The 115343-nt window shown below is 41.7% G+C and carries 88 protein-coding genes, 2 tRNA genes and 3 pseudogenes (1 of these 93 only partly in view); 47 read left to right on the plus strand and 46 right to left on the minus strand.

The genetic code is table 11. The features are described 5' to 3' along the window. Positions 1-137 precede the first annotated feature (137 nt). The 9 genes and pseudogenes from HMPREF1534_RS17100 to HMPREF1534_RS17060 form a co-directional block, all read left to right on the plus strand. Positions 138-671: pseudogene (locus HMPREF1534_RS17100) on the plus strand (carboxypeptidase-like regulatory domain-containing protein); the annotation flags it as partial. A gap of 87 nt (positions 672-758) precedes the next feature. Then, positions 759-1127, plus strand: coding sequence for a hypothetical protein (locus HMPREF1534_RS17095; protein WP_005936264.1), 369 nt, complete (start codon positions 759-761; stop codon positions 1125-1127). A gap of 1 nt (position 1128) precedes the next feature. Beyond that, positions 1129-1473 (plus strand): IS66 family insertion sequence element accessory protein TnpB, encoded by a 345-nt coding sequence (gene tnpB, locus HMPREF1534_RS17090; protein ID WP_005936267.1) that lies wholly within the window; start codon positions 1129-1131, stop codon positions 1471-1473. Between the two features lie 88 nt (positions 1474-1561). After that, positions 1562-3343: an IS66 family transposase gene (gene tnpC / locus HMPREF1534_RS17085; RefSeq protein WP_005936270.1), complete on the plus strand. Its 1782-nt coding sequence runs from the start codon at positions 1562-1564 to the stop codon at positions 3341-3343. A gap of 79 nt (positions 3344-3422) precedes the next feature. Continuing rightward, on the plus strand, positions 3423-5963 hold the full coding sequence (locus tag HMPREF1534_RS17080) for a SusC/RagA family TonB-linked outer membrane protein (protein WP_005936274.1): 2541 nt from the start codon (positions 3423-3425) through the stop codon (positions 5961-5963). Between the two features lie 27 nt (positions 5964-5990). Continuing rightward, positions 5991-7619 carry a RagB/SusD family nutrient uptake outer membrane protein gene (locus HMPREF1534_RS17075; protein WP_005936278.1) on the plus strand — a complete coding sequence of 543 codons (1629 nt, stop codon included), beginning with the start codon at positions 5991-5993 and terminating at the stop codon, positions 7617-7619. Positions 7620-7709: 90 nt separating this feature from the next. Further along, a complete protein-coding gene (locus HMPREF1534_RS17070) occupies positions 7710-9185 on the plus strand; it encodes a DUF6057 family protein (RefSeq protein ID WP_005936281.1) in 1476 nt (491 codons plus the stop codon). Positions 9186-9196: 11 nt separating this feature from the next. Beyond that, on the plus strand, positions 9197-10660 hold the full coding sequence (locus tag HMPREF1534_RS17065) for a TolB family protein (RefSeq protein ID WP_005936284.1): 1464 nt from the start codon (positions 9197-9199) through the stop codon (positions 10658-10660). Positions 10661-10837: 177 nt separating this feature from the next. Then, positions 10838-11254, plus strand: a pseudogene (locus tag HMPREF1534_RS17060) (RagB/SusD family nutrient uptake outer membrane protein); the annotation flags it as partial. A 107-nt stretch (positions 11255-11361) separates the two neighbouring features. Here HMPREF1534_RS17060 and prmA read toward each other — a convergent pair. Next, on the minus strand, positions 11362-12207 hold the full coding sequence (gene prmA / locus HMPREF1534_RS17055; protein WP_005936291.1) for a 50S ribosomal protein L11 methyltransferase: 846 nt from the start codon (positions 12205-12207) through the stop codon (positions 11362-11364). Positions 12208-12217: 10 nt separating this feature from the next. Further along, positions 12218-12478, minus strand: a complete 261-nt coding sequence (locus HMPREF1534_RS17050) for a thioredoxin family protein (RefSeq protein WP_005936294.1) — start codon at positions 12476-12478, stop codon at positions 12218-12220. Between the two features lie 411 nt (positions 12479-12889). Here HMPREF1534_RS17050 and HMPREF1534_RS17045 point away from each other — a divergent pair, with 411 nt between their 5' ends. The 3 genes from HMPREF1534_RS17045 to HMPREF1534_RS17035 all read left to right on the plus strand — a co-directional run bounded on the left by HMPREF1534_RS17045 (position 12890) and on the right by HMPREF1534_RS17035 (position 16758). Next, a complete protein-coding gene (locus tag HMPREF1534_RS17045) occupies positions 12890-13513 on the plus strand; it encodes an HU family DNA-binding protein (RefSeq protein ID WP_005936298.1) in 624 nt (207 codons plus the stop codon). Between the two features lie 190 nt (positions 13514-13703). Then, positions 13704-15128, plus strand: a complete 1425-nt coding sequence (locus HMPREF1534_RS17040) for a hypothetical protein (RefSeq protein ID WP_005936301.1) — start codon at positions 13704-13706, stop codon at positions 15126-15128. A gap of 49 nt (positions 15129-15177) precedes the next feature. Continuing rightward, positions 15178-16758 (plus strand): hypothetical protein, encoded by a 1581-nt coding sequence (locus HMPREF1534_RS17035; protein ID WP_005936304.1) that lies wholly within the window; start codon positions 15178-15180, stop codon positions 16756-16758. 269 nt (positions 16759-17027) lie between these two features. Here HMPREF1534_RS17035 and HMPREF1534_RS17030 read toward each other — a convergent pair whose 3' ends face one another. The 14 genes from HMPREF1534_RS17030 to HMPREF1534_RS16970 form a co-directional block, all read right to left on the minus strand. Then, positions 17028-18161: a DUF4421 domain-containing protein gene (locus tag HMPREF1534_RS17030; protein ID WP_005936307.1), complete on the minus strand. Its 1134-nt coding sequence runs from the start codon at positions 18159-18161 to the stop codon at positions 17028-17030. 10 nt (positions 18162-18171) lie between these two features. Next, positions 18172-19161: a Gfo/Idh/MocA family protein gene (locus tag HMPREF1534_RS17025; protein ID WP_005936310.1), complete on the minus strand. Its 990-nt coding sequence runs from the start codon at positions 19159-19161 to the stop codon at positions 18172-18174. Between the two features lie 89 nt (positions 19162-19250). After that, complete coding sequence (locus HMPREF1534_RS17020; RefSeq protein ID WP_005936314.1) at positions 19251-20066, minus strand: transporter substrate-binding domain-containing protein; 816 nt, start codon at positions 20064-20066, stop codon at positions 19251-19253. An 8-nt stretch (positions 20067-20074) separates the two neighbouring features. Beyond that, positions 20075-22177 carry a putative porin gene (locus HMPREF1534_RS17015; protein WP_005936317.1) on the minus strand — a complete coding sequence of 701 codons (2103 nt, stop codon included), beginning with the start codon at positions 22175-22177 and terminating at the stop codon, positions 20075-20077. Positions 22178-22270: 93 nt separating this feature from the next. After that, positions 22271-22813: a 2-oxoacid:acceptor oxidoreductase family protein gene (locus HMPREF1534_RS17010; protein ID WP_005936320.1), complete on the minus strand. Its 543-nt coding sequence runs from the start codon at positions 22811-22813 to the stop codon at positions 22271-22273. Between the two features lie 13 nt (positions 22814-22826). Further along, positions 22827-23591, minus strand: coding sequence for a thiamine pyrophosphate-dependent enzyme (locus tag HMPREF1534_RS17005; RefSeq protein WP_018452570.1), 765 nt, complete (start codon positions 23589-23591; stop codon positions 22827-22829). An 18-nt stretch (positions 23592-23609) separates the two neighbouring features. Beyond that, positions 23610-23777, minus strand: a complete 168-nt coding sequence (locus HMPREF1534_RS20585; RefSeq protein WP_005936325.1) for a hypothetical protein — start codon at positions 23775-23777, stop codon at positions 23610-23612. Between the two features lie 7 nt (positions 23778-23784). Then, a complete protein-coding gene (locus HMPREF1534_RS17000) occupies positions 23785-24867 on the minus strand; it encodes a 3-methyl-2-oxobutanoate dehydrogenase subunit VorB (RefSeq protein ID WP_005936328.1) in 1083 nt (360 codons plus the stop codon). Between the two features lie 13 nt (positions 24868-24880). Further along, a complete protein-coding gene (locus tag HMPREF1534_RS16995; protein ID WP_005936330.1) occupies positions 24881-25111 on the minus strand; it encodes an indolepyruvate ferredoxin oxidoreductase subunit alpha in 231 nt (76 codons plus the stop codon). A gap of 11 nt (positions 25112-25122) precedes the next feature. Beyond that, on the minus strand, positions 25123-25401 hold the full coding sequence (locus HMPREF1534_RS16990) for a tetratricopeptide repeat protein (protein WP_005936334.1): 279 nt from the start codon (positions 25399-25401) through the stop codon (positions 25123-25125). A gap of 318 nt (positions 25402-25719) precedes the next feature. Beyond that, complete coding sequence (locus tag HMPREF1534_RS16985; RefSeq protein ID WP_005936337.1) at positions 25720-26847, minus strand: DUF4468 domain-containing protein; 1128 nt, start codon at positions 26845-26847, stop codon at positions 25720-25722. Between the two features lie 104 nt (positions 26848-26951). After that, positions 26952-27386, minus strand: coding sequence for a ribose 5-phosphate isomerase B (gene rpiB, locus HMPREF1534_RS16980; protein ID WP_005936340.1), 435 nt, complete (start codon positions 27384-27386; stop codon positions 26952-26954). Beyond that, positions 27383-29395: a transketolase family protein gene (locus HMPREF1534_RS16975; protein WP_005936343.1), complete on the minus strand. Its 2013-nt coding sequence runs from the start codon at positions 29393-29395 to the stop codon at positions 27383-27385. The genes rpiB and HMPREF1534_RS16975 overlap by 4 nt, the downstream gene beginning before the upstream one ends. Positions 29396-29530: 135 nt before the next feature. Continuing rightward, a complete protein-coding gene (locus HMPREF1534_RS16970) occupies positions 29531-31093 on the minus strand; it encodes a TlpA family protein disulfide reductase (protein ID WP_005936346.1) in 1563 nt (520 codons plus the stop codon). 60 nt (positions 31094-31153) lie between these two features. On the opposite strand from HMPREF1534_RS16970, the gene HMPREF1534_RS16965 reads away from it, so the two are divergent. Beyond that, positions 31154-32440, plus strand: a complete 1287-nt coding sequence (locus tag HMPREF1534_RS16965) for an IS1380 family transposase (RefSeq protein WP_005936349.1) — start codon at positions 31154-31156, stop codon at positions 32438-32440. A 162-nt stretch (positions 32441-32602) separates the two neighbouring features. On the opposite strand, the gene HMPREF1534_RS20590 is transcribed toward HMPREF1534_RS16965, so the two are convergent. From HMPREF1534_RS20590 to grpE, 7 genes are all read right to left on the minus strand, one after another. Further along, positions 32603-33217 carry a hypothetical protein gene (locus HMPREF1534_RS20590; RefSeq protein ID WP_005936351.1) on the minus strand — a complete coding sequence of 205 codons (615 nt, stop codon included), beginning with the start codon at positions 33215-33217 and terminating at the stop codon, positions 32603-32605. A 105-nt stretch (positions 33218-33322) separates the two neighbouring features. Continuing rightward, the gene (gene galK, locus HMPREF1534_RS16955) at positions 33323-34477 is read right to left on the minus strand and encodes a galactokinase (protein WP_005936354.1); all 1155 of its coding nucleotides are present in this window, start codon (positions 34475-34477) and stop codon (positions 33323-33325) included. A 41-nt stretch (positions 34478-34518) separates the two neighbouring features. After that, positions 34519-35790, minus strand: a complete 1272-nt coding sequence (locus HMPREF1534_RS16950; protein WP_005936357.1) for an MFS transporter — start codon at positions 35788-35790, stop codon at positions 34519-34521. A 40-nt stretch (positions 35791-35830) separates the two neighbouring features. Further along, the gene (locus HMPREF1534_RS16945) at positions 35831-36925 is read right to left on the minus strand and encodes an aldose epimerase family protein (RefSeq protein ID WP_005936360.1); all 1095 of its coding nucleotides are present in this window, start codon (positions 36923-36925) and stop codon (positions 35831-35833) included. A 94-nt stretch (positions 36926-37019) separates the two neighbouring features. Next, entirely contained in the window at positions 37020-38306 is a 1287-nt protein-coding gene (locus tag HMPREF1534_RS16940) for a bifunctional folylpolyglutamate synthase/dihydrofolate synthase (RefSeq protein ID WP_005936362.1), read from the minus strand. 154 nt (positions 38307-38460) lie between these two features. Further along, positions 38461-39636, minus strand: coding sequence for a molecular chaperone DnaJ (dnaJ, locus tag HMPREF1534_RS16935; protein WP_005936365.1), 1176 nt, complete (start codon positions 39634-39636; stop codon positions 38461-38463). Between the two features lie 19 nt (positions 39637-39655). Continuing rightward, on the minus strand, positions 39656-40279 hold the full coding sequence (gene grpE, locus HMPREF1534_RS16930; RefSeq protein ID WP_005936368.1) for a nucleotide exchange factor GrpE: 624 nt from the start codon (positions 40277-40279) through the stop codon (positions 39656-39658). 180 nt (positions 40280-40459) lie between these two features. On the opposite strand from grpE, the gene HMPREF1534_RS16925 reads away from it, so the two are divergent. Beyond that, entirely contained in the window at positions 40460-42076 is a 1617-nt protein-coding gene (locus HMPREF1534_RS16925; RefSeq protein ID WP_005936371.1) for an ABC-F family ATP-binding cassette domain-containing protein, read from the plus strand. A 198-nt stretch (positions 42077-42274) separates the two neighbouring features. Further along, positions 42275-42605 (plus strand): annotated as a pseudogene (locus HMPREF1534_RS16920) (transposase); the annotation flags it as partial. Between the two features lie 740 nt (positions 42606-43345). Here the strand turns inward: HMPREF1534_RS16920 and HMPREF1534_RS16915 are convergent. Further along, the gene (locus HMPREF1534_RS16915; protein WP_005936379.1) at positions 43346-43648 is read right to left on the minus strand and encodes a hypothetical protein; all 303 of its coding nucleotides are present in this window, start codon (positions 43646-43648) and stop codon (positions 43346-43348) included. Positions 43649-44587: 939 nt separating this feature from the next. Between HMPREF1534_RS16915 and HMPREF1534_RS16910 the strand changes: the two genes are divergently transcribed. Continuing rightward, positions 44588-45154, plus strand: a complete 567-nt coding sequence (locus HMPREF1534_RS16910) for a hypothetical protein (protein WP_005936383.1) — start codon at positions 44588-44590, stop codon at positions 45152-45154. Positions 45155-45604: 450 nt separating this feature from the next. On the opposite strand, the gene HMPREF1534_RS16905 is transcribed toward HMPREF1534_RS16910, so the two are convergent. Both HMPREF1534_RS16905 and aspT read right to left on the minus strand, forming a co-directional pair. Further along, on the minus strand, positions 45605-47248 hold the full coding sequence (locus HMPREF1534_RS16905; RefSeq protein WP_005936386.1) for a bifunctional aspartate transaminase/aspartate 4-decarboxylase: 1644 nt from the start codon (positions 47246-47248) through the stop codon (positions 45605-45607). Positions 47249-47269: 21 nt separating this feature from the next. Continuing rightward, the gene (aspT, locus tag HMPREF1534_RS16900; protein WP_005936389.1) at positions 47270-48967 is read right to left on the minus strand and encodes an aspartate-alanine antiporter; all 1698 of its coding nucleotides are present in this window, start codon (positions 48965-48967) and stop codon (positions 47270-47272) included. Between the two features lie 128 nt (positions 48968-49095). On the opposite strand from aspT, the gene HMPREF1534_RS16895 reads away from it, so the two are divergent. Continuing rightward, a complete protein-coding gene (locus HMPREF1534_RS16895; RefSeq protein ID WP_005936392.1) occupies positions 49096-49917 on the plus strand; it encodes a hypothetical protein in 822 nt (273 codons plus the stop codon). Here the strand turns inward: HMPREF1534_RS16895 and HMPREF1534_RS16890 are convergent. Both HMPREF1534_RS16890 and HMPREF1534_RS16885 read right to left on the minus strand, forming a co-directional pair. Continuing rightward, the gene (locus HMPREF1534_RS16890; RefSeq protein WP_018452325.1) at positions 49909-52113 is read right to left on the minus strand and encodes a tetratricopeptide repeat protein; all 2205 of its coding nucleotides are present in this window, start codon (positions 52111-52113) and stop codon (positions 49909-49911) included. The two genes, HMPREF1534_RS16895 and HMPREF1534_RS16890, sit on opposite strands and share 9 nt — an antisense overlap. Positions 52114-52163: 50 nt before the next feature. Next, positions 52164-53345 carry a DUF418 domain-containing protein gene (locus tag HMPREF1534_RS16885; RefSeq protein WP_005936397.1) on the minus strand — a complete coding sequence of 394 codons (1182 nt, stop codon included), beginning with the start codon at positions 53343-53345 and terminating at the stop codon, positions 52164-52166. Between the two features lie 107 nt (positions 53346-53452). On the opposite strand from HMPREF1534_RS16885, the gene mfd reads away from it, so the two are divergent. From mfd to HMPREF1534_RS16850, 7 genes are all read left to right on the plus strand, one after another. Continuing rightward, positions 53453-56818 (plus strand): transcription-repair coupling factor, encoded by a 3366-nt coding sequence (mfd, locus tag HMPREF1534_RS16880; protein WP_005936401.1) that lies wholly within the window; start codon positions 53453-53455, stop codon positions 56816-56818. Between the two features lie 84 nt (positions 56819-56902). Beyond that, positions 56903-57976, plus strand: a complete 1074-nt coding sequence (locus HMPREF1534_RS16875; RefSeq protein WP_005936404.1) for a CapA family protein — start codon at positions 56903-56905, stop codon at positions 57974-57976. A 74-nt stretch (positions 57977-58050) separates the two neighbouring features. Beyond that, positions 58051-58124: transfer RNA gene (locus tag HMPREF1534_RS16870), tRNA-His, on the plus strand. A 557-nt stretch (positions 58125-58681) separates the two neighbouring features. Further along, positions 58682-60715 carry a polysaccharide lyase 8 family protein gene (locus tag HMPREF1534_RS16865; protein WP_005936408.1) on the plus strand — a complete coding sequence of 678 codons (2034 nt, stop codon included), beginning with the start codon at positions 58682-58684 and terminating at the stop codon, positions 60713-60715. A 10-nt stretch (positions 60716-60725) separates the two neighbouring features. Then, positions 60726-61709, plus strand: a complete 984-nt coding sequence (locus HMPREF1534_RS16860; RefSeq protein ID WP_005936411.1) for an aminodeoxychorismate synthase component I — start codon at positions 60726-60728, stop codon at positions 61707-61709. Further along, complete coding sequence (locus tag HMPREF1534_RS16855) at positions 61693-62286, plus strand: aminotransferase class IV family protein (RefSeq protein ID WP_005936413.1); 594 nt, start codon at positions 61693-61695, stop codon at positions 62284-62286. The genes HMPREF1534_RS16860 and HMPREF1534_RS16855 overlap by 17 nt, the downstream gene beginning before the upstream one ends. A 91-nt stretch (positions 62287-62377) precedes the next feature. After that, entirely contained in the window at positions 62378-63526 is a 1149-nt protein-coding gene (locus HMPREF1534_RS16850; protein WP_005936415.1) for a hypothetical protein, read from the plus strand. On the opposite strand, the gene HMPREF1534_RS16845 is transcribed toward HMPREF1534_RS16850, so the two are convergent. Then, positions 63523-64716, minus strand: a complete 1194-nt coding sequence (locus HMPREF1534_RS16845; RefSeq protein WP_005936417.1) for an MFS transporter — start codon at positions 64714-64716, stop codon at positions 63523-63525. The genes HMPREF1534_RS16850 and HMPREF1534_RS16845 overlap by 4 nt on opposite strands. A gap of 83 nt (positions 64717-64799) precedes the next feature. Next, positions 64800-65834, minus strand: a complete 1035-nt coding sequence (pheS, locus tag HMPREF1534_RS16840; protein WP_005936419.1) for a phenylalanine--tRNA ligase subunit alpha — start codon at positions 65832-65834, stop codon at positions 64800-64802. 111 nt (positions 65835-65945) lie between these two features. Between pheS and HMPREF1534_RS16835 the strand changes: the two genes are divergently transcribed. The 3 genes from HMPREF1534_RS16835 to HMPREF1534_RS16825 are packed head-to-tail and all read left to right on the plus strand — an operon-like array spanning position 65946 to position 68622. Then, a complete protein-coding gene (locus HMPREF1534_RS16835; protein WP_005936420.1) occupies positions 65946-66806 on the plus strand; it encodes a DUF4348 domain-containing protein in 861 nt (286 codons plus the stop codon). 15 nt (positions 66807-66821) lie between these two features. Beyond that, a complete protein-coding gene (gene murB, locus HMPREF1534_RS16830; protein WP_005936421.1) occupies positions 66822-67835 on the plus strand; it encodes a UDP-N-acetylmuramate dehydrogenase in 1014 nt (337 codons plus the stop codon). Positions 67836-67842: 7 nt separating this feature from the next. Continuing rightward, complete coding sequence (locus HMPREF1534_RS16825; RefSeq protein WP_005936422.1) at positions 67843-68622, plus strand: MBL fold metallo-hydrolase; 780 nt, start codon at positions 67843-67845, stop codon at positions 68620-68622. Here the strand turns inward: HMPREF1534_RS16825 and nth are convergent. Next, positions 68619-69263: an endonuclease III gene (gene nth, locus HMPREF1534_RS16820; RefSeq protein WP_005936423.1), complete on the minus strand. Its 645-nt coding sequence runs from the start codon at positions 69261-69263 to the stop codon at positions 68619-68621. The genes HMPREF1534_RS16825 and nth overlap by 4 nt on opposite strands. A gap of 165 nt (positions 69264-69428) precedes the next feature. On the opposite strand from nth, the gene HMPREF1534_RS16815 reads away from it, so the two are divergent. From HMPREF1534_RS16815 to queF, 3 genes are read left to right on the plus strand one after another with little or no spacing between them, the layout of a single operon-like run. After that, positions 69429-70115, plus strand: a complete 687-nt coding sequence (locus HMPREF1534_RS16815) for a queuosine precursor transporter (RefSeq protein ID WP_005936424.1) — start codon at positions 69429-69431, stop codon at positions 70113-70115. Between the two features lie 3 nt (positions 70116-70118). Beyond that, positions 70119-70775: a 7-cyano-7-deazaguanine synthase QueC gene (queC, locus tag HMPREF1534_RS16810; protein ID WP_005936425.1), complete on the plus strand. Its 657-nt coding sequence runs from the start codon at positions 70119-70121 to the stop codon at positions 70773-70775. Positions 70776-70804: 29 nt separating this feature from the next. Then, the gene (gene queF, locus HMPREF1534_RS16805) at positions 70805-71260 is read left to right on the plus strand and encodes a preQ(1) synthase (RefSeq protein ID WP_005936426.1); all 456 of its coding nucleotides are present in this window, start codon (positions 70805-70807) and stop codon (positions 71258-71260) included. A gap of 71 nt (positions 71261-71331) precedes the next feature. Here queF and HMPREF1534_RS16800 read toward each other — a convergent pair whose 3' ends face one another. Then, positions 71332-73164: a DNA polymerase III subunit gamma/tau gene (locus tag HMPREF1534_RS16800; protein ID WP_005936427.1), complete on the minus strand. Its 1833-nt coding sequence runs from the start codon at positions 73162-73164 to the stop codon at positions 71332-71334. A 119-nt stretch (positions 73165-73283) separates the two neighbouring features. Here HMPREF1534_RS16800 and HMPREF1534_RS16795 point away from each other — a divergent pair, with 119 nt between their 5' ends. After that, positions 73284-73580, plus strand: a complete 297-nt coding sequence (locus tag HMPREF1534_RS16795; protein ID WP_005936429.1) for an FtsB family cell division protein — start codon at positions 73284-73286, stop codon at positions 73578-73580. After that, the gene (locus HMPREF1534_RS16790) at positions 73577-73921 is read left to right on the plus strand and encodes a hypothetical protein (RefSeq protein WP_018452322.1); all 345 of its coding nucleotides are present in this window, start codon (positions 73577-73579) and stop codon (positions 73919-73921) included. Before HMPREF1534_RS16795 ends, HMPREF1534_RS16790 begins: the two co-directional genes overlap by 4 nt. A gap of 562 nt (positions 73922-74483) precedes the next feature. Here HMPREF1534_RS16790 and HMPREF1534_RS16785 read toward each other — a convergent pair. Further along, positions 74484-76670: a S46 family peptidase gene (locus tag HMPREF1534_RS16785; RefSeq protein ID WP_005936433.1), complete on the minus strand. Its 2187-nt coding sequence runs from the start codon at positions 76668-76670 to the stop codon at positions 74484-74486. Continuing rightward, positions 76670-78835 carry a S46 family peptidase gene (locus tag HMPREF1534_RS16780; protein WP_025066872.1) on the minus strand — a complete coding sequence of 722 codons (2166 nt, stop codon included), beginning with the start codon at positions 78833-78835 and terminating at the stop codon, positions 76670-76672. Before HMPREF1534_RS16780 ends, HMPREF1534_RS16785 begins: the two co-directional genes overlap by 1 nt. Before the next feature lie 195 nt (positions 78836-79030). Here HMPREF1534_RS16780 and HMPREF1534_RS16775 point away from each other — a divergent pair, with 195 nt between their 5' ends. Next, entirely contained in the window at positions 79031-79744 is a 714-nt protein-coding gene (locus HMPREF1534_RS16775) for a DUF4369 domain-containing protein (protein ID WP_025066873.1), read from the plus strand. A 3-nt stretch (positions 79745-79747) separates the two neighbouring features. Here HMPREF1534_RS16775 and HMPREF1534_RS16770 read toward each other — a convergent pair whose 3' ends face one another. Together HMPREF1534_RS16770 and HMPREF1534_RS16765 are read right to left on the minus strand one after the other, a co-directional pair. Next, positions 79748-80500, minus strand: a complete 753-nt coding sequence (locus tag HMPREF1534_RS16770) for a lysophospholipid acyltransferase family protein (protein WP_005936438.1) — start codon at positions 80498-80500, stop codon at positions 79748-79750. An 88-nt stretch (positions 80501-80588) separates the two neighbouring features. Next, the gene (locus tag HMPREF1534_RS16765; RefSeq protein WP_005936440.1) at positions 80589-81605 is read right to left on the minus strand and encodes a metallophosphoesterase; all 1017 of its coding nucleotides are present in this window, start codon (positions 81603-81605) and stop codon (positions 80589-80591) included. A 242-nt stretch (positions 81606-81847) separates the two neighbouring features. On the opposite strand from HMPREF1534_RS16765, the gene HMPREF1534_RS16760 reads away from it, so the two are divergent. Further along, entirely contained in the window at positions 81848-83290 is a 1443-nt protein-coding gene (locus HMPREF1534_RS16760; RefSeq protein ID WP_005936442.1) for an IS4 family transposase, read from the plus strand. An 80-nt stretch (positions 83291-83370) separates the two neighbouring features. Here HMPREF1534_RS16760 and HMPREF1534_RS16755 read toward each other — a convergent pair whose 3' ends face one another. The 8 genes from HMPREF1534_RS16755 to HMPREF1534_RS16720 form a co-directional block, all read right to left on the minus strand. Further along, positions 83371-84261: a vitamin B12 dependent-methionine synthase activation domain-containing protein gene (locus HMPREF1534_RS16755; protein WP_005936444.1), complete on the minus strand. Its 891-nt coding sequence runs from the start codon at positions 84259-84261 to the stop codon at positions 83371-83373. Then, positions 84258-85598: a dihydroorotase gene (locus tag HMPREF1534_RS16750; RefSeq protein WP_005936446.1), complete on the minus strand. Its 1341-nt coding sequence runs from the start codon at positions 85596-85598 to the stop codon at positions 84258-84260. Before HMPREF1534_RS16750 ends, HMPREF1534_RS16755 begins: the two co-directional genes overlap by 4 nt. Further along, the gene (locus HMPREF1534_RS16745; protein WP_005936448.1) at positions 85595-86344 is read right to left on the minus strand and encodes a polyprenol monophosphomannose synthase; all 750 of its coding nucleotides are present in this window, start codon (positions 86342-86344) and stop codon (positions 85595-85597) included. The genes HMPREF1534_RS16750 and HMPREF1534_RS16745 overlap by 4 nt, the downstream gene beginning before the upstream one ends. Before the next feature lie 155 nt (positions 86345-86499). Beyond that, positions 86500-87126: an outer membrane beta-barrel protein gene (locus HMPREF1534_RS16740; protein WP_005936451.1), complete on the minus strand. Its 627-nt coding sequence runs from the start codon at positions 87124-87126 to the stop codon at positions 86500-86502. Between the two features lie 33 nt (positions 87127-87159). After that, positions 87160-87798 (minus strand): DUF4136 domain-containing protein, encoded by a 639-nt coding sequence (locus tag HMPREF1534_RS16735; protein ID WP_005936454.1) that lies wholly within the window; start codon positions 87796-87798, stop codon positions 87160-87162. A gap of 127 nt (positions 87799-87925) precedes the next feature. Then, positions 87926-88417: a copper resistance protein NlpE N-terminal domain-containing protein gene (locus tag HMPREF1534_RS16730; protein WP_005936463.1), complete on the minus strand. Its 492-nt coding sequence runs from the start codon at positions 88415-88417 to the stop codon at positions 87926-87928. A gap of 83 nt (positions 88418-88500) precedes the next feature. Next, positions 88501-89892 (minus strand): S41 family peptidase, encoded by a 1392-nt coding sequence (locus tag HMPREF1534_RS16725; protein WP_005936466.1) that lies wholly within the window; start codon positions 89890-89892, stop codon positions 88501-88503. Between the two features lie 36 nt (positions 89893-89928). Continuing rightward, positions 89929-91089: an exo-beta-N-acetylmuramidase NamZ family protein gene (locus tag HMPREF1534_RS16720; RefSeq protein WP_005936469.1), complete on the minus strand. Its 1161-nt coding sequence runs from the start codon at positions 91087-91089 to the stop codon at positions 89929-89931. 54 nt (positions 91090-91143) lie between these two features. Here HMPREF1534_RS16720 and HMPREF1534_RS16715 point away from each other — a divergent pair, with 54 nt between their 5' ends. Both HMPREF1534_RS16715 and HMPREF1534_RS16710 read left to right on the plus strand, forming a co-directional pair. Further along, positions 91144-91680 carry an HD domain-containing protein gene (locus tag HMPREF1534_RS16715; RefSeq protein WP_005936472.1) on the plus strand — a complete coding sequence of 179 codons (537 nt, stop codon included), beginning with the start codon at positions 91144-91146 and terminating at the stop codon, positions 91678-91680. 719 nt (positions 91681-92399) lie between these two features. Beyond that, entirely contained in the window at positions 92400-95132 is a 2733-nt protein-coding gene (locus tag HMPREF1534_RS16710) for a putative LPS assembly protein LptD (RefSeq protein WP_005936475.1), read from the plus strand. An 8-nt stretch (positions 95133-95140) separates the two neighbouring features. Here the strand turns inward: HMPREF1534_RS16710 and ung are convergent, their stop codons facing one another. Beyond that, positions 95141-95803, minus strand: a complete 663-nt coding sequence (gene ung, locus HMPREF1534_RS16705) for a uracil-DNA glycosylase (protein WP_005936478.1) — start codon at positions 95801-95803, stop codon at positions 95141-95143. 114 nt (positions 95804-95917) lie between these two features. Then, positions 95918-96958: an aspartate--ammonia ligase gene (gene asnA, locus HMPREF1534_RS16700; RefSeq protein ID WP_005936480.1), complete on the minus strand. Its 1041-nt coding sequence runs from the start codon at positions 96956-96958 to the stop codon at positions 95918-95920. A 201-nt stretch (positions 96959-97159) separates the two neighbouring features. Between asnA and HMPREF1534_RS16695 the strand changes: the two genes are divergently transcribed. From HMPREF1534_RS16695 to HMPREF1534_RS16645, 11 genes are all read left to right on the plus strand, one after another. Continuing rightward, positions 97160-97231 (plus strand) — tRNA-Arg (locus tag HMPREF1534_RS16695). A gap of 311 nt (positions 97232-97542) precedes the next feature. Then, the gene (locus tag HMPREF1534_RS16690; RefSeq protein WP_005936482.1) at positions 97543-100800 is read left to right on the plus strand and encodes a SusC/RagA family TonB-linked outer membrane protein; all 3258 of its coding nucleotides are present in this window, start codon (positions 97543-97545) and stop codon (positions 100798-100800) included. Between the two features lie 30 nt (positions 100801-100830). Further along, positions 100831-102345 carry a SusD family outer membrane lipoprotein NanU gene (nanU, locus tag HMPREF1534_RS16685; protein WP_005936484.1) on the plus strand — a complete coding sequence of 505 codons (1515 nt, stop codon included), beginning with the start codon at positions 100831-100833 and terminating at the stop codon, positions 102343-102345. A gap of 127 nt (positions 102346-102472) precedes the next feature. Then, positions 102473-104113, plus strand: coding sequence for a sialidase family protein (locus HMPREF1534_RS16680; protein WP_005936486.1), 1641 nt, complete (start codon positions 102473-102475; stop codon positions 104111-104113). Positions 104114-104143: 30 nt separating this feature from the next. Beyond that, on the plus strand, positions 104144-106123 hold the full coding sequence (locus HMPREF1534_RS16675; RefSeq protein WP_005936489.1) for a family 20 glycosylhydrolase: 1980 nt from the start codon (positions 104144-104146) through the stop codon (positions 106121-106123). Position 106124: 1 nt separating this feature from the next. Further along, on the plus strand, positions 106125-106790 hold the full coding sequence (locus HMPREF1534_RS16670) for a GDSL-type esterase/lipase family protein (RefSeq protein WP_005936493.1): 666 nt from the start codon (positions 106125-106127) through the stop codon (positions 106788-106790). Beyond that, positions 106787-108856 (plus strand): GDSL-type esterase/lipase family protein, encoded by a 2070-nt coding sequence (locus HMPREF1534_RS16665; protein ID WP_005936496.1) that lies wholly within the window; start codon positions 106787-106789, stop codon positions 108854-108856. The genes HMPREF1534_RS16670 and HMPREF1534_RS16665 overlap by 4 nt, the downstream gene beginning before the upstream one ends. 52 nt (positions 108857-108908) lie before the next feature. Next, positions 108909-111509 (plus strand): beta-mannosidase, encoded by a 2601-nt coding sequence (locus tag HMPREF1534_RS16660; protein WP_005936499.1) that lies wholly within the window; start codon positions 108909-108911, stop codon positions 111507-111509. Between the two features lie 15 nt (positions 111510-111524). Continuing rightward, a complete protein-coding gene (locus HMPREF1534_RS16655) occupies positions 111525-113849 on the plus strand; it encodes a glycoside hydrolase family 20 protein (RefSeq protein WP_005936501.1) in 2325 nt (774 codons plus the stop codon). Between the two features lie 16 nt (positions 113850-113865). Next, complete coding sequence (locus HMPREF1534_RS16650) at positions 113866-115005, plus strand: cyclically-permuted mutarotase family protein (RefSeq protein ID WP_005936504.1); 1140 nt, start codon at positions 113866-113868, stop codon at positions 115003-115005. Further along, on the plus strand, positions 115002-115343 hold the start of the coding sequence (locus HMPREF1534_RS16645; protein ID WP_005936507.1) for a glycoside hydrolase family 20 protein. The gene runs 1719 nt beyond the window's last position; the window shows 342 of its 2061 coding nt (coding positions 1-342); its start codon is at positions 115002-115004; its stop codon lies beyond the right edge, outside the window. The genes HMPREF1534_RS16650 and HMPREF1534_RS16645 overlap by 4 nt, the downstream gene beginning before the upstream one ends.

Raw genomic sequence — 115343 nt, forward strand, 5'->3', positions numbered from 1 at the left:
TTTATTGTGATTTACAGTATAAATAATCCAAGGATCTATTTAATACAAGCATTGATTATCAGTAGATTATAAAAAGGAATAGTTCTAGAAGAACTACGTTGATAGTAACTTATTTATTATCTTTAAATTAATACTTTATGTTAAAGAGAGTCAAGTCGGTCAGTATGCTGCTATTTCTTATGGCTGCATCTACAGGAAGCATGAATGCTGTTTCAGCTCCTGCAATAGCAAGTTCAAATGCTATTGAGCAACAGACCGAAACCTGTAAAGGAGTTGTAAAGGATGCTATGGGTGAAACAGTCATCGGTGCGTCCGTAGTAGTAAAAGGTACAACCAATGGTACAATTACCGGTATCGATGGTGATTTTACCTTGAGTGGAGTTTCCGAAGGAAGTATTCTTGTTATTTCCTATGTAGGTTATGTTACCCAGGAAGTAAAATTCAACGGTCAACCACTTAATGTAATCCTGAAAGAGGACAGTCAAACATTGGAAGAAGTTGTCGTAGTAGGTTATGGTGTACAAAAGAAAGCTAATTTAACAGGAGCAGTTGCAACTGTAAATGCAAAAGCATTGGAAAGCCGTCCCGTGTCAAGTGTTTCTGCAGCTATAGCAGGACAAATGCCTGGTGTAACAGCTATTCAGAGTTCAGGTGCTCCGGGTAGTCAAGCTGCTGATATGTAAGCATTCTATTTTCCGCCTTGACGCACATTATTCACAAACCTACCTTTGCGCCATAACCAAATAACAACAATGATTATGGCGAAAGAAAAAGTAAACTATCAGGAGGTATATGACCTCTACCAGTTATGCAGCGAGACCAAGGATCTTCGCGAGTTCTGTGCGGATTATGGAGTAAACTACGACAAGTTCATGAACTGGCAACGTCATCAGCTTTGGAGCGAGAAGTTAGGCAAGACAGTTCAGGTTGATCAGCCCAAGGTTGCTAAAGTCCAGATAACCGGTAAACCTTGCAACAGTCCAACTGTTAAGATGGAAGTGAAACAACCGGAAGGCGAACCTCCTATTAAGTGGGTGAAACTGCAATTGACATCTGGAGCGACATTGTTTCTGAGAAACACCAGCGTTCTTGATCTGAGTCTGTTGCTTAATAAAATGATAGGATGATATGCTTGGACTGAGTGCTAACCTGAACTATTACCTGTTCAACGGTAATGTGGATTTACGGAAAGGCATCTTCCGTTTGTGTGAAAGTATAAGGCAAGAGATGTCACTTGACCCTAGTGATGCGTCCAATGTATATATGTTCATGTCCCGTAACCGGAAGGTCGTCAAGATACTTCATTACGAACGCGGTTTTTATGTGCTTTACGAGAAACGTCCTGTCATTGGAAAGTTCAAGAAACCTGTGTTTGACGAGGTGTCAAAATGCTACCGGATACAGTGGTCTGACATGGCTTACCTGACGGAAAGTATCGTAGTCGACAGAATGTATGTAACTCCTAAAGAATGAATAATAAGGCGTTGATTTACAATGGAATAATACAAAAATAATCGATAAAAAGTTTGCGTAACTGCCTGATTTTTCGTACCTTTATATCATGATTGATGAAAGAGCATACGAGTTACTTTGCTGCCAGCTGGGTCTGGCGAATGAGGAAAAAGCAGGGCTTCGCAAACAGAATAAAGAACTGATTGCGAGGCTTGAGTCTATTGAAAAATCCAACAAGGAGAACTCAAAAACTCTGATTGATACAATCAATGACCTCAAAGAATCCCTCGAAAAGCAATCAACCACGGTTGAACATTACAGGAAAGAAATGGAACTTATGAGGAAGCAGCTTGAAGCAAAAGACGAGGTGAACATGATGCTTGCAAACGAGATATCCAATCTCAGACTTCAGCTTGAAGACAGCAGGAAACACCGTTTCGGCCGTACATCTGAGCAAAGAAGGCTGCTGAACAACCGTAACATTGACAAGTCTGCAATGGAGAAGTCCGAATATGACGGTTCTGACAAGAAAGGTGATGATGATAATAAGGCCAATGGTAACGAAGCTGGTGGCAATACCTCTTCCGATAACGCAACAGCACAGAACAGCAAGCCTTCAAGAAGAAAGGAAACCGCACCACGTGCGGAAAAGACCAGGCTGAAGGTGGACAAGGTAGTGGTACATGAAATAGAAGACTATTACCAACTCCCGGATGGTGCAAGGCTTATGAACCGCAACGGAATGGCTGATGTGTGGGAATACAGGTTTATAGAACATGTGCGTGCCCATAACGTGGAACATGTGTACAAGGTGGCAAGGGTAAAGCTTGCAGACGGCACTTTCACTAACACGATGGAGCATCCCTTGAAAAACCTTGGAGGAATCTTCTCTCCTGAACTGCTTGCCCGTCTGCTTTGTCTGAAATATGACTTCAGCATGCCTGAGAACAGACAGATAAGACTGCTTGCAAGAGAAGGCATCCATATAAGCAATACCACGCTGAACAGCTATATCCACAACGGAATCTCCAGGCTTAGGGAGTTTATGGAAGATGTCTTCAAGAAGTTTGTACAACAGGCAAAATACCTTATGGTTGATGAGACTACCGAACTCGTTGGAGTTGAAACACCGGAAGGTAAGGCTTACAGGAGAAAGTACTTATGGGCTTTCTTTGCAAAGCATGTCAAGTTGGTTTATTATCATTACAATAACGGCAGCAGAGCATCTGATGTGGCAAAGACCTTCCTTGATCATTTTATGGGATCTATATCTACAGACGGATATACGGTTTACAGAATGTATGACGGAGAAGGCTCAAAGGTGCTTCATATAGGATGCTGGACGCACTGCAGGAGGTTGTGGGTTGATGCTTTGCCATCAGACAGGACGGCGATGGACATAATAGATTCTATCGGTGATTTATTCAGGAATGAAGACCTGTTCCGCACAATGAAACTCAGCAGTGAGAAGATAAAGGAAAAAAGACTTAAACTTACGGGACCTGTTCTTGAACGTATACATCATAAGGTGGTCATGATGATGCAGGATGCGAAGATCATGGCTAACGAACTGATAAGAAAGGCTGCGAACTACACGATAAACCAGTGGAAATCCTTGAGAAATATCCTCAAGGACGGTTCAGCGGAAATATCCAACAATCTCTGTGAGCAAAGAATGAAACCTGTAAAGCTGCTGCTCAAGAACTGTATGAATATAGGAAGTGAGGCAGCCGCAGAAAACTCGGCATTCATCTTCTCCCTGATAGAAAGCTGTAAGTTGAACGATATAGATCCTCAGGATTACCTGAAGCACTTGTTTGAATGTATTCTTCATGGTAAGGACTGCGACAAGAAGGCTCTTCTGCCATGTTTTTATAAATCGGAATGTTAAAACTAAACTATTTTCTTACGGACATTTTTATTTTATCGGCTGAAAAACAGCCGATAAAATTGTCGTAGCGGAAAATAGAATGGTTACTGCTGATATTACTATTCGTGGTAAGAACTCTATCAATGCAGCCAGTCCATTGGTTATTGTAGATGGAGTACCGGGTAGCATGAATACAATTGACCCAAATGATATTGAAACATTTACAGTTTTGAAAGATGCTGCTTCTGCTGCTATCTATGGTGTACAGGCTGCTAACGGTGTAATCTTGATTACTACGAAACAGGGTAAAAAAGGAGAAAAGACACGCGTAACTTATTCCGGTAATGTATCTTGGTCTTCTCCGGTAGCAAAACGTGAATTAGTGAATGCTTATGAATATGCTGTTTTATATAATGAAGCAACTTTAAATGAGAATCCTAATGCTACATTGATGTTCTCTCCGGAAGAAATAGAAGACTATCGTACCGGAGCATTACCCAGCACAGACTGGTATGAAGCTGCTATTAAAAAGAGTGCTATAGAAACAATGCATAATGTTTCTATCAGCGGTGGTACTGAAAAAACAACGTACAATGCTTCATTAGGTTATATTTATCAGGATGGTTTGACTGCCGATAATGATTATTCTCGATTCAATGCCCGTATGAATTTGAATTCGGAAATCAATAAATATATAAAGGTAGGTATCAATGCATCCGGTTATAGAGGTGTCTCTAATGATGCATGGAATGGCTTTGTGTCTGTTTATCAAGGCGTGACTCGCGAAAAGCCGACTAATAAAGTTTATAACGAAGATGGTTCTTATACTTATTCCGGTGTAGATAACCCGGTTGCCATACAAGGAGACAAGTCAGGTTTCAGACGTAATACACAGCAGGAAATAAATCTTACGGGTCATGCTACTATACAGATTTTACCTGAATTGAGTATTAAAGGTGTATATTCAGTACGTAATTATACCAGTAACCAAGATGGTTTTAAAAAGCATTTCACTTATGGTAGCGGAAGCAATGCGTATGATTCCGGTTTGCGTGAAGGCTATGATAAATATTATAACCACAACTATTACACAGGACAAGTCTTGATTAACTTCAATAAGAGTTTTGGCAAACATAATATCAGTGCATTAGCGGGTTTTGAATCTTATGAACATATTTATAAGTATACAGAAGCTACTCGTCAAGGTGGCGGTAGTGATGAGTTGCCTGAATCTCTGAATACATTAGACCAGTCTTCACAAAAAAATAAAGACGGAGGTTATGAAATGGCTCGTTTGTCTTATTTCGGACGTATCCAATATGATTATGCAGGTAAGTATCTGTTTGAAGCTAATTTACGTAGTGATGCCTCTTCACGTTTCCCGAAAGATAATCGTTGGGGAGTATTCCCCGCATTCTCTGCAGGATGGAGAATTTCTGAAGAAGCATTTATTAAAGACAATGTAGACTGGCTGAGCAATTTGAAGTTACGTCTTGGTTGGGGTAAAACCGGTAATGAGGAATTGAAATCCGATGATATTTATCCGGCAGTACCAACATATACATATAATATAGCTGACAATGCTACTAAATATTTATTCAACAATACTTTGTACTCAGCTATATATGAAGCTCGTTATGTGAACAATAATTTGAAATGGGCAACGGTTACTAACTATGAATTAGGTTTGGAAGCCGGTTTCTTAAACAACATGATTAATTTTGAATTATCTGTTTATAAGAAGAAAACCAATGATATGTTGCTGTATCCCCCTATTCAGGGAGTTATCGGTATGAATGCTCCGGCACAGAATATTGGTAGTGTGCAGAATACCGGTTTTGATTTCTTGATTAACCATAACAAGCAAATTAATAAGGACTGGAACTATTCTGTATCATTGAATGTATCTTATGTAAAGAATGAGATTACGGATATGGCAGGTACAGAAGGTCCGACAAGCAACGACAAGATTTGGAATTTGGAAGGATATCCTATCGGTTCTTACTACGGTTATGTAGCCGACGGCTTCTTTAATACAGAAGAAGACCTTCTTAACTGTCCGAAACGTTTGGCTGCCGGTCAGGAAAAATTAGGTGATATCAAGTACAAAGATTTGGATGGTGATAAGAAAATTACAGAAAAAGACCGTACTGTTATAGGTAAGAATTTCCCAAGTTGGACCGGAGGTTTGAATCTGAGTGTAGGTTATAAGAATTTTGATCTTTCTGCTTTATTCCAAGGAGCATTTGATGTAGACGGATACTACACCGCTGAAGCTGCTTATGCATTTTATAATGGTGCAACTGCTTTGAAAAGACATTTGGATCGTTGGACTCCGGATAATCACAATGCTTCTTATCCTCGTGTTACACGTTCTAGTCAAACAAACTTTGTAACATCTTCTTTCTGGCTTCAAGATGCATCATACGTTCGTTTGAAAAACCTTACTTTAGGCTATACATTACCTCAAGCATGGTTAACTAAAGCCGGTATCGCTAATGCAAAGGTATTCTTAACCGGTGAAAACTTATTTACTTTTACAGGTTTGGACGGTGGTATCGACCCGGAAGAAAGCAATGAACGAGGATGGTCTTACAGTAACGTTAAAAAACTGTCTGTCGGAGTAAAACTTTCATTCTAATATTTCAAATAAAACAGTATAAATAACATGAAAACAAAATTTTTACATATAGCAACGGCCTTATTATTTGTAGGATTCACTTCTTCATGTAGTGATTTCTTAGACCGTTATCCATTGGATGAGCTATCTGATAGCAGTTTCTGGAAAACAGAGAATGATGCGATGATGGCCGTAACTGATATTTATGGCTGCCTGCCTACATGGGATCAAGACGAAGATATCAATTCAGATAATGCAGTTCATGGCATTAAATGGGCTGCCGGTAACATATCAAAAGGTGTTTACGATCCGATGGACCAAAGCTGGGCGGGTAGTTATACTCCGATTCGTCAATGTAACTTGGTATTGGAAAAAGTAAAAGATATCGAAATGAGTGACGAATCACGTAAAAAAATTGAAGGACAGGCTTATTTCTTCCGTGCATTTGTATACTTCAATTTAATCCGTTCTTTTGGTGATGTTCCTTATATTGATAAACCATTGAACTTAACGGATGTAGAAGATATCACTCGTACTCCACGCGAAGAAGTGTATGCAAAGGTTATGGCAGACTTTGACAAGGCAATTGAATATTTGCCTGAAGAATGGGATGCCGCAAATACTCCTCGTGTTACCAAAGGAGCTGCCTTGGCTATGAAAGCTAGAGCTGCTTTGTACTATAATAACTGGCAAGTTGCAGCAGATGCTTCTAAGGCTGTAATGGATTTAGGTAAATATGAACTTTATGATGCCGGAAATACCGGTAAATATCAGGAGTTGTTTTGGGAAAAATCAGATGGATGTGATGAAAATATCTTGTATGTACAATTCAACTACCCTGATAAAACTCACTACTTGATTGGTTGGGAATGTTTCCCTACTTTAGGTTGGGGAGGTATGAATCCTACTCAGAGTTTGGTTGACGCATTCGAAGATAAAGACGGTGCTCCTATCAGTAAATCTACAATTTATAATGAAAAGGATCCGTTTAAAAATCGCGACCCTCGTTTGGAAGTCAATGTACTTCATGACGGAGAAGAAATGTATGGTGTTACAATTAAAGTCAAACCGCTGAAATCAAGTGGAAAAACCGGTATTGAACAGCACGGTGATGCTACAGCAACCGGATATTATCAGCAAAAATGGTTAGACCCAAGTATTGATCCTCAAAGCGAAGGTTGGAATATGGGTAAAGACTGGGTGGTTATTCGTTATGCCGAAGTTCTGCTGACTTATGCAGAAGCGATGAATGAGCTTCATCCGTTGAGCGCAGAATCATTTGATGCTGTCAATCAAGTTCGTAGACGTGTAGGTATGCCTGATTTACAAAATACAGACCCAAGCAAACCGACATATTGTGCTACTCAAGATGAACTTCGTAAACGTATTCAAAACGAATGGCGTGTAGAGTTTGCACTCGAAGGCGGTAAACGTATGTGGGATATTCGTCGTTGGGGCATTGCCAAAGAAGTTTTGAATGCACCGTTCTTGGGATTGAAGATGAAACCTGTAGAAGGAGTAGTAGATGGCAAACCGGCAATTGTGGATTATATTCTTTATGAAGGTGAAAATATAAAATTGGCGGGTAGTCATTATGAAGATCATAACTACTTACTCCCTGTTCCTCAGACAGAAATCGATTTGAATCCTAAACTGACTCAGAACCCGGGATATTAATAACATTATAATATCTACAAGCAATAATTTAAGTGAGGGCATTGTCTTATAGTAAGTGTCCTCACTTACTTTATTAAATAAATATATAAGATGAAACGACTGGTCTATACCCTATTTGGAGCTTTGTTTATCCTTTATTATATATGTTACCAAGGAGTGTTGTCGCATGTGCTTTACTATCACGAACAACATCATCTTTTCCTTTTTTCTAAATCTTATTTTCTGCAATGTGTTCAATCTGAGGGTTGGCTAAACTATATCACTAACTTTATTATTCAATTTTTCTATTATCCTATTTTAGGAAGTACTATTTTGGCATTCTTGTTGGCATCAGTCTATTGGTTGACAAATAGCATTATAAAAATAATAACCGGAAAGAATGATCTGTTGCAATTGTCCATTATTCCTTCCCTTATTCTTTTTTTCTATACAATGGAAGCGAATCATTCTCTTTCTATATTACCAGGAAGTCTGCTATGCCTGTTGATGCTCTATTTGCTTCTTTTGTTTATTCAACGTTACCGAAACGTATTTCCCCTCTTTCGTCTACCTGATATATCAAATAAAAAAATACGTGTTTTATTAACTTCTCTCTTTTTACTAGGATATACAGGATATGGTTTTCACTATTTTTTTTATAACTACAATAGGAATGAGCGTATAATGTTAAAAGCCGAACAGTTTGTAAAAAGCAAAGACTGGAGAAGTGTGCTGGAGTATACAAAAAAATATTTAGATACCGGACGTTATAATCAGCTCATTTCTTATTTTCATCATTTGGCACTTTATCATACAGGACAGCTTCCTTATCATTTATTGGATTATCCACAAAAACAGGGAGTCAAGGGACTTTACTTCCCGTGGAACAGTGACAGTCGTGAGAGTGAATACGGACATATTCTTTATGAAGAACTTGGGTATATCAATGAGGCACAACGCTGGGAGTTTGAGTCAATGGTAGTATGGGGAGAAACAGCACCTCACCTTATAAATTTGGCACAATATAACATTGTAAACCACCGCCCGTTAGTGGCACAACGCTTTATTAATAAGCTAAAACAGTCTCTTTTCTATCGAGAGAAAGCTTTGCTACTTGAAAAAATTATAAATGAAGGCAAAGTTCCCGGACTAAGAAATGCATTGGATGGAAAGGTGGATACTCCGGCACGGTTTGCCAATGTCTTGAATATAGGGCCTGAATTGCAATATTTATGTGAGAATGACAGCACCAACAAAATGGCTTTTGAGTATTTAATGAGTAACTTATTACTGAGTAACCATGTGGTTCGTTTTGTGAATAACTTGAAATTCATGTCATCTTTTTCTTATACAAAACTTCCTCGTATTTATGAAGAAGCTCTTTATATTTATAAATTAGGTGTTGGCGAAGAAGAGTTTTCAAAGGTAGGAATAAAAATAAGTCCGGCAACGGAAGAACGGTTTAAACGATATTATAGTCTTGTACAGAGCAAACAGTTAGGCACTTTGCAAAAGGAGTTCGGAAATACGTATTGGTTTTATTTGAATTATATCAGTCCTTATGGTAATAAGGTGATAGCTAATTAATGGGAAATTATATGAAAATACAAAATCTGCTTTACTATACATTAATTATTTTTTTGTCAGGATGTACGCAATATCATCAGGCAGAAAGTATGAGTGACCGATTACCGTTAATTTATCCGGATTATACGGATGTGACTTTCCCTATCAATATTGCACCTCCTAATTTTAGAATTCAGGAGGAAGGAGAGGCTTTCCAGACAGAATTAGGATGCGGAGAGGAAAATTATGACATTCTTATTCAGGATGACGAACCAATAGTCCGTATACCGGAAAGCGAGTGGAAGGTACTGTTGGAGAAAGCTGCCGGCAAAAAAATATATGTCAGAATTACTATTAAGCAGCATGGCAAATGGGTACGTTATTCTGATATTCAGGATAGTATATCCGTTCATGCGATAGATCCTTTTTTAGCGTACCGTCTGCTTTATCCCGGATATGAACTTTGGAATGAAATGGGAATTTATCAACGTGACCTGACAACGTATGAGCAGACTCCTATCGCTGAAAATAGAAATTTTGGGAAGCAATGCATTAACTGTCATACGTTTAACCGAAATTCACCCGATACGATGATGGTTCATGTGCGTGGTAAACAGGGGGGCACTTTAATTTCCCTTAATGGTGAGATGGAAAAAGTCGACCCTAAGCCTGAAGAATACAGGCATGGAGCCACTTATCCTGCCTGGCATCCTTCCGGCAGATATATTGCATTTTCTGCCAATGAGATACAGCAGTTCTTCCATTCCTCAGGACAAAAGCCCATAGAAGTATCTGATTTGGCTGCCGATTTAATGATTTATGATGTACAGACTCACGAAACATTTACTGATTCGTTAGTTTATGGTGAACAATATATGGAAACTTTTCCAACATGGAGTCCTGATGGAAAACAGATTTATTTCTGTCGTGCTGAAGGATATCGTCAAGGAATGTCTTTGGACAGTATCCGGTATGATTTATATCGTATACATTTTGACGCAGAACATTCCAAACTGCATACATTGGAATGTGTCTATAAAGCATCAGCCCTTCGTAAGACTGTCTCTTTTCCGAGAATTTCACCGGATGGCAGGTTCCTTTTATTTACTCAGTCTGATTACGGCAATTTCTCCATCTGGCATCCTGAAAGTGATTTATATCTGCTTAATTTGGCTACAGGTAATATACGAAATATCGCGGAAATAAACAGTGACAATGTGGACAGTTTTCATACCTGGTCTTCAACAGGAAGATGGCTGGTCTTCAGCAGCAAACGTCTGGATGGGTTGTGGGCTCGTCCGTTTTTTGCGCATTTTGATCCCGAGACAGGACATTTTAGTAAGCCTTTCCTATTACCTCAGAAGGAGCCCGATTTTTATGATACCTTTACATATACCTATAACTTGCCGGAATTAATCAAGGCGCCTGTAAAGACTGGCAAAAAATTGTTGGAAACAATAGAAGAACCTATACATCGGGCTAAAGTCAAAAATTAACAGTTCTATTTGAAGAAAGCATATAAAATATTATCTTAATAAGAGTATGGGTTGGTTAATATTGCGCTAATGAAAACAAATAGCTAATAATCAACCCATTACTATTGATTTAGAGCGTCCGAACGAGTAATGTACATAAAGTACAGAGCATGGAAAAACAAATAAAAAAAGCAGTCGGGACAAGCTACAGGAGACTATCCCTGCATTCGGTATGCAGAAATATTGTTGATATATGCCGAAGCGCATACGCATACTGCCGGATTTGATTCTCAGACACAGGCAGCTCTTAATGAATTGCGTGATCGTTGTGGTATGCCTGATGTTCCGACCAGCTTAAGCAAGGAAGAAGGGTTGGAGCTGATTGCAAACGAACGTCGTATTGAGTTGGCGGCAGAAGGGTTTCGCAGTGACGATATGTATCGTTACAGTGATGAATATTGGAATAAACATATCAACAATGTAGAAATTGCAGCTCCTGATGGCGATAATATTATCACTATGAGTTGGAATCCCCGTATGCACTTGAGACCTATTCCTCAAACTGCAATCGACTTGAATCCGCTTTTGGCTGATGACCAAAATCCCGGTTATTAAAATCCTATAAACGTTTTATATAATAGGGTTGATTATATAAATAAGAAAGCCGGCTGAATGATGAGAAATTCAGTCGGCTTTTTAATTTTATCGGTATGTGCTGACTTTTATAGCATGATGAATTTCACAGCCGCCCAATTATTCTTTTCCCGGTAATGAATAAATTTCATTCCCAGGTTTTCCGCTTTCTCCCGGATGACAGGAATATCCTGTACATAGAATCCGCTCATGTAAAGCTCGGAACCGGCATGCATACAAGCTGCATATTGAGGCATATCCGCCAATAATATATTGCGGTTGATATTGGCGATAATGACATCAAAGGGCTTGCGTCCTTTTAATAAGGAGGCATCTCCCAATTCTACCGTAATATTATTAATCTGATTCAGAATAATATTGTCTTTGGAATTGTTTACACACCAGTCGTCAATGTCGATGGCGGTAACGGGATTGGCTCCGCGCATGGATGCCAGGATAGCGAGGATAGAGGTACCGCATCCCATATCCAGTACAGATTTGTCTTTTAAATCGGCGTCCAGCAGTTCGCTGATGATGGAACTTGTCGTTTCGTGATGTCCTGTTCCGAAAGCCATTTGAGGGTTAATCAATATTTCGTACTCTGTTTTCGGAGTATCCTTGTGAAAAGTACTGTGAATGCAACAACGGTCACCGATAACGATAGGTTGGAAGAAATTCTTTTCCCATTCTTCATTCCAGTTTTTATCTTCGGCCTCTTTTACGGTATATTCTACTTTTGCGTTAGGGATGGGAAATTCCGAAATCATTTCATCCAGTACTTCTTTATTGAACAAGGCTTGTTGGATGTAGGCTTGTATACCGCCTTCACATTCCACAAAACTCTCAAATCCGATATCTCCTGCCAGTGCAGATACTACATCATTTACTGTTTCATTGCAGGGGTGAGTGGTAAAGGTTACTTCTAAATATTTCATATGTCTTTGTTTATTCGATTACTTTACGGAGTAATGCTTCCATTTCATTTTTGAAAATTCCGGCTTCGTGTACTTTCACACCATCCACATAGAAAGTCGGGACATAGTAATAGTCGTATTGGTCGGCTATATCAGGATGTTGTGTTTCCTCTATCATTTCTATTTCTATCGGTTGGAATTCAGGGTACTCTTCTTTCAGCTCTTCGATGTAACGCAATGCCTTTTTGCAAAACGGACATCTTTCCTGATAAAATAATTTCACTGCTTTCATGTGGTTGTTTGTTTTAAGTTTATATACCCTTAAAAAGGGTAGTGGCAAAGATAGGGAGAAAAAATGAGAATAAGAGTAGAATAGGTGTTAATTGCTTTTCTCCTTATACTGTTCGGCATCTATTTATCTTCTTCATTCCGGTCGGATATCAACAGGTAAACTTTGTTCCATGATACAGATTCCTCCGATATTGGTTTTGGGGGGAATATCCGGTTTATTGAAGAATATCTTCGAGTCAATTTGTTGTTTTCCGTCTTTTCTTTGCGTATCTTTGTATGTTTGCAAATGCTTAACCACGAAGGTGGTTAAGTCTGACCACAAGGGTGGTTAAAGTTAGTCACGTCCGTGGTGAAAGTTAACCACCTTCGTGGTTAAGGAATAATTGACTTTAACTAATAAAAGAAGAACAGTATGGCAATACTATTTGATTGGTATGAGAATCCCCAAAGCTCTGAACAACAGGGAGAAGAGAATGCGTTGCATCCGCGTCTCCGGCTGAATGGGAAGATGAGCACGGCCCAACTCCGTGCCCGTATTCAGAAACGTTGTACGCTGACGGAGACGGACGTGATAGCCGTGCTTGATGCGCTGTCACACGCCATGGGCGAGGAATTGGCAGACGGCAAGCAGGTGCATTTGGACGGTATCGGGTTTTTTCGTCCCAACCTGGTGAGCACCGAGCCGGTGACGGAAAAGACGAAGTACAAGAATACGAAGGTAAAACTGAAGGGGATTGTCTACCGACCCGACCAAGCTTTGTTGGATGAGGTGGGGAGGATAAAGGTGCAACGCACCAAGTTCCCTTTTCATTCGGCCAGACTGACGGTTGGGGAAATAGATGCACTGCTGACGGAGTATTTCGTGACCCATGATTTTGTGCTGCGGAAGAGTTTCCAACTTCTTTGTGGTATGACACAAACCACGGCCAACTCCCATTTACATCGCTTGTGCGAGGAGGGAAAGTTGGAAAATGCAGGACTTCCCAAACAACCGGTTTATAAGCCTGTGAATGGACATTATGTTGTGAATGACTGATTCTTTGTATATTCATTATATTATAAGTATTTAATCGGTTTTTTAAGAAACGATTCCATGTTCTGCTGACAAAGGTAAAATAGGGAAATCCCTACCAACTAATAGGGATTTTCTTTGTTATGGAGTAAAACCTCTGATTATCTTTGTACCGGAAAAGGTAGATAAAATAACAAATAAACAAGTGACGAGTATGAAAAAGATTGTATTGACTTCGCTTATGATGGTGTGCTTGCCTTTCCTGGCAGTGGCACAAAGCGTAGAAGACGACCTTTATTTCATCCCGAAAAAGAAAGCCGAAAAGAAGGAAGAGGTTAAGCAGGAGGTAAAGGTAGCAGTTCCGCAGAAGCAGAACAATACCACTGTCTATGCAGCTCCCGGTTCTACGGTTGTTGTGAAGGATGTAAAAGGCAATATGCGTGATGTGGATGAGTATAACCGTCGTTATACTTCACAGGATAATACGTTCTCGATGGAGAATGATACTTTATATATCGAGGAAAAACCTTTGAATGAGAGAGGTGAATGGGTAAATGGTTTCGAAGGTTCTCAAGATGATTATGAATACGCTATGCGTATCGTTCGCTTCAGAAATCCCCGATATGCTATCCCTGTGAGCAGCCCGTTGTATTGGGATGTGGTTTACGGACTTCCCTCTTGGGATTGGAATGTGTATGATGACGGATTGTATGCATACGTTTTCCCCACTTATACAAATAGATTATGGTGGGATTGGCGCTTTAACTATCTTTACGGACCCGGATGGAGCTTCAGCTGGGGATGGACTTCACCATGGTATTATAGCAGTTGGTATCCCAATTATTGGTATGGCGGTTACTGGGGTGGCGGCTATTGGGGACACCATGCTTGGCATCATCACCATCATTATCCCGGCTATGGCTGGGGCGGCGGTTATTGGGGCGGCGGACATGGATGGTATGGTTCAAGTGCTCACCGTCCGGGCATTCATGCCGGCAGATATAACAACAATTATAACTCATCACGCCCGAACCGTAATAATTACGTAAATAACTATGGCCGTACTAACAGCAGTTCCTATGTAGGACGCAGTGAAGGCGGACGCACCAGTTCAAGTAGTTATCGTTCGGCTGCTCGTAGAGGTTCCAGTTCGGGAAGAGTAGTTTCCGGTTCAAACAGTTCGAATTCGGTTCGTCCGGGAAGAACGACTTATCGCTCTCGTACCGGAGAAAACATATCAGTCGGTCAGTCGGCAGGTTTACGTAATGAGAATGTTTACACTCGTCCCGAGGCAGGAAGAGGTTCTTCTTACAACAGGCCAAGCAGCACTCGCAGCAGTGTTTCTGGTTCGTCTTCTTATCGGAGAAATTCTGACGGTACGGTAGGTCGCGGAGCATATCGCAGTAACAGTAACAGCAGTTCTTCTCGCGGTAATTCTTATTCACGGAGGGATTCTTACTCACGGCAGAATTCATCTTCTCGGAATAATATATCAACCTCCAGAAGTAACTCGTCATACCGTAGCAACAGCTCTTCGTCATCTTCACGCAGCAGCTATTCAAGCGGTGGAAGCAGTGTTTCACGAAGCTCCGGTGGCGGCGGTTCACGTTCAAGTGGCGGAGGCTCTCGCAGAAGATAAGAGTTAGAGATTAAACTAGACAGATGATAGAATTAAATAGACTTGGTATATGAAAAATAAAGTAATATTAACCGCTTGTGCGTTGCTGGCAATGGCAACGGCAGGTGCACAAAATGCATACGATGCCGAGCGGTTGCTTGGTAATGATTTGAACGGAACAGCTCGTTTTGTGGGTATGGGTGGTGCAATGGGCGCTTTGGGCGGCGATATGTCTGTGATGGGCACGAACCCTGCTGGTATCGGCATCTATCGCAGCAATGATGTTGCATTGTCTTTCGGTTTTAATAATACGGCAGCGAAGAGTAATTTTTATGGCACATCGATGAAGGAAGACCGGACACGCGCTTCTTTCGACCAAATCGGTTTTGTATATAGCAATAAGATTGGCAATAATACTTCTCTGCGTTTTGTGAATTTTGGGTTCAATTATCATAAGAGCAAGAATTTCAATCGTTTGTTCTCGATGGGAGGAATATTGGATAACGGTCTCTCGCAGAGTATGCAATTGGCGGAACTGATGGACATAGGAATGGAAGGAGTAGGGGTTACCGGACCTGAATCGTTTCAGGATAAGATTATCCGTGTGGACAATCCTTATGCAAAATATTGGAATAAGTTGCCGGTGCTGGGAGTCTTGGGTGCCCAGACCGGTGTGGTGGACTGGCCGACCGGACAGGATAGAGTAATGGGTTGGAATTGTTATAGCAATAATTTCTTCAGCAAGGAGACCGGCGGTATCAGTCAATATGATTTTAATGTATCTTTCAATATCGAAGATAGAGTGTACTTGGGAGCTACTCTGGGAGTATATGATGTCAGCTATAATCGTTTCTCTTCTTATACGGAAGATTTGAATGATGATTTCGGTAAAGAAAACGGTGGTTATACCTTGGATAATTATTATACTTTGGACGGAACCGGTATTGATTTGAAACTGGGTGTGATTGTCCGGCCTTTCGAAAGTTCGCCTTTCCGTTTGGGCTTTGCCGTACATACTCCCACATGGTATGATTTGAGAGAGAGCTATAATGCCAATTTATCTTCAAATATTGATTATTATGGAGAGGCGTACAATCAGAATCTTGGTGATTTCTTGATTGGACGTGATTATGATTATCTCACTTATGATTATAATCTGACTACACCGTGGAAGTTTAATGTCAGCGCAGGTACTACTGTCGGAGGTTTGGTAGCTATCGGAGCAGAATATGAATATCAGGATTATTCTTCCAGTAAATTGGAGGATGTGGATGGTTATCCGCTGGGCGACCAGTCAAGTGTGGACGATTATCTGAAAGGTGTTCACAATCTGCGTGTAGGTATGGAAACGCGTATTGTTCCCGAGTTTAGCATTCGTGCCGGATATAACTACACATCGGCAGCTTTTGCTAAGGATTCTTATAACGCACTGGCTTTGTATAGCACACATACCGATTATAACAATACGGAGTCAAAGAATACGTTTACTTTCGGTTTAGGTTATCGCGGAAGCGTGATATATGCCGATTTAGCTTATAAATATGATATGTATAAGTCTAAGTTTTATCCTTTTGATGATGTGGAGCTGAAAGCCGCACAGGTGGATAACTCACGTCATCAGTTGTTGTTCACTGTAGGAGCACGTTTTTAATGGATTTATTGTGAGTCTAATATAGTTAAATTTAATGCGAATGTATCAGGAGCGAAGCTTGCTCTTGATACATTTTTTTTTGTAGGATGTTGTGGCTAAAGGGAAAAGCTGTCTAATTCTTTTGTTGTTTTTGCATTATTGCTTTATATAATAAGATTGATTTCTGTGCAGTTTGCATTGAGGGGATTGCTTGAGAAAGATTTTGTAACGCAAGGGGATATATGATTGTTTCTTTGCTATTTGATTAAAAGAGGATTATTAACATGTCATTATTTATGACGGTATTCTTTCTTTTTCCAGAAATTGAGTCCGACATATACACGTAGTGTTCCGAAAGTGTTAGTCAGTGAAAAATCTTCTTTCCGATAATCGTAGGTGTGCATGACCAGTGCGGCACCTGCGAAGTATTTGCTGTTGTTATAGACTATGGAGGCACGGGTAATCAAATCGAAATTGATATCTTTTATCCAGTGGGTATGGGGTTGGGGAGTATCGTTTATCTTTGATTTCTTATAGGCAATGGCGGGAAGGAGTGAAAGATTGGATACCCAGTTCTTGGCAAAGACCCAGTTATAGCCGTAGCCCAGACAAAGGCTGTAATCCGAATATTTCACTTTCTTGAAAAGTAAAGCATTGTGTAACTGATCACGCATCTCGGTCGGTAATTTATCATAATCAAAAGAAATATTATGCTGTGAGTAAGAGAATCCTGCCATTAAAGAACCGGCACTTTTCCTTTGGTTTGTAGATTGGCTGTAAGCGGCAGGGTAGGAAAATCGTTTGTAATTGAATATCCAGTAAGCGTTCAACCCCTTGATTTTACTTTGAAAGCCGTTGAAGTCCATATTTTTGGTCGGGGTATTTAATTGGAAGCCATTGTACGAGCGTATCTTGAAATCGCTTCCCGTTTTTCTCCAATACAGGTCTACTCCGAATTTGGAACTGTAGAGGTTTAATGCCATTTCTGTTTTCTTGGCTTTATTTTTATGTCCGCCGAATATGTCTTTTACATCAAAAGAGTATCCCAAAAATATCCAGCGCCAACCAAAATAAACTCCCAATTTGAAGTTGGCATTCGGTGAGAAACTTATGCTTTGTTCACCGTTGTTGCTGTTGCTTCCCAATCGGTAATATTCATACCAACTGCTGTGTTCCAGCATAAACGCCAGATTATAAAGGTTGGGGGAGATGAAAGTGGTGTCGACAGCATTGAACTCTTTTCCTACCTTTCTGATTTTCCGCCCCGTGTGACGCACTGTAGTGGCAATACCATCTGTCAGATTGACAAGAACGCCTTTACTGTTTTGCGCTGTTGTATCCTTCTTTATCTCTTCTTGTGCGGAAGCATTCAGGATATAAAGAAAGAAGCTGAGCAGCAAACAGATTTTCCGGGCGTTCGTCATAAATGTGATGTTAGAGTTTATTTAAAATACGATCCATTACCCAGTTTGTGGGAGTGGCACTGATTCCGTCACAAGTACAGATTGCTTTTCCTTGCAGATGTTCTACCACAGCCTTGATGAGAGGCAGTTGTACATGAGGGGGATTTTCGGGCAGGAATTCTTCACGGCCTCTTTCTGTGTGGAGGGCAATAGGTTCGTAAGTGAAGACAGAGAAACAAATCATTCCTTTGTCGCCAATGATTTCGATGCGGTCTTCTTTGGCAGATTCATGTGCCACAAAGCACCATGAGCCGGAACCGGGCAGACCGGAATCAAATTTGAAACAGGCACTGATGGTGTCTTCTGCCTGATACAGACCACCTCGGTTGCTTTTATATCCTTCTGCTTCAAGTATGCAGCCGAACATATCTTGTAATAAATCCAATTGATGAGGGGCAAGGTCGTAAAAATAACCGCCTCCCGCAATGTCCGCCTGTACGCGCCAAGGAAGGTTTGTACTGTTATAATCGAGATTACGTGGTGGTTGGGCAAAACGAATTTGTATATTGATTACGTTGCCGATTTCTCCGTTCTCTACCATTTGACGCACTTTCTGAAAATAAGGAAGGTAGCGGCGATAGTAAGCTACAAAACACGGAACTCCTGTTTCCTGCGAGATGCGGTTGATGCGGGCGCAATCTTCATAGCTGGCTGCCATTGGTTTCTCAATATAGACAGGTTTTCCGGCTTTCATTGCCATGATGGCAAAGGTGGCATGGGAAGAGGGGGGCGTAGCGATGTAGACAGCATTTACGTCTTCATCACCAATGAGTTGTTGTACGTCGGTATACCAACGTGGGATATTGTGTCTTTTGGCGTATGATTCTGCTTTTTCTTTGTTGCGGCTCATCACAGCCACTACTTGAGAGCCTTCAATCATGGCGAAGGCGGGTCCACTCTTTTTCTCGGTTACTTCACCGCAACCGATAAAACCCCATTTAACTGTTTTCAGTTTGTTCATTACTATAATATTTTCGTCATTTCTCCTGAAATGACAACAATTCAGATTGCAAATATATTAAGATTTTGCAATTTAAACCGTATAAAAAATCACTTATTATAGTATTTCTTTTGTAGTTCTCTGAATTCGGGAGTTAGGGTATAGGTGTCGAGCCATGCATTCAGACTGTCCAGCAAGATGGGAGAATGTTTACTTACTCCCCATGAATAAAACTGGGTAAAACTGATGGCTGTCTTTATATCCAGTTGCGGAAAATCATTGATGGAAGCTTGGGCGATGCTTTCATCACATACTGTGTAGTCTATATCTCCGTGAGCCACCATTGCCAGCAGTTGCTCAGGACCATATTTTTCTACTTCTTGAATGTAAATAGTGTCTCCGATTTCGTTGCTCAAATTATGGATGCGGAGCAGGACCGGTGATCCCTTGACTACGTGAAGGGTTTTGCGTGCCAGTTCTAATTGGCTGTGAATATACATACTGTCATTTTCCTGTTCGGGCTTGCGCTGCACCAACACTTGCTTGTTGAGAAGGATGGGGTGGGTGAACAGCAATGAGTCTTTCGATTCGCTGGTTACTATGGTGCTGTTTGCCAGTATGTCATATTTTCCGGTTAATATGCCTTCCTGTCTTTTTTCAAAACTCATTTCCGGAATAATTTCGGGTGTCAGTCCTTTACTGCGGGCAAACGCATTCAATAATTCATAATGAAAACCGCTCACAGTATCCCCATCGGCAAAATAACTGATGGAATTATATTCTGTCACAGCTCGCAGGATTCCCGATTCAACGATAGTCTGATAGTCTCGGGGTTTACCCTTTTCTTTGTCTTTTCCGGGAAAGAAGAGAGTATAGAGGGTAACAGCCACAATTCCCATTATGATATATTTCAAATATCTCTTCATCACTGCCGTTAATCAAAGAAATTCCATGAAAGTCCGAACTTAATGGTTCTCGGGTTGATAGGATAATGAGGTGCGAGGAAGTATCTTGAACTTCCCGAACCTTGATTGATATGATACATCATCACAAAGAAACGGGTACGCTTCAAATGTAGATTGGCATATACATTAACGATGGGATAAGAACCGATTTCAATTTTGTCTTCGGGATTCTGATTATAGAATTGACCGATGGCAGGAGAATAGTCCGGCGCATAATACTTCGTGAAATAACGCACATCGGCTCCCAGTTCCAGTTGGAGTACTTTCTTGGCAAGTCCTGTTTTGATATATAGATTGCCATACATGGATAGCTCCGGCAAAGGTAGTATATCTTGTTTGCTCGATTTCTGATAAGCTACTTCACCGTCCAGATGAAGGATACCGAATTTTAATTTTTGCTGCAGAACGGCACTTAATACTTGAATATTTCCGGTGTATTGCTCTACGGCGGCATTATTCTTAAAAGAAAGAATCTTGCCTTCATTGTCTTTTACGGGGACACTGGTATTGGCAAGGTAGGTGTAGTTCTTGATATTTTCTACACCGGCACGCAAAGTTGTTCCCCATTTATCGAAACTTAGCTTGCCTTCCAGTCGGGTACGCATGATTTTGGACAAGTCATCATTGTTCCACCAATAATGCTTAGAATGGAAGTGTCTGAAATAGAAGACCGGATTCTGGTTTTTGATAAATGCATTGGCTTCCAACCGAATGGTATCGCCAAATAGAGGTATATTTAAATCTCCATTGCCTTCAATATTGAATTGCCCGGCATCCTCACCTGCGATAGCCAGTTCTCCTAAGATGTTATAGTGTAGCAGCTTACCTTGACGTTTGGATAACTCGCCTCCAATGGACAGCACGCTTTCTTTATAATGTCCCAAACGGCGTTCTTTGGGAACATCTGTTGTATCTGTCAATGTAAAGTTGCGGTATTCATAACTCATAAAAGCGGTGAGACCTGCCTTAGCCCATTTGTTAAATCCTTCGTGCAGTGATATGCCGATGGTATTTTTGATGGAAGAGCGTCGGGTTTTATCAATAGAGTCGTTGCCCAAGTAATTGTGCTCAAAATATTTCTGATTCTGTTCGTCATCATAAGAGATGTATTTGCGTCCGTTCAGGTCGACTTGCAAGGTATGGATGAAGCTGGTAACAGGAACGAATTCTTGGATAATTCTTACAGAATCTTTAGTTACGCTGTCTGTTTTTTCTTTGTGAAAACCAAGGTTGTAACGCTGGGTCATAAATACGTGATAGCTGGTATTATGATTCCATACTTTGTTCAAGTTGGTGGGGATGTCGTACGATTTGTATTCCTTTTTTCCTTCTGCCATGTCCAAAGGATTGGTGATGTAACGGTCGTCGGCAATACCGCCGTTTTCAGCTATTTTCAGGTTGTCATTGTTGAATATAAAGTGCATGTTGTATTTGTCTCCCCGATAGCTGGCAAACAATCCTCCGTTGAAGAATGCTGTGGATTGGCTGGCATAGAGACCGCGTCCGTAGAGATAATCAATATAAAAACCGACACCGAATCGCTTGTTGGCATTGATGGCAAAGTAGGATTTGAAACGCTCTTCACCGTTACGGCTATCGAAAGTTTTATAATAGCTCAGGTTGGTAAAGGGAGAAAGCGTATTGGTAAATATGATATCTTCCGGGCGGAGTACGGTAAGGTCGTATGGATCGGTAAAAAAGAACTGACTGGCATCCCGACGGTCGAAAAAAAGACGCGACAGGCGGGGAGAGCCTAAGTTGCCCAAGTAGTTATATTGTCCGGTCATGCCTCCGGTGTCGTTTGTGTTCTGGAAAGCGTGTGTAAGGGTATCTACCGGTACGAAGGTCACATTACCGAACCGGCTGTCTATTTTCCATGAATAAAGCCCGATGGGAATTGTGTTTGCATCGATCACGGCAGTTGTATCTATAGGGTTACCATTACGGTCACGCTGCCCCATGCTTAATCCGCTGGCAGAAGAACCGAAGTTATTATTCAGTGTGTTTTGTGCCTGCAACATCACTTGGCTGCACAGAAACATTAATAGAATGAGTGAGAATATTCTTTTCATAACGCCCGCAAAGATACAATATAAAAATAAAAGGAAGCGCTTTTCCACTGTGGAAAGTTCTTCCTTTTATTATTCGTTTAGAGTTATTTTAACTTACTGAGGCTTAATAATCTCCATTCCGATGTGAATTGCTTCTTCGTTTACGGGGATAAGGTGGTGGTGGCGCTCGGGCAATGTCTTGCGTAACGCTTTCAGTACACTTTCAATAGCTACCACCGGACGCAGTTTCAATAATCCTCCCAAAACAATCATATTGAATGTTTTGGCAATGCCGCGTTCATTGGCTGCATCCATAGCGTCGATGCGGTAAATCTGAATGTCTTTACGGGTTGGTGGTTCGATAATACCATATCCGTCGTAAATCAGAATACCTCCCGGTTTTACTTTGTTTTCAAACTTAGCCAATGAAGGCTGATTCAGTATGATGGCTGTATCATATTGGCTGAGAATGGGAGAGGAGATGCGTTCATCGCTGACGATAACTGTAACGTTGGCAGTTCCTCCTCGTTGTTCGGGACCGTATGCCGGCATCCAGGTTACCTCCTTGTTTTCCATCAGTCCTGAGTAAGCCAATATCTTACCCATTGACAATACGCCCTGACCGCCAAATCCTGCTATAATTATTTCCTGTTTCATCACTTTTGTTTTTTTATTCTTTATCTTTCAAATCGCCCAACGGATAGAAGGGGAACATGTGTTCCACCATCCAGTCATTGGATGCTTGTGGTGTCATCTTCCAACCTGAGTTACAGGTGGAAACGATTTCTACCAGATTGGAACCTTTTCCGTTCATCGAGTTTTCGAAAGCTTTGCGGATGGCTTTCTTTGCCTTGCGGATAGCGGCAACTGTATGAACAGCCTGACGGGTGACGTATGCTGTACCCTCCAGTGTGGCGGCTATTTCGGTCATTTTCAATGGATAACCGTGGATGGTTACGTCGCGACCGTAAGGACAGGTTGCGGTTTTCATGCCGATTAGTGTGGTCGGAGCCATTTGACCGCCGGTCATACCGTAAATAGCGTTATTGATAAAGATAATGGTAATGTTTTCGCCTCTGTTTAGCGCGTGGATGGTTTCGGCTGTACCGATACATGCCAGGTCGCCGTCACCCTGATAAGTGAATACCAGACGGTCGGGCCATAAACGCTTCACGGCAGTAGCAACGGCAGGTGCACGTCCGTGAGCAGCTTCCTGCCAGTCAATGTCCAGATAGTTATATGCAAATACGGCACATCCCACCGGTGATATGCCGACGGTCTTGTCCTCCATGCCCATTTCTTCGATTACTTCGGCTATCAGCTTATGAACCACACCGTGGCTGCATCCGGGACAGTAGTGCATCGGATTGTCGTTCATTAGCGTTGGTTTTTTATAAACCAGATTTTCGGGTTTTATGATTTCTTCTCTTGTCATATTTTCTCCTCCTATCGCTTAACACATGAACCGTAAAAAGAACTCTATCAGCTTGGTAAAGATAGCTGCGGCACAAACATAAATGAATACTTTAAAGTCACTGACAAAGAAGTAAGTAAGAACAGCTGCCAGTGCCAATACCATGAATATGATATTCAATATGTTTCTAATCAGATTCGTGTTCATACGTTTATTATTTAATAATTTTTTCTTTGAGCGCAGTAACTACTTCATCCGGGTCGGGAACGATACCTCCCAAGCGTCCGAAGTATTCGACGGGCACTTTACATTCTACTGCCAGACGAACATCTTCCACCATTTGTCCGGCATTCAGTTCCACGGTGAGGATACCTTTTACTTGGCGGCTGCGTTCGGCGATTGCTTTAGATGGGAACGGCCACAATGTAATAGGACGGAGCAAACCTACTTTGATACCTTCTGCGCGTGCTTCCTCCATTGCTTTTTGAGCAATGCGGGCACATGAGCCAAAAGCCACAATCAGATACTCGGCATCATCGCAATGAATTTCTTCATAGCGTACTTCTTTTTCTTCTATTTCAGCATATTTTTGTTGGAGATGGATATTGCGTTTTTCCATTTCGGCAGGATCCAATTCCAGTGAAGTTACAATGTTGGGACCTCGGTGTTTGAGCTTGCCGAAGGTTGCCCATGGGCAACGTGCCATAACTTCTTCGTTGGTGAGGCGCGGACGCTGTTCGGGTAATACCACTTTTTCCATCATTTGTCCGATAACACCATCTGCCAAAATGATGGCAGGGTTGCGGTATTTGAATGCCAAATCGAAGGCCAGACCTACGAAATCAGCCATTTCCTGTACTGATGCCGGTGCGAGAGCTATCAGGCGATAGTCACCGTGTCCTCCTCCTTTTACTGTCTGGAAGTAGTCTGCCTGGCTGGGCTGGATGGTTCCCAAGCCGGGACCTCCACGCATGACATTCACAATTAAACAAGGGAGTTCGGCTCCTGCAATGTACGAAATGCCTTCTTGTTTCAAGCTCACACCGGGGCTTGAAGAAGAGGTCATTACCATTTTTCCGCTGGCTGCACCTCCGTATACCATATTGATAGCTGCTACTTCGCTTTCGGCCTGAAGCACTACCATACCGGTAGTTTCCCAAGGTTTTTCGTCGGCAAGAGTTTCCAATATTTCCGATTGGGGGGTGATGGGATAGCCGAAATAGCCGTCCACTCCGAAGCGGATGGCGGCATGGGCTATGGCTTCATTTCCCTTCATTAAAACGACTTCTTCTGCCATATGTTTCTTTATTTTATTGTTGTTTTACTTTATATACACTGATGCATCCGTCGGGACACACTGTAGCACAAGACGCACAGCCGTTGCAAGTATCTTCCAATACTTGTTGGGCAAACGTATATCCTTTTTTATTCACTTCTTTGGCGGTGAGCGATATTACATGTAGCGGACATGCCACTACGCAGAGATTGCAGCCTTTGCAACGTTCTGTGTCGACTACAATTGCACCTTTAATTTTTGCCATAGGGTTAGTTATTATTGATTATACATGTCTTTATTATAGAAATTAAGAATATCCATCAGCATGGTGTGTGCCTGGACTGCCGGACTTTCAGGGTTTCGTTCGATGGCTTCCAGATAGTTATTCAGAGCTTGTTGCCAATCACCTTTTTTGCGATAGGCATTGCCCAGCAAATAATAGGCTTCATCTTTGGAACCCTGATGGTTTCCGATGAAATTAGTTAGCGCGTTAATCGCTGTATCTGTTTCTCCTCGTTCTATAAGTTTCTTTATGTCTGATAATTGCTTTGCCATTGCTTATGGTAATAATCTTGTTGCATACAAAGATACTCTTTATTTGTAATTAACAGGAAGTTTAGAGTAGAAAAAACGAACTTTCTGCTAAATTCATTTAAAACTTTATGTCCGTGAAACGGGTGGATATGTTATTTTGTTTTTCCTAATGATTTGATTATGATAGAAATAGTTTCAAATGAAACCATTGATCTCCGGTTCTGTTATTTATTCTTAAAGAAAACAATTGTCCCACGGCTATGAAGAGGAGTCTCTCAGAGTCGTGGGACGATGAATGGTCGGACATGACATATCCGACTGTTTTTATTTCGGTAAACTTTATTTTATGATTTCACCTACATACATATTATATGTTTTCTGTCCATCGTTGTTCGGATTCATTTTTTTCGCTTCTTCACCGGTGATATTCTGTTGCATCAGTTTTTTGCATTTGACCACTACGGATGGCTTGTTGTTTCCTTGCATATAGAAAGAAACTGTATAGCTGTCGCTTTGTGACAAAAGCATATTTCCCATTGTTTTTTGCGTGTCGATGAGACAGAATGCTACGTCTTTGCCGAATAGCTTTCCAAATCCGCCCCAACATTCTTTGCCGATTTCAAATTGTTCGTCGTTGCCTGCGGTGATGGTCATACGGACAGCGGCTTGTATTTGTGCATCGATGTTTTGGGTCGTTGGTGCAGTAGGAGCAACAGGTGCAGTAGGAGCAACAGGTGCAGTAGGAGCAACAGGTGCAACAGGTGCGATGGGGGCTGTGGGGGCTACCGGTGCCGTGGGCTGTATATTGGCAGTGTTGGATTGTGTTACGGTTACGCCCGGAGTAGCCACAGTTACAGCCGGAGTCGGAGTAACAGGAGCCGGTTGCAATCCCAAAGCAATCATTCTGTTACCTAATGATGACTGGATAGATTTGAACAGTTCATCTTTCAGGTCAATTGTTTTTCTTCTAAATTTACCACAGATGGGTGCCAGTTTGGTTTTTGACTTGTTAAGTGCCATATCGTCAGTAATCCATTCTTCGGCAACATATTTTTCACCGCCGTCACGGGCTTCATCGTACCAATAGCGAATACGTGTCATTTCCAAATCGCATTTGCCCGGTTTGCAGGTCATAAGGAGCTGGTAATAAATGCGTGTTCTGTCTAATGACAATGCTGAAGAGGTGAATACCAGATATTCTTCTCCACCGGCTGCTATCGTACCCTCTTCTTTATTGGTATAAAGAACCCGGGCATTAAGTTTGCCTTCGGGCTTGAAGTATGTATTGGCCCAGTCAAGCAATGCATCATACAATTGTTCTTGTGAGAGGGCAGGAACTTGCATTTCTGTAGTAAAAGAAACTTTTCCATCAACAACGGGAATAGCTCCCGCCAAATATTTCTCATCGGTTTGTGCCTTGGCTAATAAAGGCAGACAGATGAGTACTGAAAGTAGAAACTTCTTCATAGTAATAATATTAATTGTTTTTAATAGTAAGCAAAGATAGAAATAAAAAAAAAGAGAAGCTATAAAGCCTCTCTTTTTTTACTTTTATTATTATAGAGTGAAATTTACTTCACAGGTATCTTCTCTATACGTTTTTGATGGCGTCCGCCTTCGAAATCGGTTGAGAAGAATTCGTTCATGATTTTGTCTGCCATTTCATTGTCGATGAAACGTCCCGGCATTACCAGAACATTGGCATCATTGTGTTGGCGTGCAAGATGAGCAATCTCGGGCATCCAGCACAATGCGGCACGAATACCTTGATGCTTGTTCAATGTCATGCTGATACCTTCACCACTACCACAGATAGCAATACCCGGATAACATTCTCCGGCTTCGACTGCCAGTGCCAGCGGGTGTGCAAAATCAGGGTAGTCACAACTATCTGTGCTGTATGTACCAAAGTCTTCAAACGGATAGTTCTTGGCCTTCAGCCAAGTTTTTACATATTCTTTCAATTCAAATCCGGCGTGGTCGGATGCCAAACCTATTTTTTTCATGCCAGCATTTCTTTTACCTGGTTATACACATTCTGTGCCGTGAAGCCCAGTTTTTCATCCAATACTTTATAAGGAGCAGAGAATCCGAATGATTCTAATCCCCATACTTTACCATTTGCACCAACCAAACCTTGGAGATTGACAGGCAGACCGGCTGTCAGACCGAATACTTTGGCATCGGCAGGGATTACGCTGTTTTGATATTCTTTGCTCTGATTGCGGAACAGACCTTCTGAGGGCACTGAGACAATGCGTACTTTGACACCGTCTTTGCGTAGTAGTTCAGCACCTGCCACCAAAGTAGATACTTCGGAACCGGATGCTACAAGAATTACATCGGGGTCAGTATCTGAACCGGCAACAATGTAAGCACCTTTTTCTACTTGACTGTAGTTGTTGCCTGTGGGCAGGTTGTTGATGTTCTGACGTGAGAAGATCAATGCTGTTGGAGTAGAGGTATTTTCCATAGCCAGTTTCCATGCAACGGTTGTTTCTTCTACATCAGCCGGACGGAGTACCAACATGGAGTTATGTCCTTTGTGGTTCTTCAATTTTTCCATTAGGCGGATTTGTGCTTCCTGTTCTACCGGTTCGTGGGTAGGTCCGTCTTCACCTACGCGGAAAGCATCGTGTGACCAGATGAATTTAATGGGGAGTTCCATTAAAGCTGCCATACGAATAGCCGGTTTCATGTAGTCTGAGAAGACAAAGAAAGTAGCACATGCGGCGATGATACCACCATGCAGAACCATACCCAAACAGCAGCATGCCATGGTTAGCTCGGATACGCCTGCTTGTAAGAAAGCACCGCTGAAGTCACCGTAAGTGAATGCATGGGTTTTCTTTAGAAATCCGTCTGTTTTGTCAGAGTTGGATAAGTCGGCAGAAGAAACAATCATATTTTCTACTTCGGTAGCCAATACTCCGAGAACAGTAGCTGATGCGGCGCGGGTAGCGGCATTGGCTTTCTGTTCGATAGCATTCCAATCGATTTGGGGAATTTTTCCGGAGAACCAGAAATCCATTTTAGCTGCCAATTCGGGATTTGCTTTTGTCCATTCGGCCTTGTATGCATATCGTTCGGCAACAATTTTCTTCAATTCTTCTTTGCGTTTGGCATAGAGCTCTTTTACTTCAGTAAAAATCTGGAATGGATTTTCAAGGTCGCCACCCAAATTTTTGATGGTATTGATATATGCCTCACCACCCAAAGGAGCACCGTGAGTACCGCAGTTGCGTTCATAGCTTGAGTTATCCGCTTTACGTGCACCTTTACCCATAACAGTTTTACCGATAATCAACGTCGGTTGTCCGGTTACAGCTTTGGCTTCAGTCAATGCAGCACGGATAGCATCAGGGTCATTGCCGTCAATGGTCATTACTTTCCAGTGCCATGCTTCATATTTTTTAGCAACATCTTCGCTGGTAACAGCATCCGTTTCAGTAGAAAGCTGAATATCGTTTGAATCGTAGAACATAATGAGGTTGTCCAAGCCTAAGTGACCTGCCAAACGACCTGCTCCCTGAGAAATTTCTTCCTGGATGCCACCATCGGAGATGTAAGCATATATAGTCTGATTCATCACGTCTCCCAAACGGGCTTTCAAGAACTTGGCTGCGATGGCTGCACCTACCGCAAATGTATGTCCTTGTCCCAAAGGACCGGATGTATTCTCAATACCACGCATAATATTCACTTCGGGATGTCCCGGAGTGGGGCTTCCCCATTGGCGGAATTCTTTTAGTTCATCTATAGTGAACTTGCCACTCATAGCTAATACGGAGTAAAGCATCGGTGACATGTGGCCCGGGTCAAGGAAGAAGCGGTCACGACCTTCCCAACACGGATTTTCCGGGTCATATACTAAGAACTCTGAAAAGAGTACGTTTATGAAATCAGCGCCACCCATGGCACCGCCGGGGTGACCGGAGTTGGCTTTCTCTACCATCGCTGCGGCTAAAATACGGATATTATCGGCTGCGCGATTCATTAGTTTCTTATCATTCATAGCGTAAAATGTTATTTATGGTGCAAAGATAATTAAATCTTTGATAATGTCATTCCTAACTCTATGAAGAATATTCTATAGAATATATTTTCATATTTCGGTTTAACAAACTTGTATGGTTTATGGTTTGTTCCTTTATAAAAGTTCCAGCAATTGTTTTTTTACCGTATCTACTCCCGGGAAGCCGGTAAACTTATTTTTGATGCCTCCTTCTTTGTCAATAATCATATAAGTGGGCACTCCCTGAATGCTGAATTGTTTGTTGATGTAAGCCCATTGTGCATTGGTGAGGCGATAATGTTCTCCATGGATGTCTGAAATCATGTTCTCCCATGTTTCTTTTGGTGAGTTCTCACCGGCAATGAATAAATATACTATGTCCTTGTCTGCCAATTCTTCTTTCATTGGTTTCATATCTTTCATTGCTTTTTGGCAGGGACCGCACCAAGTTGCCCAAAAATCTACCAGCATGACTTTTCCTCTGAATTTGGAAATGATGGAAGCGAATAAATCTTCATTTGCTACTTCGCCGGTTTCGTTGATGGTGAAGCCCGTTTTCTTTTTATTGGCTTCAATCGTTTCTATCAGCTTATTATTCATCGAAGTCAGTTTTTCCAGATAGTAAGGGTTTTCCATCAGGCGAATTTCCTGAAAATCGGTTTCAGTCAACGGACAGAAGTCGGTGATTTTTTCGGCATATTTCATAGCTTTGCGTATATCAAAGAAAAGGCCTTTATCAGCACCCATATAGTTGGTTACTACTTTCATACCGGCTTCTCGTACTTTCTTGCTGTATTCCATGAACAGCGGGTCATATTTCTTTCTCAAGTCTTGCATCTTTCCGGCTAATGCTTTGGCGCTTTTTCCTGCATCAATACTGTCTTTATATGCTTTGATGACTGCTGCATCTTCGGCTGAAGTCCGGTCTGACGAAATAATATAGCTGAATATGTCTTTCATATTGCCGTCCAAAGGGACACGTATTTCATAGCCTAAATATTTTAGCATTCTGGAATAGCCGTTGCAGTAAAGCATTTCATTGCTGTTCAGTGCTCCTATGGTTCTTATATAGTCATAATAATTGGTGGGCAGGTCGGGGGCTTTATAGCTTTTGAATGCTTCTCTTTCGGGTAGTCCGCTATAATATATATATGCATTCATCAGATTTGAGTTGATACTGTTGAGTGCTGCGGTACATTGAAATTTATTGTCTATCAGCAATAATTGGCGGGATGCATTATCCAGTTCTTTGGCATTTTGTATGATTGAATTTCTGTTTTGGTATTTGTTCAGGCAATAGGCTTTATATTCTTCTGCCGACATATTATATATTTCTTTTAGAAAATCTTTTCCTTCCCATTCGGTTGCCCATTTGCTGTTCAGGGTTTTGTTGAGTTGCGCCATTGTGCCTGAGAAATATAGTTTCTCTCCTTCCGGTTTGTTCTGTTTCAATAATTTGCTTTGTGAACGGCTGATTTCCCGTAAATTAATGATTATTTTGGTGTCTTCTCCGGGAGTCATAAACAATGTACTGATTTTCTCTCTTCCCATCACTAAATCAAGGCTGGTCGGAGCAGAGAGGTCGATTGCTGTGCAGAAGCTGCCGTCTTCTTTGATTTCTACCTTAATTCCGCAACATAATTGATAATTATTTTTATAAGTTCCTGAGCAACATTTTGTTGCCCAGGTTTTTGCCATGTCAGCGTTTTCACTTACCTTAGTGTTGCGAATCCAAAGACAAAGAAAACCGTAACAAGCATGGCAAATGTAGCAATAAAATCCGAAAGACTCACTCCTTTTGGAGGCATATTTCCAATCATGGAGCAATTTACCTCCCTTCTCTCCTCTACAATTGACTCAACACTTGGGTTGAGATGCAAACTCTATGGTTATCAATACAGCGAAATCATCCGCTCCCTCCTATGCGTTTACTTCTGCGGCGGTTCTTGCGTTGAGGATGTCACCGCCCACTTAATGAGTCATCTTTCCCTTCACCCCACACTCCGCACCTGTAGCGCCGACACCATCCTCAGGGCAATAAACGAACTGGCCCGGGAAAACATCTCATACACATCTGATGCCGGAAAGTCCTATGACTTCAATACGGCAGACACACTCAACACATTGCTCCTGAATTGCCTGTTGGCCACAGGGCAGTTGAAAGAGGGCGGGGAGTATGACGTTGACTTTGACCACCAGTTCATTGAGACGGAGAAGTACGATGCAAAGCCCACGTACAAGAAATTTCTTGGTTACAGGCCCGGTGTGGCCGTTATCGGCGACATGATTGTCGGCATAGAGAACAGCGACGGCAACACCAATGTACGCTTTCACCAGGGTGACACGCTAAAGAGGATTTTGGGGAGACTTGAAGAAAAGAAAATGGCAGTCAACCGCTTCAGGGCCGACTGCGGCTCATGCTCTGAAGACATTGTGGATGAGGTCAGGAAGCATTGCAGGACATTCTACATACGTGCCAACCGCTGCTGCTCGCTCTATGATGACATCTTCGCGCTCAGGGGGTGGAAGAGGGAAGAAATAAACGGCATTGTGTTTGAGTTGAACTCCATTCTCGTTGAGAAGTGGAAAGGCAAACCGTATCGCCTGATAATCCAGAGACAGAGACGCATGGGCAGTGGACTTGACCTGTGGGAGGGGGAATATACATACCGCTGCATCCTGACCAACGATTACGAATCATCCATGAGCGACATCGTGGAGTTCTATAACATGCGTGGAGGCAAGGAACGCATCTTTGATGACATGAACAATGGGTTTGGATGGGGCAGACTGCCTAAATCCTTCATGGCGGAAAATACCGTGTTCCTGCTCCTGACGGCACTGATACGCAATTTTTACAAGGCCATCATGCAAAGGATTGAAGTGAAGAAGTTCGGGCTCAAGGAAACCAGCCGTATCAAGACGTTTGTCTTCAAATTCATTTCAGTACCTGCCAAGTGGATTAAGACCGCAAGGCAATGTGTGCTGAACATCTACACCGACAACCATGCATATGCAGAAGCCTTCAAAACTTCTTCCGGATGATTTACGTCACTTGATGGCCACTGATTGCGTATTGCCTCAAGTCGCTTTATGGGGTAAGGGGATAGTATGCGCATTGAAACGGACGCGAGGACTTAATGGCTGTCTTACGAATCAAAAGTCCATTTCTCTTGTAGGTAGCACTTCGGGAATGGAGTTGCGGATTTAAGGTTCTATGGGAATTTCGTTTTCATTACCGGTCAATAACTCACAAAGGTAGGCATTTAGGTTGAGTTGATAGTTATGTTTATAGTCCAAAAGTTTTCCACTCAGTGTAGCCTTTCCCATTGTCAATTGAGGAGCCGGTAATATTTCTACAGCATTTGTTTTTTGTTTTACCTCTTCCGGTAACACTAATTCGGGTAATTTCCCATTTAAAGAAATTCCCCATATTTTGAAGCAGTCTTCGCAGTCACTTTCTATAAAGTCTATCGTTTTTACGGTAGCCGGCAGGGTAGGAAATATCAGACTGAAAGTAGCCTCACCGCTGTCGGGCATCCAAAATTCTTTGTCAAGGGTGATGCCACTGCCCGAACGGATGGGGTATTTTTTACCGTTATCAGCTAACAGATAGCTTTCTCCGCTGATTCTAATCCAATTGTGTGGGCGATAATATGCTTTGATATCCAAAACGGTAGCGGTGTCGGAAAGTGTGATTTGGTTGATCTCCACTGTGGATGTGTTGCGAACAATAAACGGAGGCTGGTTGACTTTACGTTCTTGGGCTTGTATGGAACATAAGGTTCCCAAAGCCAATAATAATGTGCATAAGGTTTTCATAATATAGTTTTGTTTTGGAAAAAAGCCGCCATTGATTTTTGATTGGTCAATGGCGGCTGATTAAGTTTATTTTGACTTTTGTGTTAAGTTCACATATCTGTGAGTTTAGATCAATTTACGAGAACCGTCGCTGATAACTACATCGTAAACTTTCGGACTGCGACCAAATTTTTCTTTGAATCTTTCTTTTGCAGTAGTGATGAATGTTTCATAAAGTTCATTCTTCACTAAGTTGATAGTACATCCGCCGAAGCCACCGCCCATAACACGTGAGCCGGTAACGCCACAATCGAATGCGATATCATTTAAAAAGTCAAGTTCTTCGCAGCTAACTTCATATAATTTGCTCATGCCATTGTGTGTTTCATACATTTTCTGGCCGACAGTTTCATAATCACCTCTTTCCAATACATCACAAACATCAAGTACACGTTGGATTTCTTCGATGACATATTCTGCGCGCATGTAATCTTCTTCGCTGATGTCAGCTTTAGCTTCCTGCAACATTTCCATTGTACAATCACGTAAAAACTCTACATGTGGATGTTTCTTTTGAATAGCGGCAACAGCAGCTTCGCAGCTCTGACGACGCTTGTTGTATGCAGATGATGCCAACTCGTGCTTAACTACGGAGTCTACCAATACTAAACGATACCCTTCCGGTTTGAATGGGAAATATTGGTATTCCAATGAACGGCAATCCAAACGGATTAAGCTACCTGCTTTACCGAATACAGAAGCAAACTGGTCCATGATACCGCAGTTTACGCCACAATAATTGTGTTCAGTTGCCTGACCTATTTTAGCTAATTCGAATTTATCTATCTTGTTGTCGCCAAACAAATCGTTGATAGCATAAGCATATGTGCTTTCCAGTGCAGCCGATGAAGACATACCGGCACCCAAAGGCACATCACCTGCAAATGCAGTATCAAAGCCTTTTACGTTTACACCGCGCTTAATCATCTCACGGCAAACTCCGAAGATGTATCTTGCCCAGCTGGCTTTTGGAGCATCTTCTTCGTTCAAACCGAATTCTACATAGTCTTTCAGGTCGATAGAGTAAGCGCGTACTTTATCTGTTCCGTTAGGTTTGATTTCAGCAATCATACCTTTATCTACAGCACCCGGAAATACGAAACCACCATTATAATCGGTGTGCTCACCAATGAGGTTGATACGACCGGGTGAAGCATATACTGAACCTGTTGTGCCATCAAAATGTTTGATGAAGCGACTTCTTACATATTCTATGTCCATGATAATTCTATAATTTAAAGGTTAATATATCGCATTTATTATTATTCTGCTTCTCTTCTTGTAACCTTGCTGCCGATAAGGGCGTAGAACAGCAGGTAGACAGCGCAAGCTACTACACACCAGAAACTCTGAATGTAGCCTACGAGGTCGGCAACTGTAGCTTGGATAAACATCATCACAGCGCAACCGAATACCATTGTCATAAAAATACCGGAAGCGATGGCTGTATATTTGCCAAGACCTTCAACTGCCATATTGAAAATAGCTCCCCACATTACTGAAGTACAAAGACCTACCAGTAGGAATGAGAAGATGCCCAAAGGAATTTCTTCCCAAATAATTTCGAGTGTACCCCAATTCACACCCGGAAAAGCTACCGTGATGGTAGGTGCAAACATACCAAACAAAACGAGGATGATAGTAGCTGATGATACAACGGTAATCATGGTGCGGCTCGATACTTTTTCACCAATACTGGCACCTACGAAACGACCAATCAGCATCATAAACCAATAAACGGCTACAATCATACCTACTGTGCTGGCGGGGAGTCCGTAGTCACTGATGAGGTACTGTTGTACGAAGTTAGGTACACCTACTTCGATACCCATATATACGAAAATACCCAAAGTACCCAATGCAAAATGACGGTAACTCATAGCACCTTTGATAAGGTCTAGCTGTACAGGAGCTTGTTTAGGTTCTTCAATTTTAGTGAATGAAATTACGATGAAAGCCACAACGAAGATAGCAAGTGCAATCATCAAGGCAGGTGTTGCATCGGAAATTTTGGCTTTTGCAGCATCACCGATGAGAGCTCCCATCAGAATATAACAAGCTACAGCTGCGGTAGAGTTGAACACACCGCCAATCTGAATTAGCTGGTTACCGCTGTTACCACCACCTCCGAGAAGGTTCAGCATGGGGTTAACCACGCAGTTAAGGATACACATACACAGACCGGCGATAAAAGCACCAATCAGGTAAACAGCAAATACAAGACCAAGATTATTATCTACATCCATCAGACCGCTGATCCACTGGATAAGGATACCCACACTACCTACGACAAGACCGATAAGGGCGGTTTTTTTATAGCCATACTTAGAGATAAGCATACCGGCGGGAATACCCATTACGAGGTAAGCGATGAAGTTACCATAGTTACCAATCTGTGCAAGCACATTTGAAATTGGTCCTTGGTTTTTGATAATTGTTGCCATGGGTGTACACAGGTTGGTCACGAAGGCAATCATTGCAAAAAGGGCAATCATGATGATGATAGCACCCCATTGTTTTGTTTTTTGAGCCATTGTTAAATCGTTCTTTATGTTTATTTTAAAATTGTTTTGCTTATTTTTCTACGCCGAATTTGTAGATGGTTATCTGTTGGTATACCTCTTCCGGTTTTAATACACAAGAAGGGAAATGACCTTTATTCGGAGTATCAGGGAAATGTTGGGCTTCAAAGCAGATAGCGCTTCTGGCAGGGAAAGTGGCACCGTGAGCGCCTTCAAAGCCATTGTGCCAATTGGCTGTATATACTTGGACACCCGGTTCAGTGGTGTAAACCTCCATGCTGCGTCCGCTTTCAGGTTCAACACATTTAGCAGCAAAGCTAAGGGTTCCTTGTTCGCGTTTATTGAGTACATAGCAATGATCATAGCCGGCACCAAACTCTAGTTGTTCAAATTTGTCATTGATGCGGCTACCCACAGCATGAGGAGTACGAAAATCCATCGGTGTACCTTCTACTTTGGCTATCTCGCCGGTGGGGATAGATACATTATCCATTGGAGTGTAAAAGTCTGCATTAATAGTTACGATGTTGTTTTCAACGCTTGCTGTAGGATTGGCAATACCTGAAAGACTGAAAAAACCGTGGTGAGTGAGATTGACTAATGTTGTTTTATCTGTTACTGCTGAGTAGGTTATGATGAATTCATTTTGATTACTCAGTGTATAAACTACTGTTACATCCAAATTTCCGGGAAAGCCTTCTTCGCCATCAGCCGATAAATAATGTAGCTTCAAACTTTGCGGAGTTACTTGTTCGGCATCCCAAACACGTGCGTGGAAACCGGTTGGTCCACCGTGTAGTGAGTTTGGTCCGTTATTGATTGTCAGTGAGTATTCCTGCCCATCTAAAAGAAATTTTCCGTTTGCAATACGATTACCGTAGCGTCCTATTAACGTGCTCAAAAAAGGTTCATGACTGTTGATTACATGGTCTATACTATCATGTCCTTGGATGACATTAGCAAATTTGCCGTTTTTATCGGGAGCCATTATAGCTAAGACAGCACCACCGTAATTAGTGACAGCTATTTCAACTCCATTTTCATTCTTTAGTATGAAAAGGTCTGTTTGTTTCCCATCTACTGTTTTTTGAAAGTCGGTCCGTTTCAGACCGCACAAATTCTCATCGGAAGTTGATGTGTTTATCATATTATTGAAAATCTTTTTATAGTAAGTACAAAACTATTGCAAATAAAAAGATTTTCTTCGGTATTCCCAAACTTTTTGTGGAAAAGTGAACTTGCTAAACGTGAAATTTTAATAAATCAGCTACGATAAAGCTGCTTCCGCCGACAAAAATAAAATCTTTTTCACTAGAATGTTGTTTTGCTGCTTCAACTGCTGCTTTAACATTGGGGTAACTCTGACCTTGCAAACCGACTTGTTGTGCTAACGCTTGCAACTCATTTTCCGGCAGGGCGCGTTTTACATCGGCACGGGTAAAATAATAAATGGCATCTTTGGGCATCATGCTAAGCACTCCGCTGATGTCTTTGTCATTCACCATGCCCATTACAATGTGCAGGCGGTCATATTTTTGATGTTTCAGTTGTTCCACAATGTAGGAAATGCCTCCTACATTGTGTCCGGTGTCGCATACCAATGCAGGGTGTTCTTCCAATTTCTGCCAACGTCCCATCAGTCCTGTCAGTTTTGAAACATGGGCAAAGCCTTCGCGCACATTTTCTTCGGTGAGGTGGTAGCCTATCTTTTTTAGTTGGCGAATGGAAGAAAGCAGTGTGTTGGTGTTTTTAAGTTGGCAAAGTCCTCCCAATTCTCCTTTTAGTTCGGCGAAGTCTGTTGTTTGATAAATTCGTTCACCGGTTTCGTTGACAGAAGAACTTTGTAAGAGATGTTCTTCTTCGGCAAATAGGATAGGGGCGTGAACACTCTGTGCGCGTTCAATAAATACAGGTTTGGTTTCGGGAGTTGTTTCACCAATAATGATCGGTGTGTTTTCTTTGATAATACCGGCTTTTTCTCCGGCAATTTTTGCCAGCGTATTACCGAGAAACTGTATATGGTCAAAACTGATATTGGTAATGAGACAGAGATCGGGATGAATAATATTGGTGCAGTCCAAGCGTCCGCCCAGTCCCACTTCAATAATGGCTACATCCACTTGTTGAGTAGCAAAATAATGGAAAGCCATAGCGGTGGTAAGCTCAAAGAAAGAGGGGTGCAGCGGTTCGAAGAAGGTACGGTGCTTTTCAACGAAGTCAATTACGAACTTTTGAGAAACCGGAGTTCCGTTGATGCGGATTCGTTCACGAAAATCAATTAGGTGGGGAGATGTATAGAGGCCTGTTTTATATCCTGCAGATTGTAGAATTGCTGCTAATGTGTGTGAGCATGAACCTTTTCCATTGGTGCCGGCTATATGGATGGTATGGAATTTGCGATGAGGATGTTCGAAATATTCATCTAAAAGATAAGTGTTTTCCAATCCTTCTTTATAGGCATCCTTTCCTATGTGTTGGAAGAGGGGGGCACTATTATATAAATAATCCAGTGTTTCTTCGTAAGTCATAATCGTAAAAGTTATTGTCCGTTGTGATAGTATATGATAAAAATGGGCAGATATAAGAGGTAAAATACACTTTCATCCACTGTAAAGATGAAAACATTTTCTCTATAGTGGATGAAAGTAACTTTTTGGTCATAGCACAACGGCTATGAGATAGTTAATCAAAGAAGTTTTTAAACTTTTTGAATATCTTTTCCTTGATGCTCAGGTTAGGTTTGAAGTTGTCAGATTCCTGCATCTTCTCCATTATTTGCTTTTCTTCTTTATTCAGTGTTTCGGGTACGTATACACTGACATTAACCAATAAATCGCCGGTACCTGTACTATATCCATAGCTGTTTACATTTGGCAATCCTTTACCTCGTAATCGTAGCACTTTGCCTGGTTGAGTTCCTGCTTCAATTTTTACTTTTACTTTACTGTCGATAGTCGGAATTTCTACAGTTCCACCCAATGCAGCTGTAGGAATACTCAATAGAAGGTTGTATATCAAATCATTTTCATCACGAATCAGGTCGGGATGTGATTCTTCTTCAATGACAACAAGTAAGTCACCCGGTACTCCGTTGTGCTTTCCGGCGTTACCTTTTCCGTTTACTGTCAGTTGCATACCTTCGGCTACTCCGGCAGGAATTTTAACTTCCACCACTTCTTCGCCATATACGATGCCTTCACCCGAACAAACCTTGCATTTGTTTTTGATGATTTTACCTTCACCGTTACATTGGGGGCATACACTTTGTGATTGCACCATACCAAAGATACTTTGTTGAGTACGTGTCACGCTACCTGTTCCATGACATGTAGGACAAGTTTCCGTACCTCCTTCACCTTCGGCGCCTGAGCCGTGGCAGTGATCACATGCTACATATTTCTTCAGTTTGAATTTTTTTTCTACTCCCGTAGAAATTTCTTTTAAGCTCAGTTTGACCTTAACACGTAAGTCCGAACCACGGAATTTGCGTTGAGAGGCACGTCCGCCTCCACCGAAACCACTGAATCCTCCGAAACCTCCACTACGTCCTCCGAATATATCGCCGAACATAGAGAAAATATCGTCCATAGACATACCTTGTCCGAATCCTTCAAAACCGCCACCGGCAGCTCCACTCATACCGGCGTGCCCGAACTGGTCGTAGCGGGCACGTTTGTCGGGATTGCTTAGCACATCGTATGCTTCGGCTGCTTCTTTGAATTTCTCTTCAGCTTCTTTATCTCCCGGATTTTTATCAGGATGATATTGTATCGCTTTCTTGCGGTATGCTTTCTTTATAACATCGATAGTGGCTGTCTTGTCCACTTCCAGCACTTCGTAATAGTCTCTTTTTGCCATGTTGTTTTATGATACTATTTTATTGAGCCACTACAACTTTGGCGTGGCGGATTACTTTATCATTCAGCTTATAGCCTGTTTGAACACAGTCCAGAATTTTTCCTTTTTGTTCTTCAGATGGTGCGGGAACCAATGCAATGGCTTCATGGTAATCGGTATCAAAATCTTTGCCGTCAGTTTCTATCTTCTGAAGTCCTTCCTGATTTAATACCTTTAAGAATTTGTTATAAATCAGTTCGATACCTTCGCGCATTGCTTTTACATCGTCCGAGGTCTCTGAAATATTCAAAGCGCGTTCCAAATCATCTAGAATAGGCAGGATGGCAGAGATTGTTTTTTCACCACCGTTTTTAATTAACTCTGCTTTTTCCTTCATGGTACGCTTGCGGTAATTATCGAACTCGGCAGAAAGACGTAAATACTTATCATGTTGTTCTTCTATGGTCTTTTGAGCGTCAGCCAAATCCTTATTTACCTTTTCTTCGGCAGATAGCTCTTCTGCTGCTTCCTTCTGAGTCTCTTCGTCAAGAGCAGCTTCTTCTGTCTTTTCTTGTTTTTTCAAAACTTCCTCATCCTGAGGTTGGTTTTTCTCTGTTGGGTTCATATTCTTATTAAACTTTTTGTTTTTCTTATTCTTACTCATAATCAGTCAGGGTTTTTAGGTTAATTTATTGCTAACAAATTTCGTGCCTAGTTGTTTCCCTGTCTCAAATATTTTGCAAAAGTAGGGAAAATATGTCACACTGGCATACTTTTCTGAATTAAAATGCCTACCTTTGCACTTTCAAAAATCGAAATAATATATAAACTAAGGTATATAAGGATGATTACAGTTTCAAACTTAGCCATTCAATTTGGTAAAAGAGTATTGTATAATGATGTGAATATGAAGTTCACCAATGGCAATATTTATGGAGTAATCGGTGCAAACGGTGCCGGAAAATCTACTTTTCTGAAAGCAATTTCAGGTGAACTGGAACCGACTAAAGGGTCTGTGACACTGGGGCCGGGGGAACGCCTGTCCGTATTGAGTCAGGACCACTTCAAATTTGATGAATATACTGTAATGGACACGGTTATGATGGGGCATACAGTATTATGGGATATTATGAAGCAGCGCGAAGAACTGTATGCCAAGACCGATTTTACGGATGAGGATGGTTTGAAGGTATCCGAGTTGGAAGAGAAATTTGCTGAATTGGATGGCTGGAATGCCGAAAGCGATGCGGCTATGCTGTTGAGCGGACTTGGTATCAAGGAGGACAAGCATTATATGAAGATGGGTGACTTGAGTGGTAAAGAAAAGGTGCGTGTTATGTTGGCACAGGCTCTTTACGGAAATCCGGATAACTTGTTGCTTGATGAGCCGACCAATGATTTGGATATGGACACAGTGACATGGCTGGAAGAATATTTGTCCAACTTTGAGCATACCGTATTGGTGGTGAGTCATGACCGTCACTTCCTTGACTCTGTTTGTACACATACGGTTGATATTGACTTTGGCAAAGTGAATATGTTTGCCGGTAATTATAGTTTCTGGTACGAGTCCAGTCAGTTGGCACTTCGTCAGCAGCAGAACCAAAAGGCAAAAGCCGAAGAGAAGAAAAAGGAATTGGAAGAGTTTATCCGTCGTTTTAGTGCGAATGTGGCAAAGAGTAAACAGACTACCAGTCGCAAGAAGATGTTGGAGAAACTGAATGTAGAAGAAATTAAACCGTCTTCTCGTAAATATCCGGGTATTATCTTTACTCCCGACCGTGAACCGGGAAACCAAATTCTAGAAGTGTCGGGGTTGCGTGCCGAGACAGAAGATGGAGTGGTCTTGTTTAATGACGTGAACTTTAATGTTGAAAAAGGGGATAAGATTGTATTCTTGAGCCGTGACCCTCGTGCCATGACTGCTCTTTTTGAAATCATTAATGGAAACCGTAAGCCGCAAGCCGGTAAATTCGACTGGGGAGTAACAATAACCACTGCTTATTTGCCGTTGGATAATACTGATTTTTTTGAATGCGATTTAAATCTGGTAGATTGGTTAAGTCAGTTTGGTGAAGGAAACGAAGTCTATATGAAAGGTTTCTTAGGGCGTATGTTGTTCTCGGGTGAAGAAGTGCTGAAAAAAGTGAATGTTCTTTCTGGAGGCGAGAAGATGCGTTGTATGATTGCCCGTATGCAGTTGCGCAATGCCAACTGTCTGATTCTTGATACACCTACCAACCACTTGGACTTGGAGTCTATTCAAGCTTTCAATAATAACTTGAAGAGTTATAAAGGAAATATATTGTTCGCTTCTCATGACCATGAATTTATCGAAACGGTTGCCAACCGTATCATTGAATTAACTCCGAACGGTATTATCGACAAGATGATGGAATATGATGAATACATCACTTCGGATCATATTAAGGAAATGCGTGCACGTATGTATGGAGAATAATATGTCTCCGAGATAATTTTTTTCAAGATAGAGGTATAAAGAAGGTGTGCCGTAATGAGCGAGGATGCTGAAAAAGTGATTTTTTTTAGTATTCAATTCTTTTTTGGCACTATAAAATATTTTGTGTAAATGTGAAATACGGGATTCAGCTTGAGTTCCGTATTTTTTATTTTATAGATTTGCAAAATGAAGAAAATTATGAAAGCAAAGAATCAAGCAGTGCCTGATGAGGTATTAAGCAAGGAGTTCCTTAGCCGGTTTAAGACAGAAGCCGATGTAAGCAATTTCCTGAAGCAACTACATGCTCAGGTATTGGAGAAAATGCTTGAAGGTAAAATGGATGCCCATTTAGGCTATGAAAAGAATTCTGTAGCGAGAAATATACAGGTAATTCCTGTAATGGAAGTTATGCGAAGAAAATTCAAACCGAACATGAAGAAGCTGCCATTTCCATTTCCCGTGACCGTAACGGCCAATTGAGTCGATAGCGGTCCCCAAACATGAGAGCCGTGGTCTTCTATTGAAGAAATAAGAGTTTCACCATCAGGCGCAAGATGAATTTCCTATTGTTTATTTTCTGTGTCATATATCAAATCTCCTTTTGCATTTTCACATTCAAAGGAAGGATATGGACAAATTACCATATCTTTGTCGTCATTACTGCACCCATATATGACAATGGACGGACATAACACAAATAAATAATTTAAAAATGTCTTCATGAGAACAGTATTTAAGAAGTTAACAATAGATTCCTTATATTTCACACCATCGGATATCCATATATATGTATAGGCTTACGCGTACGTACGCGTGACCCGATGCGTACGTACGTGTAGCCCAACGCGAATATACGCGTGACCCGATGCGTATATACGCGTTGCCAAAAGGCCTTGAGGTTTTAAGCAAAGTTCGGCATCTTTTTGTGTAAGGGTAGATTGCATCACTCCCCCTCACCAAGTCAGTTATTCTCGTTCTCCGTTCATCCTTACATTTTAATCAAAACATTCATATAATCAGACGGTTAAGAATGTAAGGATACCCTTTCATCCTCCTTTCAGCCAGGCTTATCACGTCCTTTCAAATCTGCCTTCAGTATTTGTGTCACGCCCTCAAAAGTATTACGAATGAAAGGAGGCTGAGGGGACAATGTAGAGTCCCTATTCACTACCGGCCCCCCCCCCCCCCATCAACAGGACGTTTCAACGGATAATGAAAGGATGACGAGAGAAACCGATTTCCGACTGTAGAGCGGAATAATAGTGATAATCATTTCTTCAGATTTCCACATTTCTCTTCTATCAATAGACTATGTTTATCGATTAGGCTATTGATACTATCGTTAGGAAGTTTGAAGAATGTAGAGTCAATGCCATACAGCTGGGTAAACACACATCTGCAATACTTTTTGGCCTGTATTGTATCGACTCCGCTTTCTGCCATGACCTTAGCGAATGACGCAACATTCTTATCTAAGAATTTCTCAAAAAGGACAGCATTACTTTCCTTCTTACTCTGACATCCACATACAAACGAAGCCAGAACCAAGCATATCAACCATGTCTTTTTCATAATTTATCCGATTTTATTCATATTCATGCCAAGAGAAAAGCCAGTACCACCATCATCCCAAATACAACCAGAGCACCCACATGTACAACTCGGTGGAAGTGGGGAACCACTGCCATAATTCATATTAGGATCAGGGAAAAGGCATCCTTCTGGACCAGTTGTCTCATAAAAGCATGAAGGAGGGAAGAAGCCTGTTCCTTCAATTTTTTATTGTCTTGTCAGACAAACGAATTTTTTCTAAAGTCTTAATCTTTTTCATACAATCTAATATTTAATGGTTCACGATAATTTAAAAAAGTTCTTTTTGGAAGATTAAGTATAGCAGTTTCTAGTTTCTCATATAGCTCATCTCTATTTAATAACATGATATATTTTTTCAATTGCAGACAAATATTTTTCCACAAACATTCATTATCCTAACAGAAGGATATTCATTATTTAAATATGATATATGTTCATTTTTCCTCATAATAAAATAATCTAGATACTCTATTAATTCATCTATAAAGTCACCTTAATTTAAATGAGGAGGATTTATTTTTCCCATATTAGTTTAAGATGTTGCAATCTTATAAAAAAAAACAATACAAGCAAGAAAAACAGAATTTATTTGTCCAAATTATCACATTTTCATCTTACATCGGCACAATCTAGAGCATGACATGACCGCTTTTCGCTAAAACCCCAATTCCCCGGATAACCTCACCCCTACGGTTAACAAAATGACAGGACTACTGAACCATTGGGAATAACCCTTCCGCACATACGTTTTTTCACACATACAATAGTGATTCCTTCTTCAGAAAATTTATCTTAATGATGAAAATCCACCTGATTAATAATGTGTATTTGGGGTGTTAAATAAGTTATTTTATTTGTTGGCTTTAATTCTGTTTGCTTAATTTATAGAGTAATATAAATCTTAAAATAGGATATACTATGGAAAGGTTATTGTTACTATTGTTTATGGGAGTTCTTTTTTTCTCCTGCTCTGATTCTTCTATAAATAAAGAGAGTAAAAATACTACTCAAAATATGGAACAAAGAAGTTTAACTTCCATGTATACGGATTTGATTAATTCATTTGAAGATGTTTCTGCCCGTGGGTTAGATGGTGTTTCTATTTTGTATCCTGATTATTTTGGAGGAGCTTATGTAAAAGATGATAAGGTGGTCATTTTTTTAACTAAAGAGTCCGATAAGGATTTCGTTAAAAAGGATTTATCTAAAAGAATTGATTTGAATTATGTTTCATTTGTGGAATGTGATTATTCTTATGCTGAATTAATGGATTTGGATAAATGGTTATTTGATTTCTTTACGAAAAATAAGAATAAGTCGTTTTTGAATACTTTGCATGTTGATGGGTGGAATATAAATAAGAATAAAAATAAAATTATTATTAAATTAAATGATTGTAGTAGTTTTTACATTAATGGATTTAAGAATAAAGTAATAGATACTCCAATGATAGATTTTGAAAAATCTAGAGGAAGATTGAAGTAACATTATACTCCGGGAAGTGTTTCCGTTGATAATCATAGGGGAACTTCTGCAAGTTTAGGCTATAGGGTAAAGTCAAAACATTGACAATGCTATCATTTAGTTCTGCCATTCTGAGCTTTGCGAAGAATCTGCAAACATAAAGTAGATGTAAACACTTCCTTCACTACGCTCAGGATGACAAAATGACAAAACTACCGAGCTATTGGGAATAACCCTTCTGCGCATATGTTTTTTGTGCAGGAAGGATAAGTTACGTATGGCATCAGAACTTAAAAAGTCCACTTCTTCCGCACCATTCATTTCCACCACCACGGTATGGGGCGGATGGTATAAGTATGGCTGCTGCCATCGGCATACTCTTCCAGTTTCCCGTCACCTCATTTGATGAGCCCGGTCAAGTCGCCGGGAGGTGTGCATTTGTGATATACCTTCCTCGCTTTTTTATTAGCCTTAAGACTTGTTTTCACTCTTCCATTTTTCGGCATATTCATTCAGGATTCTGCGAATGCTCAGCCCTATTTTGATGTAATCTTTCTCATTAAGATTGGCTAAAGAAACTCGTATGCTCCATTCAGGTCCGTCGAATCCCCCTCCGTTCAGCACTACCAATCCGGTTTCTGTTGCCAGACGAAAGACCACATTTAGTGGATTATATGTTGATTTCAGGTAATGGACGAAATCATCGCCATAGAATTTCTTTGCCCATACCAGCATATCTATTTCCGAATAATATCCGGCACGAAGCGGGTCATCGGGTAAAATAAATCCGGTATTATCCCATAATGCTTTCAGTCTGCTATGAATCAGGTTAAGCATGGCATGACGATATTTATCCTCTTTATCAAGCAATGAGAAAGCAGCAAACAATGACATTTGCATTTGTTGTGGAAGTGACAGTCCGGCGGTGTGGTTTAGAGCAACCTGACGGCTGTCGGCCACCATGCGGTCAATGAATTTCATCTTTTCTACATCTGTAGTCAAAGAACCGTATCGTTTGGCAAGTTCACTTTTGCGTTTACGGGGTAAAGCGGCAATCAGCTTGTCGAATACATTATTTTCGTGGATGGCATTGACGGCTATGCGCCATCCCGTAGCTCCGAAATACTTCGAGAATGAATATACGCAGATGGTATTGAACGGTAAATCTGCCAACAGACTTCTAAATCCGGGAACAAAAGTTCCATAGACATCATCTGTTATTATCATCAGGTTTGGATTCCAACGATTTACTACGTCTTTGATGGCATCTACACATTCCTTGTTCAGCTCGTAGCTGGGCGGATTGCTCGGGTTAATTACAAACAGGGCTTTGTACTTCGGGTCACGCAACTTGTTGATATCCTCTACTTTGTATTGCCAGGTGTGCAAGCCGTTTTCGTCTATCGTGTCAGCGCTGATGTTCAGTACGTCATAATCGTAACGAGTCAGTTCGGGTATTTCGATGTATGGAGTAAAGGCAGGAACCATCAAAGCGATGCTGTCTCCGCGGTGCAATAGGAAGTTTTCTTCTAACGAATCGAATACATAGCACATGCCTGCCGTACCGCCTTCGGTGGCAAAAAGGTCAAAGTTGCCTTGAGGGGGACGTCCGTCACACATTTCCCGATTCAGATAGTCGCGTACAAGTATTTCCGTATACTTCAGGATACGGTCAGGCATCGGATATTGGTTGCCTGCCATACTTTCGGCCCACTCATGTACTAAGGAATCAGGATCGACTGCATGTTCCATCAACATATAATTATAAGTACGCTTCAACAGACCGATTCCCGGTTCGCCTTCATGGGTTTTCAGCCACAGCTCAAACCGTTGGGCAATACCTTCTTTCTGAGGAATACCGGCTATTCCTTCAGGCATATCCATGACACGTCGAGATTCTGCAATGGCAAAAGATCCCAAAATGAAGAAGGCTTCACGAGCTTCGGTGGCAATCCAGTTGGGGTTTCCTCTGCCGGCATTCAGCATGACGTGTGCCATCTTCTTCACACTTTCATCTGCCATTTCTATCAAACGGTTCTTGAGCTCAAACGGACTGATTTTTTCCAAGTTCTTGTCCATTTTCGCTACGCTGCTCTTATCGCTTAAATATTCCATAATGTTATAAGGTTTAGATGATTACATTAATAAAACAATGACTACTCCCCAAATAATGAGAAGGGTGTTCCCCACGGCGTAGGTCACGGTATAGCCGAGCGATGGGGTCTCACTGTCTACTGCTTCCTGAATAGCTCCCAGTGCAGCAGTGGTAGTTCGCGCTCCGGCTGTGCATCCCAATGCCAGTGCAGGATGGAAGTGAAATACATATCGGGCCAATATCAGTCCTAGCAATAAAGGCAATGAAGTGGCAAGGATGCCGATAATAAAAAGCATCGGTCCTACTTCTTTCAGTCCTTGGATGAAACTGGGACCTGCAGAGATTCCTACGACGGCTATAAACATATTCAATCCTACATTATTCAATACCCATAGAGAGGATTCCGGAATTTGTCCGAATGTGGGGTGTTTACTGCGCAACCATCCGAATACCAGACCTGCAATCAGTGCTCCTCCACTTGTGCTGAGACTGATGGGAACTCCGCCTATGTGAATGGCCAAGGCGCCGATAACTCCTCCTATTAAGATGCCGATGCCGACAAATACCATATCGGTAGCATTGGTAGGCCGGTCGATATATCCTAATTGCTTAGCAGCTGTTTCTACTTCTTTCTTCAGTCCTACCAATTCTAATGTATCACCTGAATCGACCACGGTTTGGGCAAACACGGGAATATCAATACCCGCACGTTTGATACGTCTTACACTCACTCCATGCATGAAAGGTTGCTTACGAATGAATTCAAGTTTTCGGTTGGCATACGGTTTCTTATGTATCATGACCGGCAATACCTCTACAGGGAAATCAAGCAACTGGGGATCTATCACTTCTTCGCCAATCCAATCTTCTTCTCCTATGGCAAATTCACGACGTCCACTTAATACTACTTCGTCACCTTTTTGTAATAATTGTCCCGGAAGAATTTCGTTAATAATGGTATGATTATGCCTCATTCTTTCAACAAACAGCCTTTTCCCTTGCGAAATAAAGTAAGATTCGAGTTGCTCTACCGTTTTACCGTTTCCAAACCAATCGTTTTCTATGGTATAAGCACGGAATACGACCGGTCGGCGAGCATGTTCGAAGCCGGGTTCATCAGCCTCACTCGTTCCCATTTTTGCTTCCAGTTCTTTACAGGCAGCTTTTACTTTTTCCAGTCCGCCCAACATTTTCGGACCCAAAGAAGAGAGTACCCATGCTGACCCTGCAGTTCCGTAGATATAGGTAACAGCATAGGCTACGGGAATAATATTTATCATATTGTTTTTCTGCTCTGTGCTGATGTTTAAGCCATTGATGGTGTCGTCTGCTACTCCGATAACAGCAGAAATGGTTTGTGCACCTGCCAGTAATCCGGCTGCTTCGCCTGCATTATATCCCATTATAAGTGCTAAAATCCAGGTTATAACCAAACAGCCAACGCACATTAAGACGGCAAATCCCACTTGTGGCAAGCCGTCTTTTTTTAATCCACGAAAGAATTGCGGTCCCACTTTGTAACCGATGGCAAATAAAAATAGTAGAAAGAAAACCGATTTGACCGGCTCTTCAATGGTGATGTTGAGTTGACCTACCAGTACTCCGACCAAAAGTACGCTGGTGACGATTCCCAGACTGAATTGTCCTACTTTGATTTTACCAATCCAGAATCCTGCGGCAATAGTGAGAAAAATAGCCAGTTCTGAATGTTGTCTTAATAGATGTATTACCCATTCCATATATTCTTATTTCTTTTATAATTGCAATCTACAACAGAAGGGATAAAAAAAAGTTGAGTTAAAATCATCCAAATTGTGCATAGTTCTAATATTTTTTGTTTTATTTGCACAGATAGGATGATTGAAGTATGAAAATTGAAGCGATTGTAAAATATATTGTAGTGAGCTTCTTACTGTTTGCAAACTTGAGTTGTAAAGAAAATAAAGACGAAACACTTATAGCAAAAGTAACTGACCTGACAGAAGAAGAAGAGGTTATATCGGATATAGAGTATGATGGTGACGGCAGAATAATACGTTATGGTGATACTCCGATAGTGTATGCGGGCGATAAGGTAACCATAGGAAAAATGGATTGCCTTCATTCGGGAAATAAGCTTTGCTCGGTAACTTTTAAAATGGCTAAAGGCAAGGCGATAGAAAGTCGTACACGTTGTTTGTTGAAAAGAGGTTCGGAAACATGGGATGTTTTTAAGACTTCGACTTATGAATACGGAGCTGATACATTGTGTATCAAGTCGGACTATTTTGGAGTGGAAGGAAATGATTTCTTAAAACGCGTCTGTACGAAATATATATTTGGTGATGATGGAAAACTGATGGAATCCATTACCTCACATCATGAATTAAATGACAGTACTTATGTGTGTCATAGTTATTATAATTATGATAATCATATTAATTATCGGGCAAATTTGAATATACAGGCTTATGTAATGGATAGTGATGGCTTGGATGGCTTTTTCTATTTTTTACTAAACTTGGGAGATTTCAGGGTAGATACAGTTTTGCCCAATGATATCGGACGTTGTGTAAATCATGGTGCTGAGACTTATAACGTGCATGCTAACTATAGATTGGATGATGAATCTCCGATAAAGATAGAAGTCCTGTATAATTATACAAAACTTCTGTCTCGTATCGAATTGTCTTATAAGTCATTAAAGTAGTTCATCCAATAGGATATAGATATCTTCTTCCGAAAATCCTTTTTCAATAAGGTATTTTTTGTCTTCCAAATAGAAGGTAAGGAACATGTTACGGTCTTCGCACATACTCTGTGCTTTTTGATAATAGTTGATAGCCGTTTCGATATTTCCTAATGTATAGTATAAATGTCCTGCATTCATCCAGTCTTGCATTTTGGGCTTGGTAGCCTGAAGCAGTAGATCATAATATTTACGTGCTTCTTCATATTTGCCGATAACAAATGAACACCAGCCGATAGCACGGCGTGCATTATTGGGATTTTTTTCCAGGTATTCCACTTTAAAGAAGTACCCCAAAGCCTCTTCGTATTTTTTCAAGGCTACTAGACATTGACCAATCTGTAAGGACAGGTTTAAATTGTCGGGCTGAACAATTTCTACTTTTTTGAAGTATTGCAATGCCTGTTCAGGCATGCCCAGCTTATGGTAACACAAGGCCAGATGACGGTTAGTCCATAAGGCATCCGGGGCAATGATATCAGCTTGTTTATAATAACTCAACGCTTTATCGTAATTTCCCAATTTCTGGAGGGAATAACCGGCTTTCTGCCATAACTCGGAGTTGGTTTTATTCTCTTCAAGCAGGATGCTGTATAGCTGGAATGCTTCCTCCATATAATCTTTTTGGAAGAAATAATCTGCCAACTTTTTCAGTTCTTCAGGTTGGGTTATTGCTTTTTTAAGGCTGTTATATTTCCACAGTTCAAAGCGGCTTTCGAAGATGTCTTTTTCTTCGGAACGGCGAGACCATAATTTGAAGAAGCGATATAAATCATGAATATACTGGCGACTGATATTCTCTTTTTTCAAGGTGGACTTCGTCATCTTTGTTATCTGTTCCAGCTGTTCTTGCGATACAGAGCTTTGCTCGTTCATCTGATGTATCATCAGTTCTCTTTGTGATTCAGGCATTTGTATCAAGCTGAAACAGAAAGAATATTTATCTGAATTGCAGAAGGAATCGCTATTGAGTATAATGTCCAATAAGGACATTCTCTTTTCTTCATTATCTCCAAATATGGTAACAATATCGGGAAATTGGCGGTCGAAAGGATAGAACCAATGTGACATTTGGCGGAAAAAAGGGAACTGCTTTAGTTGAGAGAATGTGCTCATATAAACATCAGCTCCCTCCATTTGCAATTCGCCCATTTCACGTAATTTGTCAGTAATGCCCGATTTGTCAATCCAGTTTTCCCATTCCGGGTTAAGATCATCGGAGTCTTCTGTTTCATCGAACCCGATTTTGTTGGAGTTCCCAATGCGCGGATTTCTCATCATTTCGGGAATGATTTCTTCCCGCATCTTCCTGTCTATTTTCTGTGTCTCGCGTGAAAGCTGCAATTGAATCTGTATGGTATGCAGGTTCTTAATAAAATCAGCATCTTCATTGAGTAGTGAGAGCTTTGCACGTGCTTCGGGATACATCATGATACGATGTTCATGGAAAAGTGCAGTTATCACTATACCTACGATAGCACGTTGGTTCACCATAGGATCAGGGTGATTATACGCTTCGAGGAGCAGCATATATTTTCGTATATCAAAAATTCTGGATTGGCTCATCGTGACGGCACTGATGAAGACGCAAAGATCATTGACCGGTACCAGAAGTGAATTGAGCAGTGTCTGGGCTTCCTGTACTTCGGCTTCCGTCCAATATAAAGAAACCCAGGTTCTTTCGAATAACTCGTTGAGTGCTTTTTCATGACGTTCGCGTATTCCTGCCAATTCTGATTTACAGCGATTGGCATCACTGTAAATCAGAGGAGCTGTCGCTGCATCTTCCGTATAGGCTTCCAATTGCATTTGCAGTTCGGAAAGAGTATGCGGTTTAGCGTGCTCATAAGTGCGTATCAAATCATAATATAAAGCAAAAGAAGATGTACTGTTTTTCATGATATGTGTCCGTTCTGCCATTTCGTAAGCCGATCGGAATATTTTATTATACATATCCTTTTGTTTGGGATCTTTTATGCCCTTTGCGTTGTATTGCAACATCAGATCGTATGTCGTTTGCAGTGTTTCTACGTCAGTACGCAGCTGCCAGCTGGAACATTGGCTGGCCATGGCATGGATTTGTACCAATGCTTCTTTCAAACGATGATTTTCGAGTAAATTGAAAACGTATTCTATTTCATTATGCATATTAGCCATAAATTATATTTCTATTTATGTGTAAAACAACCGGAAGCCCTTTTAAGTTCTCATTTCAGCCAAGTGGCACGTTTCCATATGTATTCCATCGGTCCGTGTGAATGATGGCTCATCCACCAGCGGCAGAATGTAAACTGCAAGATGAAGAATGCGATACCCGCCAGGCAACTGACAGTGATGCCATATTGGTTGTGAAGAGCAAATCCCCAGTTATAGTATAACATAGAACCTACTATGCTTTGAGTAATATAGTTGGTAAGACTCATCTTTCCGTATGGAGTGATTTTCATTAAAAGATAATGCATATTTGTATTATAGAATGCAAAGATAACTCCCGAAACCAATACCAACATGAATGAGAAGTTAGAAAGCGAGGTGATGATAAGTGATAAAGGGGTCAATATTGATTTATTGACAATGAATGCCGGCAACATATTGCCTAATCCGTATAAAGGAAAGAATGCGATAAGTGCACCGGCAAGTATTTTATTCCATACCTTCAAGTTCTCTTTTTGGAATAGTCCGCGTCGTCCGATTAACATACCCAACAAAAACAAAGCTGCCGTTTGGAATACACGTCCGTGATCCCATGCCCAGGCAAGACTGGCTATTTGTCCTTCCCATAAATTCACCCGGACTGTTTCCAAAAACGAACCATGACTTTGTACGGCAAAGGTGGCATTCCAAAAGCTGCGGGTGGGAATGGCCGGAGTAATGAAAGACGGGTCCAGGCAGGCACGTATTACATAGTAAAGTGGCAAAGGCTGTATCAATAGCACGCAAGCGAGAAGGAATACCCATTTGTCTTTCAGACGGCAGGTGAGGGGTAGGATAAAACCTACCAGTGAATAAAGTACCAGCACTTCCGCGGTGAAGAAGCTGGCATTGATATTGCCTATTAAGAATAACAGGATGAGCCGCCAGCAGAAACGTAATCGGAAATCGTTGCCGCGCATGCGCTGATTATCGTTCTGAATAAAAAAACTAAAGCCGAAGAGAAGGGCAAATACGGCATATGCCTTTCCGCCGAACATGAAGAATAATCCATTCCAGATTGCTTTGTCCGTAAAGTTGAGCCAGTCACTCTGCGTGGTTGTATCTGGAAATGAATAGAAATTAAAATGCTCAATGGAGTGCAGAATGATGATTCCCATTACTGCCAATCCGCGTAGCACATCGGCTACATCTACACGTGCGTGTCCTTTAATTGTGCTTATTACTTTTGTTTCCATGATTTAAACATTGAGTCACAAAAGTAAGTAAAATCTTAAATAGTTGGCTATAATTAGAGGAAGTAATAAGAAAATTCTCTAATTTTGTTCCCATCTTAAACGAAGATATGGACATTTCGGAATTACAACGTATATATGCCGGACACCCGAATACTGCGGGATTGGCTGCGTTATTGGAAGATTCCTCGGTGAGGACTATTTTCCTGGGAGGCTTACATGCTTCAGCGACACCTTTATTTATTTCCTCCTTTATCAGAGAAAATAAACAGACGTTTGTTTTTATATTGGGAGATCAGGAAGAGGCAGGTTATTTTTATCATGACTTGACGCAAGTAAATGGAGAAGAGAATATTTTATTCTTTCCTTCTTCATATCGTCGTGCCATCAAATACGGGCAAAAGGATGCGGCAAATGAGATTCTTCGCACGGAAGTATTGAGCCGTTTGCAGAAAGGTGATACTTTGTGTGTTGTAACCTATCCCGATGCTCTTGCCGAAAAGGTTGTTTCACAAGAAGAACTGACTGATAAAACATTGAAGCTGAGTGTAGGTGAACATGTGGATACTGAGTTTATTGCAGAAGTGCTTACCGGCTATGGGTTTGAGCATGTGGATTATGTGTATGAGCCGGGGCAATATGCAGTAAGAGGAAGCATTATCGATGTTTTTTCTTTTGCTTCTGAATATCCTTATCGCATCGATTTCTTTGGTGACGAGGTGGATAGTATCCGCACTTTTGAAGTGGAGAATCAGCTCTCGAAGGAAAAGAAGCAAAGCATAGCCATTGTGCCGGAACTGACAAAGGCGACGGACAGGAACGGTGTTTCTTTTTTTGAGTTTATACCAAAGGATACCGTATTGGCAATGAAGGATTTCCTGTGGGTACGCGAAAGAATACAATCCGTCAGAGATGAGGCGCTCTCTCCACAGGCTTTGGCTGCTTATGAAGGGGAGAAGACAGAATTGATGAGTTTGGAGACAAAGTTGATTGATGGTTCAGAGTTTGCAGTTCGTGCGTTAGAGTTCAAAAGAATAGAATTTGGGAATAAGCCTACGGGTACTCCGCAGGCCACTTTGCCCTTTGATACAAGTACGCAACCGATTTTTCACAAGAACTTTGATTTGGTAAGCAGTACGTTTACCGATTATCTGGAACAGGGCTATACATTATATATATGTACGGACAGTGAAAAACAGGCTAAGCGGTTGAAAGATATTTTTGAGGAGCGGGGAGATAAAATAGCATTCACTCCGGTCAATAAGACATTGCACGAAGGATTTAGCGATAATACTCTTCGGAGCTGTTTTTTTACCGACCATCAGATATTCGACCGCTTTCATAAATATAACCTTCGGAGTGACAAGGCCCGTAGCGGCAAAGTGGCACTGACATTAAAAGAGTTGAGCCAATTTGAACCGGGAGATTATGTTGTGCACATTGACCATGGAGTAGGGAAGTTTGCCGGGCTGGTGCGTATCCCCAACGGCGATACCACGCAAGAGGTTATCAAGTTGGTTTATCAAAATGAGGATGTCGTCTTTGTGTCTATTCATTCCTTGCACAAGATTTCCAAGTATAAAGGGAAGGAAGGAGAAACTCCGCGCCTCAATAAACTGGGTACCGGTGCTTGGGAGAAAATGAAGGAACGCACCAAGACCAAGATTAAAGATATTGCCCGTGATTTGATTAAGTTATACTCTCAGCGAAAGCAGGAGAAGGGCTTCAGCTATACTCCCGACAGCTTTTTGCAGCATGAGCTGGAGGCCAGCTTTATTTATGAGGATACTCCCGACCAGCTGAAGACAACTCAGGATGTAAAGGCTGATATGGAAAGCGAACGTCCGATGGACCGTCTGGTGTGCGGGGATGTTGGTTTTGGAAAAACGGAAATAGCAGTGCGTGCTGCTTTTAAGGCTGTGACGGACAACAAACAAGTGGCGGTACTTGTACCGACTACCGTATTGGCTTATCAGCACTTTCAGACTTTCCGTGAACGATTGAAGGATTTTCCGTGTAAAGTGGATTATCTGAGTCGGGCTCGTAGTGCCAAAGACAGTTCCCGCATCGTGAAAGAATTGGGAGAAGGCAAGATTAATATTCTGATTGGTACGCATAAAATTATTGGCAAAAGCATTAAGTTCAAGGATTTGGGGCTACTGATTATAGATGAGGAGCAGAAGTTCGGAGTCAGCGTAAAAGAGAAACTTCGCCAGATAAAAGTCAATGTTGATACTCTGACCATGACGGCTACCCCTATTCCGCGTACTTTGCAGTTTTCACTGATGGGTGCGCGCGACCTTTCTGTGATACAGACTCCTCCCCCCAATCGCTACCCCATCCAGACCGAGGTGCATACATTCAATGAAGAAATTATCACTGAGGCTATCAACTTCGAGATGAGTCGTAACGGTCAGGTATTTTTTGTAAACAATAGGATACAGAACCTGGTGGAGCTGGAAGCAATGATTAAACGAAACATCCCGGACTGCCGTGTTTGCATCGGTCATGGACAGATGGAGCCGGAAAAACTTGAGAAGATTATTTTCGACTTTGTGAACTATGATTATGATGTGCTGCTGGCGACTACCATTATCGAAAGTGGAATTGATATCCCCAATGCCAATACCATTATCATCAATCAGGCGCAGAATTTCGGGTTGAGCGATTTGCATCAGATGCGTGGACGTGTGGGACGTAGCAATAAGAAAGCATTTTGCTATTTATTGGCTCCTCCACTCACTTCGTTGACTCCCGAAGCCAAACGTCGTCTGCAGGCCATAGAGAACTTTAGTGATTTGGGTAGTGGAATCCACATTGCCATGCAGGATCTTGATATCCGTGGAGCAGGTAATATGTTGGGTGCCGAACAAAGTGGTTTCATTGCCGATTTGGGATACGAAACTTATCAGAAGATTTTGGCTGAGGCTGTGAAAGAGCTGAAAGAGGATGAATTTGCAGACCTTTATGCTGAAGAGCTGCAAGCGGCAGGTGAGGAAAAAATAAGTGGTGAAAACTTTGTGGATGAGTGTCAGGTGGAAAGTGATTTGGAATTATTGTTTCCCAATGAATACATTCCCAGCAGCAGCGAACGTATGTTACTTTATCGTGAGTTGGATGGCTTGGAGCTGGATAAAGATGTGTTGGCATTCAAATCCCGTTTGGAAGACCGTTTCGGGAAAGTTCCGCGCGAAGGTCAGGAACTGCTTCGCATTGTTCCCTTGCGCCGGATGGCAAAACGCTTGGGTGCAGAGAAGGTTTTCCTGAAAGCCGGACGAATGACACTGTTCTTTGTGAGTAATCCTGACAGTCCTTACTATCAGAGTGCAGCCTTTGGAAAAGTGATTGATTACATGGGAAAGAATCCCCGTTATTGCAATCTTCGTGAGCAGAATGGTAAACGCAGTATGGTGATAAAGAATGTGGAAACAGTAGAAACAGCGGTCGGCATCTTGCAGGAAATAGTAAGCCTGTAACATCGTTTTTCACCGGTATCTTTGGCTTTTCCGAATATTCTCTTTATCTTGCCGATTATTAACGTTGTAAATCATACCTTTAATATGCGGCAGCTCTTTATACTGTTCAGCTTGTGCTTTAGTCTTTCGCTTACTGCGCAAGAGAAAATAACCTTGTTGTTTGTGGGAGACCTGATGCAGCATCAGGCACAAATAGAGGCTGCCCGTGTAGGGACATCCTATGATTATTCGTCTTGTTTCAAGCATGTAAAAGATGAGATAAGTGCGGCAGACTTGGCTGTTGCCAATCTGGAAGTGACATTGGGTGGCAAGCCCTATAGCGGTTATCCGGCGTTTAGTGCTCCCGATGAATATTTGTATGCTGTTAAAGAGGCCGGTTTTGATGTGTTGCTTACAGCGAATAATCATTGTCTTGACCGAAGGAAAAAAGGATTGGAACGCACCATTCTGATGCTGGACTCCTTGCATATTCCACATGCGGGCACTTATGTAAATAAGGGCAAACGGGATGAGGGCTATCCCTTGTTGATAGAAAAGAATCATTTTCGTATTGTTCTGCTCAATTATACTTATGGAACAAACGGCATTGAAGTCACTCCGCCCAATGTGGTGAACTACATTGACCGGGAACAAATTAAGAAAGATATTCTTAAGGCGCGCCGCATGATGCCCGATGTCATTATAGCGTGTATGCATTGGGGGATAGAATATCGTTCGTTGCCTGAGCGTTCGGAACGGGACTTGGCAGATTGGATGATAACTCAGGGGGTAGATCATGTGATAGGTTCTCATCCCCATGTACTTCAACCCATGGAGGTCATACAAGATAAGCATACTCCTGCCAAACATGTCGTTGTGTATTCATTGGGTAATTTTATATCAAACATGTCGAAAGAAGATACGGATGGGGGAGCTATGGTGAAATTGGAATTGCAGCGTATTTTTAGAATAACTCGTTTGATTAACTGTGAATATTCTCTAGTTTGGACTTCACGTCCCAATTTAAGTGGAAAAAAAGGATTTGAGCTTTATCCGGCTTCTTTCCTTGATAAACCGATTAAAAATGAGGAGGTTAGTGCGATGAAACGTTTTCTTATGAGAGCTAGAATATTGTTTGATACATACAATAGAGGAATAAAAGAATATTTTTTTGAATAATTTTTCGGCAAAAAGTTTGCAGATATAAAAAAAAGCCTTACCTTTGCATCGCTTTTGAAAGGAAAGCCAATACGGTGGCTGTAGTTCAGTTGGTTAGAGCGTCAGATTGTGGTTCTGAATGTCGTGGGTTCGAGTCCCATCTGCCACCCCGATAGAAGAGGAAGTTCGATAAGAATTTCCTCTTTTTTATTGTAGTAGGGGCTCAGTTTGAAAAGGGCTCTGGGGGGCGGTTCAGTTTGAAAACTTGGGGCAATCCGAAAAGTTGTTTCGGCTTCAAAAGAAAGTTGATAAAAGTTGCTTTCACGCATTGCATGTATTGAATCCTTTTGTTTATCAATGTTTCGGTGTGAAAGGAGACCGATAATGTTCATTTCACACAAAATCTACCCCGTCAGGGAGCATGTTTTACATGTACGTTCGCATGTACCTCCAAAAAGACAAGGACATTTTTTTTAAAGACCAAGAGCTTTCCCAAAAAGACCATAGTCTTTGTAAAAAACTTCAAGACCTTTTTGAAAAAGTTGGAAGAGTTTTCAGAAAACTTCAAAGTCTTTTCGAAAGGTACACTACAGCCTTTTATAATAGCACTCAATTTCCATATATCTTTCATCAACCGTGGATTGGCTTTATTTTAGATTTTAATTTATCGTTGAATCGAAAAAATACATTAATTTTGTTCGTTAAACGCATAATAGCAATAAAACAATGAGCAATATTTTGAAGTTGACCTTAATCTGTAGTTTGATATTCCATGTCTTGATGGGGAAAGCTGCCGGAGTCGGAGAATTAAAACAAATAAAAGAGAACTACAGGCAGATGTTAATACCGTCATCCATAGAGCAGGATTCATTGCTTTCGGATTTGATAAAGATAAAACCGGAAAAGGAGATGTCTGATCAGGCAGTAGTGGAGTTGCACCAACTTTATCCTTTTGATTTGAAAAAAATAGATGGTTATCTGTCATTGATGTCGGCAGACGGTTCGTGGACTGACATTAATTATGCAGATACTAAGCGTTCAGGCTGGGAACCTAAACTCCATGCGGAACGAATATTGGAACTGTCGAAACTGTATTATTCAAAAACTACAGAGCATTATCATTCGGAAAAGGTAAAAGAGGCAATTCATTTAGCTTTGAAATATTGGTTTGATACCAAGCCTCGTTGTCTGAACTGGTGGTATAATCAGATTGGTATTCCTAAAACACTGGGAGCTGCTTTTATTTTATTGGAAGAACAGTTGACAGACCAGGAGCACCGGGCTGCTGTAGCGGTAATGGAGAATGCTAAGTTCGGGATGACGGGACAAAATAAGGTATGGTTGGCCGGAAATGTCTTGATTCGGGCTCTTTTGCAAAATGATGCAGATTTAGTGAAGGCTGCGCGAGATGCTATTGCCTCGGAAATTGTATTGGGTAGAAAGGAAGGGATTAAAGATGATTGGAGCTTTCATCAGCATGGTCCGCAGCAACAATTCGGAAATTACGGATTGTCTTTTGTCACGGGAATGAGTTTCTTCTTTCAGCTGTTCAAAGATACCGATTACGAGTTCACCGGACAGCAGAGGGAAATATTGGTTTCGTTGATTGACAAAGGTTATAGATGGGTGATATGGAACAGATATATGGATGTCAGCTCGTTGGGACGGCAATTCTTTCATAATGCTCAGATACATAAGGCATATAGTTTGGCATTTGCTGCTGAAGATATGGGATTGGCAGGTTTTCCTGCGCATGGTAATACGTTGATAGGTCATAAACATTTTGATGATTCCGATTACACGGTTCATCGTAGCAAAGATTGGATGTCTTCAGTTAAAATGGCTTCTCGCAGGGTGATTGGTACGGAGTTGGTAAATGAGGATAATCTGAAAGGATATTACTTGGGAGACGGAGCGACTTATTATTATGTTCGGGGAGATGAATATCTGGAAGTATTTCCTTTTTGGGACTGGCGGAAGATACCGGGTGTCACTTCGTATGAGGATATTGCACCGATGCCTAATGTCAATGTGACAAGGTCCGGGAATAACAGTGATTTAGTGGGTGGCTTGAGTAATGGAAAAATTGGAATGACAGCCATGGAGTTGAATCGTGACGGACTGGAAGCGCATAAAGTATGGTTATTTGCCGATAAATTTGTTTTCTGTTTGGGGGCCGATATTCATTCAGATACAACTTTGTGTGTAACAACTTCCATAGATCAGCGTTCAAAGAGTGGAGAACTTTATGTTTGGAATAAGAAGAAATGGAGTGCAATTACAGGAGCAGAAGCGTTCCGGCAAAAAGATTTGCGCTTTTTTCATGATGCTGTCGGTTATATTGTTTTGGACGGGGATACATGTGTGGCACAATCGGAAGAACGCGAGGGACGTTGGAGCGATTTTATGGGAATGTATACGCCTGCTACTCTTCATGGAGAAGTGGCGGCATTGCATTTGCGTCATGGTGTGAAACCGTCGGGTGCTTCCTATCAATATATTGTTCTTCCTGCCGCTACAAAGAAGGAGGTGGAAGAGTTTGATCCAAAGATGATTAGAGTTATTAAAAATGATAAGGTTGCTCAAGTTGTTTCTTCTCCTTCATGTGGAGAAGGATATTGGATGGCTGTTTATCAATCAGAAAATTTTGATATCGAAGGATTGTTTTTTAAAGCGGTTCTTCCGGGTATTTATTATGTAGAGAAGGGATTGGGAGGTCTGGAAATAAAATTATCATCTCCCTTTAGAATTTCGAAATAAATAAATTGCAATGCAGTTATATAGCCGAAAGGAAAGTATTGAACGGATGAATGACTTGGCCGGCAAGGGTAGGCCGTTTCTTTTTATCATAGACTATAAACAAGAACATTCCTATGTGGAGGAAATCAGTGAGATTGATTCAAGTTTTTGTCAGTATAGTTTTAATGGGATAACCAATGTAGAAAAGAGGTGCGAAGAATATGACGGAATATTAATATGGGAGACTGCTCCACCGGCTTTGGAAGAGTATCGCATTGCTTTTGATGTGGTGAAGAATAATATATTGGCAGGTAATAGTTATCTTACTAATCTGACTTGTCAAGTTCCGGTTAAGACTAACTTGACGCTTGAAGCTGTTTTTCGGTATTCCGAGGCAAAGTACAAGTTATGGCTGAAAGATACGTTGGTTTGTTTCTCACCCGAAATCTTTGTCCGCATCGAAGAAGGAAAGATAAAGTCGTTTCCCATGAAGGGTACAATTGATGCTTCACTGCCTGATGCATGTCGGCTTTTGATGGATGACAGGAAGGAAGCGGCCGAGCATGCCACTATTGTAGATTTAATTCGGAATGATTTGAGTATGGTATCGGAACAGGTGACCGTTACCCGTTACCGTTATTGTGATTGTCTTGAAACTAATAAGGGACCGATACTTCAGACAAGTTCTGAAATTTGCGGGGTGTTGCCTGAAGATTATTTGTCACATATCGGAGATATTCTTTTCAGGCTCTTGCCTGCCGGCTCCATAACCGGAGCTCCAAAGCCGAAAACAATGGAAATTATTGCTGAGGCCGAAAACTATGAACGGGGCTTTTATACCGGGGTAATGGGATATTTCGATGGACGGAATTTGGATAGTGCCGTGATGATACGTTTCATAGAACAGGAGAACGGACATCTTTATTTTAAAGCGGGTGGGGGCATTACCGGCAAAAGTGTTTTGGAGAGTGAATACAATGAAATGAAACAGAAAATATATGTACCAATTTATTGAAACCATACGGATAGAGAAAGGAAATGCCTGCAATCTGTTTTATCATAATCGGCGGTTAAATGAGGTCCGTAGGTATTTCCGGCCGGAATGCGCACCCTTGCAGTTGGAAGATTATCTGCACTTGTCTGCTGATATGAATGGTGTGAAATGCAGGGTGGTATATACGGAAGAAGGCATAACGGAGGTATCTTATTCTCTTTATGAGATGCGACCTGTCCGGTCTTTGCGTATGGTGTGTTCGGATACTATAGACTATTCTTTCAAGAGCACAGACAGAAGAAAGTTGAATAGTTTGTTTCAGATTCGTCAGGATAAGGATGATATATTAATAGTGAAGAATGGGTTATTGACAGATACTTCAATTGCTAATATTGCTTTATATGACGGGAATGACTGGTATACTCCCTTGCATCCTTTGCTGAAGGGAACCAAGCGGGCGGAATTGCTGGATAAAGGCGTATTGAAAGAAAAAGAAATAAAAAAGGAAGAACTGTCATCTTTTTCGGCGGTAAGATTGTTTAATGCAATGATAGGTTGGGGAGCCATAGAGTTTCCGGTTGCCAATGTGTCTGACTAGATTGTTAATCGCAGGCATTTTTTTGAGAGTTTCTTTTGTTTCCTTAAATAATTTGCTATATTTGCAAAAAAAATATAAATATAGGTAAGGTATGAGATTGCGGACAGTTGCAAAATTAGGTGTAGTGCTTTCTGTTGTATTGTTCTGTATAGCAGTTGGTTTTTATGGATTTACACGATTGAGCATGACCGATAGAGGTCGGGAGTTCAATCTCTTCTCCTTGGTACCTTCAAACAGTATTGGTGTTTTGGAAAGCGATAATATCAATTATTTTTTAAATGATTTTTCACAACTTAATTATAGCAATGAACTGGGAGATTTTCAGTTTCCCGGTTTATTCAATTTTATTCTTGGGGGATTGAATGAGTATGCCACTCAGAAAGCACATGGCCTGAGCAGTCGGATGAGCCGTTTATTGGTAAGTTTTCATGCTCCGGGGTCTCCGCGTGATCAGGTTGTATATTTCCGCATGGGTGCAGGAGACGAAAAGTTACTTGCCGATATGTTGCAAGAGCGTGCTCCGGGTGAGTTTCAGCCGAAGAAAGAAAAATATAGAGGAAAGAATATTTATATTTATCCTTTGAATAATAATGAATTTTTGGCTGTTTATAGTGGGTCAGGTTTCTTTGTCGCGAGTTATCAGAAGCGGTTAATAGAAGAAGTTATAGATGCCAAGGAGGACGAAACGGCATTGAGTGATGATGAGGTATTCTCGAAGGTATTTGAGAAAAAGAAGTCTCATAATTTCCTCACATTATATGGTCGTACGACTTCAATGCCTTTCCTGCAGAATAATAATCGTTGCTGGAGTGAGTTTGATTTTCATATGAATAGTGATGTGGTATATCTTACGGGGGATACTTTTATGCCTGATACTTGCAGCTGTACTTCCGAATTTGTGGCAAAAATGCAGTCAGTGCCCGATGTCAAGGAAGACAGCATTGTTATTTCGGGCAATAAAGATTCGATGAACGGGTATATGGATGAAGCAATAGAAGAAAACGACGGTAGTGGTCGGACACTGTTTGACGAGTGTGTGGCGAATCTTTCTCGTGACGCTTCTTTCATGTTAGTGGCCGATATGCATAAGGTTTCTGAAAATCCTGAGCGTTTTCGCCCTTATCTGCCGCCGTTTATTTTAGAGAATGCTACTTTATTTCATTCATTTATTCTGTCTACCCAACTGTCAATTTCTGAGGACCGTCTTTCTCATATTATGGTGCTGACGTACAAGGACTAACGTAGCTTATGCTGATGAAAGTGTGGAGCTACTTTTGTCCGGAAGTAGAATAAAGAAATAACTGTTAATACTGCTCCGAATAAATAAGCTATTTTGAAAGTGGCTATTTGTGCGATATATCCGCCTGCCAGCATACCCACTCCTATACCTACATCCCATGAAGTAAGGTAAGTGCTGGTAGCTGTACCTCGTTGGCTGTTGGGAGCCAGATTGACAAACAATGTATTGAATGCCGGAAACATGGTTCCAAAACCGATACCCAGTAATAAAGCTATGAAAAAGAAGAAATAGGTAGTCCACTGTAGGCTGAAGTCGATTAACCACCCACAGGCACTCAGCCCGAAAAAGCAGAAACAAACCAAATAAAGTCCGGCTTCGATAACTTGTGTTATCTTGCCACGGTCAACCAATCGTCCGCTGAATAGTCGGCTGGTAGCCATTCCAAAAGCCATAAATGTGAAAAAGAAACCTGTTTCAGCCGTAATTCCTATTTGTTGCGAATACATGGCAATATAGTTGGAGGTCATTCCGTAAGGTACGGACAGTAGTAACAGGCAGATTCCGGCAGGAATGCCTTTCAATAAAATAAATCGGTCGAGCGATATCGGTTCTCTTTTCACGGGCTCTTTGACGGGGGTTTTCACCAATGATGCCATGACCAGTCCCAAAGCGCAACTGACCAGTGCACACCAAAATATCACTTCAAAAGAGTATGCATTATGTAGAAATAGTCCTACCATCGGGCCGATGCTCATTGCCGTGTTGTTCATCATTCCATAATATCCCAGTCCCTCTCCACGCCGTGAACTGGGCATGATGTCGATGACTACCGTGTTTCCTGCTACTGTGACCGTTCCGAAGGCTAAGCCGTGGAAGATGCGGATAAGTGTGAATAAAGTGAGGGTGCCCGCCAACAGATATCCGCCGAAGGCAGCCGTAAAAAGAAAATAAGCTAATAAATAAAGCGGTTTTCTGGCAAAAGTATCCAGCAGATAGCCCGAAAACGGACGGATACATAAGGCAGCTATTGTGTAACATGAAAGGATAATACCAATGGTTCCTTTTTCGCTGTTAAATATCTCGGCTAAATAGAACGGCAGTACCGGCATTAGTAAATAGAAACCAAAGTAGAGCAGAAAGTTGGCTGCGAGAATTTCTATATAGTTTTTTGTTACTAGCTTATCTTTCATATATTGTCATATAAAGAAACGATTAACAGACAAAAGAATGTTCCGTCTATTAATCGTTTTATGAAATTCAAAACAAAGACTGATTAATTGGCAGCTTCGAACTCTTTTAAGAAACGTGTATCATTTTCAGAGAACAAACGCAGGTCGTTTACGCGATATTTCAGGTTGGTGATACGTTCGATACCCATACCCAATGCATATCCTGAATAAACTTTGCTGTCAATGCCGTTGGCTTCCAATACATTCGGGTCTACCATACCGCAACCCAAAATTTCTACCCAGCCGGTTCCTTTACAGAACGGACATCCTTTTCCACCGCAGATATTACAGCTGATATCCATTTCCGCACTTGGCTCGGTGAAGGGGAAGTAAGAAGGACGTAAACGGATTTGAGTTTCGGCACCGAACATTTCCTTCGCAAATAAAAGCAATACTTGTTTCAGGTCGGTGAATGACACGTTTTTGTCAATATAGAGAGCTTCTACCTGATGGAAAAACGCATGTGCACGATAGCTGATAGCCTCGTTGCGATATACGCGCCCCGGACAAATAATTCGGATGGGTGGCTGGGTGCTTTCCATTACCCGGCTTTGTACGGATGAAGTATGCGTGCGCAAAATGACATTGCCCTGTACATGCTCAGGGTTGGCTTCAACGAAGAAAGTATCCTGCATATCGCGTGCCGGATGATCTTCGGCAAAGTTCATGGAAGAAAAAACATGCCAGTCATCTTCTATTTCCGGTCCGTCGGCAATACTGAAACCGAGACGGTGGAAAATATCGATAATTTCATTCTTGACAATACTTAACGGATGGCGGGTTCCCAATTCGATAGGGTATGCCGTGCGGGTAAGATCCATTTCAGCGGCACCGTTGTCTTGTGTTTCAAAAGCTTCCTTCAATGTGGATATACGTTCCTGAGCCTTGTTTTTCAGCTCATTCAGTTTCATTCCCACTTCCTTCTTTTGGTCGGCAGGTACATTGCGGAAGTCTGCCATCAACTCATTAATTGCTCCTTTTTTACTGAGATATTTAATACGGAGGGCTTCTAATTCCTCTGCATTAGCAGCGTGTAAGCCTTCAATTTCCTGAAGTAATTGTTCTATTTTAGCTAACATACTTTCTTCTTTATTTTTTTAATGACCGCAAAGTTAGCGAATTAAACCGAATATTTTGCTGAAAACTAAAAAAAGAGATACTTTTGCATTGATTTTTTCTAAAAATAGAAAATGAAGAAACTGATTATCGGAGTTTGTCTGCTTGTGCTGATTAGCTCCTGTGGAGGTGGTAAAAAGAAAATAGACCCCTTCGAGATGCTCACTGAAGAGATTGATTCGCTGGCTGCCGTTCCTGATACGGTGGAAGTGATGGAAGTGGTGGAAGAAGAACCGATGGTTCCGGCTACCGCAGATGAAAGTTTTGCCGACTTTATCTACAATTTTGCAATTGACGAAAAGCTGCAAGTGTCGCGTATTGTGTTCCCCTTGCCTTATTATACGATGGATAAGAAGGAACATATCGAAAAGAAAGATTGGAAACACGACCCGTTGTTCAGCCAATTGGACTCTTATACTGTTCTTTTTGACAAGGCGGTGGATATGGAAGCGGAAAAGGATACTACTGCTACCAGTGTGAAGATTGAGTGGATTTATCTGAAGACAAACAAGATTAAGAGATATTATTTTGAACGTTTGAAGGGGTTGTGGAAGTTGGAAGCCATTGATTTTGCAGATATGCCGGAGAATGAGGACAGCAAGGAGAGCTTCTATGAGTTCTATGAACATTTTGCCAATGATTCTCTTTTCCAGCAAACACGCCTTCATAATCCATTGAAGTTTGTTACGGTAGACCCGGACGATGAATTTCAAATAATTGAAACTACCCTTGAGGCAGGACAGTGGTTTGCTTTTCAGCCGGTACTTCCCCGCGAGTTTCTGACAAATGTAAATTATGGACAGAATGAGAATTCTAAATCGAATACAAAGGTAATTGAGATAAAAGGATTCGGTAATGGATTTAATAATACGCTTTACTTTGAACGGCGCAATGGGTTGTGGAAATTAGTGCAGTTTGAAGATTTAAGCGATTAACCCTGTTAATGACTGATGAAAGAAATAAAGGAGTATTCATTGTTGCCGCATAATACTTTCGGCATGGATGTAAAGGCGTCTGTGTTTGTAGAATATGGGTCGGTTGCTGAATTGAAGGCTATATTATCAAATAAGGATTATTTAAAACCGTCATGGTTGCATATTGGCGGGGGCAGTAATTTGTTGTTTACGGCAGATTATGAAGGAACCGTTCTGCATTCGGCCATTCATGGTTATGAAGTAGTGGATGAGAATGATAAAACTGTCGACATAAGGGTAGGAGCCGGAGAGGTATGGGATGATTTTGTGGCTTTTGCCGTGCGGCACGGATGGTATGGTGCGGAGAATTTATCTTTGATACCGGGAGAAGTGGGTGCTTCGGCTGTGCAAAATATTGGTGCATACGGTGCGGAGGTCAAAGATTTGATTGTTTCGGTAGAAACACTGGAAGTCTCTACGGGGCAGGAACGTGTGTTTGCTAATGATGAGTGTCACTATGCCTATCGTGAGAGTATATTCAAAAAAGAATTGAAAGGAAAATATATCGTTACTCATGTGACTTACCGTCTTGGAAAACATCCGCTTTTTAATCTCGAATATGGTAATGTGAGAGGTGAATTGGAGAAACGCGGATGCGAGATAACATTGGACAATGTGCGTAATACAGTAATTGAGATACGTGAAGCAAAGTTGCCGGACCCGAAGGTGCAAGGCAATGCCGGAAGTTTTTTTATGAATCCTGTTGTATCGCGTCTGCAATTCGAAGCATTGCAAAGAGAATATCCTGAGATACCTCATTATAATATGGGAGAAGATAGGGTCAAGATTCCGGCAGCGTGGATGATTGATCGTTGCGGCTGGAAAGGTAAACAGGTAGGCAATGCAGGTGTTCATTCCAAACAGGCTTTGGTATTGGTAAATTGTGGAGGAGCTACCGGAAGAGAAATCGTAGATTTGTCCCGGCAGATACAAGAGTCTGTCTTTTTGAAATTCGGGATAACTGTTTCTCCTGAAGTGAATTTTATTTAACTGTTATATGAAGATTACAATACTAGGCAGTGGAACATCTACGGGAGTACCCGAAATAGGGTGCAAATGCCCGGTTTGTACCAGCAATGATCCTCGGGATAACCGTTTGCGTTGTTCGGGACTGATAGAAACAGAGGGAGTGCGGATTTTGATGGATTGTGGTCCTGATTTTCGTGAACAGATGATACGTCTGAATGATTTTAAACCCCTTGATGCTGTATTCATCAGTCACGAGCATTATGATCATGTGGGTGGCTTGGATGATTTACGTCCCTTCTGTCGCTTTCGTGATGTGCCGGTTTATGCGGAACGATATACGGCAGAGCGTTTGCGTCAACGTATTCCTTATTGTTTTGCAGAGCATCTTTATCCGGGAGTACCTCGCATCCTGTTGAAGGAGATTGTGCCGGATTCACCTTTTACGGTTGGCAACTCGAAGGAAGTTAAGGTAGAGATTATTCCCGTTCGGGTGATGCATGGCAAACTTCCTATTTTGGGATACCGTATTGGTAATATGGCATGGATTACAGATATGCTGACCATGCCGGAGTCTGAGTATGAGCTTCTGAATGGACTGGATGTACTGGTGATGAATGCTTTGCGTCCCCAATCTCATAGCACACACCAAAATCTACAGGAAGCATTGGACAATGCAAAGCGTATCGGAGCTAAAGAAACTTATTTTATTCACATGAGCCATCACATGGGATTACATTCGGAAGTTGAGAAACTGCTTCCCCCTCATGTGCACTTTGCTTATGACGGAGAAGTAATTTCTGTCGGTTAGACTGTCGGTTTTAATGAATATTGGCAAAGTCCGTTTAGCCCGCATTCTTCACATTTGGGAGTCCTGGCCATGCATACATACCTGCCGTGCAAGATGAGCCAGTGGTGGGCTGTCGGAACGATTTCTTTCGGGATGTATTTCATCAGATATTTTTCGGTGGCCAGCGGAGTAGTACAAGTTTTCGGTACCAAGCCGATGCGGTGGCTTACGCGGAAAACATGAGTATCTACTGCCATTGTTGCTTTATTGAATACCACGCTTTGAATTACATTGGCGGTTTTTCTTCCTACTCCCGGCAATTTTATCAGCTCTTCCAGTGTACCGGGCACTTCACTATGAAAATCTTTAACCAGCATCTGTGCCATGCCGACCAGATGTTTTGCTTTATTGTTAGGATAACTCACACTGCGGATGTATTCATAAATGACTTCCGGCGTAGAGGCTGCCAGGGCTTCCGGTGTAGGGAAATCCCGATAGAGAGGCGGGGTAATCATGTTTACGCGTTTGTCTGTACATTGTGCGCTGAGGATGACTGCTATCAGCAGCTCGAACGGATTGTTATAATGCAGTTCCGTTTCTGCAACAGGCATTGCATTTTGAAAATACGTTATTACCTTATCATATAATTCTTTTTTTCTCATGATTGTCCTTCACTTATTCCCGAGGTCTTTAATTTAAATTAGTTACAAAGATAATACTGTTTCTCAAAAAAGTGCGTATCTTTGCATCCGAATTAGAAAAAATAGACGTATGATGCCGTGAATAGCGGTCGTGTATTCTAGAACACCACGTAAAAAACAGGAAAAATGAAGAATAATAACACTGTATCTGTATCTTTTATGTTGCTTGGCATACTGTTCTGTGTATGTCTCGTTGCAGCAAACTTATTGGAAACCAAGGTAGTCCGGATTTGGAAAATTACTGCAACTGCCGGGCTTGTCGTATTCCCTATTTCTTATATCATCAATGACTGCATAGCCGAAGTGTGGGGCTTTCGTAAAGCAAGACTGATTATTTGGATGGGTTTTGCCATGAACTTTATGGTTGTCGCGTTGGGGCAACTTGCCATTATGATGCCTGCAGCACCCTTTTGGGAAGGGGAAGAAGGATTTAATTTTGTTTTCGGCATGGCACCGCGTATTGCTGTGGCAAGTTTGACTGCCTTTTTGGTTGGTTCTTTTCTCAATGCTTATGTCATGAGTAAGATGAAATTGGCTTCGGGAGGCAAGAATTTTTCACTTCGTGCCATCACTTCTACATTGGTGGGTGAAAGTGCCGATTCGCTGATTTTCTTTCCGATTGCTTTCGGAGGGTTGATGCCGGTGAGTGAGCTGATTAAAATGATGATTCTTCAAGCTCTTTTAAAAACAGTTTATGAAATCATTATCCTTCCTGTTACCATCCGTGTAGTGAATTATATAAAGAAGGTGGACGGAAGTGATGTCTATGATGAGAATATTTCCTACAATGTATTAAAAATCAAAGAACTATAAATCATGAATAGGAGTGATGCATTGGTTGTGTTCAGCGGTGGGCAGGACTCAACTACTTGTCTGTTTTGGGCAAAGAAACATTTTAGTAAAGTATATGCGTTGAGTTTTGTCTACGGACAAAAACATGTGAAAGAGGTGGAACTGGCACGTTCCATAGCTGCCGGGGCAGGAGTAGAGTTTGAAGCGATGGATGTTTCTTTTATCGGTCATTTGGGTAAGAATTCATTGACGGATACCACTATTGCAATGGACCAGGATAAGCCGGCCGATAGTTTCCCGAATACTTTTGTTCCGGGGCGTAACCTGTTTTTCTTGAGCATTGCAGCTGTTTATGCTCGCGAACATGGCATTAACCATATTGTGACCGGTGTGTCTCAGACTGATTTCAGCGGTTATCCCGATTGTCGGGATGCTTTTATCAAGTCATTGAATGTCACACTCAATCTTGCTATGGACGAACAATTTGTTCTCCATACTCCGTTGATGTGGATTGACAAGGCAGAAACATGGGCACTGGCGGATGAACTGGGAGTTCTTGATTTGATTCGCAGGGAAACTTTAACTTGTTATAATGGCATTCAGGGTGATGGATGCGGACATTGTCCGGCGTGCAAACTTCGCCGTGAAGGTTTGGAAAAATATCTGGCAAGTAAGAAGTGATTTACTTGAAACTAAAAAATAATAACTATATGGAAAGAAAAGATGAACTGACAATATTAGGAAAGAAGACGGAATACAAGCAGGATTATGCTCCTGAGGTGCTGGAGTCTTTTGTTAACAAGCACCCTGGGAATGATTATTGGGTGCGTTTCAATTGTCCCGAATTTACTAGTCTTTGCCCCATCACCGGACAGCCGGATTTTGCTGAGATTCGTATTTCTTATCTGCCTGACATGAAGATGGTAGAGAGCAAGAGCCTGAAACTTTACCTGTTCAGCTTTCGCAATCATGGCGATTTTCATGAAGATTGTGTAAATATCATTATGAAGGACTTGATTAAACTGATGGAGCCTAAATATATCGAAGTAACAGGTATCTTTACTCCACGTGGCGGCATCTCTATTTATCCGTATTGCAATTACGGACGTCCGGGAACAAAATATGAAGAATTGGCGCAATATCGTTTGCGTAACCACGATTTATAAACGGCGGGCTTCCACCCAAGGGAAAGATGAACTTAAAGTCGTTCACTCCTTTCGGTGGAAGCAAAATATCTTTAGGATAATTCCAGCCCCAATGCTTCTTTTAATTTTAGCAGATTGGGATTCTTTTTACTCATCATCTGGAAACGTTCTACATGGCTATAGGCACGTATGTTTTCAGTCGGGGCACTTACCCGTATTGTCATCGTTATTTTTCGGTTATGGAGACGTTCCCGCAAGTGGTTTTGAATTGCCTGAACCAACTGCGTCATATATTTTTCTACCATCTCGTTGTCTACCAATACTTCGAAAGTAGTATCATTCAGCAGTTTCGGATGCATATTCATCATACGTGCCGAGTTCGCTTTCTCTTCAACCGGCAGATTAGCTGCAAATTCACGCCAATAATAGTTTAAATCTTTTTCGTTAAAGATATAATCCTCATACGACGCACTGCTTGATGTAGCGGTTGCATGGGCGGCAGAGGTGTTTTTTGCATCTGTTTTCTCAGCTGTTTGTTCATGCAGGGGACGGCGTATGGACATGCCCAACGTACCCGCTTTAAATACTGGAATTTTCTTTTCTTCCTTTGTCGTAGGCAGCGGGTTGGGACGTCCACCCGTATTCATTCCGTTTGTAGAACCTTGTGTTGCAGTCGGTGATGAAGCAGCCGGAGCAACACCGGTCTGTGCAGCGGCAACCGGAGCCTGAGGCTGCGATTGCGTGGCAACTTCAGGAGTTGCTTGCTGTGTAAATATGGGTTTTATGTGATTCTTTTTAGGGCTGCGCCCACCGGCCAAATCGTCAGCGTCGGGCAAGGTCAGTTGCGCACATTGTATCAGTGTCAGCTCTACCAGCAAGCGTTTGTTCTTGCTGGCGCGATAGTTTAAATCGCAGTCGTTGCACAGCTTCATGGCTTTGTACAGGAACTTGGCCTCGCACTTCCGGGCTTGTGCCTGATAACGCTCACGGATACTTGCACCTACCTCCAGCAGTTGTAAAGTTGAGGCATCCTTGCTCACCAATAAATCGCGGAAATGTGAAGAAAGTCCCGTAATAAAGTGGCTGCCGTCAAATCCTTTTTTCAGTACATCATTGAAAAGCAGCATTGCTTCGGGTACCTTGTTTTCAAGTAATAAATCCGTCAATTTAAAGTAGTATTCGTAATCCAATACGTTCAGGTTCTCGATGACACTTTTATAAGTAATGTTTCCCCCTGTGAAGCTTACTACCTGGTCAAAGATGGAAAGCGCGTCACGCATACCTCCATCCGCTTTTTGGGCAATGACGGTCAGCGCTTCGGGTTCGGCATTGATATGTTCCTGCTTTGCCACATATTGCAGGTGCTCTGTGGTATCTTTAATGCCGATGCGGTTGAAATCATAGATTTGGCAACGGCTCAGGATAGTAGGCAATATCTTATGCTTTTCGGTAGTGGCAAGGATGAAAATGGCATGATGAGGAGGCTCTTCCAGGGTCTTCAGAAAAGCATTGAAGGCAGCTTGGGACAGCATGTGTACCTCGTCAATGATATATACTTTATATTTGCCGATTTGTGGCGGGATACGTACTTGCTCTATCAGCGAACGGATGTCTTCTACGGAGTTATTGCTGGCGGCATCCAGCTCATGAATGTTATATGAGCGTTGCTCGTTGAAGGCAAGGCACGATTCACATTGGTTGCACGCCTCTCCGTCAGCAGTGGGAGACAGGCAGTTGATGGTTTTGGCAAAGATACGCGCACAGGTTGTCTTGCCCACACCGCGTGGACCGCAGAACAGGTAGGCATGTGCCAGCTTGCCGGTAGCAATCGCATTTTTCAGGGTAGTGGTCAAAGCACGTTGGCCCACAACCGATTCGAATGTAGCGGGACGATATTTTCGTGCCGATACGATATAATTTTCCATAAGCGGAGTTCCTTTACTAAATATGAGTTCTGCAAAAGTACATAAATTATCGGTGTTTTTATGTATGGTTGCCTGAAATATTTCTATCTTTGCGCAAAGGAGAAAAAAGAACGTTAGATATGAGTAAATTGCTGACTATTTGGAACTACATCCGGCACCATAAGTATATGATTACGCTGCTGGTATTTCTTGTGGTTATTGGTTTTTTGGATGAAAACAGTCTGATTCAGCGCGCAAAGCACCGTAATGAAATAAGTACGTTAAATAGTGAAATAGAAAAATACAGAAAGCAATATGAGGAGGATACCGAGAAGCTGAAAGAGTTGACCAGCAATCCCGAGGCTTTGGAGAAAATAGCCCGTGAGAAGTATCTGATGAAGAAACCAAATGAGGATGTTTACGTTTTTGAACAATGAAGAATCTTTATAATATAATATTTATGGCAGGTGCCGGGCTGTTGCTGCTTGGTGCAGTATTGCAAATAACCCGTTGGGATTTTGCTCCTTTTATATACACAGTGGGTGCGGTGATGTTCGGCTATGTACAGGTGATGGGAAATCGGTATGATGGCAAGAACTTTATCGTCAAGCGATTGAGGAGGCAGCAAATCTTTGGTGCCATTGCGTTGGTTTTTGCGGGAGTACTGATGTTTACGATGAACCGTAATGAGTGGATTGTCTGTCTTTCCATTGCTGCCATACTCGAACTGTATACAGCATTCCGCATTCCGCAGGAACTGGATAAAGAGAACAAGTAGAGCATTCTCATCTTTTGAATAAAATGCCGGTTTTGTTCTATTTTGATTCATCTCCGCACATAAGCCAAGAATAACCGGATGATAAGTCCTTTCATCAGTCGGATTAACTTCTTTTTCCTTTTAGGTTAAGTCTTCGCGTACGGCAAACTTTTATAGTCTTCGGCTGTGGACTGTATAGTCTGCTGCAATGGACTGTACAGTCTGTTACGGTGGACTGTACAGTCTGTTATAACAGACTGTAATAATCTTCCGCTTAAAAGGTCTTAGACAGTGGTCAGAAATAACTTAATCTTCCTTTTGTTTACAGATAAAAAGTAGATGACCGGTCACCCCGTATTGTATAATTTCCGGATTTCGAGGGGAAGGAAGGCAAAAAAACTAAACCGGTCTATCCCATCGTCAGCTGTAGGGGCAGGGTTTGCCTGCCCGAAGGCACAAAGCAAACTGTTTTCGGGCGAGCGAACCTTGCCCCTATAAACTAAACGACAGCATTATCCACGTTTTGACAGCCTCTTTTTTAGAGACGAGGAAGGTAGTGTGCTAAAATGAAAACAAACTACCACTATTCCACAATAGTCATTTCATCTATCAGATGTTTTGCACCTGCAAACTTATCGATGATAAACAAAGTATATCGGATATCTACGCAAGCGGCACGTTGTAACTGCGGATTGTAGGCGATATCACCTGTCAAACCTTCGTAGTTACGGTCGAATCCGGTACCGATTAATTCGCCTTTACTGTTGAAGACCGGTGAACCGGAGTTACCTCCCGTATTATCGGTGGCTGTGGCAAAGCAGATAGGCATTTCTCCGTTTTTCATGGCATAACGGCCGAAATCCTTGTTGTTATACAATTCTTTCAGTTTTGCCGGCACCACGAACTCGAAATTATCCGGGTCTTCTTTTTCCATTACGCCTTTCAGTGTCGTATAATAACTGTATTCCACTCCGTCCTTCGGGCTGTAAGAGCCGATTTTTCCGTAAGTGAGACGTAATGTAGAGTTGGCATCGGGATAAATGGGTGTGCCTTCCTGTTGTTTCAGTTTCATCATACCTTCCACCCATGTCTTGTGTGCAAGGTTGTATGCATCCGTTTCTGCTTTCATAGCCTGGTCGGTCTTTTCATACCCTTCGTCTACGGATTTGGCATATTGCACCATCAAGTCGTTTTCTATGGTTTTGGCATCCGGTTTGGCCATGAACCGGTCAAAGGCTTCACGACTGCGGAAGATAGAAGTATCGAAACAAGCATCTACAAATGCATCGATATCTCCTTTGAACTTCTTGTCTATCACCCGGAATATGCTGATGCGCTGTTCGGCAGGAATCAGTTCGGCATAAGTCTTTAACAGTGCCTTTGAGACTTTGCGGTCTACTTCGGGACTGTAATCTTTATTAAAGAACTTGTCGGCCTGTTTACCCAACCGGCTCAATGCATGATCCAGCGGATTGATTTCTTTGGTAGCGTGGGGCACTTTGTAACCTTGTTTCAGTGCTTCCAGCACTTGGTCTGTGGAAGGAATTTTATAGAATTCCGTTCCCAGTTTGCAAACTTCATAGATGGCTTGCTGGTGATAAACAGCGTCATGGCGTTTGCTTACGATTTCGCGGATGGCATCAAATGCTTTTTGATAAGTATCTGTTCCCGTTTTGCGGCCGTATGCCAGAAGTTTTTCTTGTTGCTGCTTCTTGGTGTCGAGCACATTGAGGTGAATCAGTCCTTCGTTCATGCCGATGGCATTCTTCCAGTAGTTGGCAGAAGATGCATACTTGCTGGCATACTGGATGCGTACTTTATCACTTTTCAGCATTTCTTCGAGCAGATTGTTGAGGCGTACCGTACGCACTGTCTTACGCATGAAATTGGTAGTCTGCATACGTTCTTCCACCTCATCGGAAATCATATAACGCCAGTTGCGTCCGGGGAATCCCATTACGAAAGTAAAGTCGCCCTCTTTCACACCGCCCAGATTGATCGTAAGGTGTTTCTTCACTTTCAGGGGGATATTATTCTCATTGTATTCGGCCGGTTTGCCATCGGGGGCGGCATATATGCGGAACATGGAGAAGTCACCGCAGTGGCGGGGCCACATCCAGTTGTCTGTGTCGGCTCCAAACTTTCCGATGGAAGAAGGGGGAGCACCCACCATGCGGACATCCTTGTAGATGGTCTTTACAAAAAGATAGTAACGGTTTGCTCCGTAGAAAGGTTTCAACTCCAAGGCCGTGAAGGGAGTGACTTCTATGTTCTCCTGCTTGGCAAAGCGTTCGGCCACTTTGCCAAGGTAAGAAGGAGAGAGGTAGTTCAGGCCTTCCGGGTCCTTGTCCTTAGCCAACTGTTCTTTTACATAAGGAGTGATATCCAGAATTTTGTCGATAAAAGTAACGGTCAGCCCCTCGCAAGGCAATTCCTCCTTGCGGGTCATCGCCCAGAATCCGTCTGTCAGGTAGTCGTGCTCCACCGAACTGTGTTGCTGGATATATCCGTATCCGCAATGGTGATTGGTCAGCACCAGTCCTTCTGCTGAAATAACTTCACCGGTGCATCCTCCGCCGAAATGTACCACGGCATCTTTCAGGCTGATACTGTCGGGGCAATATACTTTGTCAATGCCGATGTCCAGTCCCATGTCGTACATGGTGGCGGCATTTTGTTCTTTCAGGTCTGTCAACATCCACATACCCTCGTCGGCATGGCCGGCAAGGGTGGTGAAGCTGAGAAGTGATAATATGATTGTCTTTTTCATTATTCTACTATTGTCATTTCGTCAATCAGGTGACCGCAACCACCCAGTTTGTCGATAATAAAGAGTACATAGCGGATGTCTACGGCAATACAGCGTTGGAGGTTATTGTCAAAGTTGATATCTCCACTCAGTGATTCCCAGTTGCCGTCAAAGGCAGTACCAATCAGTTCACCGCTGCCGTTGATGACCGGAGAACCTGAGTTACCACCTGTAATGTCATTGGTCGTGAGGAAACAAGCCGGCATCTCACCGTTAGGCAATGCATAACGTCCGAAGTCTTTGGCAGTATAAAGCTCTTTCAGTTTGGCGGGAACTACGAATTCGGGATTGGTGGGGTCTTCTTTTTCCATTACACCTTTCAATGTCGTATAATACTTGTAGTGTATACCGTCTTTCGGATTATAAGATTTCACGTTACCATAAGTCAGACGAATGGTGAAGTTGGCATCCGGTGCTTTAGGTTCGGGAGAATACATTTCACATAAGCCGCGTACATACGTTTTGTGCAGCAGTTCCAATCCATTGAGTGCAGTTGACAATTCCTTAACCAATTTATCACCCAGTGCATATTTGGATTTGACAAAAGCATACATCGGGTCTTTTTCAAGAGCTTTTACATTGGGCTTGCTGATGAATTTATTGAAATTCTTTTCATTGGAGAAGATGGAATTATCATATAAATTGTCGATATATGCATCATAGTTTCCTTTGAAATCGTTTTGGATTGTCTGGTAGAAAGAAGGCAACGCGTCAGCTTCTACCATTTCGGCATAGAGGGGCAACAGGGCTTTGGCTACTTTGCGGTCTACTTCGTGGTCATAATCCTTGTTGTGAACGGATTCATAAACGCTCTTCATCATATCGGTATATTTTTTGATACCGGCTTTATCTTTGTTCTTTACCGCTACTTTCAGGCTGTCCATTACAATATAAGGAGTACCGAACTCAATGCCGCTTCTCAAAATTTCATTGAAGCAAGTGAATTGATAAAGAACAGGGTTGCTCTTTTCGATAATGGCATCGATTTCTCCTACCACCTTTGCATAGTCGGCCCGATTGTTATCCTTTGCAAACTTGGCAAAGCGGGCTTCCTGAGCCGCTTTCGTTTCCAGTACTTTATTGTCTGCGATAGCTTTGTTCATACCGATGGAATTCTTCCAGTAGTTGCTGCTTCCCGCATATTTGCTGGCATACTGAATGCGCACTTTGTCGCTGGCTGCCATTTCTTTTTTCAGTACATCCTGACGGGTACCGCGAATGCGGATACGGGGCTCATTGCTGGCGGTCATTCGCTGTTTGACTTCGCTTTGAGTCAAGTAGCGGCTGGTGCTTCCGGGGAAGCCCATAATCATGGCATAATCACCTTCTTCGATACCTTTCAGTGAGATAGCCAAATGTTTCTTAGCTTTGAGAGGAACATTGTTTTCATTGTATTCGGCCGGTTCACCGTTAGCGTCTGCATAGATACGGAATACAGAAAAGTCGCAAGTATGACGGGGCCACATCCAGTTATCGGTTTCCCCACCGAATTTACCGATAGATGAAGGAGGTGCGGCAACCATACGTACGTCACTGTATGTTTTTAAATAAATCAGATAAAATTTGTTTCCGGCATAGAAAGGAAGCGCTTGTGCACTGATACCCGGCTTTCCGTTCAGGTCGCTTGCTTTCAGTTCCTCGTTGGCAAATTTATGTAAGAAAGGCTGACCGAATGTTTCTTCTTCCTTCACTTCTCCGGCTTTTACCTTTGCATTTATTTTATCTGTGACATCCACAATACGTTCTACAAATTTGAACTTCAAGCCCGGAGTAGGGAGTTCTTCTTTACGGCTTTTTGCCCAAAAACCATCTGTCAGGTAGTCATGTTCTACTGAACTGTGTTGTTGGATAGAAGCATATCCGCAATGATGATTGGTCAGGATAAGTCCGTCGGGAGAAATAATTTCTCCGGTACATCCTCCGCCAAAGATACCTACTGCATCTTTCAGCGAAACTTTGTTGGGGTGGTAGATGTCGTCGGCATCCAGCTTCAGACCCTGTGCTTTCATGCGGTCTGCCAAGTGCTGTTCCTGCATGAGTTGCAACAACCACATACCTTCGTCTGCCTTTGATGGCAAGAATGCCACGCACATTAATGCGAGCATTAAGAGTTTAAATCTTTTCATGTTGTGTACTAAATGTTATTTCTTTATACTTATATCGGTTACAAAAATAGAAAAAAAACGGCAAGTATCAGTCAAAAAACTCAATCACAGTGATAATCTTATATTAAGTTTTAAATTATAATAAAAAATTTTTGTCAGTGGATTATAGATTGTACCTTTGCTCACCAAAAAGTAGTAAAGGGTGTGTAGATGAGCATGAATAAACTTTTTTTCTCTGTAGTGTCTTTATTGGCTTTGACCTCGTGTGCCAGCGAATATAAAATAGAAGGTAGTTCTTCTGTTTCGAGGTTGGATGGAAAGATGCTGTTTATAAAAGTTCCCGATGGTGACCGCATGGTGAAGGTTGATTCTGCCGAGGTTATTCATGGGATATTTAAAATGGAAGGAGTTTTGGATTCGTCCGTTATTGCTTCTTTATATATGGATGATATAAATATCATGCCTTTTGTTATCGAAAAAGGGAAGATAGCCATTAACATAGACAATGCCCGCATCGTGGTAAGCGGAACTCCGCTCAATGACCGTCTTTATGATTTTGTGGGAAAGAAAACTTCGCTTGATGACCGTGCCTACGAGTTAGAGCGTAAGGAAAGCCGTATGATTATGGATGGAAAAGATCCCAATGAGATTCACCATGTTATTATGACAGAACGTGAGAAACTGGCTGCTGAGATGAATGACTTGGCAAAGCAGTTCATTAAAAAGAATTATGATAATGTATTGGGACCGGGGGTATTTATCATGATATGCAGTAACTTTGATTATCCGGTCATGACTCCGATGATTGAGGAAATCGTTAAAGATGCTCCCGACAGTTTCAAAAATAATCCGATGGTGAAGGAGTATATCACGGTAGCTCGTGCCAATATGGAGAAACTGAAGAGTACACAACCTGTTCCCCTCGATTAAAGATTATTGATCGGGGTTGTCCACTTTTCCCTGATATTCTTCCGGCAATGATTTTTCTATTTCTTTATAAGCTTCTTCCATGGTTGTTTTGATATTGTCTATTCCCTGGCTTTGGGGATATATGGGTTTATGAATGATCAATGTCATCGGATGCCATGAGACGAAACCTCCGGTACGCGGGAGAACATTGAATGAACCGACAATAGTAAGCGGTACGACCGGCAGTTGTAACTCATCCGCCAACTGGAAAGCTCCTTTCTTAAAATATCCCATGTGTCCTGTAAAGGTGCGTGCCCCTTCGGGAAATACGACCAATGAAGTTCCGTTCTGCAATACATTACGGGCATGTTCGATTGTCTCTTTTACTTTCTTCGGTCCGGATTTATCTACAAAAATGTGACCTGCCGCTTCGCATGCTTTACCAACAAAAGGCATTTTCCGCAGGCTCTTCTTCATCATCCATTTGAAATTGCGGCCCAAAAAGCCGTAAATGAGGAATATATCGAATGAGCCCTGATGGTTGGCAACAAAGACATATGAAGTTTTGTCCAGTACTTCGGGATGCCCTACTACTTTTACGGGAATCAGCAATACATAACAGAATAGTTGTGACCAGATTTTTCCGGGGTAATATCCCCAAACATGCGGGTCGCCTATCCATGAACCTACAATAGTGACAAGGGCCGTAAGTATTGTCAATACAAGAAGTATGGGAAGTGCTATAAAAATCTGATATAAAATATAGAGTGCTTTCATTGTTCTCAATTTTTAAATCATACAAAGATAGAAAAAAAAGATAATTTATCAGGCAAACAGTAATAACTTATAATTGGAAAACATTTGATTATTCTTTTTTCAAAGTGATGACTGTTATTTCCGGCCATGCTCCGAGGCGCATGGGGAACATCAGATATCCCAGTCCTACATTGACAAAAAGAGCCTGATTGCCTTCCCGGTATAATCCGTTGTGTTCGGGGTAAACAAATTTAGCCGGAGAGAATCCGAAGATGCTGAATTGCATTTCGTGGGTATGTCCCGATAGCATTAATTGCACATCACTTTCGGGCAATACTTCGCGGCGCCAGTGTGTCGGGTCATGGCTGAGTAATACTTTAAATATTCCGTCTGTACCCTTTAAGGCTTTGGGAAGATCGCCATAATTGGGAAAAGGAGGATTACCGCTATTTTCTACTCCCACTAAAGCAATACTGTCATGTCCCCGATGAATGATGGTGTGTTCATTATTCAGCACTTGCCAGCCCATGCGTGCTTCTTTGGCTAATAAGCTGTCGAGATTGGTTTGTTGCTCTGCTTTTGTATTCCATTTGATATAGGGAGAATAGTCATGATTTCCAAGTACTGAGTAGACTCCGTCTTTTCCTTTTATTTGGCTGAGTATAGGTATGAATTCATCCAGTTCGGTGGCTATGTTGTTGACAATGTCACCTGTAAAAACCACCAGGTCTGCTTGTTCGGCATTGACCATATCCACAGCTTTTTGTATTGCTTTTCCATTTCGTGTCCAACTGCCCGAATGGATATCCGAAAGTTGGAGAATGCGATAGCCGTCAAAAGCATCCGGCAAATCTTTATAAGTTATAGTCACTTCTCTGATTTGAAAATGCTGTTTTCCTTCGGTGGCACCATATACGACGTATGCCAATGATGCCAGTGCCACTACACCTGCAATATATCCTCCATAGAGTCTTCGTCCCGAAATGAGAAAAAGCAGTTTCATGATAAGGATGACGATGACAAATATGGCTTTAGGTACGGCAAAGCATAGGAATATCAACAGAAAATTGCTGAGCCGGTACATGGAATCGGGCATTGGCTCGTGGATAGAGAAAATCACCGTCATCCCTGTGACCAGAAATAATGTTGGTATCCAATAAGCCCGGCGAATCCATTTTTGTGATACACGATGGATGTAAGCTCTGTATATATACCAGTCGGGCAATATCAACAGTAATAAGAAAAATATAAAGAGCTCAAGTTTCGCAAGTACTCAAATAATGTAATAAAAAAAGGCTAAAGAGTTTGATAATTCAATGATTATCACTATATTAATGTCGCCAAACAAACATATAGCACCCTTTAGCCATGAACAAAAATAGACATATTATCGGTGAACTCCAAGAGTTTTTTGCAAACAATGACTCCAGCAAGGCAATAAACAGCATATCAACCATTATGAACAGCATAAGGATACAAAGCAAAGTTATCGGGTCAGTTAAGAATCCGAATTGCAAATTCACCTGTCTTCAGGTGTTACAACTGCTTGTTCTGTTCCCGTTCTTTTCAATTAAGAATGCTGCCAACTATTCGTCTTCTGCCCTGGGTAAGATATTTGTCTGCCACAAAGATATGTTCTATCGTTTCATGAACGACGGCAACATCAATTGGCGACGTATAATCTACTCGGTTTTCAGGCAGTTGTATTCACGTGTGAAACGCAGAACGACATTGAAGTCGGACATCAGATGCGTCATCATCGATGATACAGACCTTCCGAAGACCGGATTCAAGACCGAGAAGATTGGCAAGGTATTCTCTCATACCCAAATGAAGCCTATACTTGGATTCAAGGCAATGTTCCTCTGCTTTACGGATGGTGTATCCCAGTTTCTCCTTGACTTTTCTCTCCATGGAGAGGAGGGAAAACGAAGCGATAAGCCACAGGGGTTATTCAAGAAACAGACGGAGGCTCGCTATTGTAAGGAACACTCAGGGGATGAGCGTATTGCCAGGCGTAGCGCTGAGTATTTTGCAAGTAAGATTGAGACGGCCATCAGCATGCTCAAGCGCTCAATCATAGAGGGTGTACGTTTCGATTATCTTCTTGTTGACAGTTGGTTTACCTGCTCTGAACTTTTGAAGTTCGTGGTCTCAAGGCACTTTGGATGCCACCTTATCGGAATGATAAAGATGGGCAAGACAAAGTATGAGACAGATCTTGGAAACAAGACAGCGCCTGAACTTATCAAGGCTCTCCAAAAATCCAAGAACGTAAAGTATAGCCGCTCAATCGGTTACTACACAGCAACTGTCTCTGCTAAAATCTCCAGCATTAAGGTCTGCCTGTTCTTCTACAGAAGAGGCAAGAACGGCAATTGGAATGCTCTGCTTACCTCGGATTTGAAACTTGATGCGAAAGAAGCCTTCAGACTTTACTCAAGAAGATGGGTTATCGAAGTGGCTCACAAAGAGATGAAGCAAAATCTTAAACTCGGAAAGAACCAGTGCAGAGACTTCGCCGGACAGATTGCAGGCATATCATTGTGCGTACTGCAATACAATATTCTCAGTTATGTCAAACGCTATGAGTCATACGAAACTATCGGAGGACTCTTTGCTGAAATTTCAAAGAACTCTGTTGAACTTTCAGTAGCAGAAAAAATCTGGCTGCTGATTGTAGAAGTTATAAACGTCATTGCCGAGGTACTTAACTGTGATGCAATGGTTCTGACTGAACAAGTAATATCAAACGATAAACAAATCAAAGCTGTGAAGCAGGCTTTCGACAGGCTGACACCAGCCGCCTGAGGAGCTACACTTTACTTGCGAAACTTAAGTAAAGAGTTTTATTAGCATCATGGCAATTGGTCTTTATAAAAAAATGAAATCTATAAATTGGCAGCCAGAAACTTTTTCATTTCTTTTATGTTCATTCCACGTCGGTTGGCATAATCGGTCAGTTGGTCTTCACCTATTTTCCCGATGGAAAAATAGCATGAGGCAGGATGGGCGAACATCAGTCCGCTGACAGAGGCATGAGGCTTCATCATGCCATTTTCGGTCAAAGAAATACCTATCTGCTTCATGTCCAGCAATTCATTCAACACAAAATTGACAGATTGGTCGGGTAATGAAGGATAGCCGACGGCAGGGCGGATTCCCTGATACTTCTCATTATGCAAATCTTTTACACTGAGATTCTCATTGGGTGCATATCCCCATGTCGTCTTGCGGATATCTTCGTGTAATTTTTCGGCGGTTGCTTCTGCCAGACGGTCAGCGAGAGTCTGTACCAGCATCCGTTTATAGTCATCTTTGTCATAAAGATGCTCCATATCGGCATCCACGGTGGTGGCAAATGCTCCTACTTTATCTTTGATGCCTGAAGACAGAGGACGTACGAAATCACTTAAGCAGAGAAACGGTTCGTCTGCTTTACATTTGACTGCCTGCTGGCGCAGTAGTGGGAAACGTGTGCTCCCGTCCAGATATAGGTTGTCGCCATCGGCATTGGCATCCATTAAGCGAAAAATGCCATGCGTCTCAAAGTCGGCATCCAATTCATTCAACATTCTGTGGGCTTCTTTCAGCAGTTGCATTGCTTCTGCAGCTTTCGGTCGCTCTTTTTCGGGAAAACCGGCCAACCACATGGCACGACACGAGTCACACCCATGTATATCGGCTATGGCAGCATATTTAGGCTGGAAACCCCATGCATGAAAAAAATAAATCCAGTTTATGTATTCACTGACTTGATGTATTTTGTAATGTACGATCATCGCTTAAATCTTAGTTCTTTTCCTCTGTGGGCTTTGTCTACTTGGTGGTTATGGTAGACCAAATGCCCGTTAACAAACGTTTTTTCTACTTGTGAGTGGAATGTCTGTCCTTCCATGGGACTCCATCCGCATTTGCTCAAGATGCAGTCGGAAGTTACTGTCCATTGACTATCGGGGTTTACCAAAACCAAATCGGCATAATACCCCGGTCGGATAAATCCCCGCTTTTCTATATGATATAATTCAGCGGGAGCATGACACATTTTCTGTACCAATTGTTCAATGGTCAGCACTCCTTCCCGTACCAGTTCCATGATAGCCACCAGTGAGAATTGTATCATCGGCATACCCGAAACGGCCTTTAAAGCACCACCTTGTTTTTCTTTCAGCAAATGGGGAGCATGGTCGGTGCCGATTACATCGATACGGTTGGTGGCCAAAGCCTGTCGTAATGCTTCACGGTCGGTTGCAGTCTTGATGGCTGGATTGCACTTGATGCGTGCTCCCAGCGTTTCATAATCTTTATCGCAGAAATAGAGATGTGAAACACATGCTTCCGATGTTATTTGCTTTTCACTCAATGGCTTGTCTTCAAACAAATCTAGTTCGCCGGCTGTGCTTACATGTAGAATGTGCAGGCGTGCTCCTGTTTCTTCGGCTAGTTTTATTGCCAGGGAAGAAGAATGCATGCAGGCTTCTGCACTCCGTATTTCGGGATGGTATTTGATGTCCGGGTCTTCTCCGTATTTTTCTTTGAAAGCAACGGTATTCGCACTGATAATAGCTTGTTCTTCACAGTGGGTGGCAATCAGCATACCGGCATTGGCAAAGACTTTGCGCAACACTTCCATGCGGTCTACCAGCATATTGCCGGTACTGGCTCCCATGAAAAGTTTCACACCGCATATACGGGTTTTGTCCAGTTGAGACAGCATATCTGCATTATTGTTGGTTGCACCGAAATAGAATGAGTAATTCACTACACTTTTCGTTGCAGCATCGGCAAACTTGGCTTCCAGCGCTTCGAGATTGGTGGTCTGCGGGGTTGTATTGGGCATATCCATAAAAGAGGTCACTCCTCCGGCTGCTGCGGCTGTACTCTCTGTATGCATATCCGCTTTATGGGTCAGTCCCGGGTCGCGAAAGTGCACATGATCATCTATCACACCCGGCATCAGGTAGCACCCCCCGGCATCTATTTCCTCATCACAGGGATGGAGTGGGAGAGTGCCGTCTGCTATCACTTCTGCTATTCTGTCATTTTCAATTACAATCGAACCGTGAAAAGTCTTTCCTTCATTCACAATTCGCGCATTCTTTATCCAAGTACGTTTCATAAGTTTTTCTTTTGAGGATATTTATGGAACCAGCTATACCATTTCAGTTGGATGACTCCCATAATCGCTTCACCAAAGATGCTGCTGTTCATTTTGGAAGTTCCCAATTCGCGATTGACAAAGATGACCGGAACCTCGGCTATTTTGAATCCGCATTTATAAGCAGTGAATTTCATTTCTATCTGGAAGGCATAACCTTTGAAACGGATTTTGTCCAATCCGATAGTTTCAAGTACCTGCCGGCGATAGCATTTGAATCCCGCTGTGGTGTCATGGATGGGCAGACCGGTGATTATACGTACATATTTCGATGCAAAATAAGACATTAAGACACGTCCCATCGGCCAGTTTACAACATTTACTCCACTGACATAACGCGAACCGATGGCTACGTCATAACCTTCGCGGGCACATTTGTCATACAACCGGGGCAAATCATTGGGATTATGGCTGAAGTCGGCGTCCATTTCGAATACATAGTCATATCCTTTTTCTATCGCCCACTTGAACCCGGTGATATAGGCAGTTCCCAATCCCAGTTTACCCTTGCGCTCTATCATGAACAGGCGGTCGGGAAATTCCTGCTGCAACCGGCGTACAATAGCTGCCGTGCCGTCAGGAGAGCTGTCTTCTATGATTAAGATATGAAAGAACTTCTCCAAACCGAATACAGCCCGGATAATATTTTCTATATTCTCCTTCTCGTTATAGGTTGGTATAATAATGATGCTATCGGATTTCTCCATACGTTTATTTGTATTAGCTGAATAAATATCATACAAATGTAATTAATATATTATGAACCTCTGCAGAATTTAATTTTATTAAATAAAAAAAGAAGGGTTAACCCTGCTTTTACGCATGGATAACCCTTTCATCTTACAGAATAGTTTAGTTTTCTTTAGAAAGCCACACCTACGCGGAATCCGAAGTTTTGCAATTTATCCATGTCATAGTTAAACACGGTTCCCTTGTTGGTGGAATAGTTGTAAAATCCTGCCAAATGAAAGCCGATACTGTTGGGCCATGGGTAAATATTTACACCGATTTCGGGAGATACATAGAAGCCCCATGTGTCGTCCTTTACTTCGTAGATGTAGAAATCACTGGACATCTTTGTATAGTTGGCACCCAATTTCAATCCGATATAAGGTTGGCAGATACCGTCACTAAAGCGATAGTGAGTGGCAAAACCGAAAGGCAATTGGAATACGGAATGTTGTTGGTCGGTGGTCAGTGCAGACGAGCTGTTGATAGGCAATGTCTGACGTGGAATGTATTCATTGTTAGTGTGATAATTAATAAATGCACCGATAGACAAATCAGGTAAAACATAATATCCACCTTCAAAGTTCATACCCCAGCCGCTTGCTTTGTTTGAAAAGTTGTTGCTGATAGGAGCACTGAACTGCCAGTCTACATTAAAGTAGGTCATCGGAGTAATTTGTGCTTTTGCCGGTAGAGCAAAGGCAATGGCGATGGCAGCTACCGCCATTATTCTATAAGTAAAATATTTTATGGTTTTCATAAACTTGCTAATTTATTAAAATGATTTATTTGTTTATTTCTTCAAATAAGGGCTTTGTGCAAATGCCTGATTGATAGCCGTTGTAGCACGGTTGACATTCAGACTGCCGCTGCTGCCGATCAGACCGCTGATATAAGCATTCCATACAACAGGCAGTTTTTCTTTAGCTCCTTCGGGCGCACCCAGATTGACTAAATCAGCCAATAATGAACCGGTGCTGTAGCTATAAGTGATGGAGTAAGGATAGTACCATCCGCCTCCCCAGTATCCGCCCCAGTATCCGGGAATCCAATAACCGGGATAATAGTTCCACCATGGACCGTTGTTATAATAACCGTTAAAGTAGTAAGTGCTGGCTACGTAGCTCAATTGCAATCCGAGGTCGGCATCTTCCTTGTCTGGTGTACGCATGTAACCGGCACCGTCCATTTTGGCAACGAATGCACTGATAATCAGTTGCGCATTATCATCTTTCCAATATTCCGGTTCTTTAGAATCTCCGATTACAAGAATGCTGTCGGGAACGTAATAAGTGCTGAAGCTGTTGAATTTAGCACTAGTGTCATGATTGGTAAATACTAGATACTCATTGTCCAGTTTGTCCATGTCCGGGTCTTTTTCGCAAGATACCAAGGCAAAGACCGCCAGTAGGATAGGAATTAATTTTTTCATGTCAAGTTTTTGTTTAAGTTAATACTGATTTTTTCGTTTGTTGTACTCCTAAAAACGGAGGAGTTACGCTTTTGTTCACTACAATCGTTTTTTTTGTGAACTTTTTCTCAAAGGACAGAGCTTCTTGTTAAAGTTTCTTTTTGAGCGTATAGTTCAGTTTTGATATCGCTTTTTTGAAATCTTTGCCCACCATGGTCAGTGCGCTGTCGCCTTCGGCTACAAAATTGGTCTTTTCATGGCCGGGAGCTGCCGAAACAAGTTGGTAGATAATGGCGGTGCTGTCATTGGGGATGCCGATAATGGTTACAACGGTACCGCTATCGGTAAATACCTGATCTTGTCCGTTGTTGGCACCTAAATAAGTGGTAGTCAGATTATATGTACCCAGTGAGTCTTCTCCTGTTTCTTGCAGAGTGAGCAGATAGTTGATACCCGAGACGTCAGCGCCGGGTAAAACGCCTTCGTAAGTATAGGTTTGTAAATCGCCCAAAGTGCTGTCATTAACGGCAAACAAAGAGTCACTTTCGCTTTCAGCTATCATTTCGGCAGATTTATTTCCTTTGGAGCCGCAAGAAGCAATCATGGCAGCCAAGGCTGCTGCAATAAATACTTTTTTCATTATTAAGTCAGGTTTTTAATGGTTATTTGGCTAAATAACACCTGTCTGACTTATTTTGTTTAGCAGAGTGAATTTTTTTGTTTTCAGCGTAACAGTACCCCGTTTATTTTCTTTCTGCTGAGTGAGTTGTAAAGTACTTTTGCCGATTGAGTTTCTGTCTCTTCCGGTTTTTCCGCATCGGGCATTGTGCCGGTAGTGATTAATGAAAGGGTATTTTTCAGCATCAATTCGTTTTCATCGCCCAACGGGAGAAGAGGAGAGATAAGTCCTCTTTCGTTCAATTTGTAATCGGGAGTGATACCGTTTACATAATCCGCTTTGCCGTCGGCATTGAGTACGTATGCCACTACCGGCCATAAGATAAAGTCTATCTCATCGTTAGTGTAGCCGGACATGGCAACCGGTTTTCCGACTGTGGTTTCACCTATCACTACCACATTGTCGTCACCCATGTAAGGACGCAGGCAGTTGATTACGGCTTCGGATGCAGAAGCCGTAAAAGTAGAGGTGATGACATATAGTTTGTTCAGGTTAAGATTTTGTGCAGACGTTGTTGAAATGAAATTATACGTAGTGTCCTGTGGAGTCGTGATATCATTATATTGCATGGTGCAAAACGGTTTGCCGAGTGCCGATTCCGGCGCCAACAAGCTGGCAAGTTCTTGGGCACAAGTCAGATAGCCGCCGGGGTTATAGCGGAGATCGAGAATAAATGCATCGGGAGCTTCACTCTTGAACTCTGAGAAGATTTGCAACATCTGTTGTGCGTAGTCCGTTTCGTATCCGTTGTCTAGGGGGCCGGTACTGAATTTATTATATACCATGTAGGCAATCTTCTTACCGTTTACATTAAATACTTTGTTGATATAAAACGGATTTATTTCCACCGGACGTGATGCCCCGATAGAAAGCACATCGACATCTGTCCAAATATAGTCATCTTCACCGGCAATTATACTTTTTCTTGTCAATGTGGTGGCGTCTCCCGAAATCAGATAACCATAATTGTTGACATTGATTTGTGCATCTCCTACGGCAGAAATCCAGTCACCGCGTTGAAGACCGGCTTCTGATGCCGGTGAATCGGGAAGAACAAACAATACTCGCGCATAGGTGTGTGAGGTCGTTCCCAGCGGATCGGTGACGAGTTCGAAGTCGAATCCGTAAGTCGATGTCTGATTGAGGAAAGAACGGCTGACATTTGCTTTCATTTCTACATACGAGAACGGGTCTCCTTTTCCATCCAATGCTTTTGTATAGAGTAATTTCTGTAGAAATTCTTCCGGTTCGGCAAAATAATCTTTTTCAGAAATTTCAGGTATTTGGTCATACCATAGATAATGTTGTTTCATTACTTCTTCTATCCACATATCGTCGCCTACAAGCGCATAATATTCTCCACTGCGGTCTACTCCGCATGACGTGATAAAAAATAGAGTTGTCAGCAAGTAAAATGTATGTAGTAAATATTTCATTTTATATTGTTTTTTAGGTTTGCAAAGCTAGGTATTTTATTCGTAAATCAGGTATTTTTTTCTCATCTTTTTATATTCCTCCAGTTCCTTTTGCCATCCGGCACGAATTTCTTCTTCACTTTTTCCTTCTGTGATTTGCCTTCTGACTTTCCTGTTGCCCACCAGCATGTCAAACCACTGAGGACGGGTAAAGAATTTATCAGCTTTTCCCATATTCTTGTATTCCTGATAATAACTTATGATGTATCTTAAAGAGAACCCTTTAGGGGGCAACAAACTTTTCATGTTATTTCCATAACAATACTGTCCTTTATACATTGGATTTTTATCAAAGCCTTCCAAAGCTTCCGGTTTGAATCGGAAGGAAGACAGTCGGATGTCCGGCGAGCCGATGACTTGAAAAGGGTGATAAGTGCCTCGACCCACACTGATGGCAGTGCCTTCGAAGGGGCACAGCGAGGGATAAAGCGCAATCGCTTGGTCATTAGGCAGGTTGGGAGAAGGTTTCACAGGAAGGGAGTAAGAATCACCGTGTTTCCATCCCTTTACGGGAATGACAGTCAGCTTGCATTTTCGTTTTCCCGCCAGCCACCCTTCACCGTTTATCATTTGCGCGAGTTCGCCCACGGTGCAGCCGTGCAATACAGGGATGGGGTGCATACTTACGAAGCTTTTTAATCCTTTTATCCGAACAGGCCCGTCTGTATAATCGCAAGGATTAGGACGGTCGGTGATAATCAGCTCTTTATGGTTCTCTGCACACGCTTCCATTACGTAGTGCATGGTGCTGATATAAGTGTAGAATCGTGCTCCCACATCTTGAATATCGAACACCACCACATCAATATCCTGCATCTGTTGTGGAGTAGGTTTCTTGTTTTTTCCGTATAGTGATTGGATAGGGATGCCTGTGCTGATATCTTTACCGTTCTTAACCGTTTCACCTGCATCGGCATTTCCCCTGAATCCGTGTTCGGGAGCAAATACTTTTTTTATGTTGATATTTGAAGCAAGCAGTGTATCCAACAGATGTGTATTGCCTGTCATTGATGTTTGATTTACCACCAATGCTACCCGTTTATTGTTCAGCAAAGGAAGCAGGGTTTCCATTTGCTCGGCTCCGTTTACTATCTTTTGAGCAAACAAAGTATTGATAATAAACAAAGAAGAAAGAAGGAAAAGATATTTTGTTTTCATGTTTATATGCAGATTATTTTGTAATATTGCACAAAAATAAGAATTTAATTGAAGATGAACGCACTTGCTATCATTAATAAATATTATTCTGAAGAAAACGAGTTGAAACATATTCTGCTCACTCATAGTCGTTCGGTGGCTGACAAAGCGTTGCAGATTGCCGTCAAGCACCCGGAACTTCATCTGGATACCGGCTTTTTGGAAGAAGCTGCCCTGTTGCACGACATCGGTATTTTTATGACCGACGCTTCCGGCATTCAGTGTTTTGGCACTCATCCATACATTTGTCACGGCTATTTAGGTTCCGAACTGCTGATGAAAGAAGGGTATCCCCGCCATGCATTGGTTTGCGAGCGTCACACCGGGGCCGGAATGTCATTACAAAGCATCATAGAGCAGGATTTACCGATTCCGCATCGTGATATGGTTCCTGTTTCGATGGAAGAACAGGTTATTTGTTTTGCAGATAAATTCTTTTCAAAAACGCATCTTGATAGAGAGAAAAGCGTAGAAAAGGCGTTGAAAAGCATTTCGCGTTATGGAGAAGATGGAGTGATACGCTTTAAGCATTGGTGTGAATGTTTCTTGTGATAGATAAGACTTAGAGCTTGTTTAAAAATGGCTGAAATCTTTTCATTATAAAGTTTCCGTATCAGTCGAATCGTTTCTTCCTCTCTCCTTTCATTAGCCGTTGAAACGTCCTGTTGATAGGCTTCCGGTCATGAAAGAACATCTCGTCATCGCTCCTTCAGCCTCCTTTCATTCGTAAAACACGAGAATTGCATTGTGTGCTCTGAAGGCAATTGTGAAGGGACTTGAAAAGCACGGCTGAAACGAGGATGAGGGGAAGTGCTGTCATTTTTAACCGTTTGATAAACAGTGTGTTTTGACTGGAATGTAAGGATGAAGGGAAAAGAAGAAATGATCGGATCGGGGAGGGTGATTCAATCTGCTCCTACATGAAAAGGTGCTGATGTTTTTAAAAAACTTCCCGAGCTTTTTTAAAAACATCAAAGTCTTTTTGTGTACATACGCATTGGTCTATACATACGGTGGCACAAGCCTGCGTGTACGTATGCGTAAGCCTACACATATATACGCATCGGGCTACACGTATATACGCATAAACCTGCACCTATATAGGTATTATGTCAGGTGTCGTATCGGTCAAATTGGAACTGTAAGATTATGGTTGAGGAAAATTTAAACAGGCTTTGAGTAACTAATAAAATAAATTAAATATCCGCTTAATAGTTCATAATTGGCGGATTATGCTTAATTTTGCCCCTCAAAGCGTAAAAGTATTGTGAATGACGCCACTAAAACGACATAGATTTATACCATTTTTACTACTATTTGCCTGCCTGATGCTTTCGTTAAGTTCGGGTGCACAACGCAGAAGGAGAAACCCGGCATCCGGTAGAGATACCCTGAACGTAGATACAACACTGGTAGATACGCTTTCGGTGGATACTGTTGCACCTAAAAAGAAACAACCGTTGGATGCTCCTGTAGCATATGAGGCGAATGATTCCATTGTATTTACCGAAGGTGGATATGCGCATCTGTATGGTGACGGAAAAGTGAATTATGAAAAGATTGAAGTGACTTCTGCCGTAATCACCATGAATATGGACAGCAGTACGGTATATGCCCGTGGTGTTCCTGATTCGGTAGGCGTGGAAACCGGTACTCCTATCTTTAAGGATGGGGAAACCCCATACGAGTCTAAAATCATGCGTTATAATTTCAAGACTAAAAAAGGGTTTATCAACAATATTGTCACTCAGCAGGGTGAAGGATATGTTACCAGTGAAGAGTCCAAAAAAGGAGCAGGTGATGAGCTTTATCTTCGTCGCGGTAAATATACTACTTGTGACCAGCATGACCATCCTCACTTTTATCTGAAACTTTCGATGGCGAAAGTACGCCCCAAGAAGAATGTGGTTTTCGGACCTGCACAATTGGTGGTGGAAGATGTGCCTCTGCCTATTGCTGTGCCGTTTGGTTTCTTTCCTTTCAATAGCAGCTATTCTTCAGGGTTTATCATGCCTACTTATGGTGATGAAATGAATCGCGGTTTCTATTTGCGTGACGGCGGATATTATTTTGCCATCAGTGACCGCATGGATTTGAAACTTTTGGGTGAAATATTTACGAAAGGATCGTGGGGACTTTCCGCACAGTCCAATTATAATAAGAGGTATAAATATAGCGGTAACTTTAATGCTAGTTATCTGGTGACCAAGACCGGTGAGAAAAATATGCCGGACTATAGTGTGACGAAAGACTTTAAACTTTCATGGAGTCATCGCCAGGATGCAAAAGCAAGTCCGAACAGTTCGTTTTCTGCCAATGTGAATTTTGCTACCAGCAGTTACGACCGCCGGAGCATCAGCAGTTTGTATGATCCTAATCAGTATTCAAATAATACTAAGACATCAAGTGTGAGTTATTCGCGCAACTTTCCTGAAATTGGTTTGAACTTGTCGAGTACGTTCAACCTTTCTCAGAATACGAAAGACTCTTCTATTAATGTTACGTTGCCGGACTTGAATATTTCTTTGAATCGTATCTATCCTTTCAAACGTAAGAATGCTGCCGGAGACGAACGATGGTATGAGAAGATTTCTTTCCAATATACAGGACATCTGACCAATAGTATCAATACAAAGGATAATTTGATTCTGAAGCAGGGAATCAGTAAATGGAATAATGGTATGCAACATAACATTCCTGTTTCCGCTACCTTTACTTTGTTCAAATACTTTAATGTGGTGCCTTCATTCAATTATACCGAACGTTGGTATACACGTAAGATTGAGCAAAGTTATGACCCTAATGCTGCCGGAAATGTAAAAAGGGATACCATTAATGGTTTTAGTCGTGTATATGATTACAGAATGGGGATTCAGGTGAATACGAAACTTTATGGTATGTATAAGCCTTGGAAGAAACTGTTTGGCGATAAGATTGAGGCCATCCGCCATGTCGTGACTCCATCTGTTACAGCCAATTATGCTCCTGATTTCGGAGCTTCTCGCTATGGATATTATAAAACATATCAGTATACAGACGAAAACGGAGAGGTACGCACCGTGGAATACTCCCCGTTTGCCGGTCAGGCATTCTCTCCCCCGGGTAAAGGGAAATCGGAGAGTTTTACCTTCTCATTGGACAATAATGTGGAAATGAAAGTAAAGACGGCTAATGACTCAATAAAGAAGGTAAGTCTCATTGATCAGTTATCGGCATCGCTTACTTATAATGCGGCGGCTGAGACTCGTCCGTGGAGTGACTTGAGTATGAATCTGCGTCTGAAACTGACAAAGAGTTATACTTTCAGTATGAATACATCATTTGCTACGTATGGTTATAAGTTTGATGAAAACGGAAATGTGGTAGATAATGATCGCACAGAATGGTCTTATGGACGTTTTGGACGTTTTAAGGGATATAGCGGTTCTTTCTCTTACACATTGAATAATGATACATGGAAGAAATGGTTTGGTCCGAAAGATGATAGTAACTCGGGCAAGGATAAGAATAAAGGAAACGAGAACGAGGCTCTTGAACAATACGATGATGAAAATACTGATGGTGAAGAGGAGGATAAATCCGGTTTACGCAAGACAGAGGCGGCTGCTATTGATCCCGATGGTTATATGGCATTCAAGATGCCTTGGTCTTTGAGTCTAAGTTATAGTTACAGCATCAGTGAAGATAGGTCGAAGGAAATCAATAAGAAGACTATGCGTTATCCTTATGCGGTTAGTCACTCATTGAATGTATCGGGTAATATTAAATTAGGCAGCCGTTGGAATATTAACTGTTCTTCCGGTTATGACTTTAATACCAAGGAGATGTCTATGACAACAGTGAATATCAGTCGTGACTTGCACTGTTTCAATATGAGTTGCGGCTTGGTGTTCGGTCCGTTTACTTCTTATAATTTCAGTATCCGTGCAGCTTCGAACTTGCTGACGGATGCACTGAAATGGGACCAGCGTAGTAATACGGGCAGCTCGGTTACTTGGTATTAAAAGACGATTTACCACTGTATGGGTTGTTGCCCATGTGCTATCAGATATTCATTGGCTCGGCTGAAATGTTTATTTCCGAAAAATCCGTTATATGCCGATAGGGGTGACGGATGTGCCGATGCCAATACCAGGTGTTTGTTTCTGTCGATAAATGCTCCTTTTTTCTGTGCATAAGCTCCCCATAAGATAAATACTAAATTCTCTCTTTCTTCTGCCAATGCCCGAATAGCTGCGTCAGTAAATTCCTCCCAGCCTTGGCGTTGATGCGAAGCAGCTTGGTGCGCACGTACTGTCAGTGTGGCATTGAGCATCAGTACTCCTTGGTTGGCCCATCGTGTTAGATTTCCCGTGGTGGGGATAGGAGTTCCCAAATCGCTCTGTATTTCTTTGAAGATATTCTGTAAGGAGGGTGGAAAAGGTACACCATCGTTTACCGAGAAGCAAAGGCCATGTGCTTGCCCGGGACCATGATAGGGGTCTTGTCCGATAATCACCACTTTCACTTGGTCAAAAGGGCAGAGGTTGAAAGCGTTGAATATCAATTTTCCGGGGGGATAGACTGTGGTAGTCTGATATTCCTGTCTTACAAAGTTAGTGAGTCTTACGAAATAATCCTTTTCAAATTCAGGAGCCAAATGTTGCTTCCAGCTTTCTTCTATTTGTACGTTCATTCCAATTACTTTTTAGTTTAAATATGCCCTAAAGATAAGAATATTTTGTAAATGTGACAAATAAAAAGCACGAACCGATCTGATTCGTGCTCTAACATAGGACTGATTAATTTATCAGATGAGTTGCATGCCCAGTTGTGCGCATTCTTTTCTCATCTCTTCGGGCCAGATGCTGGCTTGAATTTCTCCAATATGTGCTTTTTGCAGATAGAGCATACATAAACGTGATTGTCCGATACCTCCTCCGATACAGAGGGGCAGTGTGCCTTCCAACAGGCGTTTATGGAAATAGAGTTCTTTACGTTTTTCCTGTCCGCTCAGGGTTAGTTGACGAAGCAATGCTTCCTTGTCTACACGAATACCCATTGAAGAAAGTTCTACCGAACGGTCGAGTACTTTGTCCCATACCAATAGGTCACCGTTCAATCCCGGCAAATTATTTTCGGGGTTGACTGTAGAATAGTCATCATAGTCCGGTGCACGGAGATCGTGTTCTTTTCCATCGCTTAACCGGCATCCGATACCAATAATAAATACTGCTCCATATTTTTGTGCAATAGCATGTTCACGCTCCTTTGGAGTCTTGTCCGGATATATCTGAAGCAATTCTTCCGAATGAATAAAATGGATGTTGTGAGGAAGGAAAGGCTTGATTTGCGGATACATTTCACATACCATATATTCAGTGCGGCGCATGGCTGCATAAATACGGGTGACAATTTCTTTCAGGAAATTGACATTGCGTTGTTCTTTGGTAATCACTCGTTCCCAGTCCCACTGGTCGACATAGAGTGAATGTAAGTTGCCCAATTCTTCGTCTGCACGGATGGCATTCATATCGGTATAAATTCCGTATCCGGGTTCGATATTATATTCCGCTAAGGTCAGTCTTTTCCATTTGGCAAGTGAGTGAACAACTTCCGCTTGTGCATCTCCTAAGTCTTTGATAGGAAAGGAAACAGGACGTTCGGTTCCGCTTAAGTCATCATTGATACCCATTCCTTTTAAAACGAATAGTGGTGCTGTCACACGGCGAAGGCGCAATTCAGATGATAAGTTCTGCTGGAAGAACTCTTTTATTTGCTTGATACCCAACTCTGTTTGCTTTAAATCCAGCAAAGGTTTATAGTTGGCAGGTTTAATAAGGTAACTCATTATATATCATTCTAATTATTTTAATAGTTCGCAAATATAGGTATTATTTGTGATAATGCTACTGTTTTCGTTGAAAATATAGTCAAATTGTTTGTTTTAAGCTTATTTTATAGAGCAAAATATTATTTTGTTTCATAAAGTGAGCTTTTTATTAGGAGAAAGAAAATATATTTTGTACTTTTGCGCGTTCATTAAAAAAACGCACCCGTAGTTCAATGGATAGAATACCGGATTCCGGTTCCGACGATATGAGTTCGATTCTCATCGGGTGTACGAATTTAGCAATCTCCTGACCAACTTCAGTCAGGAGGTTTTTCTAAATAATACTTTCCTTCTGTGAACCTTTTTTCTTCGTTCTAGTTATTCAGTTATGAAACTTTTGAAAAACACTATTGTTATTTAGCTTTTTCTTAAAAAATAATGCTAATAAATAATATTGTTTATTTGATGAATTGTGTATATTAAAAACATGAGTATATATTCGCTCTGGTATTTAAAATATTTAATTATGTGATTGTTTTGAAACTGACGATTAATTAAACTTATTTATTTAAACATTAAATTATCAACTAAATCTGAGATTCATGAAGAAGGCTCTCTTTTTAATGATGTGCTTATGCTTCTCAATTAGTGTATTAGCACAGGCAAAGACGGTAACGGGAACGGTGGTAGATGCTATCGGAGAACCGATTATCGGAGCAAGTGTTCTGGAAATGGGCACAACAAATGGTACAATAACTGATGTAGATGGTAACTTTACTCTCCAGGTTCCGGAAGGTACAAAACTGGAAGTGAGTTTTCTTGGTTACAAATCACAGCAAATTGTGGTGGGCGCGCAGAGCCATTACAAGGTGGTGTTGAAAGAAGATACTGAAGTATTGGATGAAGTGGTCGTTGTGGGATATGGTGTGAAGCAGAAACGTTCCACTATGACCACGGCTATTTCGAAAATGGATAGTAAAGTACTTGAGAATGCAGCGATTGCTAATGCGGCACAAGCATTGCAGGGTTCTGTCAGTGGTTTGCGGGTGACGAATACATCCGGTGCTCCGGGTAGTTCGCCTACTATTGTGCTGCGTGGTGGTGCCGGTATTGAATCTGCCGGAAGTCCGTTGGTGGTAGTAGACGGAGTTGTTCGCTCGATGGATGATGTCAATCCGGCGGATATCGAGTCAATCCAAGTATTGAAAGATGCAGCTTCGACTGCTATTTATGGTGCTCGTGCCAATAATGGTGTCATTTTGGTGCAGACAAAGAAAGGAAAAGAAGGAGTTGCCCAGATTTCTTATAAATTTAAGGGTGGTCTGAACTTTGCCCGTAAGGGATATGAATACATGGATGCCGAAAACTACATAAAATACGGACGTTTGGGACGTCAGTATTCGGGTGGTAGCTTGTCACAAATTGATGGTATGCGCGGTTATGGTGCTGTGTATGGTCAGAATAACCCTGAACAATTTTCTATCCGATATCTGGATGGCAATGAAGACTTGTTGCAGGAAGGATGGAAACAAATGACTGACCCTATTTCGGGTAAGCAAATTGTATTTAAGGATTATGGCACTACTTTGAGAGATGAAGTATATAAAGATCCTGCTTTCACTCAAGACCATTATCTGAGTTTTACCGGCGGTAATGAAAAAGGTACTTTTGCCGCATCATTAGGATATTATTCGGAAGACGGTACTGTAAAAGGTACTCAGTACAGACGTTTTAGCGGTACATTGAACGGTAATTATAAAGTATTGCCCATCTTGAATATAAAGGGAGGGGTGAATTTTTCTACTTCGGAAGCTCCGGAATTATATTATGATGATACGGCTGACTTGTTTGAGCGTTTACAGAGTGTGGAGCCGACATGGAATCCTTACCTGCCGGATGGCTCGCCTAACTATGGTTATGGCAAACGAGATGGTAATCCTTTGTATTGGCTTGATAAGCTGACCAATCAAAATAACACTCGCCGCACTACATTGAATATCGGTGCTGATCTTGAGTTGATAAAAGATAAATTGTATTTGAGAGAAAACAGTTCTTTGTATTATTCTGATTATACCAAAGAAACGTTTGATAAGGCATACCGTGATTACTGGAATGAAAATACGGAGCGTAAAGCATCTTTTGAATATACACGTACTATTCAGCAACAACATAGCTTGCAGTTGGAATATACTGATACTTTTAAAGAAAAACATAATCTTTCTGCTATGGTGGGAGGTGAGTACTTTGAAAATCAATATTTACAATATAAAGGTACAGCCGATGGTGCTCCTTTTGATCAGATACCGACATTGAATGTTTCGGGTCGTGATAATATGTGGTCTTATTCATATCGTCAGGGGTATCGTATTGCTTCTGGTTTTGCACGTGTGACTTATGATTATGAACGTCGTTATTTGTTTACTGCTGTAGCGCGTTATGACGGTATTTCTAAATTGTCGGATAACCGTTGGGGCTTCTTCCCCGGTGTATCTGCCGGATGGAATGTGCATGAAGAAGCTTTCTTTAAAGATAGCGAGCTGGCAAAAGTAGTATCTACCGTGAAACCTCGTATCTCCTATGGTATCAATGGTAATGTAAATGGTATTGGTAATTATGATGTATATGGTATTTATGATAAGCAGACTGCTTATAATGGAACGACCGGTATTTTAAATACAGGAGTTATTAATTCTAAATTGAAATGGGAAAAGAGTAAATCCTTTGAGTTGGGGTTGGATTTGGGATTCTTGGATAATCGTTATAACTTGATATTGGATTATTATAACCGTACTACTTCTGATTTGCTGACTAATGTTAATTTGCCGGGCTATACCGGTTTTGATTCTTTCAAAACAAATTTGGGAAGTCTCCGTAATACCGGTTTTGAAGTGGAAGGTAACTTGAGCTTGATTCGTAATCCGAAGGGCTTTAACTGGGATTTCTCTTTTAATGCTTCATTGGTACATAATAAGATTATTAAACTTCCTTATAATGGAAATGAGAACAACCGTCAGGGCGGTACTCAGGTTTTCGACCCTAAAACACAACAGGTTATTTGGGTAGGCGGTTATCAGGAAGGACATACCATGGGAGATATTTATGCCTATAAACAAGTGAAGATTCTTAGTGACTGGAATGAAGTGAATACCATGGCTGGTAATTATATTGATATGATTGCCGGACTTTATGGTCCTAATGTCAGTGATGCTGATAAAAAAAAATATGGATTGACCAAACCCATTGAACCGGGTGATGTTTTGTGGGCGGACTTGGACGGAAATCATAAAATAGATCAGTTGGACCGTGTGAAGGTGGGTAACATCTATCCTAAATGGACAGGAGGTTTCTCTACCACGCTTTCTTATAAGAATGTATCTTTATATGGACGATTTGATTTTGCTTTAGGACATACCATTTTGAATATGGTGGCTATGCGCTCTTTGGGACAGTCTGTTGGTTTTAAAAATATAATAAAGGAAGGATTGAAGACTTGGACGGAAGAGAATACAAATACCGATCTGCCGAAATCTTATTATGATGATTCTACTAATAAAAAGAATATCTACCGTGATACCAAGGGCAGTGATATTACTTCTGTTAATGATAGAAGTTCCAGATTCTATGAAAAAGGGGACTATCTGGCTTTAAGAGAATTAACTTTGAATTGGAAATTACCTGTTAACTGGATATCTAAGGTGGGAATGACAAATGCGTCTGTATATATCACAGGTCAGAACTTGTTCTATATTACCGGTTATAGTGGTTCTTCTCCTGAAGCCCCGTTGACTTATCCGGGTGTGGATGCCGGACGTTATCCTACACCAAGAACTGTGTTGGTAGGTGCTTCTGTATCATTCTAAGTTTATTATAATAAAAGAAGATAACGATTTATGAAAAATAAAATTATATCATTAGCCATTATGACAGCTTCCCTTTTTACAATGACGGGATGTTTGGATATGGAGCCGGTAAGTAGCATTACCGATAAGAATATGTGGGAGAGTGAAGGACAGTTTACTTCATTTGTGTATGGAGTGCACAGTCGTTTGCGTGAGAACTCTTTCAATATGTTTGTTTTAGGAGAATTGCGTTCAGATATTTATAATCCTTCTACCGGATGGACAGGAGAGAGTAATAAAGTGGAGGAGATTACTTCTAATATATTAAGTCAGGAACGTCCGGGTCTGAGTAACTTTGCAGGTTTATATAGTAATATCAACCAGATAAATTTGTTTATCAGTAAAGCTGCTGATACGAATTTGTTGAAAGAGGCAGATAAAGCTTATTATTTGGGACAGATGTATGGCTTGAGAGCATTCTATTATTTCCACTTGCTTCGTTCATGGGGAGATGTGGTTTGGACAGACCAGCCGAGCACAGGTTTTGAAATAGGGAAACTGGATAAGGCTGCCAGTCCGGCTGCGGAAATAATGGAAAAGATTAAAGCGGATATTCAAAGTTCGGAAGATAGTTTTGGCACAGATTACAGTTTTCGTGAATCACGTACATTTTGGTCGAAAGCTGCAACGCTGATGCTGAAGGCTGAGGTTTATTTGTGGTCCGGTCGCCGGATGGGAGGGGGAAGTGCCGATGCTACAGTTGCTCAGAATGCCTTGACCGATATTCAGAGCCATATCTCCAGAGAAACTCTTGATTTGATGCCCAATTATACAGATGTGTTTGCTTATGACGATAAAGGTAATAAGGAGATAATCTTTACTATTCATAATAAACAGAACGAAACCGATTTGTTTGGCGGTAGTTGGAGAAATAATCTGGTGCCTCAAAGAGCTACATTGAGTCTTTATTATGATAAGGAGACAGATGGGCAGTTTGAGTTGAATTTCAATGGTAATATGTATTATCCTGTTAGAAATGAGTTATACGATAAATTTGATAACTTGGACACTAGAAAACAAGGAACGTTGAAAGCTGTCTTTACAATGGATGCACCACACGATTATGTGGGATGTTTCCCTTATAAATATCGTGGAACAACTCCGTCAGGAGCTTCAGAAAGACTTTTTGCTGATGATTTTCCTGTATATCGTTATGCCGATTTATTATTGATGCTGGCTGAAGCTAAATCATTGACCGGGGGAGATCCGACAGCTGAAATCAATTTGATACGTGCCCGTGCGTATAAGGCTAATTATGATGTGGCTACAATGGGGTATCCGAATATGGCAGGTGATAAAGACGGTATCAATGAGGTTTTATTGAGAGAACGTTATAAGGAATTTATGTTCGAAGGTAAACGTTGGTATGATTTACGTCGTTTTGGCGATGAATATGTATTTGAGTATACTACTGCAGATGATTCTTACCCTCAACGTTTGTTGTGGCCAATCGACAAGAATACATTAACAAATAACCCTGCTTTGGAACAAACTCCGGGATATTGACCGTATTTCTTGCCTAAATAATAAAATAAAGGTGGTTTTTTATCATAAAAAGATAAAGAATCACCTTTTTGTTTTCATATTACAATAAAATATTTTATTTTTACCCGCATAATTAAATAATAATATTATGAAACAAATTTCTTGGTTGTTAGGAATTCTTTTATTCCTCTCTCCTTTACAGATGAGTGCTCAAAAGCAGGATACGGTTGCAGTGCGCGAAACTCGTATTCCGGTATTGATTGAACGGCAGGACAATGAACTGTTTAATTTGCGTATAGATGCTACGCAAAGTCAGGTGTTGAATGATGTGAAACTTAGTTTCGGCAAAGAAGTGAATCTGAATGAAATAGAGGCAGTGAAACTCTATTATGGCGGAACAGAAAGTTCTGAGAGAAAAGGAAAAACTTATTTTGCTCCCGTTGATTATATTCCAAGTAATACTCCGGGTAAAACATTGGCTGCTAACCCTTCTTATTCTATTTTGAAAGCGGAAGTGAAAGCTCCGAAAAGAGATGTTGTGTTAAAAGTAGACCAGAAACTGTATCCGGGTGTGAACTATTTTTGGGTTAGTTTGCAGATGAAACCAACAGCTTCTGTACTTGCAAAGGTATCGGTGGAAATGACAGGAGTAACGATGGATAATCGGACTGCTCCGGTGAAGGTTGTGCGCAAAGCTGATACCCACTATATGGGAGTTGGTGTTCGTCATGCCGGCGATGACGGGGTAGCAGCTTATCGTATTCCGGGATTGGCAACTTCTAATAAAGGTACGTTGCTTGGTGTATATGATGTTCGCCACAACAACAGCGCAGACTTGCAAGAATATGTAGAAATAGGGTTGAGCAGAAGTACAGACGGCGGACAGACTTGGGAAAAGATGCGTATCCCGATGTCTTTCGGCGAACATGAAGGTTTGCCAAAAGCTCAGAATGGTGTGGGAGATCCTGCTATCTTGGTGGATAGGAAAACCGGTACTATCTGGATTATAGCAGCATGGACACACGGAATGGGTAACGGACGTGCTTGGTGGAATTCTCAACCGGGAATGGATATGCACCACACAGCACAACTTATGTTGGTAAAGAGTGACGATGATGGTAAAACCTGGTCTGAACCGATAAATATTACGGAACAGGTAAAAGATCCTTCTTGGTATTTCTTGTTGCAAGGTCCGGGTAGAGGTATATCGATGGATGATGGTACGTTGGTATTTGCCAGCCAGTATATCGGAAGTGATAGAATTCCCAATGCAGGTATTATCTATAGTAAAGACCATGGAAAAACTTGGCATATCAGTTCATTGGCGCGTACCAATACGACAGAATCACAAGTTGCTGAAATAGAACCGGGGGTATTAATGCTGAATATGCGTGATAATCGTGGTGGAAGTCGTGCAGTTTCTACTACTACCGATATGGGTAAAACTTGGAAAGAACACGTGTCTTCTCGTACTTCTTTGCAGGAACCGGTATGTATGGCGAGTTTGATTAGTGTGAAAGCCAAAGATAATGTGCTGGGTAAAGATATTCTGTTGTTCTCTAATCCGAACGATACGAAGAATCGTCATAGTATCACAATTAAGGCAAGTCTTGATGGTGGAGTGACTTGGTTGCCCGAAAATCAATTGTTGTTGGATGCCGGTTGGGGCTGGGGATATTCTTGCCTGACTATGATTGATAAAGAAACAGTAGGTATATTATATGAAAGTAGTGTAGCTCATATGACTTTTCAGGCTATTAAACTGAAGGATATTATCAAGACTAAATAAATGAAATGTAGATTAACCTGTCTCATAGGTATGATATTTGTCTGTGCCATGACTATGGCACAGACAAATGCTTATCCGTTACTTCCTATGCCACAGAATTATAAAGTAACGGATAAGTCGTTTGCAATGGGAAAGGTAAAGCTTTCTACTCCGGTTCTGAAGTCGGAGTGGGAGGCTTTTATTGTGAATGCCGGTGGAGAATTGGCGGATAAAGCTGCCGCAGAGATAAAAGTAGAACTTCTTCCGGTTATTGATGGAGTTAAGTTAAATCCGGATGAGGCGTACCGACTGTCTGTGTCCGGGAAATTGATAAAGATAGAGGCTGTTACGGAACGTGGGGTGTATTGGGCCTTGCAAACGCTTCGTCAGTTAGAAAAGAAAAAGGGAAAGAAAAGTCTGTTTGCCGGTTGTGAGATTGTGGACTGGCCGGCTTTCCGAATCCGTGGCTTTATGCAGGATGTAGGTCGCAGTTATATTTCAGTGGAAGAATTAAAGCGTGAAATAGAGATATTATCTCGTTTTAAAATCAATGTGTTTCATTGGCATCTTACTGAAAATCAGGCATGGCGTTTGGAAAGTAAGATATTCCCGATGCTGAATGACAGTATTAATACAGTCCGTATGCCGGGTAAGTACTATACATTAGAGGAAGCACGTGAGTTGGTGGACTTTTGTAAGCAACATCAAGTCATGTTGATTCCCGAGATAGATATGCCGGGGCATAGTGCAGCTTTTATTCGTACTTTCCGTCATGATATGCAGAGTCCTGAAGGTATGAAAATCTTGAAACTCTTAATAGATGAAGTTTGTGAAACTTTTGATGTACCTTATTTGCATATAGGTACCGATGAAGTAGCATTTACTAATCCTGATTTTGTTCCCGAAATGGTATCTTATGTACGTTCAAAAGGAAAGAAGGTGATTTCTTGGAATCCCGGTTGGCATTATAAGCCGGGAGAAATAGATATGACTCACTTGTGGAGCTATCGTGGAAAGGCTCAACCGGGAATTCCTGCCATTGATTCCAAATTTCATTATTTGAATCACTTTGATACATTTGCCGATTTGGTTGCCCTGTATAACAGCCGTATATATAATAAGGTGGAAGGGAGTGATGATATAGCCGGTACTATATTGGCAATATGGAACGATCGGATGATTTCAAAAGAAGAAGATATGATTGTTCAAAACGGATTTTATCCCAGTATGCTTGCCATTGCAGAACGTGCATGGAGAGGTGGCGGAACAGAATATTTCGATGGGAATGGAACGATGCTTCCTGCCGAAGATACAGAGACATTCCATGAATTTGTTGATTTTGAAAATCGTATGTTATGGCATAAAGAACATACATTCAAAGGATATCCTTTTGCTTATGTGAAACAGACTGATGTCAAATGGAATATAACTGATGCTTTTCCTAACGGTGGGGACCTGTCAAAAGTATTCCCCCCGGAACAGGAGTTGAAGGAGTCTTATGAGTATGAAGGGAAAACATACGGAACACGCAAAGCTATTGGTGCCGGTATTTATCTGCGCCATGTTTGGGGAACAATGGTACCGGCCTTTTATAAAGACCCTAAAGAAAATCATACTTCCTATGCTTATACATGGGTTTATTCTCCCAAAGACCAGGAAGTGGGGCTGTGGGCTGAGTTTCAGAATTATAGTCGTTCTGAGATGGACCTGGCTCCATTACAGGGAAAGTGGGATTATAAAGGCAGTCGAATATGGATTAATGATAAAGAAATAATGCCTCCTGTGTGGACAGCTACTCACCGGGTAAAAAGTAATGAAGTACCTTTGGGAAATGAAAATTGTGTGGTGCGTCCTCCATTGCTTGTTCACTTAAATAAAGGTTGGAACAAAGTACTCCTGAAGTTGCCGATAGGTAAGTTTGGAATGGACGAAACGCGTCTTGTCAAATGGATGTTTACTACCGTCTTTGTTACTCCGGATGGTGAAAAAGCAGTAGAAGGATTAATTTATTCACCTGAAAAACAACTATAAAATGAAAAACATTGCTTTACTTTTATTGGGGCTTTTCCTTGCACTGCCCCAATTTGCCCAGGAACGCAAATATTCTACATTCTATGAGCAACGTGCAACTTTATTCGAAGAACTTCCGGTTACTTCGAGAGATATTATCTTTTTGGGCAATAGCATAACTAACGGATGCGAGTGGGGCGAGCTTTTCCAAAACACTTATGTGAAAAACAGGGGAATCAGTGGCGATATTTGTATGGGAGTATACGATCGTCTTGATCCTATTATAAAGGGAAAGCCGGCTAAAATATTTCTTTTAATAGGCATTAATGACGTAGCGAGAGGAACATCGGCTGATACAATTGTTGCAAGAATCGAAATGATTGTAAAGAAAATAAAGGCAGAATCTCCGAAAACTGAATTATATTTGCAAAGTGTATTGCCTGTCAATGATTGTTACGGTATGTTTGGCGGACATACCTCTCGTTGGCAAGTTGTGAAGCAGATAAACGATTTGCTGAAACCTTTGGCAGAGAAGGAGAGGGTTACATATATCGATTTATATAGCCACTTTGTGGATGGAGCTACCGGAAAGATGAATCCTCAATATACCAATGACGGTCTGCATTTATTGGGAAAAGGTTACCTGTTATGGCGTGATATTGTGAAACCTTATGTTAACAAGAAATGAAAAAGATACTGATACTTTTTGTAAGTCTCTGTTTCTGTGTTACTCTTTTTGCACAGAAAAAAATCAAAGTTGCTTGTGTGGGTAATAGTATTACTTATGGTTATACATTGCCCGACCGTGAAATCAATGCTTATCCGGCGAAGTTACAGAAAATGCTGGGGGATGATTATGTGGTTGGTAACTTTGGAAAGTCCGGTGCTACTTTGTTGAACAAAGGTCATCGCCCTTATATGCAGCAGGAGGAATATCATAAAGCTATTGATTTTGCCGGTGATATCGTTGTTATCCATTTGGGTATTAACGATACAGATCCTCGGGATTGGCCTAATTATCGTGATTTCTTTATTCAAGATTATAGGGCGTTGATAGATTCTTTTCGTGTGGCTAATTCCAGATGCCGTATCTTGATTGCGCGTCTTACCCCGATTGCCGATCGCCATCCCCGTTTTGAGTCTGGTACACGTGATTGGCATGATGAAATACAATTGGCTATCGAGAATATTGCTAAATATGCCGGTGTTCAGTTGATTGATTTCCATGCACCGTTGTACCCTTATCCGTTTATGTTGCCGGATGCTGTTCATCCCAATGTAGAAGGAGCTGAAATACTGGCTAAGACCGTATATGAAGGTATTACCGGCGATTTCGGCGGATTGAGGATGAGTCCGTTGTATACAGACAATATGGTGTTGCAACACGGAAAACCGTTGACTATTCAGGGGACTGCCAATGCCGGTGATAGAATAACTGTATCCATTGCGCATCAGAAACAAAAAGTTGTAACGGGTATGGATGGTAAATGGTCGGTCACTCTTTCGCCTTTAAAAGCGGGAGGCCCTTATACATTGGTTGTTTCTTCGGGTAAACAAAAACTGACTTACGGTAATGTATTGGCCGGGGAAGTCTGGCTTTGTTCCGGGCAGTCCAACATGGAATTCTATTTAAACTGGAGTGCAACAGCCAAGTGTGATGTCGCTAAGGCTGCCAATGATAATATCCGTCTTTTTGATATGAAAGCGCGTTGGCGCACGGATGCCGTCGAATGGAATGCTTCCGTTCTTGATTCATTGAATCATTTGCAATATTATAAGGATACGGAGTGGACGGTTTGCTCTCCGCAAACAGCCGGTAATTTTTCTGCTGTGGCTTATTATTTCGGTAAGATGTTGCAGGACAGTTTGCAAGTGCCTGTCGGATTGATTTGTAATGCCATCGGTGGCTCACCCACTGAAGCATGGATAGACCGCAGTTCGTTGGAATATCATTTCCCGGCTATTTTGCGTAATTGGACTAAAAATGATTTTATCCAAGACTGGGTGCGTGGACGTGCTGCTCTCAATGTTAAAAAGTCAACCGATAAGTTGCAGCGTCATCCCTATGAACCTTGTTATCTGTATGAATCGGGTATTCTTCCTTTGCAACAATTCCCCATTAAAGGCATTATTTGGTATCAGGGAGAATCGAATGCGCATAATCGTGAGGCGCACGAAAAGCTGTTTAAATTATTAGTGGACAGTTGGCGCAAGAATTGGGAAGATAATGAGTTACCTTTTTATTATGTACAGTTATCAAGTATTGACCGTCCGTCATGGCCTTGGTTTCGTGACAGCCAACGTCGTTTCCTGACACAAATACCCCATACGGGAATGGCAGTGACTTCAGATAAAGGTGACTCTTTGAACGTACATCCTACGCATAAGCAGGAAGTAGGGGAACGTTTGGCTGTTTGGGCTTTAAACAAGACTTATAATTATAAAAATGTAGTGCCTTCGGGACCGCTTTTCAAGTCTGTTTCCTTTAAAAATGGGGCAGCTTATATTTCTTTTGATTATTCTGAGGGTCTTCATGCATCAGATAACAATGAAATTCGTACCTTTGAGCTGTCCGGAGACGATCAAATATTTTATCCGGCAAAAGCAGCCGTTGTGAACGGTGAGTTAAAAGTATGGAGTGATAAAGTAAAAGAGCCGACAATAGTGCGTTATGGTTGGCAACCGTTTACTCGTGCCAATTTGGTGAATGGTGCAGGGTTGCCGGCTTCAACGTTCCGTTCGGATGTGAAATAACGATAGGGGAAGCTTTGTGCTTCCCCATTGGAACGATAAAAAGATGTAAGATATGAGAAAATTGCGAATGTTAATGATGATGGGATGCATCCCGATGATATTAGGTGCCGAGGAATATAAGGAGCCTGAGAAGATAAACCTGAATAAAGGATGGGAATTCTCTCAGGTCGGAAAAAGCGAGTGGCTTCCTGCAAAAGTTCCCGGAACAGTACATCAGGATTTAATAAATCATGGTATGATTCCCAATCCTTTTTATGGAAAGAATGAAGAGAAAGTGCAGTGGGTGGAAAATGAAGACTGGACTTATAGGACTACTTTTAATGTGACGGACGAGCAACTGGCACGTGAAGCAGCCGTCCTTGAATTTGAAGGACTGGATACTTATGCTGATATTTATCTGAACGGTTCTTTATTGGAACGTACAGACAATATGTTTGTCGGTTATACGCTTCCTGTGAAAGAGGTACTGCGAAAGGGGGAAAACCGTCTGCAGGTTTATTTCCATTCACCCATCAAACAGGCATTACCGCAATGGGAAACAAACGGATTCGACTATCCGGCAGACAATGACCATAGTGACAAGCGTGTCAGCATCTATACCCGTAAAGCACCTTACAGTTATGGATGGGATTGGGGCATTCGGTTGACTACCAGTGGTATATGGCGTCCCGTACATTTGGTTTATTATGATGTGGCAGCTATTGAGGATTATTATGTGCGTCAAGCATCGGTAACAGAGGAATTGGCGAAGGTTGAGAATCAGTTGGCAATAAATAATATCACTTCTACTCCTCAAAAGGCGGAAGTGACCGTGAGTTATTCCTATAAAGACGGTGAAAAGACAACGAAGCAGCAAGAAGTGACTCTGCAACCGGGTGCGAATGAAATCAATATACCTATGGAAATCGGCAATCCTCATCTTTGGATGCCGAATGGTTGGGGCGAACCTGCTTTATATGATTTTGAAGCTCAGGTAAAGGTGGATGGCAAAGTGATTGCTTCCAAGCAGGAACGTATCGGACTACGCAATATCCGTGTAGTGAAGGAGAAAGATGCCCAAGGTGAATCTTTCTATTTTGAGGTAAACGGTAAACCGATGTTTGCTAAGGGAGCGAACTTTATTCCCGATGACGCTTTGTTACCCAATGTCACGCCTGAACGCTATCACCGATTATTCAAGGATGTGAAAGAGGCCAATATGAACATGCTTCGTGTATGGGGGGGCGGTGTGTATGAGGATGATGCTTTTTATAAGGAAGCCGATGAACACGGTATCCTGATTTGGCAAGACTTCATTTTTGCTTGTACCACTTATCCGTCGGATCCTGCTTTCTTGAAGCGTGTGGAGGCGGAAGCCGACTACAATATCAAGCGTTTGCGCAATCATGCAAGTTTGGCCATGTGGTGTGGAAATAATGAAATCTATGAAGGAATGCGCTATTGGGGATGGGACAAGAAATATACCGACCCTGCCATCATGGAAGGTATGAAGCGAGGATACGACAAACTGTTCCGTGAATTGCTGCCTCGCAAGGTACAGGAACTTGACCCGGATCGTTTTTATATGCATGGCTCTCCTTACGAAGCCAACTGGGGGCGTCCGGAAAGTTGGAAGATAGCCGACAGCCATAATTGGGGCACTTGGTATGGACAGAAGCCTTTTGAGAGTTTCGATACCGAGATTCCACGCTTTATGAGCGAGTATGGTTTTCAGGCATTCCCGGAAATGAAGACCATTGCCACTTTCGCTGCACCCGAAGATTATGCATTGGAATCGGAAGTGATGAATGCTCATCAGAAGGCATCTATCGGTAACTTCTTGATAAAAAAGACCATGGGACTGTATTATAAAGTTCCCGAAGACTTTGAACAACTGGTGTATTTGGGCTTGGTATTACAAGGACAAGGAATGCGTCATGGAATGGAGGCCCATCGCCGCAACCGTCCTTATTGTATGGGTACGCTTTATTGGCAGTTGAATGACAGTTGGCCGGTTGTTTCTTGGTCGAGCATCGATTATTATGGAAACTGGAAAGCCATGCACTATCAGGCAAAGAGGGCTTTCGCTCCGGTATTGGTAGATGCAATAAAAGAAGGGGATGATTTGAATATCTATGTAATGTCCGACAAGCTGGAAGCCGATAAAGATGTAACCCTTCAGTTGCGTCTGATGGATTTTGACGGAAAAGTATTAAAGAAAAAAGAGATAAAAGGGGAAGTGCCCGCTAATGCTTCTACCTTATATCATAAGGAGAAGTACGAGGGAATGACTCCTAATCCAAGGAATACCTTCTTATTGATGACACTGAAAAACAAGAAAGGAGAAGTATTGTCCGAAGAAACTTTTTATTTCAATTTTGCCAAAGACCAGGATTTGCCCAAGGCGGATATACGCTACAAGGTAAAGCAAATGGATGGAAAGTGTGAGATAACACTGTCTTCCAAACAGTTGGCAAGGGATGTGTTTATTGAAATCCCCAAGCAGTCAGATTCCAATTCCTTGACAGTATCTTCTCTTCAGGGAGCAAGGTTCTCTGATAATTTCTTCGACCTGTTGCCGGGACAAACGAAGAAAGTGGTAGTTACTTCGGAGGAACTGATGAAAGATGGGAAATTGGATATTCGTATCCATCAATTGAGTGATACTAACTAATCAATTATATATATTATGAAACATTTAATGAGCCTGGCAGGGCTGTCTGTGGCAGGTTTAATGCTTGTATCCTGCAACACACAAGTAAAAGAAGCAAATTATCAGGTTATCCCGTTACCGCAGGAAATCTCGGTAATGGAACAGGCTGCTCCGTTCATTTTGTCGGACGGTACAAAGATTATGTATCCCGAAGGTAATGAGAGGATGCAAAAGAATGCAGAGTTTTTGGCAAGTTATATCAAAGATTTGACCGGAAAGAGCCTGAGCGTACAAGCCGGTACGGAAGGCAAGGGAATTCTTCTGCAACTGGGGGGAAGTTCGGAAAATCCTGAAGGTTATCAATTAAAAGTAACGGATGCTAATGTGGTGATATCCGGTCCGACAGAAGCCGGAGTATTTTATGGTATCCAAACTTTGCGTAAGTCTATTCCGGTGGTGCAAGGCATGGATATAGCCCTTCCTGCAGTAGAAATCAGTGACTATCCTCGTTTTTCTTATCGTGGAGCACATTTGGATGTGTCTCGTCATTTCTTCCCGGTTGACTCGGTGAAACGTTTTATTGATATGTTGGCTTTGCATAACATCAATCGTTTTCACTGGCATATCTCTGATGATCAGGGATGGAGAATTGAAATTAAGAGTCGTCCCGAATTGACAGAAATCGGTTCAAAGAGAACAGAGACTGTAATCGGACATAATACAGGTAAATATGACGGTCAGCCTTATGGTGGTTTCTATACTCAGGAAGAAGCAAAAGAAATCGTAGCTTATGCTGCCGACCGGCACATTACGGTTATTCCCGAAATCGATATGCCGGGACACATGCAGGCTGCTTTGACTGCTTATCCGGAATTGGGATGTACAGGCGGTCCGTATGAAGTATGGAAAATATGGGGTATATCGGATGATGTACTGTGTGCCGGAAATGATGAGACACTGAAGTTTATTGACGATGTGTTGGGTGAAATCATTGAGATTTTCCCATCTGAATATATTCATGTAGGTGGTGACGAATGTCCGAAAGTGCGTTGGAAGACTTGTCCGAAATGTCAGGCACGTATCAAGGCATTGGGTATAAAAGGTGATAAGAAGCATTCTGCAGAGGCTTATTTACAGAGTTTCATTATTACTCATGCAGAGAAGTTCTTGAATGATAAAGGTCGTCAGATTATAGGCTGGGACGAGATTTTGGAAGGTGGATTGGCTCCTAACTCAACTGTTATGTCATGGCGTGGCGAATCAGGTGGCATAGAGGCTGCCAAACAGCACCATGATGTAATTATGTCACCGAATACTTATCTGTATTTTGACTACTATCAGTCTAAAGATGTTGAGAATGAGCCGGAGGCCATTGGTGGTTATCTGCCCATCGAAAGAGTGTATTCTTATGAACCGATGCCTAAGTCCCTCACTCCTGAAGAACAAAAGTATATAAAAGGTGTACAGGCTAACTTGTGGACTGAATATATTCCTACTTTCAGTCAGGTAGAATATATGGAATTGCCCCGTATGGCTGCTCTGGCAGAAGTGCAATGGACAATGCCTGCGAAGAAGAATTATGAAGACTTCTTGAAACGTTTGCCTGGATTGGTAGATGTATATGATGTATATAAGTACAATTATGCTACTCATGTATTTGATGTAAATGCTGTTTTCACTCCTAATCCGCAGGATGGAACATTGGATGTGACTTTGTCCACTATTGATAATTGTCCGATTTATTACACGTTGGATGGTAGTGAACCGACCGCAGCATCGGCACAGTATACAGAACCTTTGAAACTCAAAGAAAACTGTACTTTCCAAGCTGTGGCAGTTCGTCCTACAGGAAACAGTCGCATTGTGAAAGAGGATATAGCTTTCAACAAGGCAAGCATGAAGCCTGTTACTATGTTGCAACCGGTAAATAAACAATATGAATTTAACGGTGCTCCCACTTTGGTAGATGGATTGAAAGGTAATGGAAATTACAAGACAGGACGTTGGATTGCTTTCTATAAAAATGATATGGAGGCAGTGATTGATCTGAAAGAACCGACCGAAATTCAAAGTGCTTCTATTTCTACCTGTGTAGAAAAGGGTGACTGGGTATTTGATGCCCGTGCTCTTTCTGTAGCGGTATCCGAAGACGGTCAGAACTTTAAAGAAGTTGCTTCGGAAAAATATCCGGCCATGAAGCAGGATGACAAAAACGGAGTATTTAACCATACTTTGACATTCTCACCGGTTACAGCCCGTTATGTCAAAGTGACTGCTTTGACGGAACATAGTATTCCTGCCTGGCACGGTGGTAAAGGAAATCCTGCTTTTCTGTTTGTAGATGAGATTTCGTTGAACTGATTAATTCATAGCTTGTGTGACGAAGAAACAACTATATGGAAAATTACTGGCTGTATTAGTGGGTGGCTTATTGGTATGCAGTGCATGTCACCACACTGATACGTCAGGTGCTGAAATATCTCTTGAGAAAATGAACGGCTTCCCTTCGGGGAATGCCGCTTTTCTCAAGGGAGTTTCTGCTTTATATGCAGGAATAACAGAAGACCGTTTAATAATGGCAGGTGGATGTAATTTCCCGGATATTCCTGTTGCCGATGGCGGAAAAAAGGTTTTTTATAATGAAGTTTATGCTACACCTTTATCATCAGATACAGCCTTCCGGTGGAAGCAAGTTGGCTTTTTGCCTGTAGCATCGGCGTATGGAGTAACTATTTCTACACAAAAAGGGTTAATTTGTGTTGGAGGAACTACTGCTGATGGTAGTATATCTGATGTATTTCTTTTATCTTTGCAAGAAGACGTCTTGGTAACTGACACTTTACCTTCTTTACCCATGACTATCGATAATATGGCAGGTGCTTTAATAGGTGATTTGCTTTATATCGTAGGAGGAAACGTTAATGGTGTTCCCTCTGCGGATATGTATTCGCTTGATTTGTCAAATATGGATAAAGGATGGCAGAAAGAGCCCGGTGTGCCCGGCGAGCCGAGAGTTCAACCGGTGTGCGCGGCACAAGGGGGAAAACTTTATGTTTGGGGAGGCTTTGCCCCGGCAGCAGATGGGCGCGAAGCAACCTTGTCTGTGGACGGTTATGTATATTCGCCCGAGACGAGAGTGTGGACTTCGGTAGCGACTCCGGTCGATAAAGAAGGAAAAAGCATTTCATTGGGAGGTGGAGCAGCCGTTCCTTGGGGAGAAGAAGCCATTTTATGTATTGGCGGTGTCAACAAGGATATATTCCTGAAAGCTTTGCAGGGCATTTATTCGGGAAAAGAATATCTGTCACATCCGGCGGAGTGGTATCAGTTCAATAAGAATCTGTTGCTTTATTATCCTGCAAAAGATGAATGGAGCTCTTTGGGAGAATATGAACAGGGAGCACGTGCAGGAGCTGCTTTGGTTGCTGACGGAGTTTATGCTTATATAATTAATGGTGAATTGAAACCGGGTATTCGTACCAATGAAATAAATAGAATTAAAGAGAATAGAAAATGAGGAAACTTACACTATTGGCAAGTGTGGCGGTGAGCCTGTTGCTGGCGGGTTGCGCCAAGGAACAGAAAGAGACACTTTCTGTGATTCCCGTTCCATTGAGTGCAGACTTGCAGAAGGGTGCTTTTCAATTGAATGATCAAACAAAATTATGGATAGATGCACCTCAGGAGGATAAAACGAGACTGGCAGATTATATCGCCGGCTCTCCTTTTCAATTGGATGCTGCTTTGGAAGAAGTAGTCGACAATGTTGTCATTCTTCAACAAGTAGACCGTTTGCCGGATATTACTTCGTCCGAAGGATATGTGCTGGAAGTAACTCCGAAGCAGGTGAAAATC

Origin of the sequence: Phocaeicola massiliensis B84634 = Timone 84634 = DSM 17679 = JCM 13223 (genome assembly GCF_000382445.1) — a bacterium.
GTDB classification, from domain to species: Bacteria; Bacteroidota; Bacteroidia; order Bacteroidales; family Bacteroidaceae; genus Phocaeicola; species Phocaeicola massiliensis.

Coding starts and splice junctions, on each gene's coding strand:
- HMPREF1534_RS17095 (WP_005936264.1), top strand. CDS start 759: ATGGCGAAAGAAAAAGTAAACTATCAGGAGGTATATGACCTCTACCAG.
- tnpB (WP_005936267.1), top strand. CDS start 1,129: ATGCTTGGACTGAGTGCTAACCTGAACTATTACCTGTTCAACGGTAAT.
- tnpC (WP_005936270.1), top strand. CDS start 1,562: ATGATTGATGAAAGAGCATACGAGTTACTTTGCTGCCAGCTGGGTCTG.
- HMPREF1534_RS17080 (WP_005936274.1), top strand. CDS start 3,423: ATGGTTACTGCTGATATTACTATTCGTGGTAAGAACTCTATCAATGCA.
- HMPREF1534_RS17075 (WP_005936278.1), top strand. CDS start 5,991: ATGAAAACAAAATTTTTACATATAGCAACGGCCTTATTATTTGTAGGA.
- HMPREF1534_RS17070 (WP_005936281.1), top strand. CDS start 7,710: ATGAAACGACTGGTCTATACCCTATTTGGAGCTTTGTTTATCCTTTAT.
- HMPREF1534_RS17065 (WP_005936284.1), top strand. CDS start 9,197: ATGAAAATACAAAATCTGCTTTACTATACATTAATTATTTTTTTGTCA.
- prmA (WP_005936291.1), bottom strand. CDS start 12,207: ATGAAATATTTAGAAGTAACCTTTACCACTCACCCCTGCAATGAAACA.
- HMPREF1534_RS17050 (WP_005936294.1), bottom strand. CDS start 12,478: ATGAAAGCAGTGAAATTATTTTATCAGGAAAGATGTCCGTTTTGCAAA.
- HMPREF1534_RS17045 (WP_005936298.1), top strand. CDS start 12,890: ATGGCAATACTATTTGATTGGTATGAGAATCCCCAAAGCTCTGAACAA.
- HMPREF1534_RS17040 (WP_005936301.1), top strand. CDS start 13,704: ATGAAAAAGATTGTATTGACTTCGCTTATGATGGTGTGCTTGCCTTTC.
- HMPREF1534_RS17035 (WP_005936304.1), top strand. CDS start 15,178: ATGAAAAATAAAGTAATATTAACCGCTTGTGCGTTGCTGGCAATGGCA.
- HMPREF1534_RS17030 (WP_005936307.1), bottom strand. CDS start 18,161: ATGACGAACGCCCGGAAAATCTGTTTGCTGCTCAGCTTCTTTCTTTAT.
- HMPREF1534_RS17025 (WP_005936310.1), bottom strand. CDS start 19,161: ATGAACAAACTGAAAACAGTTAAATGGGGTTTTATCGGTTGCGGTGAA.
- HMPREF1534_RS17020 (WP_005936314.1), bottom strand. CDS start 20,066: ATGAAGAGATATTTGAAATATATCATAATGGGAATTGTGGCTGTTACC.
- HMPREF1534_RS17015 (WP_005936317.1), bottom strand. CDS start 22,177: ATGAAAAGAATATTCTCACTCATTCTATTAATGTTTCTGTGCAGCCAA.
- HMPREF1534_RS17010 (WP_005936320.1), bottom strand. CDS start 22,813: ATGAAACAGGAAATAATTATAGCAGGATTTGGCGGTCAGGGCGTATTG.
- HMPREF1534_RS17005 (WP_018452570.1), bottom strand. CDS start 23,591: ATGACAAGAGAAGAAATCATAAAACCCGAAAATCTGGTTTATAAAAAA.
- HMPREF1534_RS20585 (WP_005936325.1), bottom strand. CDS start 23,777: ATGAACACGAATCTGATTAGAAACATATTGAATATCATATTCATGGTA.
- HMPREF1534_RS17000 (WP_005936328.1), bottom strand. CDS start 24,867: ATGGCAGAAGAAGTCGTTTTAATGAAGGGAAATGAAGCCATAGCCCAT.
- HMPREF1534_RS16995 (WP_005936330.1), bottom strand. CDS start 25,111: ATGGCAAAAATTAAAGGTGCAATTGTAGTCGACACAGAACGTTGCAAA.
- HMPREF1534_RS16990 (WP_005936334.1), bottom strand. CDS start 25,401: ATGGCAAAGCAATTATCAGACATAAAGAAACTTATAGAACGAGGAGAA.
- HMPREF1534_RS16985 (WP_005936337.1), bottom strand. CDS start 26,847: ATGAAGAAGTTTCTACTTTCAGTACTCATCTGTCTGCCTTTATTAGCC.
- rpiB (WP_005936340.1), bottom strand. CDS start 27,386: ATGAAAAAAATAGGTTTGGCATCCGACCACGCCGGATTTGAATTGAAA.
- HMPREF1534_RS16975 (WP_005936343.1), bottom strand. CDS start 29,395: ATGAATGATAAGAAACTAATGAATCGCGCAGCCGATAATATCCGTATT.
- HMPREF1534_RS16970 (WP_005936346.1), bottom strand. CDS start 31,093: ATGGCAAAAACCTGGGCAACAAAATGTTGCTCAGGAACTTATAAAAAT.
- HMPREF1534_RS16965 (WP_005936349.1), top strand. CDS start 31,154: ATGGCAAATGTAGCAATAAAATCCGAAAGACTCACTCCTTTTGGAGGC.
- HMPREF1534_RS20590 (WP_005936351.1), bottom strand. CDS start 33,217: ATGAAAACCTTATGCACATTATTATTGGCTTTGGGAACCTTATGTTCC.
- galK (WP_005936354.1), bottom strand. CDS start 34,477: ATGGACATAGAATATGTAAGAAGTCGCTTCATCAAACATTTTGATGGC.
- HMPREF1534_RS16950 (WP_005936357.1), bottom strand. CDS start 35,790: ATGGCTCAAAAAACAAAACAATGGGGTGCTATCATCATCATGATTGCC.
- HMPREF1534_RS16945 (WP_005936360.1), bottom strand. CDS start 36,925: ATGATAAACACATCAACTTCCGATGAGAATTTGTGCGGTCTGAAACGG.
- HMPREF1534_RS16940 (WP_005936362.1), bottom strand. CDS start 38,306: ATGACTTACGAAGAAACACTGGATTATTTATATAATAGTGCCCCCCTC.
- dnaJ (WP_005936365.1), bottom strand. CDS start 39,636: ATGGCAAAAAGAGACTATTACGAAGTGCTGGAAGTGGACAAGACAGCC.
- grpE (WP_005936368.1), bottom strand. CDS start 40,279: ATGAGTAAGAATAAGAAAAACAAAAAGTTTAATAAGAATATGAACCCA.
- HMPREF1534_RS16925 (WP_005936371.1), top strand. CDS start 40,460: ATGATTACAGTTTCAAACTTAGCCATTCAATTTGGTAAAAGAGTATTG.
- HMPREF1534_RS16915 (WP_005936379.1), bottom strand. CDS start 43,648: ATGAAAAAGACATGGTTGATATGCTTGGTTCTGGCTTCGTTTGTATGT.
- HMPREF1534_RS16910 (WP_005936383.1), top strand. CDS start 44,588: ATGGAAAGGTTATTGTTACTATTGTTTATGGGAGTTCTTTTTTTCTCC.
- HMPREF1534_RS16905 (WP_005936386.1), bottom strand. CDS start 47,248: ATGGAATATTTAAGCGATAAGAGCAGCGTAGCGAAAATGGACAAGAAC.
- aspT (WP_005936389.1), bottom strand. CDS start 48,967: ATGGAATGGGTAATACATCTATTAAGACAACATTCAGAACTGGCTATT.
- HMPREF1534_RS16895 (WP_005936392.1), top strand. CDS start 49,096: ATGAAAATTGAAGCGATTGTAAAATATATTGTAGTGAGCTTCTTACTG.
- HMPREF1534_RS16890 (WP_018452325.1), bottom strand. CDS start 52,113: ATGGCTAATATGCATAATGAAATAGAATACGTTTTCAATTTACTCGAA.
- HMPREF1534_RS16885 (WP_005936397.1), bottom strand. CDS start 53,345: ATGGAAACAAAAGTAATAAGCACAATTAAAGGACACGCACGTGTAGAT.
- mfd (WP_005936401.1), top strand. CDS start 53,453: ATGGACATTTCGGAATTACAACGTATATATGCCGGACACCCGAATACT.
- HMPREF1534_RS16875 (WP_005936404.1), top strand. CDS start 56,903: ATGCGGCAGCTCTTTATACTGTTCAGCTTGTGCTTTAGTCTTTCGCTT.
- HMPREF1534_RS16865 (WP_005936408.1), top strand. CDS start 58,682: ATGAGCAATATTTTGAAGTTGACCTTAATCTGTAGTTTGATATTCCAT.
- HMPREF1534_RS16860 (WP_005936411.1), top strand. CDS start 60,726: ATGCAGTTATATAGCCGAAAGGAAAGTATTGAACGGATGAATGACTTG.
- HMPREF1534_RS16855 (WP_005936413.1), top strand. CDS start 61,693: ATGTACCAATTTATTGAAACCATACGGATAGAGAAAGGAAATGCCTGC.
- HMPREF1534_RS16850 (WP_005936415.1), top strand. CDS start 62,378: ATGAGATTGCGGACAGTTGCAAAATTAGGTGTAGTGCTTTCTGTTGTA.
- HMPREF1534_RS16845 (WP_005936417.1), bottom strand. CDS start 64,716: ATGAAAGATAAGCTAGTAACAAAAAACTATATAGAAATTCTCGCAGCC.
- pheS (WP_005936419.1), bottom strand. CDS start 65,834: ATGTTAGCTAAAATAGAACAATTACTTCAGGAAATTGAAGGCTTACAC.
- HMPREF1534_RS16835 (WP_005936420.1), top strand. CDS start 65,946: ATGAAGAAACTGATTATCGGAGTTTGTCTGCTTGTGCTGATTAGCTCC.
- murB (WP_005936421.1), top strand. CDS start 66,822: ATGAAAGAAATAAAGGAGTATTCATTGTTGCCGCATAATACTTTCGGC.
- HMPREF1534_RS16825 (WP_005936422.1), top strand. CDS start 67,843: ATGAAGATTACAATACTAGGCAGTGGAACATCTACGGGAGTACCCGAA.
- nth (WP_005936423.1), bottom strand. CDS start 69,263: ATGAGAAAAAAAGAATTATATGATAAGGTAATAACGTATTTTCAAAAT.
- HMPREF1534_RS16815 (WP_005936424.1), top strand. CDS start 69,429: ATGAAGAATAATAACACTGTATCTGTATCTTTTATGTTGCTTGGCATA.
- queC (WP_005936425.1), top strand. CDS start 70,119: ATGAATAGGAGTGATGCATTGGTTGTGTTCAGCGGTGGGCAGGACTCA.
- queF (WP_005936426.1), top strand. CDS start 70,805: ATGGAAAGAAAAGATGAACTGACAATATTAGGAAAGAAGACGGAATAC.
- HMPREF1534_RS16800 (WP_005936427.1), bottom strand. CDS start 73,164: ATGGAAAATTATATCGTATCGGCACGAAAATATCGTCCCGCTACATTC.
- HMPREF1534_RS16795 (WP_005936429.1), top strand. CDS start 73,284: ATGAGTAAATTGCTGACTATTTGGAACTACATCCGGCACCATAAGTAT.
- HMPREF1534_RS16790 (WP_018452322.1), top strand. CDS start 73,577: ATGAAGAATCTTTATAATATAATATTTATGGCAGGTGCCGGGCTGTTG.
- HMPREF1534_RS16785 (WP_005936433.1), bottom strand. CDS start 76,670: ATGAAAAAGACAATCATATTATCACTTCTCAGCTTCACCACCCTTGCC.
- HMPREF1534_RS16780 (WP_025066872.1), bottom strand. CDS start 78,835: ATGAAAAGATTTAAACTCTTAATGCTCGCATTAATGTGCGTGGCATTC.
- HMPREF1534_RS16775 (WP_025066873.1), top strand. CDS start 79,031: ATGAATAAACTTTTTTTCTCTGTAGTGTCTTTATTGGCTTTGACCTCG.
- HMPREF1534_RS16770 (WP_005936438.1), bottom strand. CDS start 80,500: ATGAAAGCACTCTATATTTTATATCAGATTTTTATAGCACTTCCCATA.
- HMPREF1534_RS16765 (WP_005936440.1), bottom strand. CDS start 81,605: ATGACGGTGATTTTCTCTATCCACGAGCCAATGCCCGATTCCATGTAC.
- HMPREF1534_RS16760 (WP_005936442.1), top strand. CDS start 81,848: ATGAACAAAAATAGACATATTATCGGTGAACTCCAAGAGTTTTTTGCA.
- HMPREF1534_RS16755 (WP_005936444.1), bottom strand. CDS start 84,261: ATGATCGTACATTACAAAATACATCAAGTCAGTGAATACATAAACTGG.
- HMPREF1534_RS16750 (WP_005936446.1), bottom strand. CDS start 85,598: ATGAAACGTACTTGGATAAAGAATGCGCGAATTGTGAATGAAGGAAAG.
- HMPREF1534_RS16745 (WP_005936448.1), bottom strand. CDS start 86,344: ATGGAGAAATCCGATAGCATCATTATTATACCAACCTATAACGAGAAG.
- HMPREF1534_RS16740 (WP_005936451.1), bottom strand. CDS start 87,126: ATGAAAACCATAAAATATTTTACTTATAGAATAATGGCGGTAGCTGCC.
- HMPREF1534_RS16735 (WP_005936454.1), bottom strand. CDS start 87,798: ATGAAAAAATTAATTCCTATCCTACTGGCGGTCTTTGCCTTGGTATCT.
- HMPREF1534_RS16730 (WP_005936463.1), bottom strand. CDS start 88,417: ATGAAAAAAGTATTTATTGCAGCAGCCTTGGCTGCCATGATTGCTTCT.
- HMPREF1534_RS16725 (WP_005936466.1), bottom strand. CDS start 89,892: ATGAAATATTTACTACATACATTTTACTTGCTGACAACTCTATTTTTT.
- HMPREF1534_RS16720 (WP_005936469.1), bottom strand. CDS start 91,089: ATGAAAACAAAATATCTTTTCCTTCTTTCTTCTTTGTTTATTATCAAT.
- HMPREF1534_RS16715 (WP_005936472.1), top strand. CDS start 91,144: ATGAACGCACTTGCTATCATTAATAAATATTATTCTGAAGAAAACGAG.
- HMPREF1534_RS16710 (WP_005936475.1), top strand. CDS start 92,400: ATGACGCCACTAAAACGACATAGATTTATACCATTTTTACTACTATTT.
- ung (WP_005936478.1), bottom strand. CDS start 95,803: ATGAACGTACAAATAGAAGAAAGCTGGAAGCAACATTTGGCTCCTGAA.
- asnA (WP_005936480.1), bottom strand. CDS start 96,958: ATGAGTTACCTTATTAAACCTGCCAACTATAAACCTTTGCTGGATTTA.
- HMPREF1534_RS16690 (WP_005936482.1), top strand. CDS start 97,543: ATGAAGAAGGCTCTCTTTTTAATGATGTGCTTATGCTTCTCAATTAGT.
- nanU (WP_005936484.1), top strand. CDS start 100,831: ATGAAAAATAAAATTATATCATTAGCCATTATGACAGCTTCCCTTTTT.
- HMPREF1534_RS16680 (WP_005936486.1), top strand. CDS start 102,473: ATGAAACAAATTTCTTGGTTGTTAGGAATTCTTTTATTCCTCTCTCCT.
- HMPREF1534_RS16675 (WP_005936489.1), top strand. CDS start 104,144: ATGATATTTGTCTGTGCCATGACTATGGCACAGACAAATGCTTATCCG.
- HMPREF1534_RS16670 (WP_005936493.1), top strand. CDS start 106,125: ATGAAAAACATTGCTTTACTTTTATTGGGGCTTTTCCTTGCACTGCCC.
- HMPREF1534_RS16665 (WP_005936496.1), top strand. CDS start 106,787: ATGAAAAAGATACTGATACTTTTTGTAAGTCTCTGTTTCTGTGTTACT.
- HMPREF1534_RS16660 (WP_005936499.1), top strand. CDS start 108,909: ATGAGAAAATTGCGAATGTTAATGATGATGGGATGCATCCCGATGATA.
- HMPREF1534_RS16655 (WP_005936501.1), top strand. CDS start 111,525: ATGAAACATTTAATGAGCCTGGCAGGGCTGTCTGTGGCAGGTTTAATG.